We start from the raw sequence: 89,414 nt of genomic DNA, 5'->3' as shown, positions 1-89,414 counted from the left end.
AAAGGACTAACTCCGCTTGAATATCGGCAATTAGTCCTTAGTTAGCAGCTAATATAAAGTGTCCTAATTTTAGGGTTCACATCATAACACAATGCCTTTTTTACATGCTTTTTCTTATTCTATACATTATAAATAAACTACAAACTATTTATAAAATATAAAAAATGTTCACAAGATGAACGACTTTAGTATTTAATTTACACAGTATCATTCGTTTTTTAAATTAAGCGAAGAACTGCTAATGAAATCATACCAACTATCACAATGATTAAGAGAGATTTACTAATAATTGCGGAAATAAATGTTGGCAGTGAAGCCAAAGCATATTGCATGTTAAGTTGAGGCAAATGACCTGGTTTTACTATTAATAAGTTACTAAACCAAAGAGCAGCCATTATTACTATAGGAACAAAAGACAAAAATTCAACTAATTTTGGCGGCAAGGTGAATTTTTTCAACAAGACAAATGGTATCACTCTAGATAACAAGGTAGTGATTCCACAGAAAATGATTGTTGTTAAAATGTATTCAGAAGAAGACATGCTTTATTACCATTCCTAAACTACAACCAATTAAGGTTACAACTATTACCACTAAATTGGCAGGTAAAATAATTGTCAGTAAATATGTCAGCGCAAAAGAAATCAATATCACAATTATTTGGAGTACTTTATTTAGTTTTTTGTCCCCAATTACCTGCAAATAAAGCAAACCAATAAACATTGCTACAATAGCAAAGTCAAGCCCTAATTTTTTAGGATCAGTGATAAAACTGCCCAACACTGCTCCCAAAAGTGTTCCAACTTGCCAAGTTATGTAAGAAACTATATTTACCGTATTAAACCAAGTAAAATTTAACTTGTCATTTGTATAATTAATTTTGTTCATACCTAGAGCAAAACTTTCATCGGTGAGAAAAGTTCCTATCAAAATATTTCTTTTTAAATTTTCTTGTTTCAAATAACCCGCTACAGTCGTGCTCATAAGAATTACTCGAGAGTTGACCAAGAAAGCGGCTAAAACAATTGAAGCTATTGGGCTTCCCGCAACCAGCATATTCAGAGTGGTTAATTGAACGGATCCGGCATAAATCAGAATAGACATCAAGCAAACTTCCAAAGTAGAAAAACCACTGGTTTTGCCAATAATTCCAAAAGCCGTACTTATGCCAATATAGCCGAAAATTGTTGGAATTGATTCTTTAATTGCAGATTTTTTGGTTAAGTAAGTATCCATTCTTTCACCCTCTTTTGTGAAAAATCATGAAATGATGTGGTTAGTCCTACCATGAGTAATGTAGTTAAATTATCTAAATTATCTCGTAGCTTAACATTTGTTTTTAATTTTTACAACATTATATTTTAAATAGAAACAAATTTTATGTTGCGTGCAAAATATATAAGCTATAAAATAATTGTATAAAGTCATTAAAATATAAATATTATGTTATTGGTATAATATTTGTACACAAATTTTATTTAGAAAAGGAATATCATGGATTTTAGCACATATGATAAAGATAGATTGACTAATCAGATAGATTGGTACGATAAAAAAAGCCAAATCAACAACTTTATTCATCATTAACTGCTATCAGATTACGCATTAAAACACATATTCAACTATGAAATGCACCTAAAAATTCAATAATTTTTATCTTAAATCTCTGATGAGCGTTTACTAGATAAATTAATTTTGTTTTTTTTTAAAGTTTGCTGTTAATCCCTTCTAATCAGGACATTTGCCTTTGGAACCTAAGAAAACAAGTATTTCGAAATATTTTTAAGAATCTAAAACGTTAGCTTGACAAGGAATAAAGTTCTATAAGTTTATAAAAATTTTGAGTCTGAGGGCTAAATTTATAAGTCGAATCAATACGGATAAATTTATAAAAAGACGTTTGAATCAGGCTTTATTATTATAAAATTATAAATTGCTGGCGTTTTATTTCAGTGATAAAATTTAACGGAAGGTGAGAATAAAATGAAATTAAAGAAAACATTGGTAATATTAGTCTCTATATTAATATTAGTAACAACTGGACTGGTCTTTTCTTCAAATGTAGAGGCCAAATATGTAGGGCATAATGCTACTCCCACAGAACTAAGAGGTACTTGGTACGAATATAAAGGGCATAACAAATGGAATCATATAAAGATTACTAAACATGCATTTATACAAAATGGTCAAGTCCTTTGTAGCTTGAATAAAAAAGGATATAAAAAATTACATGTCACACGTTATAAGCAAAATGGCAGACCCTATTATGTCTTGAATAAGTTTAACTATCATTATCAAGAAGTTGGTTCTTTTTGGTTATCCAAAAGAAAAATTTATGGCAAACGTGTAATGAAATCATATTACAATATGGGATATTTCTCTGTCTATACAAGAAACAAAATAAAGCATGATTATTCTTATCAAACTAAAGGTAATTATAAGAAACAATTGGGCAAATAGTCAGTTGCCATCGGACAGTCTTCTGACAACTTTACAACTATTTTATTTCATATAAAATAGTTCTTTGTCAGATCGTGTTGATAAGGAGTAAATTAAAGAGAATCAAGCTGCTAATAAACTGTTTGATTCTTTTTCTTTTACTTTGTTTTTTGCCAATCTGATCTTGCTTAAAACAAACTTCAGTGTATTTTATCCCAATCATATTTGGTATTCAGATGCGATAGAGTTCAATATCAAGGGACAGAAGACTTACTGGACGCCTATTCTTGACGGTTGTATCTATACCATTTCGTTGCTTAATTCTTAAACTTGCTATGGACATGTTAAGGCAGGCTTCGCTCAGGTATCCAGCACTGGATGGCTTAACTTGTCATACTTAAACGGAAAATGTTTTATGGATTTGAAAAGAAGTTTTAAAAATCTGAATGAACTGGAAGACGCAATCAGAGACTACATTGAGTATTACAATAAGAAAAGAATCAGGATCAAACTAAAAGGACTAACTCAAATTGAATATTGGAAGGTAGTCCTCAGTTAGCAGCTTATATAAAGTGTCCTAATTTTAGGGTTCACATCACCATTGTATAAATTGCTTTTTATTCAAGCTAATTATCTAAAACTTCATAGAATCGAACTTTATAAGCAAATCTGCTTTCAATATTAAAAAAGCAAGTAAAAGAAATTACTTTTACTGGCTTATCTTTGTATCAGTGTCCTCACGGTCAAATATATTCATACTTAGCTCTGCATTTAAAAGACTCTGACTTTATGTAAATATTTGTATTGCAATCCAGTTCCAATAAGTGCAACAAATATACCTAACAGGTTTGCCGCTAACCAATTGATTGAATTGCCCGTGAACAGACACACTGCAACCCATGGTGCAATGGCTATCAAATAGCCGCGCGCAGCCGTCATTAATAAAGTACCCCACTTAAAGCCTTTACTTATATTATTTGTAACAACTTTATTGTGTAAAAACCTTTGAAATAGAACTGTACCCAATACTATTAAAATAGTAATTAAAACAAATTGCCAAGCTTCAAATTTAACTAAGATGAATTCTTTATAAGAAAAATGATTTGCCAAAAGGGCAAAACCACACGCAATATCAAAGAAAAAGCCTTGGTTGACATAACCCTTTTTGCAACTTTTAATACTAAAATCAAAAGCTTTTTTGCAGGTCTCGCTTGGTGATTCCTTTTGCCTGTCAATGACTTGATGATTAGTCAGGTAATGATATTGACAAGTTGTTCCAATCAAAGCAATAATTAAGCCAACCAGCAAAGAAATGGAGAAGTTAAATTTTCCCTGAGTATGCATACTAAGAGCTAGTAATGGTGCGTTTCCTATTACAAAACATCTCACACCAGTTGAAATCAAACTAGTATTTACGAAAAACGAAGTCATTTTTTGGGAATTAACCTTGCGTCGCAAGAAGTTTTGATAACGGATTACGCTAATGATTGCAACAATAGCCAACAATACAAACAGCCAGTCAAACCAAATATCAGAAAATAAAAGTGTAAAAAGATAAAGGGTGCCATAAATAACGAGATCACCAAGATGGTTAGTAGAATTATCAGCTAAAGCAAAGTTATGTTCATGGTGAGCAATATCACGTATAGCTTCACCTACAGTCTCTTGCTTAGAAGTGTGATTATTATTCATTTTTACCTCCTAAATTGCGCCCTAACTTGATAATGATAATTTTAAGTTGGTTTTAATTAAAGTCAAGTTTTTTTAAAAGTAATTACCTTGCTAAAACTAATTTTAGTAAAGTTCAAATTCTGAATTTCCTTTAAATTACAAATCTTAAGTTTTGCTCAAGAGTAGATTTTAATTTCTACGCTTTGTCTCGTTACTGTTAAAATACAATCGAATACAAATTATAGGTAGGGATTCGATTTGAATATTAACTTTTGGGTAGCAACATTGTCTGCTCTAATACTAATACTACTTATCTTTAATGTCAGAAATTCACGACGTTTCAATTTATTTGATCACTGGCTTCATCATAAATTAATCAGAAGACGCGATGGAATCGGCTGGCAGATTATTGCATTTATAAACGATCCCAAACTTTTAGTTGTTTTGGATGTATTTCTGGCAAGTTTTTTAATCAGTAATAATGAAAGTTTACTAGCTTTTTGGGCATTATTCACTTTGGGCTTTACTGATCTGATTGGTATCTTTTTAAAAAAATGGATGCGCAGAAAACGTCCAATCCTACATTCAGATTTAGAAGAAGGCTATAGTTTTCCAAGTGGTCATGTCCTAGGAAGTACTGTTATGGCTTTAATCATCTGGCGACTTTTTGCTGGACAATTAGGTAATAGACTTTTATGGATTTTAGTTGCAATTTGGCTAATGGTTGTCATTTCTCGTATCAGTCTTAAAGCCCACTTTCCATCAGATATTATCGGGGCTACTTCTCTAGCTGTCTTTTGCTTTAGTATATCTCAACAATTACTTTTAATGGTTATTTAAAAACAACCCCAAACTTTTGGTTTAGGGTTGTTTTTTCGCTTATCGATAATTTTTTAACAATTATAGGAAACTAAGCACTTTTCCTAACGCAAACACGATCACACATAATACCAATGTATACCATGCACAATGCGGCAAAGCTTTCTTAAGAATAACTCCTTCTTTACCCTCAAGACCTGTTGCTCCTGTAGCAATTGCGATGTTCTGTGGTGAAAGCATCTTACCAGCGGTAGCACCAACCATGTTAGCAGCTGCCAGCCAGTATGGACTTACTTTCAGCGCGTGGGCAGCTTGTACTTGCAGCTCACCAAAGAGGACGTTGGCTGAAGTATCACTACCAGTGATAAAGATTCCTAATACACCGATGATTGGTGAAATTACTGGGTAAAATGCGCCAGTCAAAGTTACGAGACTAACCGCGATGACATCAATCATCCCGCTGTAGCCCATTACTTTGGACAATCCCACAATAGAACAAACCGTGATAATTGTTTTAACCAATTGCTTGATCGTACTGGTCAAAACGGAAAACATTTCCTTAAATGACAAACCTTGAATAGCACCACCAATGATACTTGACAATAAAATTAAAGTACCCGGTGATGACAGCCAGTCAATGTCAACCGGCTTGGCATTTGCACCATTGTAAAAGTGGAAACTGGTTTTAACGCTTGCCAATGCATTATGGATTGCTGGGAACATTGATGAAGTAAAAATGATAAAGCAAAATACCAAAATGAATGGTACCCAAGCCTTGATTTTTTCAGCAGTGGAAATAGGAGCTTTATCGTCTTTTTCATCACTAGCAGACTCAGTTTCATCTATACTGCTGTATTTCTTAATAATAATTACTAAACATAGAAGGCAAACTATTGAACCTACAATTGATGGTAGTTCAGGTCCTAAATATTTAGTAATGAAAATCTCCGGAACTGCAAATGTTAAGCCAGCTACCAAGGTGCAAACCAAAACACCTTTTCCTTTAAATGACTTAAGTCCCTTACCTTCTGTCATCATAACCAAAACGAATGGAACTAGCATCATTAAAATAAATAATTGTATAGCAATTAAATAACCTAATTCAGTTACCCCCAGCCCAGTTACTTTAGCCAGAGTTGTTACTGGCAGACCAACAGCACCAAAAGCAGTAGGAGCAGTGTTTGCAACTAAACAGACCACGGCAGCTTTAATTGGACTCATTCCCAGCATGATTAAGATACTTGCAGGGATAGCTACCGCTGTACCGAAACCAGCAATGGCTTCCAAAAATCCGCCTAATCCCCATGCTAAGATCAATACTAAGAATCTCATGTCCTTAGTAATTGAAGTTAACATAGACATTATTGTATCCATTCCTCCTGATTTTCTACTGATATTGTAGATAAACAGAGCAGAAATAATAACATAGATTATTGGCCATAAAGCCATAATTATGCCATCAATTCCGGCAGTGATACTGTTTGAAAACGAAAATTTGAAACCGACAATACTGAGAATTATTGATAAAGCAAAGCCGATTAAGCACGACAAATCTCCTCGAATGTGAAAAACACCCAAGGAAAGTATCAGCCAAACGATAGGAATGATCGCAAGGACTGTTTTAAGTATATCCATTTTTATTCCTCCGATGAAATCAACTCAACAAATGCCAAATTGATTCCTCTCACTTTCTAACATAGAACTTGATAAAACTTATTAGACAACACTATATGGGTTTGTGATGTAAGCGCTATCTAATTTCATTATAGCACTATGTTAAGCGCTTTTGAAGATGAATTTAACTTCACAAACTTTTATAATAAAGCGCTTTCAACAATGTACAAAAAATAGCCCTAGCTATATTAAACTAGGGTTAAATCAACTTTTTTAATTTTCTGTTATATAGAGAACAAGTGTAAAAATATAATATTTAATTTACGATTAAATTACAAATCGTCAAAACCAACCATTAAACTGCCTTCCTCGGCATAAAACGTGCAAAGTCCCCTCATTGAGCGAATCTTGATCTCTGCTTCTGGATAAAGTGCTAAAATTTTTGCTTTTAAACTTTCAGCATCTTTTTTATTTTTACAGTGATCTATAATTAAATTTCCTCCTTTGTATTTCATTTCACTCATCAATTTGAGTACTTCTTTAAAAGCACGCTTTATTCCACGTACTTTTGCTAAAGGCTCTAGTTTACCCTCATCACTGGCAGTACCTACTACATCAATATTTAAAACCTTAGCCACTTTTGCCACGGCCATATTAATTCGTCCATTAAGTGCTAAATTATGTAGCGACTTTAATATAACTAATAAATGAGTGTGTGTCTTATAATCTGAAATTTTTTGTTCTAAATCTACAAAACGGGTTTTGCTATTAACCAATTCTCGAATTTTTTCTAAAATGATCGAAATTTCAGGACCAGCTGTCCTGGAGTCAATCACAATTACATGGCTATCTGGATGGTCTTTTTCATATATTTGTTTAGCTTGAAAAGCAGATGAAAAACTGCCACTAAGACCACTAGTAATTGTCATCATTATTGCAAATTTAGTTCCTTTTAATGCTTCTAGCCAATCATTAATGCTGGGACAGGAAGTTTTTCCTTCCTCCGTATTTTTCTCCATACTGCTGATGAACTCATCGATATTAAGATTTTCGTCATCAACAAAATCTTGTCCTGCAATTGTCATTGTTAACGGCACTACTGTCAGATTTTCATTTGCCCTGTCATTTGAGCCAGAATCTATTATCAACTTTACTTTATCCATATTTGTGTATCCTTATATAAATAAACTATATATTCAAAAAAATATATAGCTAAATAATAAATCAAATACCAAAAAAAAGCGATAAAATTTTTTTTAATATTTTTTAACATTAGAAATCGGTTACAAATGTTTACATAATCACAAACTTAGGCTAAAATTTGTGATGTAGATATGGAGCGTGTGCTCCACTAATGTATGTACTTATAAAAATTAGTACAGCATTTATTATTTAGGAGGTTTTTAGATGTTAAAATCAGTCATTGAAAATGTTCATGCACTGGAAATCTATGATTCACGTGGTAATCCAACTGTTGAGGCTTTTGTAACCTTATCAAACGGTGTTGTTGGTAAAGCTGAAGTTCCATCAGGTGCTTCAACTGGTGAAAATGAAGCAGTTGAATTACGTGATGGTGGCAGTCGTGTAGGCGGTAAAGGTGTTTCCAAAGCCGTTGAAAACGTAAATACTAAAATTGCTAAAGCGTTGAAGGGTTTAGATCCACATGATCAAGCAAACATTGACCGTGTAATGATCGAATTAGATGGCACCCCTAACAAGGCTGAGCTTGGTGCTAATGCTATTTTAGGCGTATCAATGGCTACTGCAGCTGCTGCAGCAAAAGACAGTCACCAACCTTTATACAGATACCTTGGCGGAACTGACCTTGAAATGCCACAAACTTTCCATAACGTTATTAACGGTGGTGAGCACGCTGACAATGGTATCGACGTGCAAGAATTCATGATCACTCCAGTTAAGAAGACTTCTTTCCGTGATGGTTTTGAAAAGATTGTTAATACTTACCATACTTTAAAGAAAGTCCTTGAAGATATGGGTTATGAAACCGGACTCGGTGACGAAGGTGGTTTCGCACCTAACATGAAGAACTCTGAAGAAGCTTTACAAGCTTTACACGACGCTATCGTTAAGGCTGGATACAAGCCAGGTGAAGACATTGCTATTGCTTGTGACTGTGCTGCTTCATACTTCTACAACAAAGAAGACGGCAAGTACCACTTCGAAGGTAAAGTATTTAACGATGAAGAATTAGCTCAATACTACGACAAGTTACTTGACGAGTTCCCAGAATTAATTTCAATTGAAGACCCATACGATGAAAATGATGTTGATGGCATGATTAAATTTACTCAAAGCCACAAAGACAGAATTCAAATTGTTTTGGATGACTTCATTTGTACTAACCCTAAGCTTTTGACTAAAGCTATTAAGGAAGGTGCCGGTAACGCTTCATTGATTAAGTTAAACCAAATTGGTACTGTTACTGAAACTTTGGAAACTATCCGTCTTTCACGTAAGAACGGGTACAACACCATGATTTCTCACCGTTCAGGTGAAACTGGTGACACATTCATCGCTGACTTCGCAGTTGCAGTTAACGGTGGTCAGCTTAAGACTGGTGCACCTGCTCGTTCTGAACGTGTTGAAAAATACAACCGTTTGCTCGAAATTGAAGAAGATCTTGGTGAAGGCGAGCGTCTAGCTACTTTCCCAGACAGTGTTGACAAAGATTAGTTTTTAAACTCAAAAAGCCTGCAATAATGCAGGCTTTTTTTGTGCTATTTTTATGGCTAGTCGTCTTTTTGACTAATTGCTTTTAAGTAAGTACTTTCGGAGATATAGTCAATTTTTCTCACGTACTGTCCCTTGTGGTCGATCTTAATATATTGTCTACTTGGATCAAAACCACCTACTCTTTCAATTTTATATGGTAATTTCTTACCAATATCAGGATTATAGGCCTGAACGTTTAGATAATTTTGCGTATTTTTTGGCACCTGCGCATAACTAATTACTTCTGGAATAGCAGGATCAACTCTATCAATCCAAGAATTATGATCTAATGGAATTTGGTTAGTTATAATCAGAAAAAAGACATAAACTGGAACCAAAAATTTTTCGAACATGGTATCTCCTTTTATCTAACTTTTAGGAATGAACTTTCTTTTGAAATTCCTTTTTGGAAACATATTTAATTTCTTTCACATACTGGCCTTTATGGACAATCTTAATATATTGCCTGCTTGGATCATAGCCTCCTACTTTTTTTATTTTGTACGGGAGCTTTCTGCCGGTTTTAGAATCATAAGCTTGAACATTAAAATATTTTTGCGTATTTTTTGGTACCTGCGCATAACTATATGTTTTAGGAATCGCAACGTTGAAATAATCTATAATCTCATTGTGAACAAAGAAGGGTAAGAAAAATAGAGCCGTGAGTGTTAATAGTGAAGTCACAATAAATTTTTTAACTGACATAAATTCCACCTCCTAGATTAAAAGCGAATAAATTCGATTTTTTAAAATAATATATTTAAATTTAGGTGTACTAATACACTACTATACCTATTTTACACTTTTCTATAATTATTTTAAATACAAAATTAAAACAAACTTGCAAATGATAACTTCTAATTTGCTAGCAAAAGTCTTATTTTTATGCTAATTTAAATTAAGTATTTATAACTAAGGAAGTAAAATTATGGCTGAAAAAATTACTGGCTTAAGTCAAGCCGAAGCAGATAAACTAGTGCAGGAAAATGGATTAAACGAGGTTCCTGAACCTCAATTCAACTTTTTTAAAGAATTTTTATCCAAGTTATGGAATTTATCAGCATGGATTCTCGAAGCTGCCCTACTTTTAGAGTGTGTGTTAGGAAAATGGATACAATCATTATTTGTGTTATTGATGCTACTTTTTGCTGCATGGAATGGAGCTTCTAAGAAAAAGCAATCAAGGCGAGTTCTGAATAATATTTCACATAAATTAACTCCTACTATTTCTGTTCAAAGAGATGGGGAGTGGCAGAATATTGACTCAAAATACTTAGTCCCTGGTGACTTAATCAGTATGCAAGCTGGTGATGTTTTGGCTGCCGATGTGAAGCTGATTGAGGGACAAATTTCTACTGATGAGAGTTCAATTACAGGCGAAGCAAGAACAGTGCGGAAAAATCCACAAGATACAGCCTTTGCCGGTACTACTGTAACAGAAGGCAATGGCTTAGCAGTCGTCACTGCTACCGGTGCTGATTCTCGTTCCGGTAAGACAATTAACTTAATTAATAATTCTGCAGCTCCTGGTCACCTGCAACAACTGCTAACTAAAATTATTTACTATTTGTGCATTCTTGATGGAATTCTGACCTTAGTAATTGTCATTGCTTCTTTCTTTAAGGGTGGTGACCTAAATAATCTGATTAACATGCTGCCATTTTTAGCAATGATGTTTATTGCTTCAATACCAGTTGCTATGCCTTCCACATTTGCTCTTTCTAACTCGTTTGAAGCAACCCGTTTAAGCAAAGAAGGAGTATTAACTTCTGATTTGACTGGTATTCAAGATGCAGCAAACCTTAATTTGATTTTGCTCGATAAAACAGGAACAATCACGGAAAATAAAACGGCAGTTGGTCAGTGGACCAATTTTAGTTCAATGAATAATAATGATGTTTTAAAACTAGCATCAGCTGCTACAGATCAAAGAAACAAAAAACTCATTGATACTGCAATTGATGAATATGTTAAACAACAAGGATTAAGTATTAAATCAGCTTCAGATTTCACGCCTTTCACTTCAAGCACTGGTTATTCAATGGCAAACTGTGATGGTCATAATATTAAACTTGGTTCTTTTAAACAACTTTCGCTAATTGACAAAAATGCTAACGAAAAGGCAAAAGAAATAGATTTTGGTGCAGGACGCTCAGTAGCCTTATTAATTGACGACAAGTTGGCCGGTGTTTTCATTTTGCAAGATGTGGTAAGATCTGACTCTAAAGCGGCTCTCGGAGAACTCAGAAAACGGGGAGTTAAGCCGATTATGCTGACTGGTGATAACCAGAAAACTGCTGTTGCAGTCGCTAAGCAGGTTGACTTGCAAGGTGAGGTAATTTCTATTCGTGATTTTACTGACCAGACAGATACCAGCAAATTGGCTGGTATTGCGGACGTTTTACCAGAAGATAAATTGCGCATGGTTAAATTCTTCCAGAAAAAAGGTTATATAGTAGGTATGACAGGTGATGGCGTGAATGATTCTCCTGCTCTAAAGCAAGCTGAAGTTGGTATAGCAGTGTCTAACGCTGCCGACGTGGCCAAACGATCTGGTAAAATGGTACTTTTAAATGACGGTTTGTCTTCAATAGTAAAAATACTTGATGCTGGACACAGAGTATACCAAAGAATGACTACCTGGTCCTTAACAAAGTTAGCCAGAACTGCACAATTAACGATGCTTTTGACTTTTGGCTACCTTTTCTTTAACTATATTCCAATGGCGCTAAACGCTATGGTTATTTACACAATTATGAATAATATGGTGACAATGATGATTGGTACTGATAGAACTCACATCACTTATAAACCAGAAAACTGGAATATGGCTAAATTAGCTAAAATTGCTTTTTCACTAGCTTTCGGCTGGACAGCTATTGGTATTGCTGGTATTGCCTATCTTAACACGCACGGCTGGGGGCATGGCACTATTTCAACGATGGTTTATGTTTACCTCGTTTTGAGTGCTATGTTCATAGTTTTAATTACCAGAACAAAGAAATACTTTTGGCAGGATTACCCATCTAAAGCAGTTGGTTTGACACAACTAGGCGATGTCATTCTGACCGTGATCCTGGCATTATTTGGTATCGCAATGACAAAAATAAACTGGACGAACCTATTACTTACTTTTGCCATTGCCTTGATAGCCGCAATTGTTATTGATTTATTCTATCAACCAATAATGAAACATCGCTAATTTAAATTTAAATAAAGAAAAACCTGATTGCGGAAATTTTCCGTAATCAGGTTTTTTAAGGTTTACCGATGAGTTCCTGACTTTTCCATCACATCGGTAAAAAGGTTTTGTATATGCTATTTGGTATAATGATTTAGAATAGGAAAAAATAGTTAAATTAATCAGGAAAGTTAATTATTTAATAAGAGGCGAGTCAACAGCAAAGATAGATAACCATTTCACTAATTGACCCTTGAATCCCCCCTTTCACTGGTTGTACGTTTATAACAAATGCTTTAAATTACATTCGTTATGTTTATATTAATACATAAAATAACTAAAGTAAACAATTTAGTGTTTTTTTTTTACTTTTAAATCAATTTTTTTATTACTTTAAATAACATTTAATAATTCCTTTTTACTTTTTTAATTCATACACATACGAAATTTCATTAGCACGATAAACGCCATGTAAAAGACCAACTTTTGTGAAACCCATTTTTGCAATTAAGTGTTGCATTGCTTTATTATCTTCGTGAGTATCGATTCTGATTGAATCAACTTCGTCACGGTTAGTTTTTATATCATTAATTACAGCCTGTAAAAGTTTAGTAGCATAACCCTTACCAGAATGTTGAGAGTGAATTGCTACACGATGAATAACAACATATCGATCTGTATTGCTCAGCCATTTACCGTCCAAGTGATCGTAAACATGGTCAGGTCCATCTACTATAGCAATTGCACCAACAGTTTCTTTATCCTCAGAAACTGCTAAAAAGGCCCAACCATTTTCAATGTCTTCCTTAATTTGACCTTTTGAGGGATAATCTCCTTGCCATTGATTGACTCCATGTTCAGCTAATTGATTAGCTCCATCTTTTAAAATAGTGATAATTTGGTCAAAATCGGTCATTGTTGCTTTTCTTAATTGCAAATTACTCTATTCTCCTTTTTTTGAAATACCGTACTATTATATATATCTGACCTGATCTTGTAAAAAATTTCAACTCAAAATTCAAAGTTTTTTTCATATTTCAGAAAGCGCTTTATATTATTAAAATAATCTGCATCATTTGCTATTTTTATAATTTGAAGTAATATTTAATCATGAAAAAATGCTCTTAGCAGAAGATTACAAAAATCTAACTATTAAAGAGCATTTCATGCACATTTATTATTTTTTTAAAATTTCATGCTTAAAAAAACAAGATTAATAAATATTAAGCACCATGGTATTTAACTAAAGAAAATACGTCAAGTCCTGGTAATTTCTCTTTTCCTTTTAAATCAGGTAGTTCAATATAAAAACAAGAACCAACCAACTCTCCACCAAGGTTTTCAATTAATTGTTTACACGCTCTTAAAGTTCCAGCTGTAGCAAGTAAATCATCACACACTACAACACGCTGACCAAGTTTAATAGCATCTTTATGAATTTCCAAACTATTTGAACCATATTCCAGGTCATAAGAAGCACGTTCGACCTCCCTTGGCAATTTATGTGGCTTTCTAGCTGGCACAAAACCAATACCTAATTCTGTTGCCACAGGACAACCAACAATAAAACCACGCGCTTCGGGACCAACAATTATATCGGCATTTTTACTTTTAACGTATTCAGCTAACTTGTGTGTAGCTGCCTGAAACAATTTGCCATCTTGTAGGACAGGAGTGATATCCCGAAAGATTATTCCTTTGTTCGGAAAATCCTTTACACTTGCAATATGTTTCTCAAAATCGTTTGCCATAAGAAGAAAAACCTCCAAAAACTTAACTTTTTTTCTAAAGCTTATTTAACCTTTATATTCTAACAAATTTTGTGCTTAAAAGCATTAAAAGCGAGAAAAATTAATGTTGCTTTAATTGCTCATTCACGTACATTAGTAATTTTTGACTAGGCATTTGTCGCAATTCATTTATAAAAGCAATTTGTGACTTTGTAGCCTGATAATATTTCGAATTTGTCAGTTTATTTTTAACAGGATTATTGACACCAAATATTTTATTATCTTCTAATTGAATAAAATTCAATTCAAAGAATACACGTAAAATAAAGAGAACATTGTCGTAATTTAATTTTATAAATTTACCGACCTTTCGGTAATCTTGCAGTGTTAGACCAGGGTGAGAATATACATATTTCAACAAGATTTCAAAATCAGATTTTAACGGTAAATGTTGTACGGGTAATTGATCCATAAGAAAGTGTAAGTATAGCTGCTCATAATTATTGTTCAACGCAAAATCTAGCTCTTTTTGATTGCAAGGAACATCAAGAAAGACGGCCACTTCACCTTCACTATCATAATCATTTACCAATGTAATTTTTGCAGGGTCGATATCAAACAGACTGGAAGCAGCATTTTTATTTCTTTTATCAAATAATAAATATCTGTCAGCAAAACCCATCACATACTTTTCATTGCGCAAATCAACAACTGGTTCTGGAACTGCTAATTTTGGTGCTGCAAAAATGATTCCCTTTATAATGCCTTGTAATTTTATCTGATTACGAAAGCAATTTTCTTGTAGCTCTATGAATAACTGATCTATATATGGTAAAAGAATTTTTGTAAGGAATTTCTTGTTAAATCCTATAACATCAACTTTATTATTGTCTTTACTAATGCTTAATTTGATATGACTTTTATCTTTACCCATGTAAAAACAGCTGTTAATTTTCGGATGAGTAATTCTAAAAAGGGGTTTGACATTATCTGTTCCGAAAGGACCCACCTTTTTGATTTCAGTCATAATTTTCAAATCCAGATGAGAAAAAGGTAGTTCACAATCATAATATCGTATATTTTGATTAAAAACACCAGTAAAACTATCCTCAAATGATTTGCGTAACGAGGAAATTTTGCTTTCAGTCATAGACAAGCCACACGCAAAATCGTGCCCACCGAATTTAAGAAAAAGTTTATCCTTCAAAGGCTCTAAGGCATTAAAAAGATTAAAACCATCTACAGATCTTCCCGAACCTTTGATAATTCCCTCTTCATTCTTTGTCAGCACTATAGTTGGTTTATGAGTTTTTTCAACCAGTTTATTTGCAACTAATCCCAAAACCCCTTCATTGAACTTGGGATTATATAAAACTAAGGTTTTATCTCTTTGCCAACCATTATTTTTAATCTGATTAACACAAGATTGATAAACTTCAGCTGTTAAATTTTTACGTTTATCGTTTAGACCTTCAATCTTATCTGCTATTTTTTTAGCTTCTTCGTCATTTTCACATAATAGTAAGTCAACGGCTAAACTAGCATTATCAAGTCTGCCAACAGCATTCAATCTTGGTGCAATATTAAAGCCAACATCTGTTTCATCAATATGCCCCATTTGTAACCCAGCATTTTTTATAAGAGCCCTTAAGCCTGGTCGTTGAGTTTCGTTAAGCATTTTTAAACCGCGTTTAATGATAATATGACCTTCTCCGGAAACTTTGACCATATCTCCAATTGTTCCAATCATTGCCAGTTCCAATAATTCTGGCATTGAATCCTGCATTAAAGCTCGGCAAATAGTATAGGCTACTCCAGCACCACAATAATCATCAAAAGGATATTCTTGGCCAGGGTAGTTACAATGAACCAAAGCATAGCTTTCAGGAATTTTATCTTGAAATTTATGATGATCGGTAATTATTGTATCTACACCCTTGCTCTTGGCGTAGGCTACTTCTTTAACCCCTGTAATGCCATTATCAACAGTTATAATTAAATTAGTACCTTCTACTACTATTCGCTTATACTCTTCTAGATTTGGACCATAACCATCACGAAAACGATCAGGTATGAAAAAATTAACGTCTGCGCCCAATATGCCAAGTGTTTCCATCATGATACTTGTAGCAGTTATGCCATCTGCATCATAGTCACCATAAATAGTTATTTTTTCTCCTGCATCAATTGCCCGGTTTATCCTGTCAACAGCTTTTTTCATATCGTGCATTAAGTAAGGATCTGCCAAGTCATCTTCAGTTGCATTAAACCAAAAGTTAATTTTCTCTGCAGTATTTATTCCACGCAAAGAAAGCAGCTTAGCCGTAATCGGACTAAGCTGATATTCCTCAATTAATTCAGGGGCTAGTTCTTCATTTTTGCGCTCATGCCATTCAATCATTAATAAATTTTGCCTTTTTGTAATTCTTTCTTATTTCGAGTTTAAGTCATCATCATTCATTTTTAAAACAGCCATAAAAGCGTCTTGAGGAATTTCAACATGACCTACCGCTTTCATTCGCTTTTTACCTCTCTTTTGCTTTTCAAGCAATTTAGCCCTTCTATCAGGATCACCTGTATGAATTTTCCAAGTAACATCTTTGCGGTAGGGCTTTACTGTTGCACGAGAGATGATTTTGGCCCCAATAGCGCCTTGAATATCAACTTCGAAGTTCTGCCGGGGAATAAGTTTCTTGAGCATTGATGTCATTTGCCTTGCTCTGTTCTGAGCTTCATCCCGATGAGCAATAAAGCTCAAAGCATCTACAACTTGCTTATTTAAAAGAATATCAATTTTAACTAAATCAGTTGCCCGATAACCCGTAATTTCATAATCAAGTGAGGCATAACCTTTAGTGGAAGATTTTAAATCATCAAAAAAGTCATAAATGATTTCCGCTAATGGCATGTTATAAATTACGTTAACTCGATATTTATCCAAATAATCCATAGTTACAAACTCACCACGTTTACGCTGGCAAAGTTCCATCACTGGACCAACAAAATCATTTGGAACCATAACTTCCGCTTTAACAAAAGGTTCCTGTAGCTCCTTATATTCACCAGCTGAGGGCAAATCAGAAGGATTATCAATTACCTTTGTTGTACCATCATTCATAATGGCATGATAATCAACAGAAGGAGCGGTCATAATTAAGTCTAAATCAAATTCCTGCTCCAGTCTTTCTTGTACTACATCCATATGAAGCAAGCCTAAAAACCCGCAACGAAATCCAAATCCAAGAGCGGTCGAAGTTTCAGGTTCAAATTCCAGAGCAGCATCATTTAGCTGAAGCTTTTGCAAAGCTTCCTTAAGATCGTCATATTTGGAATTATCAACAGGATACATACCAGAATATACCATTGGTGTTATTTGGCGATAACCAGGAAGTGGTTCAGCTGTCGGATTTTCAGCAGAAGTAATGGTATCACCAACACGAGTTTCACGAACAGACTTGATATTTGCTGTCAGATAACCAACATCACCAGCAATTAAAATTTCTTTCTTTACTGGGTGTGGACTTGATACCCCAACTTCAGTAACCTCGTACTCTTTACCGGTATTCATAATTTTGATTCTGTCGCCAGGTGCAACAGTACCATCCTCAATTCTGACGGACAAAACTACCCCGCGATAATCATCATATTTAGAATCAAAAATCAATGCTTTAAGTGGATCTTGCAAATTTCCCTGTGGTGCAGGAATATCTCTTACTATTCGCTCAAGCAATTCTTTAATTCCTTGACCTGTTTTTCCCGAAACTTCAACTGCCTCTGAAGCATCTAAACCCAGCATTTCAGTTATTTCTTCCTTTGCTTGCTCAGGATTAGCGGATGGCAAATCAATCTTGTTAATTACAGGCATTATTTCCAGATCATCATCAATCGCTAAATAAGTATTAGCTAAAGTTTGCGCTTGTACACCTTGTGAAGCATCGACTACTAAAAGTGCACCTTCACAAGCTGCCAAAGAACGAGAAACTTCATAAGAAAAATCTACGTGTCCAGGAGTGTCAATCAAATGAAAAATATAGTCCTCTCCATCTTGGGCATGATATTTAATTTCAACTGAGTTCATTTTAATCGTGATGCCCCGCTGACGTTCAAGTGGCATATCATCTAACATTTGGTTTTTTAGTTGTCGTTCAGATACAGTATCAGTCAGTTCTAAAATACGATCCGCAATTGTAGATTTCCCATGATCAATATGAGCAACAATGGAAAAGTTGCGAATATGTTTTTGGTAATCTTGTAATTTTTTAATATCCATAAATAATTTGCACCCTTTACTCTATCTTTATTATTATAACAAATTCCCAAACACCTATAAAATTAATTAAGATAAAGAAATTTTTTATCAAAATTAAAGGACTAATCCCATCAAGTTTGAAGAATTAGTCCTTTAGTTCAATTTGCAAATAATACTACTAATATCTTATAATGCCATTTTTATCTGACATTCCATTTTCATTGAAAAATCTCAAATAATTTTTGATTCCTTTTTTACACAGCAGGGATCATCGGATTTAATTATTAAGTCAGTTTCAATCTTTCACCAGTATTTATAGCCCTTTGAGCATAATTTTATAGCATTAAATTTTACTGCAACTTTTCTTTTAATCTTTCAAAGAATCCTTTTTCTTGTGGCGTTATTGATCCACCACCGGCTTTGACAAAATCAACCAAAGCCTGTTTCTGCTTTTCATTAATCGATTTCGGAATCTGTACTTGAACAGTAGTTATTTGATCACCATTACCATTTCCACGCAAATATGGAACACCTTCACCATGTAAAGTAAATTCTTTATTAGGTTGTGTACCAGCAGGAATTTTCAACTTCTTTTCTCCATGCACAGTTTTAACATTAATTTCATCACCTAATGTTGCCTGCGCAAATGAGATCGGAACAGTAGTATAAATAGTAGTTCCTTTACGTTCGAAATCTCTTGATGGTTTGATGCGATAACTGATATAAAGATCTCCATAAGGGCCACCATTTTTACCTGCTTCACCCTGACCTTCATAACGTAATTGCTGTCCATTATCAATTCCGGCTGGAATATTAACTTCAATAGTGTTTTTGCCATCAATTACACCTTTGCCATGACAAGTTTGGCAAGGATGCTCGATAATTACGCCTTTGCCATGACATTTATCACAAACTGTCTGACGACGAATAACTCCCAACATAGATTTTTGAGTTATTGTCATGTAGCCAGTACCATTACATTTATCACAGGTTATCGGATGCGTTCCTTTTTCAGCACCATTACCTTTACATGTAGGACATGTTTCACTCCGAGTGTATGAAACCTGAGTCTTCTTGCCCGTGATTGCATCCATAAAATCAATTGACAAAGTATAGTCTAGATCTTCACCACGAGTTGGTGCTGTTGGGTTGGCGCGACGCTGATTTGCTCCTGTTGCACCACCGAAGAAATCATTAAAAATATCACCAAAATCACCAAAGCCGCCAAAATCACTATATCCTTGACCTGCACCGCCAAAGCCTCCCTGACCATTGACTCCGGCCGAACCAAATTGGTCATATTGTGCTCGTTTTTGCTGGTCATGTAAAACTTCATAGGCTTCATTAACCTTCTTATACTTTTCTTCAGCACCCGGTTCATGGTTTAAATCAGGGTGGTATTTTTTGGCAAGTTTACGATAAGCAGAGGTAATTTCCTTATCACTGGCATTGCGATCAACACCCAGAACGCTATAGTAATCTTCTTGTGCCATCTATAAGCTCCTTAACTTTACAAAAGAAAAGAACTACTTTTTGGCAGTTCTTTTCTAATTTATTCAATTATAAACCCTTTACTTATCTGGGTCTACCTTATGAAACTCGCCTTCACCTGCGGAACCACTACCTGAATTGCCATCTTGGGAACCAGGATTTTGTGGTCCTGCTTGAGGTCCAGCCTGTCCTTGTGCACCTTGAGCCCCACCATTAGCTTGGTACAATTTGACTGCTAAGTCTTGGGCAACTTTAGACAATTCATCCTTCTTGGACTTCATCTCATCCAAGTTGTTGTCCTTTTGAGCCTTCTTCAAAGCATCAAGTGCATCTTGAACTTTCTTAGTATCATCATCTGATACCTTGCCTTTGACATCCTTCAAAGTCTTTTCAGTTGAGAAGATTAATTGATCGACTTCATTACGAAGATCAACTTCTTCTTTCTTCTTCTTATCCTCTTCAGCATGTTCTTCAGCTTCTTTTTGCATCTTCTTGATTTCTTCGTCAGATAAACCGGATGAACTCTTGATGGTAATCTTTTGTTCTTTACCGGTTCCCATATCTTTAGCAGAAACATTAACAATGCCGTTTTTGTCAATATCGAATGTAACTTGAATTTGAGGAACACCACGTGGAGCGGCAGGAATGTCTGTTAGTTCAAAACGACCTAATGTTTTATCGTCAGCAGCCATTGGTCGCTCACCTTGCAAAACGTGAACATCAACAGCCGGTTGATTGTCTGCAGCAGTAGAGAAAATTTGACTCTTTGAAGTTGGAATTGTCGTATTCTTTTCAATTAACTTAGTAAATACGCCACCCATGGTCTCAATACCTAAAGAAAGAGGAGTGACATCAAGTAAAACTACGTCCTTAACATCACCAGAAATAACTCCACCTTGAATTGCTGCACCTAAAGCAACAGCTTCATCCGGGTTAATTGAGTGATCAGGCTCTTTACCAGCCCACTTCTTAACTGCTTCCTGAACAGCAGGAATACGGGTTGAACCACCATTCAAAATAACTTTATCAATGTCATTAACTGTTAATTCAGCATCTTTCAATGCATTGTCAAATGGAATCTTTGTTTTATCAACTAAATCAGCAGTTAATTCGTCAAATTTCGCTCTAGTTAAATCAGCTTCCAAATGTAATGGCCCAGATTCACCAGCAGAAATAAATGGTAATGAAATATGAGTTGAAGACACGCCAGACAAATCTTTCTTAGCTTTTTCAGCGGCATCCTTTAACCTTTGTAAAGCCATTTTATCTTTAGAAAGGTCAACACCATTTTCATCTTTAAAGTTCTTGATCAGCCAATCAATAATTTTATTATCGAAGTCATCGCCACCAAGGTGAGTATCACCGTTAGTTGAAAGTACTTGGAAGACTCCGTCACCTAATTGCAAAACAGAAACATCAAAGGTACCACCACCAAGGTCATAAACCAGAACTTTTTCGTCTTCAGCATCTTTATCAAGGCCATAGGCAAGTGAAGATGCAGTTGGCTCGTTAATTATTCTCTTAACGTCTAAGCCTGCAATTTTACCGGCATCCTTAGTAGCTTGACGCTGAGCATCATTAAAGTATGCAGGAACTGTAATGACTGCTTCGGTAACCTTTTCACCAAGATAATCTTCAGAGAATTTCTTGATATATTGTAAAATCATAGCAGAAATTTCTTGAGGAGTGTATGCTTTATCACCAATTTTAACTTTATAATCTGCTTCACCCATGTGACGCTTAATAGAAGAAATAGTATTTGGGTTAGTAATAGCCTGTCTTTTTGCAACTTCACCGACTTGAATTTCTCCATCCTTAAAAGCAACTACTGAAGGTGTAGTACGGTTTCCTTCTGGATTGGTAATAATTTTTGGCTCTTTTCCTTCAAGAACAGCAACTGCTGAGTTGGTAGTTCCGAGGTCAATTCCGATAACTTTTGACATTGATATGCTTCCTTTCAATTATTGTGCTACAACAACCATCGCTGGTCTTAAAGTACGATCTTTGTACAAGTATCCTTTTTGCAAAACCCGCACAACATGATCTTTTTGATCTTCATTTTCAGCTTCAACTGTTTGGACAGCTTGGTGTAAATTAGGATCAAACTTTACACCTTCAGCAGTGATTTCACTGATTCCATGATCTTTCATGGCTTTAACCAAAGAATCAAGTGTCATTTGCACTCCCTTTTTAAGCTGCTTTGATGCTTCATCATCAACCTTTGTTGCTAAAGCTCTTTCTAAATTATCCATTGCTGGTAAAACATCCTTAGCTAAAGATTGTGATTCATATTTAATAAGTTGCGCTCTTTCATTATTGTAGCGATTTTGCATATTTTGCATTTCAGCTTGACTGCGCAAATACTTATCTTCTAAATCATCTTTTTCTTTTTGCAACTGGGTCAAATTGTGTTGCATTTTGCTTTCCAAAGATTCGGACTTCTTTTTTTCGTTAGCCTTAGCTTGAGAATGCTTTTTAACTTCTTTTGATTCAGTTGATTCTTTTTGATCTTTTTTTGAATTTTTACTGTTAATTTCTTCTTTACTCACGGCTAACCTCCTTTATTTAAATCTACCATAATAATCAAGCAACTTTTTAGATAGCTCATTTCTGAAATATTCAAGCAATCCTATCACTTGAGAATACGGCATATTATCAGGGCCAAGTAAAGCAATTATGCCCTTTCCGTGAGGACCAACGCTGTACTCTGCCGTAAGCAGACTGTAATCCTTTAACAAATCATTTGATAACTCAGACCCTAGACTTACCCGAACTGGATATCTGTCACTTTTTAAGTTTTTCCTGTTATCCAAAATACTAGAAATTAAGTCATTATGCTCAATCATTTCATATAATGACCGCAAATTAGAAACGTCACTCAAAGAAATGTTATTGAGCAAATTAATCTGACCATCGACATACATTTGCTCGCTGGCAGCATCACTGATCACATCTTCAACTAAATCTATTAATTCAGACACATGAGCAGCTTTAAGCTTTTGTCCTAAAGTCTTCTTAAGAAACTCAGGTGTAACCTGATCTAGCGACTTTCCTACTAATTCATCGTTAATCATACGAACGGCACGTTCAATGTCATCACCATGAATATTGTATGGTAAGTTATAAACCTGGTCATGAACATCACCATCACTGGTACCAAGAATAGCCATAATCTGTCTGCCAAATAAAGGTACTATACGAAATCCGGTAATAGTTAAATCACTATTCTCAGGCCCCTCCGCAAATGCAGTGTAATTTGTTAGGTCAGATAAGATCTTAACAGCTTCCTGTACGATGTCGTTAACTTGATGAAACGGCTGATCAAGCTGATTAATAATTCTTTTATAAACAGAAGATGAAATCTGTAAAGGCTCAACTAAATTGTCAAGATAGTAACGGTAGCCTTCTGTTGAAGGTACTCGACCACTTGACAAATGAGTTTTTTCAATCAAGCCTTTTTCTTCTAAAACCGCCATTTCATTACGAATAGTTGCACTTGAAACTTTAATAGGTAACTGATTCATGACTGTTTTAGACCCAACAGGATCATGTGTCTGCGTAAAATCATTGATAATTGTTTTTAAAATTAATTCTTGACGTTCGGTCAACATAAATATCGCCCTCACTTTTAGCACTCAAACTTATTAGGTGCTAACAATTAATATGATACTAGCTTTTAGCAGAATGTCAAGTTGAGTGCTAACTTTTTTACAAAAAAACGCTTATCCCCTTTAAAATTAAAATTAACCGATACCGGCAAAATAAGCTTTGATTTCTGCCTCATCACCACTCATTTGTTTTTTTAATTCTTTTAAGTTATCAAATTTAATTTCGCCACGAGTATACTTATACCATTTAATTACCATTTCTTCATCATAGGCTTCTTGATTAAATCCAAATAAATTCGATTCAATAAAAAGCTTTTTACCCTCATTAATAGTTACGTTATAACCCACGCTTGTCATTGAGTCATACCACTTGCCTTTAATCTTGGTTTTAGTAGCGTATACTCCAATTTTAGGAACAACCTTGTCCTTGGACCAAACTAGATTTGCTGTAGGAAAGCCAAGCTTATGCCCATTACGTAAGCCATGACCGACATAACCGGACATAATGTACGGAAAACCTAGTAACTTAGCAGCTAATTCCATATTTCCACTTGTGATGGCTTTTTTTATTTCCGTAGAACCAATTTTTTGCCCATCATATGATTGTTTTGGAACATCAACGATAGCAAATCTTCCCTTAGCAAACTTAGGGAAATTTTTCATATTGGCAATCTCTTTGGGACCATAAGTGTAGTCAAAACCAGCTACTACTGTATCAGCATTTAATTTAACAATAATTTTATCTACAAATTCCTGTGCAGTCAGTTTGCTAAATGCCTCATTAAAATGCATCACAAGCAAAAAATCAACTTTTAGTTCCTGCATCTTATAAGCTTTTTCAGACAATGTATCTATATAGCTGACTTCTTTATTTTGATATATTTCTTTAGGATGTCGGTCAAATGTCATCACTACTAATGGTAAATGCTTTTGAACTGCCTTTTCTTTTGCAATTTTGATTAATTCCTGATGACCACGATGTACACCGTCAAAGAATCCTAAAGCAAGGATTATTCTTTGAGGAATAATATTTTCCTTAAACGGGTATGTTAAATGGATAATTTCCATAATAAAACCTTCATTCACTCATTCATTTTGTAAAAGCATTAAATAAGGGCGATACATGGTATCATCTTTTTGATAAATTGCCTTAACTCTATTATTGTATCGTAATGCCACTTTTTTTGCATTCGTTTTCAGAGAAATCGTTGCTCCATTTATAACTTTGGCCCACAGATCTGTATCAATATCCTCATGAGCATAATTAGTAAAAAAAGAGTCAATTGGTTGAAGCAATTCATTTACCATATCTGGATTTTCTATAATTTCTGCCAATTTAACGGCTTGATTAATATTAAAACCTGAGCTAGAAGTTCTTTGTAAATTTTTCATTACTGCCGGTACCCCAAGTTTTGTTCCCAAATCATTTATTAAAGAACGAACGTAGGTCCCTTTACTACATTCAATTTTAAAATCAAAAGTTTCTTGACAATTTTCTTCATCAAAATTTGGTTCATCAGTAAGATTATAGGAAAAAATTTCAACTTGTCGTTTTGGTCGCTCAACTTTAATACCCTGTCTTGCATATTCATATAAATGCTTGCCATTCACTCTGACGGCAGAATAAATGGGAGGTACTTGCTCTATATTGCCAACAAATTCATGCATAGCTTCTTGAATTTGAGCTCCTTGAATTTCATTAGTAATTTTTTTAAATTCTGTTTTTTTCCCACTGGTATCGTAACTATCAGTAGCAAAACCTAAAATTCCTTGCCCAACATAGCTCTTATTTTCCTTGTGCATCAATTCAATCAACTTTGTGGCCTGCCCAATTGCAATTGGTAGCACTCCTGTAACGTCAGGATCAAGAGTACCTGCATGACCCATTTTTTTAATATGCAGAACTTTACGTAAATGATAGACAACATCGGCACTTGTCATGCCCTTATCCTTATTTATCACTAAAATACCATTTAACATTTTTATTACCTAACCATGAAAAAAGCGCCTCACAGCGCTTTTCTTAATTATTGCGATTTGCATCCTGCTTTTTTACTTCAGCAATTAACTGATCAATTTTACTACCATATTTAACTGAATTATCTCGTTTAAAAATTAACTCAGGAACTTTATAGACAGTTAGAACCTGTCCTAACAAATGTCTCATCATTCCCTTAGCTTTATTTAAACCAGCAGCAGCTTCTTCTTCTTTTTTAGAGTCCTCAGAAAGAATACTGTAATATACAGTAGCATATGATAAGTCATTTGTACATTCAACCGCCGTAATTGTAACATCATTAACTCGTGGATCACGAATATTTTTCCGTAAAATTTTCGTTAATTCACGGAGGATTTCTCCTTCAACACGACCTATTCTGTGTTTCATGCTTTCCTCCCAGTTAATTTATTCAGGTTTAACTTCCTGCTTTTCAACTGCTTCCATCTCATCACCAATCTTGATGTCATTATAACCCTCAATTGTTAAACCACAGTCAAATCCTTGCTTAACAATCTTGGCATCATCTTTAAATCGTTTGAGTGATGCGACTTTTCCGGTGTAGATCACAACTCCATCACGTATCAAATTAATTTCAGAATCTTTTGAAACATATCCAGAATCAACAAATGCACCAGCAATCGTCCCAACTTTAGAAACTTTCCAAGTTTCACGTACAGTCAGATTACCAACAACTTTATCTTCATAAGTTGGTTCAAGCATACCCTTCATAGCAGCTTTAACATCATCAATTGCCTTGTAAATAATGCTATATAGTCGAATATCTACTCCATCTGCTTCAGCTTGAGATTTAGCAGTAGCGGTTGGACGGACATTAAAGCCAATAATAAAGGCATTCGAAGCTCCGGCTAGTGTAACATCCGATTCATTTACTGCTCCTACACCCGCATGAATGATATTAACACGAACGCCCTCGACTTCTATCTTTTCAAGCGATTGTTGTAAAGCTTCTACTGAACCTTGTACATCTGCTTTTAAGACAACGTCTACTTCTTTCATGTTTTCTTTTTTCATCGTGTCAAACAAGTTATCAAGAGTAACATGTTGGACATTTTCACGAGATTGTTGTAAAGCCTGTTGTGCTCTTTGTTCACCAACGCTTCTTGCAGTCTTTTCATCATCAAAGACAACTATCTTATCAGCTGACTCGGGCACATCATTCAATCCAGTAATTTCAACTGGCATTGATGGTGTAGCTTTTTCTACCTGGCGTCCACGATCATTAGTCATCACTCTGACACGACCAAAGCGATTACCGACAACAATAGGATCACCTACTTTTAGGGTTCCTTGTTGAACCAAAAGGTCAGCAACTGGGCCACGGCCACGGGAAAGGCGAGCTTCAATAACAGTCCCAATTGCCTTTTGCGTAGGATCCGCCTGTAGTTCCATGACATCTGCTTGTAAGAGAATCATTTGTAAAAGTTCATCAACATTTTCACCAGTTTTGGCAGAAATGTTTACAAAAATAGTGTCACCACCATAATTTTCCGGAATCAAGTTGTATTTCATTAACTGTTCAGTAACATGCTCAGGGTTTGCACCAGGAACATCCATTTTGTTAATTGCGACAATGATTGGTACCTTAGCACTTTTAGCATGGTCAATGGCTTCAACAGTTTGTGGCATAACTCCATCGTCTGCAGCTACAACCAGTACAACAATATCGGTGATTTCAGCACCACGTTCACGCATGTTAGAAAATGCTGCATGTCCAGGCGTATCTAAAAATGTGATTGGCTTATTATCTACTCTTACCTGATAGGCACCAATTTTCTGTGTAATACCACCAGCTTCATGAGCAGAAACATGAGTATGACGCAATCGGTCAAGCAAAGTTGTTTTACCATGGTCAACGTGACCCATGATTGTAACAACTGGTGGTCGTTTAATTTGATGCTTAGATTTCATAGAAGCTGCCATTCTCTTGTCGTAAAGAGTATCAATGTCAGATATATCTTCATGAACTTTTTCTTTGGCATTGATATTATATTCAGCAGCAACTAATTCTATTGCATCTTTATCAAGTGACTGATTTTGATTAGTCATCACACCTAACATAAATAGTTTCTTAACTATTTCAGCAGGTTCACGGTGCAGCAACTTGCCCAAATCTTGAGCATTCATACCAACTTCGTACACCAGTGTTTCCGGTAACGGACGTTCTTTTCTCTGGGTTGGCTGTTTCTTTGGTACCTGTTCGAACTGCTTTTTCTTATTCTTTCTTTTACGCTTTTCTTGATGCTTTGAGTAATTATTGGTACCAAAAGTTTGATTTTTACCTTTTCTGCCAGGTTTACCAGAATTGCGACCGTGACCATTGCCACGACGTTTTTCTTCTTTTGCAGGTTCAGGTGCAGCATTTGTATCTAAAGCTTTAGGTTTATTAACTGGACTTGCCTTTTGTGTATTCTTCATTCTGGCTGGCGAAGGCTTAATTATTTTTGGTCCAGTTACCTTAGGAGCTGTAGTTTCAACTTTGACAACTTTATTTTCTGATTTTGTGGCTTTTTTGTTATCCTCTCCAGAAGATTTTTTGACAGTCGTTTGATCTTCATTATAAGACTTCTGGACTCTTTCACTTTGACGATCTAATTTCTTTTCATCCACACGTTGTTTTTGCTTTAACTGCTTTAATAAATCTTGTGCTACTGGCTTTGAAGTCTTTTGGCTTGGGTTAGTACGTTGCTTATTGCGATCTTGAGCTTGTCTTGATCTATTGTTAGATCGGTGAAAGTTGTTGCTCCTTTTGGTATTCTTGTTATTATTATTTTCCTCATGCTTTTTTTCATTTTTGCGAATTGAGGTAACGGAAATTTTGATTTTACTGCTCCTTTTTGCGGGTTTCTCTTGCTTTTGCGCGGGAGCGGAGCTACGGAAACTATCTTTTAATTGATTTACTTGTGAATCTTCAAGTGATGACATATGATTTTTAACATCAAGACCCAGGTCCTTCGCCTTATTGACCACAGTTTTATTATCGATGCCTAATTCTTTTGCCAATTCATAAATTCTTGTTTTAGCCATCAAATCACACTCCTTCGTCTATTTTTTGTAACAATGCTTTGCAGAAACCAGTATCAGTAATTCCTAAAACTTTTCGCTTTTTTCCGATCGCTTGGGAAATTTCATTACTAGTAAATTTGTTAATAACAAGTATATTATTTTGTTCCCCAACTTTATAGATCTTTGCAGTAGTATCTGCATGACTATCTTGGGCTAAAATAATTAGTTTTACCTTTTTGGCTTTTGCCCCAATTGAAACAATTTCAGTGCCTGAAACTAATTTTCCGGCCTTTTGACTTAATCCCAACAAATTTAGTGCTTTTTGTCTATTTTGCAAATCTACTTATCACCAAACAATTCTTTTCTTGCCTTTTGATGGTCAACATATGAGTAAAGCTCCTGGTAAAACTCTTTAGGCACTTTAGTTCCTAAACTCCGCTCAATTAAGCTCTTTTCTTGAGCATTTTTGATCTGACTTGGATCAAGCGAAACATATGCTCCCCTACCAGGTTTTTTACCAGTAGGATCAACAGAAATGTTCTTTTCTTTGTCGACTACGATGCGCACCAATTCTTTTTTTGGCTGCATGGTATTAGTCAACAAGTCTTTTCGCATTGGAATCTTTCTTTTTTTCAAAAAGTTTCACCTCTTGCTTTAATTTTCAGTAGAATCTACTGTTTCACCATCAGAAATGTTATCCTGAAGCTCATCTTCTGGTTCAGCCTCTTCAGAAGCTGGATCTTCATCTGATTCTTCGCTCTCAGCAAAATCGCTGTTTTCTTGTAAAGAAGACTTTGAACCATCATCAGCTAAATTATTAGTTTCAGCTTCTTCATTTTCTTTTTCAGCCTGATCACTGCTTTCGTCAACAAATTCTACTTCAGATTCTGGTCTAATATCAATCTTATATCCTGTTAATCTGGCAGCCAAACGTACATTCTGTCCTTTTTTACCAATTGCAAGCGACAACTGGTAATCCGGAACAATTACCAAAGCACTTTTTTCCTCGTCCTCATCTCCAAATTGAACAGCAATCACTTCAGCGGGATTCAAGGCATTAGCAATGTAGTCTGACGGATCTTCCTCGTATTTAACTACATCTATGTTTTCACCGTCAAGTTCATTAACCACATTCTGAACTCTGGCACCTCTTTGACCAACACATGTTCCTACTGGATCAATGTTAGGATCATTGGACTTCACTGCAATCTTGGTTCTGTCCCCTGCTTCACGAGCAATTGAGACCACTTCAACAGTTCCATCATAAATTTCAGGTACTTCCTGTTCAAATAATCTCTTTACCATATCAGGTGCGGTACGTGAAACCGTAATTTGAGCGCCTTTTGAATCTGAACCAACATGAGTAACCAAAACCCGAATCTGATCTTGGGGATTATAGCTTTCACCAGGCATTTGATCATTACGTGGCATTACTGCTTCAACATTACCAATTTTAACATAAACGAAACGATTATCACGTCTTTCAACAGTTCCTGTTATTAATTCATCTTCATACTGAGAGTACTCATCAATAATATGATTTCTCTCTGCCTCACGCAAATGTTGCATAATAACTTGTTTAGCAGTTTGTGCAGCAATACGACCAAAATTTTTAGGTGCGACTTCGAAACGAATTTTGTCACCAAGTTCATAAGCCCGATTAATCGTCAGAGCATCCTTTAAACTGATTTCCAAACGTTCATCATGAACTTCTTCAACGACAGTCTTTTCAGTCATCAGCTTAAAGTCGCCCTTACGTTCATCAAATTCAACTATTACATTCGTTGCCTGATTATAATTTTTCTTATATGCTGCAACCAGCGCTGCTTTTATCGCTTCAACAATTACGTCTTGCTTTATACCCTTTGTTTTCTCGAGTGTAGCGAACGCTTCAAGCATTTCTTTAGACATAAATTTTAATCAACCTTTCTAAAACTCAATTGCGAAACGAATCCCTGCAATTGCTTTACGGGGAAGTGATAAAACCTTCTTTTTAGTTTTTATCTTTATTTCAAGTTCGATTTCGCTATCATTATAAGATTTTAAAGTTCCCTCATATTCTTTTTCACCTTCAACTTTCTGGTATAGTTTTATATGCACATACTCATTTAAAGCTTTTTCCCAATCATCTTTGTTTTTTATTGGTCTTTCAATACCAGGAGAAGAAACTTCCAAAATATAAGGATCAGGAAATGGATCAGGTTGTATTTGATCAAGCTTCTCAGATAATAATTCACTTAACCCTGCAATTTCATCCATATCAATACCATTTTCTCTATCAACGTAAATTCTTAAATAGTTTTGACCCTTTTCTTTAACGTATTCTATATCAATAAACTCATCTTTGCGTTCTGCAATAATTGGTTTAATTTCTTTGAGAACAGAATCTTTAACTTTCGCCAAGTACTTTCCTCCGTAATAAAAAGAGTGAGCATAATTGCTCACTCCGAATTATTTATTCGAACTTCTTTAAGAAGTATACCACATTTATATTAATACTGCAAAATTTTAAAAGAGTGAAAGTTGATTCTGCTCCGGCATTCCAGTTAGAACTTCATTATTTTCTAAATAATCCATAATTGACTGTGATACTTTTCCACGGTTTGCCAAATCTTCTTTTGACAAAAATTTCTGCTCAGTTCTTGCAGCAACAATTTGTTTGGCTGCATTATTTCCCAGACCAGGAACCGCGTTAAATGGTGCTAAAATTGTATGCTGATCAATAATTTTAAAATTAGTAGCCTCAGACTGATTAATATCAACCATTTTTATCTTAATACCACGCTCTAAACACTCATTGGCAATTTCCAGGACTGTCAGAAGACTTTTATCCTTTGCAGACGCATCATTTCCTTGATTTTGAATATCAGCCATTGCCTTTTTTACCGTGTTTTTACCATGACTCATAGCCACTAAATCAAATAAATCAGCCCGTACTGAGAAATAAGCAGTGTAGTAAATTTCAGGATAGTAAACTTTAAACCAGGCAATTCTTAAAGCCATTAATATATAAGCCGTCGCATGTGCTTTCGGAAACATATACTTGATTTTGAGACAAGACGGAATGTACCAGTCAGGAATTTTATCATTTTTCTGTAGAACTGCCATATCATCATCACTTATTCCCCGACCATGACGAACTGATTCCATAGTTGAAAACGCTGCCTCGGGTTTAACTCCCCAGTGAATCAAGTCCATCATGATGTTGTCTCTACAACCAATAACATCTTTTAGTTTGCAAGTGCCGTTGTTAACAAGCTCTTCTGCGTTTCCTAACCAGACATCAGTACCGTGGGATAGGCCAGAAATTTGCAGTAACTCGGAGAATGTAGTCGGCTTTGTTTCCTCTAACATACCTCGTACAAATTTTGTGCCAAATTCGGGTACACCTAAAGTACCAGTTTCTGATTGAATTTGCTCAGGTGTTACACCTAAAATTTTAGGACTTGAAAAAAGCGACATTACTCCTGGATCATCGGGTGGAATTGTTAAAGGATCAACACCGGAAAGGTCTTGCAACATTCTAATCATAGTTGGATCATCGTGACCTAGAATATCAAATTTCAAGATATTATCATGAATGGAATGAAAATCAAAGTGTGTTGTCAACCACGCAGCATTGACATCATCTGCTGGATATTGTACTGGTGTGAAGTCATAGATATCCATATCATCAGGAACGACAACAATACCTGCAGGATGCTGACCTGTAGTCCTTTTAACTCCACTGACACCAGCTGCTAAACGATCAAGTTCAGCATTACGCAGATTCAATTCTTTTTCTTCATCATAGTGTTTAGCATAACCGTAAGCTGTCTTATCAGCAACAGTGGCAATTGTACCTGCTCGATAAGAATTATCGGGACCAAACATTACTCGAATAAAGTTATGAGCTACCGGCTGATAGTCACCCGAGAAATTCAAATCGATATCAGGAACTTTGTCACCGTGAAATCCCAAAAACGTTGCAAAAGGAATATCTTGCCCATCCTTAACCAATTCAGCTCCACACTTAGGACATTTTTTATCCGGCAAGTCATATCCAGACCCGTATTCACCGTTTTCGAAAAATTTCGAATACTTACATTTTGGGCAACGATAATGGGGTGCCAATGGATTGACTTCAGTTATACCCGACATTGTAGCCACCAGACTAGAGCCAACGGAACCACGTGAGCCAACCAAATAGCCATCCTTATTCGACTTAGCCACTAGTCTTTGAGAAATCAAATAAATTACAGCATAACCATTGGAAATAATTGAATTGAGTTCCATATCAAGTCTATCTTGGACAATCTTTGGCAGTGGATCTCCATATAGCTCATGTGCTTTGTCATATGTCAAACGCTTCATTTCTTCATCAGCATTGTCAATGTGTGGTGGGTAAAGTCCGTCTTTAATAGGTGAAATTTCTTCAATTGACTCAGCAATTTTATTAGGATTAGTAATTACTATTTCTTTAGCAATATCTGCACCTAAAAAACTAAAGGCATCTAGCATTTCCTGAGTAGTGTAAAAATGCATGTCAGGCTGTTTTTTGTTCCTGTCAGGATTGCTGCGTTGGGCCGAAATCAAAATAGTACGATATATAGCATCATGTTCTTCCAGATAATGTGCATCTCCTGTGGCAACTACTGGTTTATTTAATTCCTTACCCAATTTGTAAATATTTGTCAGAATTTCTTCAAGTTCTTTTTCATCAGCAATCAAATGATCTTCAATCATAATTGAATAATTTGCTGGTGGCTGAATTTCGAGGTAATCATAAAAGCGTGCCTTCTTACGAGCTTCGTCATAGCCTTTTTGCATCATTGCAACAAAAACATCGCCTTCAGAGCATCCAGAACCATATAGCAAACCTTCATGATTCTTAACCAAATCTGATTTGGGAGTACGTGGGATCCGATAAAAATCTTTGGTACTTGCAATAGAAACCAGTCTGTACATGTTTTTAAGGCCAGCTTGATTTTTTGCTAAGATAGTCATATGTTGTGGCCGTGCTCTTTTAAACACTTGACCCTGAGCGGCATAATCGTTCATTTTACCTAAATCATCTTCGTGATACTTTTTGGCAAACGCATCCAAGAGCTTAAACATTAAATAGCCTGTTGCTTCAGCATCTTGATTAGCCCTATGGTGATGCTCGAGGACAACATTATATTTTTTGGCCAGAGAATCTAACGTATGTCTGGTTTGTTCTGGATGAAGCAACCGTGATACTTCTAGAGTATCAACTACCGGCTGAGTAATTTCTTCTAAGTTAGCTCGTTTCAAAGCTGCGTTGACGAAACCAACATCAAACTGAACATTATGACCACAAAGCGGACGGTCGCCATAAAAATCCTGAAATTGCTTAATAACCACAGCTTCATCATCAGCTGCTCCTACCATTTCATCAGTAATTGATGTCAAATTAATGGTCTGTTCACTTAATGGGTGATGGGGATTAATAAATTTATCAAACCTCTCCAGCACTTCCCCATTTTTCATCTTTACAGCACCGATTTCAATAATGGTATCGTAAACGGATGACAAACCTGTCGTTTCAACGTCAAAAATAACAAATTCACGATCTTTATATGTCATTGAAGCCGGATTAAGAACCAGTAATGCATGATCATCAATCATATTAGCTTCCAAACCGTAAATTATTTTGACACCATTCTTTTTACCTGCATTATATGCTTCAGGGAACGCTTGAACATCAGCATGGTCCGTAATAGCTATTGCTTTTTGACCAAATTTCTTAGCTGCCATGACAAAGTCAGTTGCGGTATTTGTAGCATCAAGCTGACTCATATTTGTATGTAGATGTAGCTCGACCCTTTTTTCATCACCCTGATATTTTTCAGTTCTGCCAACATGCTCTACAATTTCAAAGCAAGAAATATTAAAAACAGTGTCATGACTCCACTGGTCTTCAGCTACTGATCCTTGCATTTTAGCCCAAGTTCTCGGTTTTATTTTTGTCATATTTTCAATTTGCTCTTTATCGGAAACAAACTTTTTAAATGAAATTGAATCAGTGTAGTCAGTTATTTCGCCTGTAAATATAATTGATCCATTTTTTAATTCTCGACTCGAAATATTAAAAATATTACCTTCTATTACAATATTTCTACTTCCATCAATTACTTCCTTAATTTGAGTTACAGGTAAATTATCATCCAATTTGCGATTGCCATAACGAGTCTTTTTTGTGGGATAGGTTGCTTGTTTTGGCTTTTCTTGTGCTGGAGCTGAATCATACTCTTCCTGCATATTTTGCTCATGTTGTTCCTGCAGCTCTTGAAGACTGGCTAAATTATTTTTGGAATTTTCATCATCAATTTCAGTTACAAACTTCAAGTTAAAGAAACCAAAATTTCTCATTTCTTCCGCAAGTTCATCAAGCATTTTTTGCTCGAGCAGTCCATCAACCACTAAATTGTCAACCGGAATAATCCAGCGGCCATTTTCTTTTTTAGGCTTATGACTAGAAATAAATTCTCGTGCCACTGGTTGCAATGCTTGAGAATTTTGCACAGCGAACTGCCAATAGTCAGTTAAATAATCATCTGCTCCATCTTGAGAGCGAACATACAAATGAATATTGACGAAAGAGGAAAAACTAGCACTTATAGCCTTATTTAAAGCATTAAAAGTTTCAAATTTTAAGGGCGTAGTAAAAAGAACATGGATATCCCACCTGTGTTCTTTAGCGTAAACATCCACGTTCTCAATTTCGCCCTTTTGCAACAAATCATTATCTGCAAATTCTTGCGGAAACTTGATTTGCTCCAATAACCTTAAAAATAGTTTATTTTTATCAGTCACGAAAATTATCCTAACTCTTTATTAATAAAACCGTCTAAATCGGACACTGTCATTTCAGTTGCTTTTTCATCAGTAGGCCGTTTAACTTCGACTACTCCTTCACTGGCTTTTTTACCAACTGTTACTCGCACTGGAGCTCCCAGCAAGTCAGCATCAGCAAATTTAACTCCTGCCCGTTCATTACGATCATCATACAATACATCATACTTAGCGCTGTACTTTTCTTCAAGTTTTTGAGCCAAACTCGTTTGACCTTCATCTTTCATTTTCATTTGCACAATGTGCAGGCTAAATGGTGCAATTTCTTTAGGCCACGCAACGCCATTTTTAGTCAAATGCTGTTCAATCACAGCAGATAAAACTCTCGTAACTCCAATACCATATGAACCCATTATAACAGGTTGCGCTTTACCATTTTTATCGAGGAAGTTTGCACCCATAGTTTTTGTATAATAAGTTCCCAGTTTAAAAATATGTCCTACCTCAATAGAAGTTGTGAATTTTAATGGCAAGTGATCAACAGGATCTGGTTCACTTTCATTAGCAACACGTATGTCACCAAATATGTCTGGAGTAAAATCACGGTTTAAATTCACATTTTTAATTTGGTAACCAGATTTGTTTGCGCCTACAACAACATTATAAAGATTTTTAACAGTATTATCTGCTACTACTTTATTAGCCCAATCAGCTTTAATTGGACCAACGCTACCTTTGCCAACGCCGGTTATGTTTGCCAATTCTTCATCAGTAGCGATTCTTAGTGAATCAACATCAAGTAAATGCTTTAATTTTACTTCATTGACTTCTTTATCACCACGGATTAAGACTAGGATATTTTCTTTTTCATTAGCAACGTAAAGCACACTCTTAATAATTCTAGTTGCCGGAATATTTAAAAATTTAACTAAATCAGCGATACTCTCTTGACCGGGAGTAGCTACTTCTTCAACTTGTTTTAACGGTTCCTCTTTCTGCTTGAACGTATCAATACTGCAAGCCATTTCTAGATTAGCTGAATATGTTCCTGTTTCATTCGTAGCAATAGTATCTTCACCAATGGCAGCTGGAGCCTGAAATTCAGTTGAATTTTTTCCTCCCATAGTTCCTGAATCGGCAATAACCGGAGTAACTTTTAAGCCACAACGATGATACGCAGCTGTAAAAGCCTTTTTCTCATCTTCAAATTGTTGATCAAGCTGTTCTTTAGTAGCGGCAAAGCTGTATGCATCAAGCATGATAAATTCACGTGATCTAAGCAAACCGAAACGAGGCCTGTTTTCATCTCTAAACTTTGATTGAATTTGGAAAAGAGCTATCGGCATTTGCTTATAACTTTTTAAATTTTTTGCGACAATATCAGTAAATGTTTCCTCATGAGTTGGTCCTAGAAGGCTTTGACGACCATGTCTGTCTTTAAGTTTAAACATTTCCGGACCATATTTTTGCCATCTGCCTGATTCTTCCCATAAAGTTGCTGGTAAAAGATCCGGCATTGCCATTTCTGGCACGTTAATTTTTGCCATTTCTTCACGCATTATCTGTTCAGCTTTACTTAGAACACGGTACCCTAAAGGCAAATACGCATAAACACCCGCTGTAACTTGACGAACGTATCCACCTCGCAGCATCAATTTATGACTTTCAGCAACAGCATCAGCTGGTGCTTCCTTCAAAGTTGGCATAAATAATTTAGATTGTCGCATTAATTCTCTCTCCCAAAATTAATATTTTATTTAATAAAGTAACGGTAGATATCATTACCAGTTACAGCAATAATTAAAACTAATAATAAACCGAAGCCAACCAGTTCTACCATGGCTTCATGATTTTCTGATATCGGTTTGCCCCGCACAATTTCAATAATGTTTAGCAAAAACTTGCCACCATCAAGACCCGGTACAGGAATTAGATTCACGATTCCCAAGTTAATTGAAATCATTGCCAAAAAAGCTAAGATATAAGTAAAACCCATTTGCGAAACCTGTGATGTCTGGGAATAGATACCCACAGGTCCAGAAAGCTTATTTAAACTAAAATGACGGAATAAGCCACCAACTGCACTGAAAATCATTCCCGTAGTGGAAACAGCCGTATTCCATCCACGCTTAAATTTAGCCCCGATTCTTTCATCGCTTTTTGCTCTAATTCCGATTTGGTAAACTTTTTGACCTTGCATTTTTACTGCTTTTGGTTGAACGTTTACTACTTTTTTTTGCTTATCTTTAATAACAGAGATATTAATTTTTTTATTTTTGTTCTGATATATTTCTTCCGAAATTTGTTCGAAAGACGATATTTTGTGACCATTAACAGCCAAAATTTTTGAACCCGGCTCAATTTTTGCAACAGCTGCAGGTGAATTAGGTGTCACTTCTGCTATTTCTGTAGTTGCAGGACCGGGAACAGTAAATGTCCAAATTAAAAAAACGACAAAACCTAGAATTATATTCATTAATGGTCCAGCAATATTGGTAGCTAGTTTCTGCCACACATTGGCTTCTTGAAACTGTGTATCACGTGGTGCAATAATTAACTCAGTTTTTGAATGATCAATAACTGTAGCATCATGATTGACTTTGTATGTGACTAATCGATCTTCTTCACCATTTTCATATCCAGAAATAAAAAGTTTATCTACCAAATCAAATGCCGTAACTTGTAATGGTATTCCTTCAATCGGTATATCTGATTCAGAGGCATCAATTTTTACAACTTCTTTCTGTTGATTAAGCTGTAAAACCACTCTCATCCCTGCCGCTAAATCAGTTTCGTCATCTTTACTTGCTAAACGGACATATCCGCCTAGCGGGAGCCACCTAATCGTATAAGTAGTTGGATTGCGTCTAACTTGGAAAAGCTTTGGTCCCATACCTATTGAAAATTCACGTACTAAAATACCGCACTTTTTAGCAACAATAAAGTGCCCGAATTCATGGACAAAAACTAATATTCCAAATACTACTAAAAAGATAAGTATACCTTTCACAAAAATCCCCCTAGTGTATGATTCCCATCAAAGCAGCAAAAACAGGTAAAACAAAGAGCATGCTGTCAAAGCGATCAAGTATTCCACCATGACCTGGCAATATCTTGCCTGAATCCTTTACCCCATAGTATCTCTTATAAGCAGATTCAACCAAATCACCCATTTGTCCAACAATTGATAATATAAGAGCAAAAATAATCATTTCAACTTGTGAATGGTTCAGATTAACAAAGTAAACATAAATTGTGGCACAAATTACAGCACAAATTGTGCCACCAATTGAGCCTTCCCATGTTTTATTAGGACTAATTACAGGCCACAACTTATGTTTACCAATTTTACGCCCGATCATGTAGGCTCCTGTATCTGTCAGCCAGACTACAACAAAAACGTAGCAAAGCAGTGCAAGACCATTGTTTGCGTTTCTAATACTTGCCATGTAATGAAAGCCGGTTCCCACATATAATGAGCCTAATGTATAAACCGCTACATCATCAAAAGTAGTTTTATTTTTAGTTAAAACTGTCCAAGTTAGCATTAACATTATCAAAGCAAAATAAATGCCGTATTTTGTCCAATGAAACGGCATTGACTTGAGAAAACTATCAGGAACTGCCCAAATAATGGTGGCCAGTAAAGCTAGTAGAAAGTTTACTGAAACCAATATTTGTTTTTTCATTAAAAAGAATTCACTGATACCAACGGCCGCAAACAAAACGGTGAGCCAATCCATCCAAAGTCCGCCAACTATGACGATAGGAATAAATAAAATTAAAGCAATAACTGCTGTGATTACACGTTGTTTCATATATTTACCTAACTATCCGATTCATCGACTTTACCGAAACGTCGATGACGATTTTGAAAATCAATAACAAATTTTTCTAGATCTTCTCTAGTAAAATCAGGCCAGTTTTTCTCACTAAAAGCAAGTTCTGAATATGCTAATTGCCATAACATGAAATTAGAAATCCTTTGCTCACCAGAAGTTCTGATTAATAAATCTGGATCACTGTATTTACCAAAGCTTGCAGTCATCAATCTCTGCGAAATCATTTTTTCAGAAATTTCATCACTTGTAATACTACCCGTTTCAACAAGAGTTGCAATTTCCTTTACTGCTGTAGTAATTTCTCTTCGTGAACCATAATTAAAAGCAAAGTTCAAAATCAAACCACTGTTAGGAGCAGTTTCAGCCATTGCTCTCTGAACTACATCATAGGTTTTAGAAGGTAATTCATTTAAGTAGCCCATAATGTTTACCTTGACATTTTCTTTCATTAAGGTTGGCATAAACTTATCAAAAAAGCGTACTGGCAAGTTCATTAGATATGCTACTTCTTCTTTAGGTCTACCCCAGTTTTCAGTAGAAAACGCATATAAGGATAAAACTTTGATGCCTAATTGGTTGGCTGCCAAAGTTATTCTTTCTACGTTGTTCATACCTTCGTAATGACCTGCAATTCGTGGTTTGCCTTGCTTTGTTGCCCAACGACCATTACCATCCATAATGATAGCTAAATGGTTTAACTGATTTTTTTTATCTGCCATTTATTAGCCCTGGGTAATCTCTTTACGTTTTTCTTCTGCAATTTGGTCAATCTGCTTTGTTGCATCGTCAGTAACTTTTTGCACTTTCTTTTCCAAATTGCGCTGTTCATCTTCGGTGATTTCATCATCTTTTTGCTGCTTTTTAAGACTATTCATAGCTTCACGACGAACGTTTCTGATTGCAATTTTACTTTCTTCGGCCATTTTGTTGACCTCTTTAGCAATTTCTTGACGCCTTTCACCTGTTAATTGTGGAATAACAAGTCGGATGACTTTTCCATCATTTGCTGGCGTTAAACCCAAATTTGATGCTAAGAGTGCATGCTCAATATCATCGAGACTGTTCTGATCATAAGGTGTAATTAATAACACGCGTGGCTCAGGAATAGTAACACTAGACATTTGAGTTAATGGAGTAGGAGCACCATAATAGTCCACTTTTATTCCATCAAGTAAAGCTGCGTTAGCAACGCCAGCACGAATAGAGCTCAAGTTTTTTTCAAAAACAGTAATTGATTTTTTCATATTATCTTGAGCTTTTTTGATTGCGTCATTATTCATTATTTTTCCCTCCGATTACTGTTCCAATATTCTCACCCAATACCACTTTTTTAATATTACCTTCAGTATTAACGTTGAATACAATTAGAGGAATGTTGGTATCCATTGATAGTGAGCTGGCAGTTCTGTCCATGACTTTTAAGTTTTTAGAAATAATATCTAGTTGTGAAAGTTCACTGTATTTTTTGGCATGTGGATCAACATTTGGATCAGCAGAGTAAACTCCGTCAACTCCATTTTTAGCCATTAGGATCACATCAGCACCTATTTCTGCAGCTCTTAAGGCAGCAGTTGTGTCAGTTGAGAAATAGGGGTTACCAGTGCCACCACCCATAATAACTACACGTCCTTTTTCCATGTGGTGAATAGCTTTTCTCCTAATATATGGTTCAGCTATTTGTCTCATTTCAATTGATGTTTGCAACCTAGTCGGTACTCCCACGTGCTCCAATCCATCCTGAAGAGCCAAGCCGTTCATTATAGTAGCAAGCATCCCCATATAATCAGCCTGCGAACGTTCCATACCAAGTTTTGCACCAGTTTCCCCGCGCCACATATTACCGCCACCGCAAACGATTCCAATGTCAACTCCTAAATCATGAACAGATTTAATCTCTTTTGCCAAATGACTGATGACTGTAGGATTTATACCGGTTCCTTCATCACCAGCAAGAGCTTCACCAGAAATTTTCAAAACTATTCGCTTATACTTAACTTTAGTCATGACAACCTCCTCTATTAACTTTAGTTATTCTACCATATAAAAAGGGCAAATGTGGACTTAGAAATAAAAGAGAGAAATTTCTTAAAAAATCCCGAAGTTAATCAACTTCGAGATTTTGATAAAACTAATATTTATTTTCTTTATTAATTTGAAGCAATAAATTATAAAGCGATCCGTATAAATTTGAATCATTTCTAAAATGAGCAGAAACGATTGCAGGTTTAATCAAAGTATCACCAATGATTGGATTATAATTATTAACTAATTTATCGTATGCTTTATTTATACCGCTAATTAAAATTGGTTGTGCGCTTATACCGCCTCCAACGGCTATTTTATCTAAATCTACTACTGTTTGAATATTAAGAATTAAAGTTGCTACATTTAAACAATAATCATTAAAAATCTTCACAGCTTCTCTTTTACCGGACTTTATTGCTTCAAAAGCATGCAATCCGTCATTTACATTCTTATGATTTAGTTTACGATTAATTGACTTAACAAAATTCACACCAGAGCCATTACTTCCTACGGCACCTTCCATATCTTTAGGTTGTGATAAATCATTAATCATAAAACTTAATTCACCAGCTTGATAGTGTGTGCCTCGCAATAGATGACCATTAATTATAATGCCACCACCAACACCGGTTCCAAGGGTTATTGCGGCGCAATTCGATTCACCTTTTAGACTACCCAACCAATTTTCTGCTAAAACGCTAGCCTTACCATCATTTATTACCGCTACTGGAATCCTGTATTTTTTACCATAAATTTCGGCAAAATCAATTCCATCCAAAAAAGGTAATGAACCACCAAATCTGATTTTAGTGGTTTCAATTTTTCCAGGAGAGCAAAAAGCCAAGCCTTTTATATCTGAAATATAATGTATTACAATTTGATCTATTTTTGCCAAAAATTCAGATTTATTTTTAACAGTAGAAATTTTATCTTTTTCGATTATATTCCCAGCATAATCTAATTTTGCAAATTTAATTTCAGTTCCGCCAATATCAACAGTTAAATAATTTTTCATATATCCCTTGTAATTCCTTATCTAAAAAGCTCAATGCATTTTTGCAGCAGCAATAAAAATTATATTTTAAAAAAGTATAAATTCCAACCCCCTAATTTTGAAAATGAGATTATCAAAAAATAATTGAATAAGCTTCTTTACTTCTATCATATTTTTTAAAATAATAAATGCAAGACTTAGTATTAAATAAGGATCTGAGTAAATGAAAAAATACCCCTATCCAGCTTATAAAAAAGCTGATATTGGTGATTATCTCAAAGTATTTGCTTGCACAGCAGTCATGACCCAACCAATAATGTCACTAATTATGGGTGAAGGACAATCTTATTATACCCAGGACATTTTTGGCATCATGTATAACTTAGTTAAATATACAGCACCAGCATTTATTTTTGGCATACTTTATTCCACTATCCGCACTTGTGATCTAACTGGCAGTTTTTCTTATCAAAAATACCTGCGCTCAAATTGGTCAAATCTTTTTATTCCAACTATATGGTGGACTTTAATTTACTTACTAGGAATGCCGTGGTTACAACAAGTAAATAAGTTTACCAACTTCTTGTCATTTTGTTGGCACTTTGTTAGCGGCAACGCTGCACCTCATTTATGGTACAACACCATGATGTTGCAATTTATCATTTTAATGCCTTTTTTCTGGACCCTTAGCCGCTTTATTGGTAAAGATGTCAAACGGGGCATCACGGTAGCAATCATAACTTTTATCTTCTATTTTGTTTGGCTTAGATTCTATGATTATTTTGTTTTTCATGGCCAGCAAGAAAGAAGTTGGTACCTTCTTGATCGTCTTTTTATATCATTTTTTATTTATGCGGTATATGGTGTACTCGCTTGGCAACTGCGAGATTATGTTAATGCGCTTTTGCAAAAATTTTGGTGGCTAATATTGATTGCCTTTGGCGGATGCTTTTTTTGGACTAACTTTGAATTACAAAATTTTGGTCACCCGGTACTTTTTGCTAATGCACCATATTATAAACCGTCAATGACTTTTTATTGCTTAGCAGTCATTGCCTTAATTTCGTCTTTTTGCTTGTATCAAGTCAGAAAAAATTCAAAAATTAGTCTACAGGTTTTTCACTTTTTAGCCGCTTACGCCTACCGAGCTTACTTATCAAATGTCTTTTGGGACCAAATTATTTGGTATGGCTTAAATATCAAACATTATGCCATTCTCCATCCTTTTTGCAGCTTTTGGGCGACCTGGTTATTAACGTGGCTATTATCTTTTGTATCCGCATATTTTTTACATGTTTTCTGGGCTAATACTAAAAACTATTTACAAAACAAAATAAAAAGGCACTGATTAGTGCCATAAATATTTTTTAAAATGCTTTTATCTAATTAAGTAATTTCCATTACAAATGCTGCGCCTTGCGGAGTAGATAGAAAAATTGCCCCGGCAATTAAGATTAAACCAGTTAAAAAAAGCGTGACCTTAACTGATTGAGACGTGTTTTTGGCAAAACACAAATATATTAAAAATGCCCCGACTGCTAATGAAATTAGCATTACCCAAAATCCCATAAGTTTTTCACCGTCCTTAAAATAATTTTAATTACATGGTAAATGATAGTTTTAATAAGATAAAGAAAATTTGAAAAACTTAATTCTAATTAATCACTTTTACTCTAACTTAACACTAAAAAACTTGTCTTGAATCATTCTTTTCTTTTTACCTGACATTAACCAGGTAATTAAGGGCTGTTATATTAATGTCTTTTGCATTAAAAGGATCTTCAATGAGAAAAATTACTTGCTATTGTCCTATCGAAAAGAATATTTGGTAAATCCAATAATTTTTTAATACCTTTGATTTTTCAAGTTCATTGCGAGAGATATGAAAACTAAATCTATCGCTCCTATTTTCTTTTGTTGTTTTTACTTCTATATATCTTGGAATACCATCTAGCTCATAAGATAAAATATCATATCCCAATGAATCATCAACTTTAGATTCCCATTCTATATTTAGATCATTGAAATCTTTCAGCCTTTTAACCTCACTATTAAAAACACTTTTCTTCTCCAATCATACATAGCTTGACATTTTTTCTCTTTATATGAATATTCTTTATTTTCAGGGATTTGTAGAGTTTCAATGTCATAATCTGTTGTTTTAGCTTATTAGTATTATCAAGTATTTAATTTCTTAGCTTTGGAAAAAAGATAATAAAGATAATTACCATATTCAATATTAGACCAGCCTTTTAGCGCTTTATTCTTCCTTTTCAAATCAATTAACTTTTTTTGCAATTCATAAATTGACATATTTTTTAATTTTTTTGATAAAACTGTAATAAAAAGTATGTCAGTGGTTCTTTTGCAAAAATATTTAAGTATTTATTGAGATAATAAACAGATAATATTTTATGCTTTAATATATTTGAAAGTGGAATAGCATCAATTTTTTTACTCATTTTATCTTTTTTACCTAAGTCAATGATTTTGACAATTGCTGCTTTCAATTCAGTAAAAGACTATTTTCATCATTTCTTTGCCATGCTTTCGTGACAACGTAATCCTGTTTTTGTTGGTTATAATAAATACCAATTTTTTGAATTTGAACCTCTGATACTGCCCAATTGAGCTAAATTAAATTCAAGTTGATAGCAAAAGCTATTTTTATTTCCTTTACCAACAACAAAATCGTCTAAATTCATATCATTTTTAATATAACTTTGCGTATATTTATTAACGAAATCGTGTCTTAACCGATTAAGATTTCTGGAATCCCTATTAAATGAATCCAGCATGTAGTCAAACTCTGCCAGTTTCCTCATTATTGAAACCTCATTTCCTGTTAAAATTATTTTCTTTCTCAAATACAGAAAGCTTTATACTTTAAGGTTATCACTTTTTGTCAATGATTTCGCAAGATTTTAGAAAAAAAAAGCCCTCATCTAAACAGATAAGAGCTTTTAATTGAATCAATAAAAATATGTATATCTATTTCATTTGTTCTTTTACTTCAGCAGCAAAGTCTTCTTGCTTCTTTTCGATACCTTCGCCAACTTCATAACGTTTGTAGCCAACAACTTCGCAGCCTTCTGATTTAGCATATTCAGCTACTGTCATATCGCCATCTTTAACATAAGGTTGGTCCACTAAACAAATTTCACTGAGATACTTGTTTACTCTGCCCTCAACAATCTTAGGAATGATTTTAGCAGGCTTGCCTTCATTTTCAGTTTCCTTAGTGAAAACTTCTTTCTGACGATCAAAATCAGCCTTTGGTACTGAATCCTTGTTCAAGTATTCTGGATTAATTGCGGCAACGTGCATTGCAATGTTCTTAGCTGCTTCCTCACTGTTGCCTTTTAAGGTAACAACTGCAACAATTGCACCACCATTGTGCTTGTAAGCACCAAAGACTTCATCATCATTCTTAGTAATTAGATCAAATCGTCTTAAAGTGATTTTCTCACCAATGACAGCAGTAAGATTGGTAATTTCCTCGCCAATTGTGGAATCACCCATTGGTGATTTTAATGCTTCTTCAACGTTAGCAGGTTTAGCCGCTAAAATAGCCTTGGTCACATCATCAACTAATTTGATAAATTTATCATTGGATGAAACAAAATCTGTTTCAGAGTTAATCTCTACTACAACAGCATTATTTCCTTCAAAAGCATATTCGGCCAAACCTTCAGCAGCAATACGGCCACTCTTCTTAGCAGCTTTAGCAACACCATTTTCTCTTAAAATGTCAATTGCCTTTTCAATATCACCATCAGCTTTAACCAAAGCCTTCTTGGAATCCATCATGCCGGCGCCAGTACGGTCACGTAATTCTTTTACTTGTTTAGCAGTAATGTTTGCCATTATTTTTCCTTCCAAATAAAAACTTATTAATAATTAAAACTAGTCTTCATCTGAGTCAGAAGTTTCTTCAGCTTCTACTGTTTTTTCTGCATCAGCTTCAGTATCTGCTTGTTTTTCTTCTGCACCCTTAGCCATCTCTGCTTCAGCATTGTCATCATCTTGACCTTGCTTACCTTCAATAACAGCATCAGCCATTGCGCCTGAAATCAAACGAATAGCACGAATAGCATCGTCGTTTGCAGGAATAACTACGTCAACTGGATCCGGATCAGTGTTAGTGTCGACCATAGCTACTACAGGAATTCCTAAAATATTAGCTTCATGAACAGCAATCTTTTCCTTTTTAGGATCGACTACGAATAAAACATCTGGAATTCTAGGCATATCTTCAATACCACCTAAGAATCTTTCCAATTTATCCTTTTCTTTAGTCAAAAGAGAAGCTTCCTTCTTTGGCAATACATCAAATGTGCCATCTTCTGACATTTTCTTTAAATCTTTTAATCTTTGTACTCGGCTCTGGATAGTCTTCCAGTTAGTCAATGTACCACCTAACCAACGTTGGTTAACGTAGTATTGACCAGCACGAGTAGCTTCTTCAGCAATTGAATCTTGAGCTTGTTTCTTAGTACCAACAAAAAGAATAACGCCACCATTTTGAGCAACAGCTCTTACGAATGCATAAGCATCATCTAACATTTTGATGGTTTTTTGCAAATCAATGATATAAATACCATTTCTTTGTGTAAAGATATAAGGAGCCATTTTTGGATCCCATCTTCTAGTTTGGTGACCAAAGTGGACACCGGCTTCAAGCAATTGTTTCATAGAAACTACTGACATATTAACTTCCTCCTATGGTTTTAATCCTCTCAAGCGGTCATTTCAGTATTTCACCATTTGTATGGCACCGAAATACTGATTGCTCTTGATGTTTTTTATACATATGCATAAAGGCATACGTTAAAATAATACTAGATTATTGTTTAAGATGCAAGGTTAAAAGTTAACTTTATGTTCTCTTAAAAATCTTTCCTTCCATAATCTGTTATGGTGCTTAAACCAATATTCCCTTTTAAGCGCCAGCTTCTTATCTTTAAACTCTTCGTGGTAAAGCAGTTTGACTGGTCTGCGGGACTTTGTATACTTGGCACCTTTGCCACTATTATGTGCTTTTAGTCGCTTGGATAAATCATCAGTAAAGCCACCATAGAAGCTATTATCTTTGCATAAGAGTACATAAAAATAATATCTCCTACTCTTTTGCCTTTTTTCTCTATCCGATTCCGTTTCTCTGATTATACGCTGAATCGGAGGAAGATAATTACCGTTTTTATCATGTACCTCAATGGCATCCCTTAATACCAGACCATCGCTACCGGTATGCTTAACTGCTTCAATAATTATTAAATTGCAGTTTTCTCCTCGATGAGAAACATATGGCTGTACAAGCTTAATACTCAAATCATGTTTAAGACAAAAATATGCAATCTCATTTAAACGCTCTGGTCGATGAACCATAAAAAATTTGCCTTTCATTTTAAGCAAGTCGCTGGCTACAGAAATTATTTTTTCTAAATTAATTAATATTTCGTGCCTGGCAATAGCTTTTGCAGGATCGGGGTTTACTTTATGGTTTTGTGCAACTTTAAAGTAAGGTGGATTCACGACAATTACATCATACGAATCTTTTCTCAAAAAAACTGGAGCATCTTTAACATTTTTTTGAAAAACCCGAATACGATTTTCCATATTGTTTAGCGCAATAGAACGTTCAGCTTGTGATGCCACTTCTTCTTGTATTTCAACCGCATCATATTTAGCACGGTTAAAATAAGCCATATACATTGTTGCTGCACAATTGCCAGCGCATAAATCAGCCACTTTGGAATTATCTTTAATTGAATCTTTTGCAGTTGCTGCTAAAAGCAGAGTATCTAATGAAAAGCTGAAAGATGATTTGTTTTGGATTATTTTTAAATCATCACTGTACATATAATCAATGCGTTCATTTTTCAATAATTTTTCCATAAAAATTTGTCCTCTCTCGCAGCTTTGTTATAATATTTTACATCAATTGGAGGAAATTATGTTTTATCATTTTATTCGTCCGGTAGCTCGCTTTATAGTTTGGCTATTAAATGGACATTTACACGTTAATCATAAGGAAAGAATTCCCAAAGGGAACTATATACTAGCAGCACCACATAGAACATGGTGGGAACCAATTTTATTCGCCTTAGCTGCAAGTCCAAAAGAATTCATGTTTATGGCTAAAATAGAATTGTTTAAAAACCCGATATTACGGTTCATTTTAAAACACGCACATGCTTTTCCAGTAGACCGTAAACATCCTGGACCTTCAGCTTTAAAAACTCCCATTAATGGATTGAGAAAAGGTAATTATTCTTTAATTATTTTTCCCTCAGGTACAAGGCACTCATCCGAAATGAAAGGCGGCACAATTGCCATTGCTAAATTATCAAACAAGCCTATAGTACCAGTAGTCTATCAGGGTCCACTAACTTTCACTGGTTTATTAAAACGCCAACCCTTAGAAGTTTGTTTCGGGGAACCGTTTATGATTGACCGTAAAATAAAACTCACTCACGAAAACGAAGCTATGTTAGACAATAAGCTTAAAAAAGCCTGGGATAAAGTTGACTACGAACAAAACCCCAATTTTCATTATCAACCTAAATAAAAAATTACTCTTTAAACATTAGCTCAATGAACAAGTGTTAAAATAAAAATGTAAAAAAGTTAGATGGAGGATTTCAAAATTGTTAGAAAAAAGTTTTTATAGAGCTATGTTAAGCAAGTCCTTTCCTTTCCCTGTCAAAGTAACATACTGGGATGGCAAAAGTGAAGTTTACGGAAACGGTACTCCAAATATAGAGATAATTTTTAACGAGAAAATTCCGACTAGTGCTATTTCAAAAAATGCTTCTCTTGCTTTAGGCGAAGCATATATGGATAAAAGAATCGAAATCAAGGGCAGTTTGCAAAAACTAATTTGCGGAGCTTATGAAAGTGCCGGAAGTTTCATGCGGTCCAGTAAATTTCGTAAATTTTTACCAAAAGAAAAACACACTGAAGCACAAAGTGAAAAAGATGTTCAAAGTCACTATGATATCGGTAACGACTTTTATAAATTATGGCTTGACCCTACTTTAACATATTCGTGTGCGTATTTTGAAAATGAAAATGATGACCTTGAAACAGCACAATTGAATAAAATCCATCATATTTTAAATAAATTACATCCTGAAAAAGGAAAGACATTACTTGATATTGGATGTGGCTGGGGCACTCTTATGCTGGTTGCTGCCAAAGAATACGGCTTAAAAGTAACTGGTGTAACTCTGAGTGAAGAGCAGTATAAACTTGTGCAAAAGAAAATATACGACCAAAACTTGCAGGATATTGCAGAAGTTAAGTTAGAAGACTACCGCGAGTTGGGAAATGAACAATGGGATTACATTACCTCTGTAGGAATGTTTGAACACGTCGGTAAAGAAAATTTAGGTCAATACTTTGCCGATGTTTCAAAATATTTAAAGAAAGATGGCGTAGCTCTCATTCATGGCATCACACGTCAACAAGGCGGTGCCAAGAACGCTTGGATTAACAAGTACATTTTCCCAGGTGGTTATGTACCAGGATTAAGTGAAAATATCAGTCATATTGTCGAAAACAACATGCAAATTACGGATTTGGAAATGCTTAGAAGACATTACCAAAGAACATTGGAAATTTGGGATAAAAATTTTAATGCTAAACGGGATCAAATTCAAAAGAATATGGGTGAGCGTTTTACTCGAATGTGGGATTTATACCTGCAAGCTTGCGCTGCTTCTTTTGAATCTGGCAACATAGATGTTGTACAATATCTCATTACTAAAGGACCTTCAGGTAAAAACTTACCAATGACTAGAAGGTACATGTTAAATAAGTAGTATTAATAATTTAATCTACACAAAAAAGCTGACAAATATACTTTGTCAGCTTTTTTTGTTATTAAACGCACATATACACTATGAATTAGGATACGAATTAAGGTTCAAAAATCTTCCCTGGGTTAACAATATAATTAGGATCGAATAACTTTTTAACCTTGCGTAGTAAGTCAGTATATTCTTTACCATAAAAGTCTTCATAGTAATTTGCTCTAGCGTAACCAATACCATGTTCACCAGACATATTTCCATCAAGTGATTTAGCAGTCTTGTATAATTCAGAAATTACTTTATCACTTGTTTTTGCATATTCTTCATCAGTCATATCATCTGAGCAAAGGTAAATATGCAGGTTGCCGTCTCCAGCATGACCAAAGTTTGGAATTCTAATGTTCAATTCCTTCTCTAGCTCTTCAATTCGGTCTAAAACTACAGGAATGTGGTTGATTGGAACACAAACATCAATTTCATCCATCTTTGGAGTAGAGTTTTGAATGGCCAGCAATAACTCTTCACGACATTTCCAGATCTTCTTGGCTTCATCAGAATCAGCACTCAAAACGATAGCTTTTTCGGCTTTAAAAGGTTTAACAACTTCTAAAGTTTCATTAAGCTCTGCTTTCCACTCATCTTCTGTAAAGGCATCAATTCCAATGATAATAAAACCGTCACCATGCTTAATCGGAAATTCGTCTTTAGCATAAGTTTCCCAGAGTTTAACAACCTTACGTCCCATAAACTCAACAGTAGTTGGTACAACTCCAGATTTCAGAATAGCTGGAACTGATCTAATGGCGTCATTCAAAGTTGGAAATGGAATAATAGCATTGATAGATTTGTGAGGTCTTGGGTATAAACGAATTGTAACTTCAGTTACAACACCCAAAGTTCCTTCTGATCCAATAATTAAATCTTTTAGTGAATAGCCTGAAGATGATTTAACTGCCTTTGAACCAAATTTATATAATTTACCATTAGTTAATACAACTTTGATCTCACGAATGTGCTCTCTGGTAACGCCATATTTAATAGCTTTAAGTCCACCTGCATTGGTGGAAACATTACCACCAATAGTTGCCCAGTGCATGGCTGGAGCAGGCATATACATGAAAGGCTTATCAGCCAGATATTCGTCCAAGTCTTTCAATCTCAATCCAGCTTGAACAGTCATGGTCAAACTTTCTGGATCATATTCCAAAACCTTGTTCATTTTGATCATGTCCAGTGAAATCCCGCCATCAACAGCAAGGTTAGCTCCCATTAAGCCAGTTGAATTTCCTCTTGGAACCAAAGGTATTGAATGATCACTTGCATATTTAACAACATTCATTACCTCTTCATTGCTTGTTGGTTGAATTACCAAATCAGGCATAGCTTTGACTGTGCCAAATTGGTCATGATCCCAGTGCTTAGTTGGTTTAGTAATAAACCTTTCTGGATCTGAAATGAACTTGCTTAGGTTATCCAAGTCAGTTTGATTAATTTTATGATATTCCATTATAATTCCCTTCTTACTAAAATCATAATTTAGCTACTGCTAACATGATAAATTTACTCTTTAATGTAAACGCTGTCAATACCAAATATAAAAAAGCACAAAGTTTTTAGCTTTGTGCTTTTTTTCACTTTTGGCTATTCTGTAAGGTATACAAATTATAATAATAACCTTTTTGTGAAAGAAGTTTCTCGTGATTGCCTCTTTCCACAATTCTACCATCATTCAATACAATAATTTGATCTGCATCAACAATAGTTGAAAGTCTGTGCGCTATAGCCAAAGTTGTGCGGCCTTTGCGCAATCTCTTCAATCCTTGTTGAATGAGCGTTTCAGTTTCAGTATCAACATTTGCAGTTGCTTCATCCAAAACCAATATCTTTGGATCTGTTACTAAAGTCCTTGCAAATGAAATCAATTGCCTTTGGCCTTGACTAAACTCGCTGCCGCCTTCACCTACTTTAGCATGGTACTTTCCAGGGAGATTCTCAATAAAGCCATCTGCCTGAACGGTTTCTGCAGCTTTTTTTATTTGCTCGTCCGTTATGTCCTTGTTATAAAGTCGAATATTGGAATTAATATCTCCGTAGAACATGAAGGGTTCTTGCAATACCAATCCCAGTTTTTTACGTAATTCTGCTTTTTGATACTTTTTAATGTCAACACCATCAATTAGTACTTCACCTTTGTAAAATTCATAAAAACGCATCATCACGTTAATAATTGAGCTTTTACCAGAACCTGTATGACCAACTATGCCTAAAGTTTCTCCGGGATTAACTGTGAAGGAAATATCATGTAAAATTTCGTTTTTACCATCATATGAAAAACTTACGTGCTTAAACTCAATCTTTCCTTGATTAATTGTTAATCCTGCCTCAGCTTTTTGTTGTGGTTCGTAATCAGTATTATCTAAAATCCGAAAAATTCTTTTGCCTGCTACAATACCATCTTGGAAAAAAGTCATTTGATCCATCATATTGGCAATTGGATTAAAAAACTGTGAAATATATTGTGAAAACGCATAAACAACACCAGCTGGAACAAAGGTTTCCCTTAACGGAAATCCAAAGTACATTAAAGTTAATGCTAATGCAAGTGAATATAGCAAACTAGTTAAAGGTGACAACAAAAAGGAATTAAGATTAATCATATCGAAACGTGTTTTCATTAAGGCAGAGTTTTCACTTTCAAAATGATTAGTCATACGCTTTTCCTGCTTAAATTGCTGGATTAAAGAAACTCCTTCAATTGATTCATTTAAGTTAGTATTGATGCGGCTTAATCTTTCGCGATAACTACGGTAAAGTTTCGAACTTCTTTTAGAATATTGCCAAATAATCACTAAAAGTAAGGGTAAAAAAGCAAGAACTATAAATCCAGCCACCACATTGGTAGAAAACATCGCTACCATAGCCGAAATAATTGAGAAAAATGAAATTACTACACTTGATAATACAGTCAAAAAATTGCTCAAAGTCATAGTATCATTTGTTACTCTTGAGACTATTGAACCAGCTGGAGTTTGATCAAAGTATCGCATTCCTAATGTATGCAACTTTTTATAAAGTTCAGAACGCAATCCTTCAAGTGATTTTTCTGATCCTAAAGCAAAAAAGTACTCGTAGGTAAACTGCAAAATTCCTTTGACAATGGAACCAAATGCGTAAAGAAAACCAGCGAATAAAATTATTTGTGTTGTAACATCAGCTTTACTCAAAAAATTATCTAAAAAATACTGTAAACCATATGGCAGTAAAACGTTAATTACACTTACTAAAAAAGCACCAATACCTGCAATGATCATTTCATTTTTAAAATGCATCACAAAACGCAGCAAGCGCTTAAAAATGCTAAGTTGCTCTTTTACAGGAATTTCTTGAGACCAGACTGATTGGAATGAGTTTTCATCGTCCATTGGAGTCACCTACCTTGTCTTCTAATTCTTGTCTTTGCCACATATCAGCATACCAACCATTTAACTTCAGCAACTGGTCATGAGTTCCTCGTTCAACAATCCGACCATTTTTTAGGACTAAAATTAAATCAGCATTCATTACCGATGTAAGTCTATGCGTAGCAATTAATGTTGTTTTTCCTTTACGTTCCTTTCTTAGAGAGCGTAAAATAGCCATTTCAGTCCTGGCATCTACTGCTGACAATGCATCATCTAAAACTAAGATTTGGCTTTGTTTAAGTAGCGCTCTGGCAATAGACATACGTTGTTTTTGTCCTCCGGAAAGTGAAACGCCATTTTCACCCACCAAAGTATTGTAACCACCTGGCATCTGTAAAATATCATTGTGCAGATCACTTTTCTTTGCTGCAGAAACAATAGCACTTTCATTACTGTCTGCTTTTGAAAAAGCGATATTCTTTTGGATACTGGTTGAAAATAGGTAATTGTCTTGAGGTACATATGATATTTGGCGTAATAAAACATTAAGCGGAATCTCTCTGATATCATGTCCATTTAACGTAATGTGACCATCATACTTATCAAATTCCCTAAGTAAAAGCTGTATTATAGTAGTTTTACCAGCTCCTACTTTACCCACAAGACCCAGAGTTTGACCTGTTTTTAACGTAAAGTCGATATTATTCAGTACTTGAACTTTCGGTTCATCTGGATATGCAAAATATTTAACATGATAAATAAGATCGCCCGCTATATCTTTGGCAGATAATTTTTGGTCAGCATATTTATCCGTAATTTCAGACTTTTCTTCCAGCAGCTTTTCAATACGATCGTAACTTGCGCTTCCACGCTCTAAAATATTAAAAAGATATCCGATGGCAAACATAGGCCAGACCATATTACCAATGTATGCAATAAATGAAACTAACTGGCCAATAGTGAGTGCTTTGTTAAAAACAAGCATCCCACCGTAAATAATAGTTATTGTATATGTCAAACCAATAAGCAATGTGCCTAAAGGATCAAACATAGAGTCCCATTTAAAAACTTTTTTATTGATTTTAATAGTGTCATCTATCATTTGGTCAAAAGCAGCAGTATCTTCTTTACCCTGACCAAATGTTTTCAAAACCTTAATACCTGAAACTGATTCCTGAGTTTTATTGTTTAACCTGGAAAAAGCTGCCTGAGACTTATCAAATGCATCATGTAGCCTGTCTCCTAATTTCCATGCTCCCCAAGCCAAAAATGGTAACGGCAAAAGAGCCACAAGTGTTAAACGCCAATCAACAAAAGCAATCATGGCCACCATGGTAGATACACTCATTATGAGTGAGTCTACGAGTGTTAAGACACCTTCACCCGCAACTTCTTGAACAGCCGAAACATCATTTGTAGCGTGAGCCATCAAGTCACCTGTTCTGTGACGCTGGTAAAAAGTGCGATCCATAGCCATGAAATGACGGAATAATTTCGATCTTAACTGTAGTTCCAGTTCTGCTGCGCCACCCCAAATCTGACTACGCCAAAAATAGCGGAAGCCATATAGCAGCAGGGCTGCTAAAACAATTGCCAAAATTAGAAGACCATATTCTTGCCAACTAATATGTCCTTCATCTAATTGATCAGCCATTAGACCTAAGATTCTCGGTGGCACCAAGTTCACAACTGAAGTAAGTGCCAAAAACGTAATACCAATTAGGTAACGCTTTTTTTCTTTTTTAAAAAACCAACCTAATTTAAAAAATATACCCATTATTCACCTAAAAATTCAGTAAAAAAGCGGAGAGTTTATTCTCCGCCACACTATTTCAATCTAGTAAGTTGTTATTTTTGGTGCTTCATCATGTTCATCACTTGGTTTACCTTCTTAGCTGAAGGCTTTTGGCCCATTTGAGACATCATGGCAACAATCATATCTTCACTGATTGGCGGATTATCCTTAAAATATTTTTTCATATATGCTCTGGCACCATAAAAGCCTCCTACAAGTCCTAATATTAATGCTATAACAATCAGAAAAATCGCTAATCCTAAGTTCATAAAATAATCACCTCAATTTGTCCAATAGGTATATCTTACCTAAAAATACAGTAAAATTAAAGATCAAAGTTAATCTTTTCTTAAACCTTTTTTTCTTTGAGCTTTTTTCGCTTTTTCAGAAGTAATTTCTTTGCCATTTTTATCAATTATCACTAAATTCTCTACATCTTGTTTAAAGCCTGCTCTAAAGTTCTTAATAAATTCCTGATGTAATTTCTTTCGTTCTATTTCCTCGTCTTCTGTCAGTCCAACAGATTCCTTTTTGTGATAAAGTTCATTTATCCGATTTATTAGTTTTTTCTCAAGATCTTCATTCATTTTTAGCACCTCTCTTAAAAAAGTCTACATTATTATCTGTAATAAAAAAAGTTTAAAATTTTCAGAACGCTTGTTTGTACTATACCAAATTATCTGCTAGAATTAAAAGTATTAAAGAAGTTTATAAAACTGGAGATAATTATGACTACAAAACAAAACAACAAGCAGTTGCAAATTTTACGCTATATATATGAAACGGTTGAAGACAGGGGCTTTCCTCCAACTGTGCGTGAAATATGTCATGCTGTAGATTTATCTTCCACTTCTACTGTACACGGCCATTTATCAAGGCTTGAAAACAAGGGCTTAATAATAAAGGATGCTACAAAACCAAGAGCATTAGAAATAACCGATGAAGGAAAAAAAGCAATTGGCGTTCAACCAAAAGAAATTCCAGTTGTTGGTGACGTGACTGCTGGTCAACCTATTTTAGCTGTTGAAGACATAGAAGACTATTTTCCTTTGCCTCCTGATTTAGCAAACGATGCTGGGGATCTCTTTATGTTGAGAGTACATGGAGAAAGTATGATTAATGCTGGTATTTTAAACGGAGATAATGTAATTGTCCGCAAACAATCTTCAGCTATTAACGGTGAAATTGTAGTAGCAATGACAGATGAAAATGAAGCAACTGTAAAACGATTTTACAAGGAAAAAGGTCACTATCGTTTACAGCCTGAAAATGATACGATGGCACCGATCATATTGTCAAGCGTCCACATTTTAGGTAAAGTAGTTGGACTATACCGTAACACTATTATTTAACAAAAGAGCTTTATAGCATTATTGGAATAAATAAAAATTATTTTTTGCGAGTTTCAATAATGCTTTTTTTTCTGCAGAGTTTCTTTTACTTCTGCCAATACTTTTTTCTGCATTTTTAATTTGTTTATTCTTGCAGATATAACGGCGATTTTATCCGTAATTAACTTTAAGTTTTGTTTACGCTGCTTTTCAGTACTACACGATTCATCGTGTAGTTTTTTTATGTCCTTTATTTCTTGAAGCGAAAAACCTAAGTCTTGGAACTCTTTAATTGTTTCAAAAATATCAGTTTCGTTTTCAGTAAACCAATAGTTTCTTCCCTTACGACCAGGATTTAATAAGTTTAAGTAGATATAATGTCTAACTGTATCACGTGTAGTATTTTCCTTTTGAATAAATTCTTTCAAATACATAATTATCTCCTTGACGTAGGGTCGACCCCAGATGATTAAATTTTAGCAGGAGGTATAAAAATGTCATATCTAACAACCTCTTTAACTATTATATATGGTGTTCTCATGATTAGCGCCAGTTTTTCATCTTTTACTAGTTTGCCAATTTGGCTAATCATGATCAACGTCTTGTCCGCATTAGGCATTATTGCCGGAAGTTTTCTAAAAAAACCCCTTTTAACTACTATATTTCTAGTAGCAGTCTTACTTACCGCTCTAGCAAATGGAATTTTTCTATACGGACAAATCACTTGGTCTCACTGGTTTATTAGACTAATTTTGACTATTATTTTGATTTGCTTGAACTTTAAGTATTTTTAGATATTTATCTTGAAAACTTCCTGTTAGCAGTCAAGCGTAACGTCTCAAAATACTGTCATAATGGCAAGAAATTGACTTTCCACAACTAATGCTTTAAATCAATTCACAATCTTTATATTGATATTATACTTAAAAATGCTGTTTCTAAAGCTTTTATGTTATTTGCTTGTGAATATTATCGCTGTTTCACTTTGGTTCCACGGCAATCTTTTTTCACAAAGTTTGTTAAATTAACCTAATGATATTTGCTGCCAAATTGATAGCAGTCTCATGAGCATCCCTGCCCCAGCCTCTGTCATCATGCTTTTCTATGTCTTTAAGAGAATCTGCCGTGAATAATATTTGTGCAAAATCTGCCTCTCTAAATTGTGCACACGCAGCCATTGCTGCACATTCCATCTCTACACAAGAGGCTCCCAACTCTTTAGCCTGCTTTACTTTCTTGACAGTTTCCCTAAAGAAGCCATCAGTGGTCCAGGTAGTTACTTCTTCAACCTTAAGACCTTCTTCTTTCAGCAATTTTTTGGTCTTAGTTAAAAACTCTGACTTTAAGTCAATATACGTTCCTGGTTTCATATAATGAAAGGATGTGCCCTCGTCTCTAATAGCTTTTGTAGGCACTAGAAAATAGTTCTCTGGCAAATCAACTAAGCAGCCTGCTGATCCTATTGCTAAAATTTGTTTAACACCATAGCTTATTAACCAATCTAATAGCTCTACAGCAGCTGCAGCTCCTATCTTTGCCTGACAAAAAGTAATTTTTTGTCCGTCTAAATCAACCTCATAAATATGGGTTTCTCCTTCAAAACAGTCAAAGAACCCTAACTTTTTATGAGGATAACGAGCCAAAAAATCACTGATTACAGCAGGAGTTAAGAATGCAAACAGCAGCTTAGTGTGAAAATGAAAGTTATTAATTTCTTGTTCGTGATCTGGTTCTAAAACTGCTTTTGGACTAGTATCAAAATTTAATAAAAATGGTTCAATCATAATCCTCTTCCTCTATAAAAAATATTTTGCTGAAGATTTTAACATAAACAAAAAAGAGAATCATCCCTTTACGGAATGATTCTCCTTTACTTAAGCGTTAATTTAACGACGCTTTTCTGCAATTCTAGCAGACTTGCCGTGACGATCACGTAAGTAGTAAAGTTTAGCACGACGTACACGCCCGTGACGTAATACTTCAACCTTGGCAACACGTGGATCGTTTACTGGAAAAGTACGTTCAACACCAACACCAGATGCCATCTTACGTACAGTATAGCTGGCACCAATTCCAGTGCCCTTACGCTTAATAACAACGCCTTCAAACATCTGAATACGTTCATGTGAACCTTCAACAACACGCACGTGGACACGAACTGTGTCTCCTGCACGGAAGTCAGGAATATCGTCACGTAATTGTTCTTTAGTTAATTCTTGAATTAATGGATCCATTTTTATTTTCTCCTTCTCCGGCATTCATTCACGTCATTCACGTCAGCGGAACACCCCTAACTATTAGTGCAAAAATAAATTACACCTGAATTATATTAGCAAAAATAGTAATTAAAATCAAGTTTGATCTTTTTCCTGCTCTATTTCCGTCAACATTCTCTTTTCTTCTTTACTTAAATTATAATTTTCAAGTAAATCCGGTCTGTACAAGTAGGTTGCCCGCAAAGCTTCCTTATGACGCCACTCATCAATCTTTTGGTGATTTCCAGATGTTAATACTTCAGGTACTTTCTTTCCTTCAAAATCTTCCGGTCTGGTATATTGTGGATATTCCAGCAAACCACGAGTGAAACTCTCCTCTACTGGTGAGGCAATATTTCCCAAAACACCCGGAATCAATCTAACAGTAGCATCAATCATACTCATTGCAGGTAATTCACCACCAGTTAAGACATAATCACCAATTGAAACTGTTTCATCTGCCAAATCATAGATGCGCTGATCAAAGCCTTCATAATGACCACAAACAAATGTAAGGTTCTCTTCTTTAGACCATTCTTGTGCTATTTTTTGATTAAAAGTTTTGCCTTGTGGTGCAGTAATAATTACTTTGCCCTTATTTGCGATCGAATCAAGTGCTTTTTTGATCGGCATAATTTGCAAGACCATGCCTGCTCCGCCACCATAAGGACTGTCATCAACGTGATGATGAATATCCGTGGTAAAATCACGAAAATTGACTAAATTGAGTTGCCATCTGCCATCTTCAAGACCTCTTCCAAGCATTGAAGTTGTCAATGGTGTAAACATATCGGGAAAAAGCGTCAATACGTTAATCTTCATTGCGTAACCCTTCCAAGAGTTCTACAAAAACTTTTTTATGTTCAACATCTATTTTTTTAACAACTTGATCTATATAGGGAATTAAATATTCATTGCCGTTTTCTTCGGTAATTTCCCAGACATCGTTCGCACCAGGAGTTTCGATACCAGTTATTTGACCCAGCTTAACCCCAGAATGATTATCTATCACTTTACAGCCTAGAATATCGCGATAATAATATGCGCCATCTGGAAGTTCATGCTGATTTTGCTCGCTAACAACTAAAGTTTCGCCGACTAATTTCTTAGCACTATCAATATCAGTGATTTCATTAAATTGAACCAGCCAGAACTGTTTAAAAGGCCTGCTGGTTTTAACCGTCAACTTTTTTTGTTGATTAGCTTTTAAAGCCAATTCTTGCTTTGCAGCAAAGCGTTTTTCCGGAAAATCCGTAATTAAAGCAACTTTTACTTCTCCTTTAAGACCATGGGTAGATAGTATTCGCGCAACATCATAAAATTGCATAGTTTCTCCTAGTCAAAGAAAAAAGCTTGAAGCAGTTAACTTCAAACTTTTAACTAACGATTCACTATTTATTAAATTTTGAATCATGCAGTTTCTTCATTAAGCCTGCACCAGAAAGTAGTGATCGCACAGTATCTGAAGGTTGAGCACCCTTTTGCAACCATTCAAAAATCTTATCTTCGTCTAATTTCAACTCCTTAGGAACTGAAACTGGATTATAGTAACCGACTTCTTCAATAAAACGACCATCGCGCGGCATTCTAGAATCAGCTACAACGATTCTATAAAATGGCTTTCTTTTAGCACCCATACGGCGCAAACGAATTTTTACTGACATAAATTAATTTCCTCCTAAAAGTTACGTACAATAATATAGCATTTTTTTTAAAGGGTGTAAAGTGTTTTTACTTAACAGGTGATTTTTATGAATGGTATCTTTTAACTTTCATCCGTTTTTTCTTGTTTTTCTTAAATTTTTTACCCATATGTCTCATGGCCATCCGACCCATTGGAGAATTCATTCCTGGCAAATTATCCATTCCCTTAAAATTACCCTTAGTAATTTTGCTCATCATATCGCGAGCCTGCTTAAATTGCTTAATCATTCTGTTGACTTCAACTACCGGTCGACCAGATCCAGCTGCTATTCTTCTTCTGCGACTAGGATTAAGCAACTCTGGATTTTCTCGCTCTTCTTCTGTCATTGATGAAATAATTGCTTTCACATAAACAATTTGCTTTTTATCGAAGTTGACATTCTTAAGCTGGGGATTATTTGCCATTCCTGGAATCATCTTCATCAACTGATCAAGAGGACCCATTTTTTCAACTTGCTCAATCTGATCAACAAAGTCGTTGAAATCGAAAGTATTTTCTTTCATTTTTTCAGCAACTTCTTCAGCTTTTTTGGCATCATAATCCTGCTGAGCTTTTTCAATTAAAGTCAGCATATCACCCATACCTAGAATTCTAGAAGCCATACGATCAGGATAGAATTGTTCAAGGTCAGTTAATTTTTCACCCTGACCAGTATAAATAATTGGCTTGCCGGTTACTGCTCTAATGGATAAAGCGGCACCACCACGAGTATCACCATCAAGTTTGGTCAAAATAACTCCGGTGATGTCTAAACGTTCGTCAAAGCCCTTTGCAACATCAGTTGCTGCTTGACCGGTCATGGCATCTACTACCAGCAAAATATTATCCGGTTGGGCAACTTTTTTGACGCGCTCAAGTTCTTCCATCAAAGGCTCATCAATTTCCAAACGACCAGCGGTATCAATAATGACATAATCATTTTTATCTTTATCGGCTTGGCTTAAGCCGTCTTGTACTATTTGAGCTACGTCTTTTTGATCTTTTTCACTATAAACAGGAACTTTTAGCTGGTCACCAATTTGCTGCAACTGGTCAATAGCCGCTGGACGATAAATATCACCAGCAATTAGCAACGGTCTTGCTTTTTCTTTTTGTATTAATCTGTTTGCCAACTTACCAACTGTAGTAGTTTTACCTGTACCTTGTAAACCTACCATCATTATTATTGTAGGAATATGTTTAGATTTATTGAGGGAAACTGCGCTCTCACCCATCATCTTGGTTAATTCATCGTTAACAATCTTAATGACTTGTTGACCCGGATTAAGGCTTTCCTGAACTTCTTTTCCGAGAGCTTCTTGCTTTATTTTCTTGATAAAATCTTTAACAACTTTAAAGTTAACATCAGCTTCCAGTAATGCCAGTCTAATTTCCCGACTGGCACTATTGATGTCATCTTCTGATATTTTCCCTTTACCTGTTAAATTCTTTAAGGCCTTTTGAATTCTTTCGCTTAAATTTTCAAATGCCATCGAATTACTCTCCCCTCAGTTGATTTATTAGATCAGTAGTTATTTGTAAAGCTTGGCTTGACTTGCTTTTTTTGAGTGCGACTACAACTTTTGCTAGTTTGTCTTCAATCATATTGTAATCCCTCTGCATATGTAAATTATCTTCGTAATTTTTTAACAACTTGCGACAGCGACGTAAATTGTCGTAGACTGCCTGACGTGAAACATGATGATTAATGGCTATTTCTCCTAAAGACAGGTCGTTATAATAATAGTCTTCAAAATAACTTTGCTGGCTCTTGGTTAATAGACCACCATAATATGCGTATAAATCACCTAATATTTCGTTTTTTTCGAGTTCGTCCATTGCCCTCACCTTGAACAAGTATAGCAAAAATGTCAGGAATTGACGATCTTGAAAACCAAAATTTAATTAAAGGTATACTATGTTTTATTGCTTTTCTCAATAAGAATCTGTATCATAAATTTAATCAACTTTTAGGGATTTTACTATCATAGATATAGAATAACCATTCTTGAAAGTTATCTGATTAGACGGTACACGAATAAATATTAATTTTGTATCGTCTTTTTATTTTGAGTAATCAAACTGTTTTGAAAAAATATTTAAAAGCGTTACACTACACCTACTGTTTAAAACAAATTTTACTATATAAAATGTAAGTTCGCACTCAAGTTGTTACCCGTGTGAACTTTTTAAATGGTAGATTTCTTTCAAACAGAATGCTAAACAAAGCTAAGGAGCAATTCAGTGTGAATTTATGGAAATTAATGAATCGAAAAGAAGATCCAGATATTTATCAGGAAAAGGATGGTCACTTAGTCAGAACACTAAAAGTTCGTGACTTTTTAGCCCTGGGTGTAGGTACTATCGTTTCAACCTCAATTTTTACATTACCTGGAGAAGTTGCAGCACTGCACACAGGACCCGCTGTAGCCCTGTCATGTGTTATTGCATCTATAGTAGCTGGTCTTGTTGCATTCGCCTATGCAGAAATGGCAGCCGCAATGCCATTTGCAGGATCAGTTTATTCTTGGATCAATGTTATATTTGGAGAATTTTGGGGTTGGTTTTCCGGTTGGGCTCTTTTAGCAGAATACCTAATTGGAATGGCATTTATTAGCTCTGGTTTGTCTGCTAATCTTCGTGCATTAATAGCACCTTTAGGCTGGAAATTACCTGCTGCCCTAGCCAATCCTCTAGGCGTAAATGGAGGATTATTTGATCTGGTTGCATTACTAGCTATTTTGCTGGCTGCATTTCTAGTCAGCTTTGGAGTGTCTAAAGCTTCCCGAGTCGAAAATGTTTTAGTGGTAGTCAAAGTTTTAGCAATTTTGCTTTTTGTTGGCGTTGGCTTGACAGCTATTAAAAAAGCTAATTTCATTCCTTTTATACCACATTATCGTGCAACAGCTCACGGACCTTTTGGTGGCTGGCAAGGCATTTACGCCGGAGTTTCGATGATCTATATTTCATTCTTGGGCTTTGATACCATTGCATCAAACTCTGCAGAAGCTATTAATCCGCAAAAGACTATGCCACGGGGAATTATCGGTTCGTTGCTAATAGCGGTTATTTTATTCGTAGCCGTCAGCTTAGTCTTAGTTGGAATGGTACCTTATCACCAATATTTAAATTCAGCTGAGCCAGTTGGATACGCTTTAAGAAAAACAGGTTTCGGACATATTGCCACTATCGTTCAGTCTGTTGCTATTTTAGGAATGTTTACCGCTTTGATTGGTCTTTGTATGGCCAGTTCTCGTTTGGTATATTCATTTGGTCGCGATGGTATGATTCCTAAAGTACTTGGTAAATTGAATAAAGAACATCGACCAGCAAACTCATTATGGACAGTTGCAGTTATTGCAATTATTATTTCTGCATTTATTCCTTTCTCATTCCTGTCACAATTGGTTTCAGCTGGAACCCTGATTGCCTTTATGTTTGTTTCTCTAGGAATCTATCGCTTAAGGCCACGCGAAGGAAAAGATATTGTAGATCCAGCTTTTAAAATGCCTTGGTATCCTGTGCTGCCATTTTTAGCATTTCTCGGTTCTTTTGTTGTTTTCTGGGGATTAGATATACAAGCAAAAAAGTACATGCTAATATGGTCACTAATTGGTGTCTTTATTTATTTAATTTATGGCATTCGTCATTCTGCTATGAATAAGAAAATGCGTAAATAGCACTTCTCAAAAATAAAAAAGTCTGGAAAGTTTTTTCCAGACTTTTTTAATGCCTTTAAATAGTATTATTATTTAAAGATTTTCATCCATATTAAATGTTAGTTTTGACATATTGATTGAATCAATCATCATCTGAGCCCAAAGCTTTTCAGAACGCTTTCTAGTATAGGCAACAGTCTCTTGATTGGCTTTTGTTAGATATGAAGTTAATTCAGTCCCTGATTTATCACCAGCTACTTCTATAATCTTATGCACACGACGACGATAGTATTGATTAAGTTCATTTAGATAATCAGTATCGAGTTGAACAAACTGTGGGTAATGCGTTTCTACAAGTGCCGCCAAGGATTTGTAGTACCACCAAGCATCGTTAAGATTATATTCCATTGATGTGTTATTGTAAGAGGGATCAGTATCATTCATATTAGCAAAGAATGGTACAAAGGGCGTGAAAGTTGGTCCACCAATACAAAGCCACATTATTGCTGCTTTATCAGGGTCAACATCATTTCTAATCTGTAAAATGTGAGAATTTTGCGTTCTATTTAAACCAATTGGACGGAAACGATGCTTCTCTTCTTCTGTGCCTTTACCAAAAGGATCATACGGAGTGTTTTGGTAATGACTGCCGAGCACAAATTCAATGTCTTCTCTGGTTATTTTCTTAGCTGCACGCCTAATGAAAGGTAAATCACCATCGGTTGGATCTTGTTCAATTTCGGGATTAAAATATTTTTGACCGTACCAAACACGATTAGTATTATAAAACCTATCTTGTTCACTATAAGTACCAAAAATATGACGGAAATTCCATCCCTGATGATCAACATTTAAGTTGTGATCGGCAACAAACTCCTGAATTCCCTCGCTCCACATAAAGTTTTTTGTGTCAGCAAAATCTACTTGTTCAATAGAAACCCTATTTGCAGCAATTGCATAAGCATCATCTGGAATACGTTGCGCTACCCAGTGATGACCTGTGACAATTTCCATATACCAGATCTCATTTTTGTCACCAAACAGAACTGAGTTACCTGCCGGTGAACCATATTTAGCTATCAGTTTGCCTAAATATTCAACTCCATTTCTAGCAGAATGAATATAAGGCAAAACAACTGACTGCATGCAATCTTCATCAAGACCATCTTTTACCAGTGGATCATATGCGAGTGCTCTCTCATTACCATAAGTTGATTCAGTACAAGACATTGCTACATTTTCTTGATTAATACCGCTCTCATCGTAATAACCACGGTTTTTGTAATCAACATTTGGTACAGCAGGAACAGCCTGAGCATTTTCAGGCAAGTCTAATTCAAACTTATTCAACCATGACTTAATTTTACGACCTGATTCATTTTTTGCAGCGGGTCTGATAATAAATTTTTGCGGTGTAATTGGACGAAAAGTGTCATCATTACGAGCAATCATGGTCGAACCGTCAACTGAAGCCTTTTTACCTACTAAAATTGTTGTACATGCACTGTATTCTTTCATTAAATATAAATAACTCCCTTTAAAAAATCTATTCTTAAATTAAATCATGAAATAATCCGACTGCATAGTTTGCGGCATCAAAATCAGCCAAATCGCTAGCCTTTTCACCCAAACCAACTAATTTTACCGGCAATTTCATCTCATTTCTAATTGCTAAAACGACTCCGCCCTTTGAGGAGCCGTCCAATTTTGTCAAAACCAATCCTGTTAATTTGGTAGTCTTGTCAAAGTCCTTAGCTTGAAGGAGTGCATTTTGACCAGTTGAGCCGTCTAAAACTAATAAAGTTTCTGTTGGCTCTTCTGGTGCTTGCTTTTTAATTGTCCGTTCAATTTTTTCAAGCTCATTCATTAAATTCTTTTTATTTTGTAAACGACCAGCAGTATCCACTAATAAATAATCATAATTGTCTTTAATAGCTTTATCAGTCGCATCATAAACAACTGAAGCAGGGTCCGCTTGTTCCTTTCCAGTTACTACTGGAACACCAACTTTTTCTCCCCATTCTGATAATTGTTCAACTGCACCAGCTCTGAAAGTATCTGCTGCCGCTAAAAGAACTGACTCCCCTTCATCTTTAAATCTTTTAGCCAATTTACCAATTGTTGTGGTTTTGCCCGCGCCATTTACACCTACAAAAAGATAAATATTCGGCTTACCATCGTTATGAGACTTTAATTTTTCATTTTCGGAATTACCACTTTGGTCATAAAGATTAACTAATTTTTCAACAATAACTTTTTTCAAATCATCTCGCGACTTGGCTTTTTGCAATTTTGCCTCATCTCGCAGTTCGTCAGTCAATTCTTCTGCAGTCTCATAACCGACGTCAGACTCAATGAGTAGCTCTTCCAAGTCATCAAAGAAATCTTCGTCAACAGTCCTGAACTGGGCAAAAAAACGATTTAATCGGGCCCCAAAGCCCTGATTAGTTTTCTCTAAACCTTTTTCATATAATTCAGTTTCATTTTGCTTTCCGTTATCAGTCTCATCCTCAGTTTCTTGCTCTAAAGATTCTTCTTCCTGAAAAGCTGTCGAATTTTCGTTTTCTGATTCATTCTTCTCTGAACTCTGTTTTTCTTCAGAGGTTATCTCTTCCTTGTTTTCTATCTCCTCAGAAGATTCTTCTTGCTCTTTTTCTGACTGATTCTGCGAATCATCAGTAGCTTTACTATTCTCTTCACCAAATAAAGATTTTTTTATCTTATCAAATAAACCCACTGTTATTTCACCTCATTTTTTAATTCTTTTAATGACACTGACAATACCTGCGATACGCCTGATTCTTGCATGACAACACCATAAAGTTGGTCTGCTTTTTCCATTGTTCCTCTTCTATGTGTTATTACAATAAATTGTGTATGCATGTCATATTCTTCTAAGAAATGTGCAAAGCGTGTGACGTTTGCATCATCAAGTGCTGCCTCCACTTCATCCAGTACACAAAATGGTACCGGTTTGACTTTGAGCATAGCAAAAAGCAATGTAATTGCTGTCAATGCCCTTTCTCCACCTGATAATAAGCTTAGTTTTTGCAACTTTTTACCCGGTGGTTGAGCAATAATTTCAACTCCTGTGTTCAATAAATCTTCAGGATTAGTCAAAACTAATTTGGCACTGCCACCTCCAAAAACCACCGGAAATAACTCAGTAAAACTATGAGCTACCTCTGTAAAAGTTTTACTAAAGCGACTACATACTTCTTGATCAAGTTCTGACATCGATTTTTCTAAATTGTCTCGACCCTTTAACAAATCATTTTGTTGTGCATTAAGGAAGTCGTAACGTTTTTTGACACTTTCATATTCTTCAATTGACTTCAGATTAACTGGACCAATGTCCGCAATAGACATTCGATGCAATTTTACATTCTTTTGAAGTTGTGTCCTATTGGCCTCATTATTTTCTTTTTCAGCTTGATTCAATGCGGCTTCATAGGTCAATGAATATTCCGTATTTAAAGTATCTAGACGTTGATCTATTTGGCTATTCAGCTGTGCTATTTTTACAGAAAAATCTTTTTGTTCGGCAGCAGCATCTTTACGAAGTTCATAATTACGACTTGCTACCTGATCAAGCTGGTTAATTTTAGCATCATACCGTCCTAATTTAGAACTTAAAGTATTAAGTTGCTCCTGCAAATTTTTCTTTTTTGCAATGCCCTCTTTATTTTCACGTTCAAAGTTCATCTTCTTTTCATCACCAAGCACATCATTTTCATCAAGTTCTTTCAACTTTTGGGACAAAGTATTAATTTGATTTTGATGCTGCCTTGATTCATTCTTTTTATCGGATTTTTGCTTTGAAACGTTCTCCAACTTATTAGCATAAACTGCTATTTGCGGATCAAGTTCGCTTAACTTTTCCTGAACCTCTTGATTCAACTCTGAAAAGTTCTTAATACGTAATTGCAATTCGCTGATATCTTGTTTTTGCTGAAGTATTTTCTCCTGCAGTTCTTCCTTCTTTTTTTCGGCAGACTTAATCTTGTTCTTAGTTTCAGTAATTTCCTGGTTGCGTTCTTGCTTTTGTTGTTCAAACAAACTATTCGCAGCCTTTAACCTGTTCACTTCTTTTTCTTGGTTTTGATACGAAAGAGCCGCTTCACCTAATTCTTGTTTAAGATTTTGAAATTTCGATGTCATTTCATTCAACTGCTGAGTTAAAATTTCATTCTTGCTTACAGCATCAGCTAATTGAGATTGTTCATTCTTAATTTTTGCTTTTAAATCTTTAATATTTTCTTTTAATTGACTCAGTTCAGCAGTAGTTTGAAGTGGAGAGTTGCTTTTTTGATTACGCACTCCTCCTGTCATTGAACCACCAGGTGATATAACATCCCCGTCAAGAGTCACAATACGATAGCGAGAAATTCTCTGTCTTATCTTCATAGCATTGCTTATTGTGTCAACTATTATAGTATTTCCAAGGAGATAATTAATTGCAGGCGCAATATCTTGATTAGGTAAACTTTTAACTATTTCGTTAGCAATACCTTGAAATCCAGGAAAAGAAGAAATTGTATTGATAGTTGAAGTTGGTATTGTATATTCTCTTAACCCGTCAAGAGGAAGAAAAGTAGCACGGCCTGCATGGTTTTCTTTTAATTTATTAATAGCATCTCGAGCATCCAGTTTTGATTTAGTGACTAAATCCTGAACCCCATTCCCTAATGCTGTAGCCATTGCAGCTTCATATTTAACAGGAAAGGTAACTAATTCTCCTACTGCTCCAATTACTCCAGGATAAGCAGATAAATTATTTAAAACGTTTTTGACTCCATAAAAATAACCTTCATGACGTTTGCGTATATTTTCCAGCGCATCATAACGCGCATTTAATTGACTAAAACGTTGTTTTTTGGTCGACAACGATTCTTGAAGAGATGACAAATTTTTTTGACTTAATTTTTGCTGATTAGTTAAATCTGCTATCTTTTGTTCTTCGATCTGACAGTTTTCTTTAAGTGACCTACCTTCAGATTTAAGTCGTTTAAGCTCAGTAGTTTCATTTCTCAGTTCTTCAACAACATTTTCTGTTTGAAACTGACTATTATCAGAAAGTTTTTTCAGTTCAGAATTCAAATAAACTATTTCATTATTATTAGAAGTTTGATCTTGCAACAACTGAATATAAGCTGAACGGAGCTGCTCTAGCTTTTGGTTTAGCTGTTCAGGATCTTCTTTTAGCTGAGCGCAAAGTTCAGTTCTTTTATCATTTAACTTCTCTTGCTCACTTTTTAAATTCTTTTCCTTTTCAAGCAGATCAATTCTATCATTTTCAATTGCCGATAATTGCTTTTTTAGGTCATTCAATTCAGATTGGTATTCTTTTTTGGTAGCTGCGCTATATTGCTTACTTTGTTCCGCAACTTGCAAATTGGTATTGATTTCAGAAAGCTTTTTAGTTAAAGAAAGTAAATCATTTTGTACCTTATCTCTTTGACTATTTAAAGTTTGATATTCTTTTCTTTTGTTTGCCACAGCTGCTTGAGAATCTTTTACTTCTCGATCCAGCTTCGATAAAAGAGTCTGATTTTCATCAGCCTTTTCCTGTTCTTTTTCTTTTTGATTATCTAAATCCTGAATTTCAAATGCCAATAAAGTTTTTAGTTCTCGATCCAGACCTTTTTTCTGAAATTGATATTCTTTAGCTAAAGAACTTTGTTCATGAAGAGGTTCAATCCTCTGCTCTAGCTCTTTGACAAGATCGTTGATGCGCACTAAATTATCAGTTGTCTGTTCCAACTGAACTTTTGCTTCTTCTTTTTGTCTCTTAAAATGAAGTACACCAGCTGCTTCTTCAAATAATGAACGTCTTTCTTCCGGGCGTGAATTTAGTATTTGATCTACCCGACCTTGGGAAATAATTGCTAAACTGTCCTGTGAAATTCCAGAATCCAAAAACAGAGCACGCACATCACGTTGTCTGACACTCTTTTTGTTGATTAAATACTCATTATCTCCTGACCTTAAAATCCGTCGAGTTATAACAACTTGATCTTCTTTAAAATTTAGTTCGTGTTTTTTATTGTTAAAAATCAGAGAAACTTCTGCATGATTTGCCGGCTGGCGGAATTCACTTCCGGCAAAAATGACATCTTTCATGTTTGAACCACGCAATGATTTAGCACTTGATTCGCCCATGACCCATCTGATCGCTTCAGTAATATTACTTTTACCACTACCATTGGGACCAACTATGCCAGTAATACCGGTGTCAAATTTAATTTTTGTTTTTTCGGCAAAGGATTTAAAGCCGTCAATTATCAGTTCTGTTAGTGGCACACACTCATCTCCCTAATTGAGCTTACCTAGAGCTGTTTTTGCAGCTTCTTGTTCAGCGGCCTTTTTATTGTGACCTTGTCCCTTAGACAATACTTTCCCATTAACAACTAGCTGGACAGTAAAACTGGAAGGCATTTGTTCTTCTTTTAAAACTTCATATTCAATCTTAACAGGTCCATCTTGTTGCAACAATTCTTGTAAGTCTGTTTTGTAATCTCTTGAAGCATCGAATTTGCCAGCATCAATTAATGGATATACTGTTAAACTTAAAAAATGCTCGACTGCTTCCATGCCTTGATCAAGAAAAAGCGCACCGTTAAAAGCCTCAAAAACATCTTCTAAAAGAGTTTTTCGAGAACGTGCACCTGCTTTTTCCTCACCATGACCTAGATTAATCTCAGCCGGGAAACCAAATTTTTGAGCAAATTCTGCAAATCCTTCAGTATCAACGATATTTGAACGCATTCTAGTTAATTCGCCTTCATTTAGATTTCTAAAATTACGGTAAAGATAATCAGAAATTGCTAATTCCAAAACTGCATCCCCCAAGAACTCCAGTTTTTCATAATCCCGGATACCATTTTCAGGATGCTCATTAGCATAAGAAGAATGAGTAAAAGCCTCTTCTAATAAGTTAGGATTGTTAAATTTAATTTTGTATTTTGTATCTAATCGTTTAATGAATTTGGTACTAACCATTTTTTCAACTCCTTAACAATCTAAATTATACCAGTTTTTAGCGTTAAAAAAGAAAACTATTGTCCTCAAATGACAATAGTTTTCTAATCTACTTTATTAAATGACTTTATTTAGTGTAAGCAACTTTGTACCATAATTGATGCCCATTGTTTGTCTGTGATGGTTTCAATGAGTAACCAGTGATTTTACTGTTAACAGCATCAATTCTATAAGCATTTGTAGTAGGAACTACATATGCTTGATCAATCATGTACTTTTGCCACTCATGGAATTTTTGAACGCGATACTTATGATCAAAGGCTTTTTGGGAATCCATTTCTTTAATAAGTTTAGTATTTTCAGGAGTTACAAAACGTGAATAGTTAGACATTGTTCCTTCACTATACATTTGTTCCTGAGAAGGCTCAGTGGACAAATTCCAACCTGCCAAAAACAGATCAACTTTTGGATCGTCATTTTGAACTTTATCATAGAATGAGTTGAATTCAGTCAAGCGTCCGCCAACAAGTTTAACATTCAAGCCAATCTTGTTCCACTGTTGAATATAGTTTTGAATAATTGGTTGTTGAATGGCATTACCCGACATAGCCAAAAGATTTATTGTTAATGGCTTACCGTTTGGATTAGTACGCCACTTACCTTTCTTCTTAAAACCAGCCTTATCCAAAATTTGATTGGCCTTTTTGATGTTATAAGTGTATCCTTTGGCGCTTTTATCGAAATAATCACCAAATGGTTCTGGAATCAATGTAGGAATTTGGAAACTCAAACCATCTGTATAATGTTTATAAACATCGTCAGTATTCATAGCATAAGCCATTGCTTGACGTAATGACTTGTTACCCATTTTAGCATGGGGATTCATTACATTCTTAGACTTCTTAGCGTCCCATTTACCTACCTTGAATGCTAGGTAATTATATGCCAGAGGAATCTGAGCAATAAAGTTAACTTTCTTTGTATCCTTTACTTGTTTCCATTGACTGTTAGTTACACGGGTAATATCAAATTTATGACTCTTAATCGCTTGCGAAGCAGAGTTTGGAGATACAACCTGGTATACAATCTTATCTAATTTTGGTTTACCACGCCAATAATATTTGTTTGGTACCCATGTAACTGACTGACCACGTACAACGTTTTTAACTTGGTATGGGCCAAAGAACAATGGCTTCTTTCTAATTTCATCAGAAGATTCCAATTTTGAAAAAGGAATATTCTTCAAATAGTGGTAAGGTGCGGCCATTTCCCAAATATAGCCGTTACCACTATAGTACATACCAGGTTTCAATTCTTTGCAGTGCAATACTGCAACACGTCCATTAGGGCCATCTGGCATTTCAATCCCAGATATAGTCTTTGACTTACCTTCATGGTAATCAGCCATTCCATTAATAATATTAAATTGAGTCGCATATCTTTGAGATTTAGTTGCCTTGTTGGCAATAATTTCATACGCAAATTCAACATCTTTGGCAGTAACTTGTTTACCGTCGGACCATCTGACACCCTTTTTAATAGTAATAGTTGCTGTTTTAGCCTTACGATCCAATTTTAAAGTAGCCGGACCTTTATCATTGATCTTATAGTGATCGTCAGTATCAAATAAAGATTCTTGTCCTGGACTGGTAACATCAGCACTTGGTTGATCCATTTGCAACTCTTCATTAAAGACACCAGTAAATGGGGTGTTAGTAACTTCTGCCACCTTTAACGTACCACCTTGTTTAGCGGTTTTTACGGGAGTCTGAATAGGGAATTTACTTGCTGTTTTAGCACCTTCATTGCTCTTGGTGTTATTCTTACCACAAGCTACTAAAGTCAGGGTTGCAGCAGTTAAAACTCCTACAGAACCTAATAGTTTACCTTTTTTCATAACACAATTTTCTCCTTCTCCAACATCAATTATAATTTTGGAAGCAAGTTAATACCTAAATGTTAACACTTAAAATTAAAAATGCAATAGTTTTACTAATAAAATGTTAATTTTGCTTTATTAAAATCAGAATATGTATACAGGATCATAAATAATAATCTGCATTTTATTTAATATAACCGACTTTGTACCATATTGGGTGACCATTATTTGTTTCAGAAGGTTTTAGTGATAAACCAGTTAATTTATTATTAACCGCTTTAATTTTATATGCATTAAAGACAGGTATGACATAAGCTTGATCAAACATATACTGTTGCCATTCATGAAATTTTTCAACACGATATTTATGGTTAAATGCTTTAGCAGAGTCAATCTCTTTAATCAATTTATTATTTTCAGGGGTAACAAACCTGGTATAGTTTGCTGGTCCACCTTCACTATATAATCCATTAGGTGATGGTTCCGTAGAAAGACCCCAAGCTCCTAAGAACATGTCTACTTGAGGATTATCGTTTTGAACTTTATCATAAAACGAATTACGTTCTGTCAGCCGACCATTTAGAAGGCCTACATTTAGCCCAATTTTATGCCACTGTTGCAAGTAATTTTGTATAATCGGTCCTTGTGTAGCATCACCCGACATGGCTAAAAAGTTAATTTTTAGAGGTTTACCATTGGGCTGAACGCGCCACTTACCTTTTTTCTTATAACCAGCCTTATCTAAAAGTTCATTAGCCTTTTTTAAGTTATAAGAAAATCCTTTAACATTTTTATTATATACATCACCATATTGCTTTGGAATTAATGTTGGAATTCTGAAACTCAGATTGTTATTATAACGTTTACTGACATCCTCTACATTCATGGCATACCCAATAGCTTGCCTTAAGGCTTTATTATTCATTTTACTATGAGGATTCATAACATTTTTACCTTTTTTGGCATCAAATTTGCCGACCTTAAACCCTAGGTATGAGTAATATAAAGGAATTTCTGCAATAAATCTCACATCTTTAGTATCTTTTACTTGTTTCCACTGAGCATTAATAACTTGAGCAATATCAAACTTATGTGATTTGATTGCTTGAGAAGTAGAATTAGGGGAAACAACTTGATAAATAATTTTATCCAGTTTTGGTTTGCCTTGCCAATAGTATTTGTTTGGTACCCATGTAGCTGACTGTCCACGAACTAGTTTATCTAACTTATAAGGTCCAAAATATATTGGTCTTTTTCTAACTTTATCTGAGGATTCGAGTTTGCTAAAAGGTACATCCTTTAAATAGTGATATGGTGAAGCTGATTCCCAATAATAGTCATTACCACTAAAGGCCATTCCTGGTGTCATATAGGAAAAATGCAATATCATTTTGCGACCATTATCACCGTCTGGCAATTCAATTCCTGAAATTTTTTTAGCTTTGCCCTCATGATATTCTTTCATTCCTTTCAGAACTTCCATTTTAGTAGAATATCTTTGAGCTTTAGTATTTTTATTAGCCAATATTTCATATGGATATGCCATATCCTTAGCAACCACTTGTTTGCCGTCTGACCATTTAACACCCTTTTTGATTTTAATAGTTATAGTTTTGTTTTTTTGATCCAGCTTCATTGTTGCTGGACCTTTATCATTTATTTTGTAATTATCATCTGTATAAAACAAAGATTCCTCGCCGGGTGAAGCAACTTCTGCGTCAGTCGCAGTTACACTTAACTCATCAGTAAATATTCCTGTAAAGGGCGTATCTGTTTCAACGGCAACTCTAACAGTTCCACCTTGCTTTGTTTCCTTTTTTGGCAAAGCATTTGGAAATTTACTTGCTTCCTTCGAACTGTCCTCATTATTACTTTTATTTGCTTTACTACAACCAACCAGAGCCATGGCACATGTAGCTATAATACCGATGGAGCATAAAAAATTTTTTTCTTTCATCATTCTTCTCTCCTTACAAAAGTACAAACACGATTTAAAACCTAAATCAAATAATAACAAAAAAGATTAGTAAAATAAATATTTTATTAATTATTAATTAAAAATTTCTATAAAATACCTTTTCATATTAGCAAAAATAAAACTCAAGCCTTAAAAACTTGAGTCTTACATAATTTTATTTAACATAACCCACTTGGTACCAAAGTACATGACCATTGTTATTTTCAGATGGTTTGAGAGAAAATCCTGTGATTTGATCGTTAATTGCTTTAATTTTATATGAATTGACAGTTGGTATCATATACGCTTGATCAAACATGTATTTTTGCCATTCATGAAAAACTTTTACACGATATTTATGATCAAAAGCTTTCTGTGAGTCCATTTCCTGCAACAATTTTTCATTTTCAGGAGATACAAAACGATCATAATTCGCTGCACCTTTTTCCCAATACATACCTCTTGCTGAGGGCTCAGATGACAACAACCATCCTGCCTCAAACATGTCGACTTGTGGGTCATCATGATTAAGCTTATCATAAAAAGTGTTTGATTCAGTTACTCTGCCGTTTAACAGTCTAACATCCAATCCGACCCTATGCCATTGTTGAATATAATTTTCAATAATCGGTTCTTGATTAGGATCACCGGCTTTAGCCATGAATCTAATCTTTAATGGTTTGCCGTTAGGTTGAACACGCCATTTACCCTTCTTTTTATATCCAGCTTTATCTAAAATTTGATTGGCTTTTTTAACGTCATAATTATATCCTTTAATATTTTTGTTAAAGTAATCACCAAATTGAGGAGGAATAAAAGTAGTTATATGAAATGTAAGGCCGTGAGTATAGTGCTTGGTTACTTCATCAACATTCATTGCGTACCCAATTGCCTTACGTAGAGCAACATTATCCATCTTACTTTTATGATTCATGACATTTTTACCAGTTTTTGGATCCCATTTGCCAAGCTTAAAACCGATGAACCAATAAGCGAGCGGTATTTCTGCAATAAATTTTACTTTTTTAGTATTTTTCACCTGATCCCATTGGGAATTTATTACATTGACAACATCAAATTTGTGACTCTTAATAGCTTGTGTTGAAGAATTAGGCGAAACTACCTGATACACTATCTTATCCAGCTTTGGCTTACCACGCCAATAATATTTATTCGGTACCCAAACTGCTGATTGACCACGTACTAATTTTTCTAATTTAAATGGTCCAAAATACAAAGGTTTTTTTCTAATCTTATCTGATGATTCCAACTTCTTAAAAGGTACATCTTTTAAATAATGATATGGAGCCGTATACTCTGAAAAATAATCATTCCCACTATTATACATTCCTGGTTTCAATTGCTTAAAATGAAGTATTACTTTCCTGCCGTTTTCGCCATCAGGCATTTCTATTCCTGAAATTGATTTTGCCTTTCCCTCATGATATTCCTTAAGACCTTTTATAAGTTCAAATTGACTTGAATATCTTTGTGAATTTGTATCTTTATTCGATAAAATCTCATATGGATATTCTACATCTTTGGCAGTAACCTGTTTGCCGTCAGACCATCTAACTCCCTTTTTAACTTCTATTGTAATTGTTTTATTCTTGCGATTAATCCTCAAAGTTGCTGGTCCCTTATCCGTAAAACGAAAATTATCATCAGTATCAAATAAAGATTCTGAACCAGGAGAGGCTACATCAGCATCAACGGCCGTTACTTGTAATTGATCTGAAAAAATACCGGTAAAAGGTGAGTCAGTTTGTAAAGCTACTTTAACTACACCACCCCTCTTTGAAGTTTTTACAGGCATTTTTTCAGGAAATTTACTAGCTTCTTTTGCACTATTTTCATTATCATTATTTTTTTTACCGCAAGCAACCATTGTCAAAGCTGTAACTGTCACTAACCCTATCGTATAAAACAGACTATGTTCTTTCATGATTATTTGATCCTTTCAAAATCTAGAATTTTTCTAATTATGAGTGTAATATACTAAATAATATCATATTAAATTAAGTTTTTAAATAAAAAATAATATTTTATTAATAATATTATTTTAATTATTCTTAATAATAAAAATGCATTGGACTTTATCAGCTCAATGCATTTTTATTGAAATTAATTAAAAATTTTATTTTTCTATTTTATAAATCCAATTTTGTACCATAATTGATGACCATTAGAATTATCAGAGGGCTTGGTGGAATAACCAGTAACTTTATTATTTACTGCTATTACCTTATAAGAATTGTCAACAGGAACAACATAAGCCTTTTTATTCATATATTTCTGCCATTCATGGAATTTCTTAACCCTATACGTATGATCAAATGACTTTTGAGAATCTATTTCTTGCAAAAGTTTATTATTTTCTGGAGTTGCAAACCGACTATAATTCATCTGTGAGGTCTCACCATAAAGAGATGCAGGAGAGGGTTCGCTAGCCAAAGACCAAGCTGCCAAAAACATGTCAACTTGCGGATCATCATGCCCTAATTTGTCATAAAAAGAGTTAAATTCCGTCAATCTTCCTCCAACTAATTTCACTTTTATGCCAATTTTTTTCCACTGCTGAATATAGTTTTGTACAGTTGGTGATTGAATTGAACTGCCCGTCATTGCCAAAAATTTGATAGTAAGTGGCTTGCCATTAGGCTGGACACGCCATTGGCCTTTCTTTTTATAACCAGCTTTATCTAAAATTTGATTGGCTTTTTTCAAATTATAAGTATAACCTTTGGCTTTTTTATCAAAGTAGTCTCCAAATTGCGCTGGAATTAAAGTCGGAACTCTAAAACTTAAACCTGAAGTATAATGCTGATCGACTTCATCAATATTTATGGCATAAGTCATTGCCTGACGAAGTGCTTGATTATTCATTTTTGCTTTAGAATTCATCACATTTTTACCGGCCTTAGCATTCCATTTTCCAACTCTAAAGCCAATATAGTGATATCCTAGAGGAATTTGGGCAACAAAATTAACACCTTTAGTATTCTTAACTTCGTTCCACTGAGAATTAACTACCTGAGCAATGTCAAATTTATGACTTTTAATTGCCTGTGAGATCGAATTCTGTGAAATCACTTGTGAAACCACTTTATCCAACTTTGGTTGGCCACGCCAATAATACTTATTTGGAACCCAAGTTACAGATTGACCACGAACTAATTTCTGAACTTTATATGGTCCAAAATACAGTGGCTTTTTTCTAATTTGATCTGAAGATTGTAATTTTTCAAATGGAATATCTTTTAAATAATGGTACGGAGCTGCATATTCCCAATAATAGCCATTACCACTATATACCATACCCGGTTTCATCTCTTTAAAATGCAGAATGACAGTCAGACCATCTGGTCCTTCTGGCATTTCTATTCCTGAAATAGTTTTTGACTTACCGTTATGGTATTCTTTCATTCCGACAATTTCTTCAAATTGATTACTATAACGTTGTGCTTTGGTCGCCTTATTTGCTAAAATTTCGTAAGGGTACTCTACATCCTTAGCATTAACTTGTTTGCCATCTGACCACTTCACACCTTTTTTTATTTTAATCGTAATAGTTTTAGCTTTACGATCCAGTTTCATTGTAGCTGGACCTTTATTAGTAATTTTGAAATTATCATCAGTATCAAATAATTCTTCTTCTCCTGGTTCAGCTACTGAACTATCAATGGCTGTAGTCGATAATTCATCAGAAAAAATGCCAGTAAAAGGAGTATCTGTCATAATTGCATACTTTAAAGTTCCACCTTTTTTGGTTTTTTTTACAGGAACAGATTGTGGAAATTTACTTGCAGTTTTAGCATTTTCATTCTTAGTAGTGCTATTACCTTTGCCACAAGCTACTAAAGTTAGTGCGGCAGTTGAAACGATACCAGCAGAATATAAAAGTTTTGTTTTATTCATAATTTAATTCATACTCCAATCTTTTTATTGAATAAATTCTAAATTCTTGGAATAAGCTAACAAACATATTCTAGCATAGAAAAAAATCTTATCAAAAAGTATCATAATAGTCTAATAAGTTTATAATAATAATTTTTAATTAAAAAAAGCTTTGTCTCTTTAGACAAAGCTTTTTGTATTCTATTAATGAATTAATTCTCACGTTGTCTGGCATCACCAGCACGCTGTAGAGCACGACCAACGTAATTTATACTTAGCGATATTGCTAACAGTAAAATTGTAGCCGGAAGCCACAGCCAGGGACGACTTACTACGTTTACCGGATCATTTGCAAATCCAATCAAAGTACCTAATGATGGAACAGAAGCCGGCAGACCATAACCAATATATGATAACGTAGTTTCAATACCAATATTACCAGCAATAGTTAATACAACGTCAATAATAATCATCGAGGTAATATTTGGTAATACTTCACGAAACATAATTTTAAGGTCTGAAGAACCAGAGGTTTTGGAAGCCAAAACGTAGTCTCTTTCTCTTTGGGACAGTATAAAAGCCCTAAAGTACCTTGCAGTTTTAGGCCACCCAAAAAGTGAAATAATTCCAATTAAACTAAGGGAATTGTAGTTCGGAATAACAGAAACCAAAACGATTTCAATTGGGAAAGTTGGCAATACCTGAACAAAATCTACTATTCTCATTATTATGGCATCAATGTTACCACCGTAATATCCAGATACTAGACCCACAAGTAAACCAACAGTTTCACAGACTACGGTTACACCCAAACCAATCAAAATGGAATTTCGTCCACCCATTATTAGTAATTTGACGATATCACGTCCACCATCATCAGTTCCTAATATATGACCAGCAGTTCCCCATGGATTATACGCTTCTACAATATTAGTTTCAGTTACCTGAGCAGAATTTAGGAATAAGGAGCCTACCATGGTAAACAGCAATATTAACACTATTACGACGAAGGCAGATAATGCCACCTTATCTTTTACAATTTCTCTAATAATTACTTTAAAACTTGATTCAGGAGAAGAAGAAACATTTTTCTTTTTATCTTTCAAATTAGTCTTAATTTCTTTCTTGTCGGACATCTTTTCTCCTCCCCCCTTATTTAATTCTGATCCTTGGATCAATTATACTCATGATAATATCAGAAAGTAGATTACCTAATAGTGTTAAAATACCAAAAATTAATATTAAGGCAGTCAAAGTTGTGTAATCACGCTGACCAATAGAATCTAAGAATAACTTACCCATTCCAGGATAACTAAAAACTGATTCAACAATCATCGAACCACTTAAAAGTCCCGTAATGACTGTACCAAAGGAAGAAGCTATTGGTAATAAGGAGTTACGTAAAATATGTTTATTAAAAACAACTTTTTCCGGTACACCCTTACTGTGGGCTGTACGAACATAATCTTCAACCTTATTATCAACTATTCCAGTTCTTAAGTATTGCACAATTGATGTAGTGGTAATTAATCCCACTAGTATAGCAGGTAGAATAATGTGATAAAGTTGGCTTCCTAATGTTCCCCAAAAACCGGAGGCACTTGGAGAAACAGAGCCAGAAATAGGGAACCACCCTAAAGTAAAACCAAATAGCCAGATTCCCAAAATATAAAATACAAATGGCGGAATAGCAAAAGTAACATAATTAAAAATTTGAACTGCTTGATCTTGCCATTCATCTTGGTGACGACCCGCTGTAACTCCCATAGGAATAGAAATAGCATAGCAGATAGCTGTAGATAATAATGATAACCAGAAAGTATTAACAGCACGGTCGGCAATTAAGGAAGTAACGGCAACATGTTGAATGTAGCTTGTTCCCAAATCACCTTTAAACAGGTTTCCCACCCAGCGTGCGTATTGAACAGGTGCGGGATCATATAAACCAGCCGCTCTTTTTAAAGCTTCAAGTTGCTTGGGATCAGTATTTGGATTAATTTGTCCAGTAAAAGGATCACCCGGCATCATCTTAGCCAAGAAAAACACCAAAATACTCAAGATAATAATTTGCGGGATCATAATTAAAATTCGTCTTAGAACTGTTTTCCACATGATTATGCCCCCTCCTTTTCTTTTATCTTCTCTTCGTTCAATTCATTTTTCGGTAAGGCTACTAAATGTTTGCCAGAAACTTGTTGCAAAGGAAATACACGACCATCCTTGTCATACCATTTGCTTTGATCATTTTGAAATTCTTGCTCAACTTCTTGTCGATGTTTCTTATGCTCATCACGATGCTCAACGTCAACTTGCGGTATAGCAGAAAGCAATCTCTTAGTATAAATATGCATCGGATGCTCATAAATATCTTCTCTTGAACCTATTTCAACTAAACGACCACGATGCATAATAGCTAAGTTTTCAGACATATGCTTTACGACACCTAAGTCATGAGAAATAAACAAATAAGCAATATTATATTTCTGTTGTATATGCTTCATAAAGTTTAAAACTTGAGCTTGCACAGATAAATCCAAAGCACTAGTTGGCTCATCAGCAACAATTAAACGCGGATTAGTTGCAACCGCCCGAGCTACGCCAATTCTTTGTCTCTGTCCCCCAGAAAATTCATGAGGGTATTTGTAAATTGAATCACTAGGCATACCCACGATATCCAGCAGCTCTTGAACTCGATCACGTTCTTGATCTGTAGTTAAATTTTCGAAATTTCGAATAGGTTCAGCAATAATGTCTTCTATTCGTTTTCTCGGATTTAAACTCGACATTGAATCTTGGAAAATCATTTGGACATCTTTATTGTAGTTTAGTTTACGCCGATTTCTAGATTTAGTAATATCGACACCCTTGTAAAGGATACTGCCACTAGTCACAGGCTCAACACCCACAATGGCTTTACCAGTAGTTGACTTGCCTGAGCCTGATTCACCAATTAGACCATAGGTTTCACCTTCATTAATGGTAATACTAATATCATCAACCGCTCTTACATAATCAGTAATTCTGTTCCAAAAACCTGATCTAATGGGATAATGAACTTTTAAGTTTTTTACTTGAATGATTTCTTTAGCCATAAACTATTCCCCACCTACTTCATCTTGAAAGTGGAACGTCTTCCAGCAAGTACATCTTACCCAGTGACCAGGCTCAACTTCATGCATTACTGGGTCCTCTTCATGCGCACTGGCAGGAATCCATGGAATTCTAGCAGCAAATCTGTCGCCTTTTCTAGGCATATTTTGCAATGATGGAACTGTTCCTTGAATAACGTGCAAATCTTCTTCTTCATCTTCAGATTGAGGCATTGAATTTAACAAGGAGCGAGTGTATGGGTGCAAAGGATGCTCAAAAATAGTTTTTACATCAGCTTTTTCTACTATCTGCCCACCATACATAACTGCAACTTGATCGGCAGTTTCAGCAACTACACCTAAATCGTGAGTAATTAAGATAATACCAGATTGAGATTGTCTTTGAATATCTTCAAGCAGATCCAAAATTTGAGCCTGAATAGTAACGTCCAAAGCGGTAGTAGGCTCATCTGCAATGATAATTTCGGGCTTACATGCAATCGCCATAGCAATCACTACCCTCTGCCTTAATCCTCCGGACAATTCAAAAGGATACATTTGAAAAGTTTCTTCTGGCTTCGGCATTCCCACTTGATTGAATAATTCAAGCACACGATCATGACGCTCTTTTTCATTCATATCTGTGTGATAATAAAGCGTTTCAGCTACTTGATCGCCAACACGCATTAACGGATTTAAACTGGCTAGAGGATCCTGAAAGATCATACCAATTTTGTTTCCACGTATTTTGTTAAACAAGCTTTCATTTAATCCGACTAAATTTAACTCATTATACAGAATATCACCAGTCACTTTCGTATTTTTATGGTCGTACAAGCCGATAATACTCGATGCAATTGTACTCTTACCACAACCAGATTCACCTACAATGGATAAAATTTCATTTCGCTTCAACGTTAAATTAATATCATCTGCAGCATCATAAAACTTTCCATGTAAACGATATGCCGTATGCAAATGCTGGATATCTAGCAAGAGATCACTTTGTTTTTCCAAAGGTCATTTCCCCTCTCAAATCTTCAATGAATTTATTAAAGATATTTAATAAATTTATTTAATTTCTAATTATAACCGTGAAACATTTTGTATGCAAATTAATAATGAATATTTTTTACTTATTTTTTATGATCTGCAACATAATTAACTGCGTCTCCTACAGTTTTTAATTTCTCCGCATCTTCATCAGAAATCTCGGCGCCGAATTCATCTTCTAATTGTAAAATGAATTCCACTAAGTCAATGGAATCAGCGTCCAAATCACTAGTGAAATTAGTTTCATCAGTTATCTTTTCTTTATCAACTTCAAAATTATCTGCTAATATATCCCGAATTTTGATAAAAATTTCTTCTTTACTCATGTCTTTACTCCCTATTTTCAACTGCAAATTCTGCTTTAAAATTATCAATTATTTTTTCCTGTAAAATTTTATCAATTTGTTTAATTGTAAAATAAACAGCACGCTGACCTGAGCGACCATGTGTTTTGACTACAGGAGCATTGACTCCGAGTAAAACTGCGCCACCATATTTGTCAACATCAAATTTTGAAACTAACCCTTTTAATGCCTTTTTTATCATTAACGCACCTAATTTAACAAAAGGTCCGTTATCAAGCAAGCTTTGCTTCAAAAGATGTATCAAAACACCTGAAGTTCCTTCAATGTTTTTTAAAACTGCATTACCAGTAAAACCATCTGTTGCGACTACATCAGCTTTACCCACTAATAACTCATTTCCTTCTATATTACCAATAAAATTAAGTTTGCTTTCCAATAGCAACTGGTATGCTTTTTGATGAACATCATCACCTTTATCACTCTCGGATCCATTATTAAGAAGACCAACACGAGGATTTTTAACTCCTCTTACTTTTTCTGCATAATATGAAGCCATTTTAGCCCAGGCAAGCAGGTATTCTGGTTTACTTTTGGCATTGGCACCAACATCAATCATATTGAAACCATCATCGGAATTTTTTACAGGCAATGTTGGCATGAATCCCGGACGGGCCACACCTTTAATTCGTCCTATTATAAATATGCCACAAGCTAAAATAGCTCCAGTATTACCTAATGAAAAAAGTGCATCAGCTTTGCCCTGCTTCACAAATTGTGCTGCCACGACAAGTGACGAATCTTTTTTAGATCTAATTGCCTTAACTGGTTCATCTTCATCTAAAATAATTTCAGAAGTATTGACTACTTGTGTGCGACTGCTATCACTTCCCAATAATTCTTTTATTTTTTTCTGATCGCCAAAAAGTATGAATTTTGTCTCGGGTAAGTCCTTTTTGGCCCGTAATACTGCTTTAATAATTGCTTCAGGGGCATTTTCACCGCCCATAGCATCAATAGCAATAGTTCTCATTGTATCCTCAACCTTTACTATGTTCTCTTTTGCTGTAATTGTTTATATTCTATCACTTGTTTTAAAGTTTTATTTTCTGATTTTTGCAAGAGAGGATCAAGTTTAATTAATTTTCTAGCTTCTTTTTGTGCTACTACCATTGTATCGTAGTTATTAACTACATCACCAACTTGAAATTCAGGCAGACCAGATTGAGCTTTACCAAAAATATCTCCTTCTCCCCGCATCTTTAAATCTTCTTCAGCCAATTTAAAACCGTCTGTTGTTGATGCCACTATTTTCATACGAGCTTTACCTGCCTGTGTGTTAGGATCAGCCAAAAATATGCAATAACTTTGAGTCTTACCTCTCCCTATTCGCCCTCTTAACTGGTGTAGCTGACTAATTCCAAAACGATCAGCATTATAGATAACCATCATATTAGCGTTTGCCACGTCAACACCAACTTCAATCACACTGGTAGCAACTAAAATATTAATTTCTCCAGCTGCAAATTCGGACATAATTTCATCTTTTTTATTACCAGGCATTTGACCGTGAAGTAATACTACTTTTTCATCAGGAAAATCTTTACTGAGTTTATCATAAAGCTGTTCTGCATTTTTTAAATCTAATGCTTCTGATTCTTTGATCAAAGGTGTTACAGCATATACCTGAAATCCCTGCTTTAATTGCTCGCGCATTAACTGATAAACCTGATCCATTTGGGCACTCGTTTTCCATGAAGAAATTACTTTTTTTCTTCCGGCTGGAAGATGTCGTATTTCAGATATAGTCATGTTGCCATAAACCGTTAATGCCAGAGTTCTGGGAATCGGGGTAGCAGTCATAGTAAGAACATCAGGCAAATTCCCCTTATTAATTAAAGATTGCCGCTGATTAACACCGAACCTGTGCTGTTCATCTATAATTACTAATCCTAATTTTTTAAAAATTACGTTTGATTGAATTAAAGCATGCGTACCTATCACAACATTAATTGTGCCATCGGTCAATTCTGTATAAATTTCTTTTCGTTCCAAAGCTTTCGTAGAACCTGTTAGCAGCGCACATCTTACACCTAGAGGCCTTAGCAATTCATCAATCTTTTTAAAATGCTGAGTCGCTAATATCTCTGTAGGAACCATCAGTGCGGCTTGAAAGCCAGCAGTTACAGCCGCAAAAATTGCATATACCGCAACAATTGTCTTGCCTGAACCCACATCACCTTGTAAAAGACGCTGCATTTGTCTGGATGATAACATGTCTGCAAAAATTTCGTTGATAACCTGCTTTTGATCCGCGGACAATTCAAACGGCAAAGATTTAGTCAATTTAGCAACTTCATTCAGGTCATATTTTTTGGGAATCCCTTTGTTTTGTGGATTGACTTCAGTTAACTGAGCTAGTTCAGTTTGAAAAATAAAGAATTCTCTAAAAATAGCACTTCTTTTTGCAATCTGGGACTCATTAAAATTTTGCGGGTGATGCATTTTTTGTACAATATTTTTTTCAGGAAGCAAACGATATTTCCGTCGAATATCCACTGGAACAACGTCATCAACAGCCGGCAAATATTCATCTAAAGCAATATTAATGAAATCAATTAATTTTTTTTGCCTTAAATGCCGGTTAACTGAGTAAATTGGAGCCATGCCACTATCATTTTCTTTAGCTGCAATAAATTTAAAACCCGCTAAACTTTGTCTTGAGATATTGTATTTACCATAGACTGCAACTTCTTTACCTACCTCAATTTTTTCTTTCAACCAAGGTTGATTAAAAAAATTGACCATGACTACATCATGGTCAATTCTCAATTTAAAACTAAGTCTGCTCTTTTTGTAGCCAAATCTGCTTACAAAAGCTTCAGTAGCCACAATTCCCTTTAGCATTACCTTTTGACCATCCATGATCTGGTCAAGTGGAATCGTTTGAAGTTCATCATAGCGAAATGGGAAATAATATAACAAATCATAAATGCTATATATTTCTAAGCTTCCAAGTGCTGCAGCAGTTTTGGTTCCAACTCCTTTTAAATCAGTAACAGGTGCAAATAATTCCTTTGCATACATAATTATTCAACAGAAATCAGAAAATTATATACAGGTTGTCCGCCATCATGAAGTTCAAATTCAAGATCATCATGCTTCTCTTTAACAGCATCTATCAGTTTCTGAGCCTCTTTCTTGTTAGAATCTCGTCCAAACATCACAGTAACGATTTCGGAATCTTCATCCAACATTTTTTCAATCATTGAAGAAGCTGCAGTAATTATGTCAGTTTCAGCCACTTTAATTTCTCCATCAATAATTCCTAAATAATCGTCTTGATGGATCTCAACCTCATTAATTTTGGTATCACGATTTGCTTTGGTAACTTCGCCAGAAACAACAGTATCAAGAGCGTCAGTCATGTTTGCAACATTGTCTTCAAGAGAATCGTCCGGATCAAATGAAAGCATGGCTGTCAAGCCTTGTGAAATGGTTTTAGTAGGGACAATGCCGACTGGGATGTCGCTCACCTCAGCTGCTTGCTTGGCTGCCATAATAATGTTGCCATTATTCGGCATCACAATTGCTTTTTTAGCACGTGATTTTTTGATTGAATCAATAATGTCTTGTGTTGAAGGGTTCATTGTTTGACCCCCAGAAATAATGCGGTTAACGCCTTCACTTTCAAAAAGTTTACGAATTCCGTTACCAGAAGCAACAGCTATTACGGCAAAGTCAACATTTTCCTGATTTTCTTCACTGTTATTTACTATTGTTTCGTGTTGAATCCGCATATTGTCAATTTTAATTTTTCCCAATTGACCAAATTGGCTGCCGTACGCAAAAATAGCTCCAGGGTGTTCAGTATGAACATGAACTTTTGCCACTTCTTCATCTGAAACTGCCAAAAGTGAATCACCTAACTGAGATAAATGCTCCCTAAATTCATCTAAATTAAAAGTTTTCTTATTAGGAACATCAGCAGTTAAATCAACCATGATTTCGGTACAGTAGCCATTAGTAATATCCTGAGTAGAAAGTTGTGATTGTACAGATTGATGATGCATGGCATTTATCATTTCATCCATTTCACCTTCATCAGGTTGGTACCGGTCAGCAAATTCTTCACCTAAAAGACCTTCTAGAAATCCTTCATATATAAAGAGTAAGCCTTGGCCTCCTGAATCAACTACACCAACTTGCTTTAAAACAGGTAATAAGTCAGGAGTTGTCTTTAACGCTTTTTTAGCACCTTCAACAATCGCCTTCATAACTTCTTCAACATCATCGGTTTCATTGGCCTTATTGGCACCTTCTTGTGCACCAATCCGAGCAACAGTCAAAATAGTTCCTTCAACTGGCTTCATTACGGCTTTATAAGCTGTTGCAACACCATTTGAAAAAGCATTGGCCAACTCTTGTGCATTAAGAGTTTTCATACCTTGAGTTGCCTTATAAACTCCTCTAAAGAGCTGAGAAGAGATTACCCCACTATTACCACGAGCACCCATCAACATCCCTTTAGCAAGGCTTTCTGTCAAATCACCCACACTATTACTAGTATTTTTAGCAACAGCTTTAGCGCCACTTTCAATAGTTAAATTCATATTTGTTCCAGTGTCTCCATCAGGAACAGGGAAAACGTTCAAAGAGTTAATAAACTCTGCGTTGCGACCAAGTCTGTGCGTAGCGACGCGAACCATATCTCTAAATTTTTTACTGTCTATTTCCTTTAAAACCAATATTTCTACCCTCCGCTTGAGTTATTCATCAAGCACTTTAACACTTTGAACGATGACATTAACAGCTTTAGTTTCAATTCCAAGTTGATTTTTCAAATTGAATTTAACACTATCTTGTACGTTGCGACTTACTTCAGATATTTTTAAACCATAGCCGACTATTATATAAACATCAACCGTAATCTTATTATCCTCAGACTTAACAACAACACCGCGCTTATAATTTGCTCGATTCAATATTCCATCGAAGCCATCACGGATAGCATTTTTTGAAGCCATGCCGACAACACCGTAGTTAGATGTAGCTGCGCTACCAACAACAGTTGCAATCACTCCATTTGAAATATCAATCAAACCGTTTTTTGTTTTGATTTTTACAGCCATGTTTACCTCCGTATCATTGTTCTCATATTATGAATCTATTTTATCATAGTAATCAAGTTTAAATGCAAAAATCCCTTCTTAAAAAATACTTTTGCAGTTGCAATGTTCTTAAACTTATGCTATCTTAATTTAGTATGAAAACACAATAAAGGAGGTTTAGCAAATGGCAAAAGATTATATCACTGGCAAAAAGACCACTTTTGGTAATACACGTTCACACGCACTGAATTCATCACGTCGTGCGTGGAAGCCAAACCTTCAAAAAGTTCGTATTCTTGTCGATGGCAAGCCAAAGCGTGTATGGGTTTCAACTAAGACATTAAAATCTGGTAAAGTTACCCGTGCCTAGCGTAAAATAAAAAAGTTTTTAAAGCAGAAGTTTTCTTCTGCTTTTTTATTTCCCAAAATCTGTTTAAAAGTTTATGTTTAAATAGAGATATTCTTATTGCTCTTTCAATTAATTTTCAAGTCAAAAAAAGACAAGTTATAGTCTGTAGTTTTACTTGAAGGTATTGTTTTTAGCTAACCTCATTGGCAAATCTTTCATTTCAATTTTTTATATATTCTGCTATTAATAAAAGATGATGTTGCCGATACACTTCTCATTGCAACAATTTACTTATATAAAATTTGGTAATTTTAAGTTTTATCAAACATAACAAAGGCAGTATCTCCACCAATGTAAATCTTTTTTTACTCATCAAAAAGGATACAAATCATACCAATCTTTCAATTTTTTTAATTATATAATTTGTTTTGGAGCTTGCCACTATTAGTGGAAATCATAGCAGCAAGATAATTGAGGAGATATACCAAAAATATTTATTAACTTATAACAACTTGTTCCAAGAGATATAAAAAAACAGCAGTGAATGAAGTTAACCCCCGGAATTGAAGTGCTCCATAATAGTTAGACATTAATCTGACTATTAGGAGCACTTTTTTCATGACTAAATATTCAACTACTT

79 protein-coding genes and 1 pseudogene are annotated in these 89,414 nt (G+C 35.1%); 12 read left to right on the top strand and 68 right to left on the bottom strand.

What is annotated here, in order from left to right; all coding sequences use genetic code 11:
* Positions 1–218: 218 nt before the first annotated feature.
* Both LDM90_RS08810 and LDM90_RS08805 read right to left on the bottom strand, forming a co-directional pair.
* Positions 219–542, bottom strand: coding sequence for an AzlD domain-containing protein (locus tag LDM90_RS08810; RefSeq protein ID WP_223897321.1), 324 nt, complete (start codon positions 540–542; stop codon positions 219–221).
* Positions 529–1,236, bottom strand: a complete 708-nt coding sequence (locus LDM90_RS08805; protein WP_223897323.1) for an AzlC family ABC transporter permease — start codon at positions 1,234–1,236, stop codon at positions 529–531. Before LDM90_RS08805 ends, LDM90_RS08810 begins: the two co-directional genes overlap by 14 nt.
* A 747-nt stretch (positions 1,237–1,983) precedes the next feature.
* Here LDM90_RS08805 and LDM90_RS08800 point away from each other — a divergent pair.
* Together LDM90_RS08800 and LDM90_RS08795 are read left to right on the top strand one after the other, a co-directional pair.
* The gene (locus tag LDM90_RS08800) at positions 1,984–2,460 is read left to right on the top strand and encodes a hypothetical protein (RefSeq protein WP_223897325.1); all 477 of its coding nucleotides are present in this window, start codon (positions 1,984–1,986) and stop codon (positions 2,458–2,460) included.
* A gap of 372 nt (positions 2,461–2,832) precedes the next feature.
* Positions 2,833–2,998, top strand: a pseudogene (locus tag LDM90_RS08795) (IS3 family transposase); the annotation flags it as partial.
* A 212-nt stretch (positions 2,999–3,210) separates the two neighbouring features.
* Here the strand turns inward: LDM90_RS08795 and LDM90_RS08790 are convergent.
* Positions 3,211–4,131, bottom strand: a complete 921-nt coding sequence (locus LDM90_RS08790) for a hypothetical protein (protein WP_223897327.1) — start codon at positions 4,129–4,131, stop codon at positions 3,211–3,213.
* 243 nt (positions 4,132–4,374) lie between these two features.
* Between LDM90_RS08790 and LDM90_RS08785 the strand changes: the two genes are divergently transcribed.
* Entirely contained in the window at positions 4,375–4,950 is a 576-nt protein-coding gene (locus tag LDM90_RS08785) for a phosphatase PAP2 family protein (RefSeq protein WP_370520768.1), read from the top strand.
* A 60-nt stretch (positions 4,951–5,010) separates the two neighbouring features.
* Here the strand turns inward: LDM90_RS08785 and LDM90_RS08780 are convergent, their stop codons facing one another.
* Entirely contained in the window at positions 5,011–6,564 is a 1,554-nt protein-coding gene (locus LDM90_RS08780) for an L-lactate permease (protein WP_223897329.1), read from the bottom strand.
* Positions 6,565–6,875: 311 nt separating this feature from the next.
* Complete coding sequence (locus tag LDM90_RS08775) at positions 6,876–7,706, bottom strand: DegV family protein (protein WP_198211965.1); 831 nt, start codon at positions 7,704–7,706, stop codon at positions 6,876–6,878.
* 244 nt (positions 7,707–7,950) lie between these two features.
* Here LDM90_RS08775 and eno point away from each other — a divergent pair, with 244 nt between their 5' ends.
* Complete coding sequence (eno, locus tag LDM90_RS08770) at positions 7,951–9,237, top strand: phosphopyruvate hydratase (protein WP_045928191.1); 1,287 nt, start codon at positions 7,951–7,953, stop codon at positions 9,235–9,237.
* A gap of 56 nt (positions 9,238–9,293) precedes the next feature.
* Here the strand turns inward: eno and LDM90_RS08765 are convergent, their stop codons facing one another.
* Both LDM90_RS08765 and LDM90_RS08760 read right to left on the bottom strand, forming a co-directional pair.
* On the bottom strand, positions 9,294–9,629 hold the full coding sequence (locus LDM90_RS08765) for a YxeA family protein (RefSeq protein ID WP_223897336.1): 336 nt from the start codon (positions 9,627–9,629) through the stop codon (positions 9,294–9,296).
* A gap of 22 nt (positions 9,630–9,651) precedes the next feature.
* The gene (locus LDM90_RS08760; RefSeq protein ID WP_223897337.1) at positions 9,652–9,981 is read right to left on the bottom strand and encodes a YxeA family protein; all 330 of its coding nucleotides are present in this window, start codon (positions 9,979–9,981) and stop codon (positions 9,652–9,654) included.
* Between the two features lie 223 nt (positions 9,982–10,204).
* Here LDM90_RS08760 and LDM90_RS08755 point away from each other — a divergent pair, with 223 nt between their 5' ends.
* Positions 10,205–12,478: an HAD-IC family P-type ATPase gene (locus LDM90_RS08755; protein WP_198211969.1), complete on the top strand. Its 2,274-nt coding sequence runs from the start codon at positions 10,205–10,207 to the stop codon at positions 12,476–12,478.
* 397 nt (positions 12,479–12,875) lie between these two features.
* Here LDM90_RS08755 and LDM90_RS08750 read toward each other — a convergent pair whose 3' ends face one another.
* From LDM90_RS08750 to LDM90_RS08635, 24 genes are all read right to left on the bottom strand, one after another.
* Positions 12,876–13,394 (bottom strand): GNAT family N-acetyltransferase, encoded by a 519-nt coding sequence (locus tag LDM90_RS08750; RefSeq protein ID WP_223897339.1) that lies wholly within the window; start codon positions 13,392–13,394, stop codon positions 12,876–12,878.
* A 286-nt stretch (positions 13,395–13,680) separates the two neighbouring features.
* The gene (locus tag LDM90_RS08745) at positions 13,681–14,208 is read right to left on the bottom strand and encodes an adenine phosphoribosyltransferase (protein WP_223897341.1); all 528 of its coding nucleotides are present in this window, start codon (positions 14,206–14,208) and stop codon (positions 13,681–13,683) included.
* 100 nt (positions 14,209–14,308) lie between these two features.
* Entirely contained in the window at positions 14,309–16,585 is a 2,277-nt protein-coding gene (recJ, locus tag LDM90_RS08740; RefSeq protein ID WP_223897415.1) for a single-stranded-DNA-specific exonuclease RecJ, read from the bottom strand.
* Between the two features lie 33 nt (positions 16,586–16,618).
* On the bottom strand, positions 16,619–18,457 hold the full coding sequence (gene lepA, locus LDM90_RS08735; protein ID WP_223897348.1) for a translation elongation factor 4: 1,839 nt from the start codon (positions 18,455–18,457) through the stop codon (positions 16,619–16,621).
* 329 nt (positions 18,458–18,786) lie between these two features.
* Positions 18,787–19,929, bottom strand: coding sequence for a molecular chaperone DnaJ (dnaJ, locus tag LDM90_RS08730; protein ID WP_223897351.1), 1,143 nt, complete (start codon positions 19,927–19,929; stop codon positions 18,787–18,789).
* Between the two features lie 78 nt (positions 19,930–20,007).
* On the bottom strand, positions 20,008–21,870 hold the full coding sequence (dnaK, locus tag LDM90_RS08725; protein ID WP_223897353.1) for a molecular chaperone DnaK: 1,863 nt from the start codon (positions 21,868–21,870) through the stop codon (positions 20,008–20,010).
* An 18-nt stretch (positions 21,871–21,888) separates the two neighbouring features.
* Complete coding sequence (gene grpE, locus LDM90_RS08720) at positions 21,889–22,476, bottom strand: nucleotide exchange factor GrpE (RefSeq protein WP_223897355.1); 588 nt, start codon at positions 22,474–22,476, stop codon at positions 21,889–21,891.
* 12 nt (positions 22,477–22,488) lie between these two features.
* Positions 22,489–23,538 carry a heat-inducible transcriptional repressor HrcA gene (gene hrcA / locus LDM90_RS08715; protein WP_223897356.1) on the bottom strand — a complete coding sequence of 350 codons (1,050 nt, stop codon included), beginning with the start codon at positions 23,536–23,538 and terminating at the stop codon, positions 22,489–22,491.
* 132 nt (positions 23,539–23,670) lie between these two features.
* Complete coding sequence (gene ribF / locus LDM90_RS08710; protein WP_223897358.1) at positions 23,671–24,603, bottom strand: riboflavin biosynthesis protein RibF; 933 nt, start codon at positions 24,601–24,603, stop codon at positions 23,671–23,673.
* An 18-nt stretch (positions 24,604–24,621) separates the two neighbouring features.
* The gene (gene truB, locus LDM90_RS08705; protein ID WP_223897360.1) at positions 24,622–25,515 is read right to left on the bottom strand and encodes a tRNA pseudouridine(55) synthase TruB; all 894 of its coding nucleotides are present in this window, start codon (positions 25,513–25,515) and stop codon (positions 24,622–24,624) included.
* 43 nt (positions 25,516–25,558) lie between these two features.
* Positions 25,559–25,921 (bottom strand): ribosome-binding factor A, encoded by a 363-nt coding sequence (locus LDM90_RS08700; protein ID WP_034979538.1) that lies wholly within the window; start codon positions 25,919–25,921, stop codon positions 25,559–25,561.
* An 18-nt stretch (positions 25,922–25,939) separates the two neighbouring features.
* Positions 25,940–28,579, bottom strand: a complete 2,640-nt coding sequence (gene infB, locus LDM90_RS08695) for a translation initiation factor IF-2 (protein ID WP_223897362.1) — start codon at positions 28,577–28,579, stop codon at positions 25,940–25,942.
* A gap of 4 nt (positions 28,580–28,583) precedes the next feature.
* Entirely contained in the window at positions 28,584–28,895 is a 312-nt protein-coding gene (locus LDM90_RS08690; RefSeq protein WP_034979533.1) for a L7Ae/L30e/S12e/Gadd45 family ribosomal protein, read from the bottom strand.
* Positions 28,896–28,897: 2 nt separating this feature from the next.
* Positions 28,898–29,194 carry an RNase P modulator RnpM gene (rnpM, locus tag LDM90_RS08685; RefSeq protein WP_198211987.1) on the bottom strand — a complete coding sequence of 99 codons (297 nt, stop codon included), beginning with the start codon at positions 29,192–29,194 and terminating at the stop codon, positions 28,898–28,900.
* Between the two features lie 18 nt (positions 29,195–29,212).
* Positions 29,213–30,469: a transcription termination factor NusA gene (nusA, locus tag LDM90_RS08680; protein WP_223897364.1), complete on the bottom strand. Its 1,257-nt coding sequence runs from the start codon at positions 30,467–30,469 to the stop codon at positions 29,213–29,215.
* An 18-nt stretch (positions 30,470–30,487) separates the two neighbouring features.
* Positions 30,488–30,961, bottom strand: a complete 474-nt coding sequence (rimP, locus tag LDM90_RS08675; protein ID WP_034979530.1) for a ribosome maturation factor RimP — start codon at positions 30,959–30,961, stop codon at positions 30,488–30,490.
* 105 nt (positions 30,962–31,066) lie between these two features.
* Positions 31,067–35,374: a PolC-type DNA polymerase III gene (locus LDM90_RS08670; protein ID WP_223897366.1), complete on the bottom strand. Its 4,308-nt coding sequence runs from the start codon at positions 35,372–35,374 to the stop codon at positions 31,067–31,069.
* A gap of 5 nt (positions 35,375–35,379) precedes the next feature.
* The gene (locus LDM90_RS08665; RefSeq protein ID WP_223897368.1) at positions 35,380–37,080 is read right to left on the bottom strand and encodes a proline--tRNA ligase; all 1,701 of its coding nucleotides are present in this window, start codon (positions 37,078–37,080) and stop codon (positions 35,380–35,382) included.
* Between the two features lie 26 nt (positions 37,081–37,106).
* The gene (gene rseP / locus LDM90_RS08660; protein WP_034979522.1) at positions 37,107–38,363 is read right to left on the bottom strand and encodes an RIP metalloprotease RseP; all 1,257 of its coding nucleotides are present in this window, start codon (positions 38,361–38,363) and stop codon (positions 37,107–37,109) included.
* A 10-nt stretch (positions 38,364–38,373) separates the two neighbouring features.
* The gene (locus tag LDM90_RS08655; protein ID WP_034979520.1) at positions 38,374–39,171 is read right to left on the bottom strand and encodes a phosphatidate cytidylyltransferase; all 798 of its coding nucleotides are present in this window, start codon (positions 39,169–39,171) and stop codon (positions 38,374–38,376) included.
* Positions 39,172–39,179: 8 nt separating this feature from the next.
* The gene (uppS, locus tag LDM90_RS08650) at positions 39,180–39,914 is read right to left on the bottom strand and encodes an undecaprenyl pyrophosphate synthase (protein WP_223897370.1); all 735 of its coding nucleotides are present in this window, start codon (positions 39,912–39,914) and stop codon (positions 39,180–39,182) included.
* Positions 39,915–39,917: 3 nt separating this feature from the next.
* Positions 39,918–40,475 carry a ribosome recycling factor gene (gene frr, locus LDM90_RS08645; RefSeq protein ID WP_034979514.1) on the bottom strand — a complete coding sequence of 186 codons (558 nt, stop codon included), beginning with the start codon at positions 40,473–40,475 and terminating at the stop codon, positions 39,918–39,920.
* Positions 40,468–41,199 (bottom strand): UMP kinase, encoded by a 732-nt coding sequence (gene pyrH / locus LDM90_RS08640; RefSeq protein ID WP_034979511.1) that lies wholly within the window; start codon positions 41,197–41,199, stop codon positions 40,468–40,470. Before pyrH ends, frr begins: the two co-directional genes overlap by 8 nt.
* 124 nt (positions 41,200–41,323) lie before the next feature.
* Complete coding sequence (locus LDM90_RS08635) at positions 41,324–42,235, bottom strand: ROK family protein (RefSeq protein ID WP_223898854.1); 912 nt, start codon at positions 42,233–42,235, stop codon at positions 41,324–41,326.
* A 202-nt stretch (positions 42,236–42,437) separates the two neighbouring features.
* Between LDM90_RS08635 and LDM90_RS08630 the strand changes: the two genes are divergently transcribed.
* Positions 42,438–43,562 carry an acyltransferase family protein gene (locus LDM90_RS08630; RefSeq protein WP_223897374.1) on the top strand — a complete coding sequence of 375 codons (1,125 nt, stop codon included), beginning with the start codon at positions 42,438–42,440 and terminating at the stop codon, positions 43,560–43,562.
* A 38-nt stretch (positions 43,563–43,600) separates the two neighbouring features.
* Here the strand turns inward: LDM90_RS08630 and LDM90_RS08625 are convergent, their stop codons facing one another.
* The 7 genes from LDM90_RS08625 to LDM90_RS08595 all read right to left on the bottom strand — a co-directional run bounded on the left by LDM90_RS08625 (position 43,601) and on the right by LDM90_RS08595 (position 48,112).
* Positions 43,601–43,768, bottom strand: coding sequence for a hypothetical protein (locus tag LDM90_RS08625; protein WP_223898852.1), 168 nt, complete (start codon positions 43,766–43,768; stop codon positions 43,601–43,603).
* A gap of 247 nt (positions 43,769–44,015) precedes the next feature.
* Positions 44,016–44,288: a protein NO VEIN domain-containing protein gene (locus LDM90_RS08620; RefSeq protein WP_198211998.1), complete on the bottom strand. Its 273-nt coding sequence runs from the start codon at positions 44,286–44,288 to the stop codon at positions 44,016–44,018.
* A 244-nt stretch (positions 44,289–44,532) separates the two neighbouring features.
* The gene (locus LDM90_RS08615) at positions 44,533–44,724 is read right to left on the bottom strand and encodes a hypothetical protein (RefSeq protein WP_223898850.1); all 192 of its coding nucleotides are present in this window, start codon (positions 44,722–44,724) and stop codon (positions 44,533–44,535) included.
* A gap of 69 nt (positions 44,725–44,793) precedes the next feature.
* On the bottom strand, positions 44,794–45,039 hold the full coding sequence (locus LDM90_RS08610; RefSeq protein ID WP_198212000.1) for a hypothetical protein: 246 nt from the start codon (positions 45,037–45,039) through the stop codon (positions 44,794–44,796).
* Between the two features lie 166 nt (positions 45,040–45,205).
* Complete coding sequence (gene tsf, locus LDM90_RS08605; protein WP_034981620.1) at positions 45,206–46,081, bottom strand: translation elongation factor Ts; 876 nt, start codon at positions 46,079–46,081, stop codon at positions 45,206–45,208.
* Between the two features lie 39 nt (positions 46,082–46,120).
* Positions 46,121–46,924: a 30S ribosomal protein S2 gene (rpsB, locus tag LDM90_RS08600; RefSeq protein ID WP_045928222.1), complete on the bottom strand. Its 804-nt coding sequence runs from the start codon at positions 46,922–46,924 to the stop codon at positions 46,121–46,123.
* 156 nt (positions 46,925–47,080) lie between these two features.
* Positions 47,081–48,112, bottom strand: a complete 1,032-nt coding sequence (locus tag LDM90_RS08595) for a GIY-YIG nuclease family protein (protein WP_223897377.1) — start codon at positions 48,110–48,112, stop codon at positions 47,081–47,083.
* A 58-nt stretch (positions 48,113–48,170) separates the two neighbouring features.
* On the opposite strand from LDM90_RS08595, the gene LDM90_RS08590 reads away from it, so the two are divergent.
* A complete protein-coding gene (locus LDM90_RS08590; RefSeq protein ID WP_223897379.1) occupies positions 48,171–48,785 on the top strand; it encodes a lysophospholipid acyltransferase family protein in 615 nt (204 codons plus the stop codon).
* A 79-nt stretch (positions 48,786–48,864) separates the two neighbouring features.
* Entirely contained in the window at positions 48,865–50,040 is a 1,176-nt protein-coding gene (locus LDM90_RS08585; RefSeq protein ID WP_122052563.1) for an SAM-dependent methyltransferase, read from the top strand.
* A gap of 97 nt (positions 50,041–50,137) precedes the next feature.
* On the opposite strand, the gene LDM90_RS08580 is transcribed toward LDM90_RS08585, so the two are convergent.
* From LDM90_RS08580 to LDM90_RS08560, 5 genes are all read right to left on the bottom strand, one after another.
* Positions 50,138–51,538, bottom strand: coding sequence for an FAD-binding oxidoreductase (locus tag LDM90_RS08580; RefSeq protein ID WP_223897381.1), 1,401 nt, complete (start codon positions 51,536–51,538; stop codon positions 50,138–50,140).
* 124 nt (positions 51,539–51,662) lie between these two features.
* On the bottom strand, positions 51,663–53,453 hold the full coding sequence (locus tag LDM90_RS08575; RefSeq protein ID WP_223897383.1) for an ABC transporter ATP-binding protein: 1,791 nt from the start codon (positions 53,451–53,453) through the stop codon (positions 51,663–51,665).
* The gene (locus tag LDM90_RS08570; RefSeq protein ID WP_198212012.1) at positions 53,443–55,209 is read right to left on the bottom strand and encodes an ABC transporter ATP-binding protein; all 1,767 of its coding nucleotides are present in this window, start codon (positions 55,207–55,209) and stop codon (positions 53,443–53,445) included. Before LDM90_RS08570 ends, LDM90_RS08575 begins: the two co-directional genes overlap by 11 nt.
* Before the next feature lie 71 nt (positions 55,210–55,280).
* Positions 55,281–55,496, bottom strand: a complete 216-nt coding sequence (locus LDM90_RS08565) for a YneF family protein (protein ID WP_034981600.1) — start codon at positions 55,494–55,496, stop codon at positions 55,281–55,283.
* Between the two features lie 69 nt (positions 55,497–55,565).
* Entirely contained in the window at positions 55,566–55,814 is a 249-nt protein-coding gene (locus tag LDM90_RS08560) for a DUF896 domain-containing protein (protein WP_034981597.1), read from the bottom strand.
* Positions 55,815–55,955: 141 nt separating this feature from the next.
* On the opposite strand from LDM90_RS08560, the gene lexA reads away from it, so the two are divergent.
* Positions 55,956–56,579, top strand: a complete 624-nt coding sequence (gene lexA, locus LDM90_RS08555; protein WP_045928230.1) for a transcriptional repressor LexA — start codon at positions 55,956–55,958, stop codon at positions 56,577–56,579.
* A 53-nt stretch (positions 56,580–56,632) separates the two neighbouring features.
* On the opposite strand, the gene LDM90_RS08550 is transcribed toward lexA, so the two are convergent.
* The gene (locus tag LDM90_RS08550) at positions 56,633–56,992 is read right to left on the bottom strand and encodes a MerR family transcriptional regulator (RefSeq protein ID WP_223897386.1); all 360 of its coding nucleotides are present in this window, start codon (positions 56,990–56,992) and stop codon (positions 56,633–56,635) included.
* 60 nt (positions 56,993–57,052) lie between these two features.
* Between LDM90_RS08550 and LDM90_RS08545 the strand changes: the two genes are divergently transcribed.
* Positions 57,053–57,352: a hypothetical protein gene (locus LDM90_RS08545; RefSeq protein ID WP_223897387.1), complete on the top strand. Its 300-nt coding sequence runs from the start codon at positions 57,053–57,055 to the stop codon at positions 57,350–57,352.
* Positions 57,353–57,577: 225 nt separating this feature from the next.
* On the opposite strand, the gene LDM90_RS08540 is transcribed toward LDM90_RS08545, so the two are convergent.
* The 7 genes from LDM90_RS08540 to ylxM all read right to left on the bottom strand — a co-directional run bounded on the left by LDM90_RS08540 (position 57,578) and on the right by ylxM (position 62,336).
* Positions 57,578–58,342, bottom strand: coding sequence for a nucleoside phosphorylase (locus LDM90_RS08540; protein WP_373868804.1), 765 nt, complete (start codon positions 58,340–58,342; stop codon positions 57,578–57,580).
* Between the two features lie 102 nt (positions 58,343–58,444).
* Positions 58,445–58,792 (bottom strand): 50S ribosomal protein L19, encoded by a 348-nt coding sequence (rplS, locus tag LDM90_RS08535; protein ID WP_034981588.1) that lies wholly within the window; start codon positions 58,790–58,792, stop codon positions 58,445–58,447.
* A 117-nt stretch (positions 58,793–58,909) separates the two neighbouring features.
* A complete protein-coding gene (gene trmD, locus LDM90_RS08530; protein WP_223897389.1) occupies positions 58,910–59,635 on the bottom strand; it encodes a tRNA (guanosine(37)-N1)-methyltransferase TrmD in 726 nt (241 codons plus the stop codon).
* The gene (rimM, locus tag LDM90_RS08525; RefSeq protein ID WP_223897391.1) at positions 59,625–60,140 is read right to left on the bottom strand and encodes a ribosome maturation factor RimM; all 516 of its coding nucleotides are present in this window, start codon (positions 60,138–60,140) and stop codon (positions 59,625–59,627) included. Before rimM ends, trmD begins: the two co-directional genes overlap by 11 nt.
* Positions 60,141–60,204: 64 nt before the next feature.
* Positions 60,205–60,477, bottom strand: a complete 273-nt coding sequence (gene rpsP / locus LDM90_RS08520) for a 30S ribosomal protein S16 (protein ID WP_034981579.1) — start codon at positions 60,475–60,477, stop codon at positions 60,205–60,207.
* An 85-nt stretch (positions 60,478–60,562) separates the two neighbouring features.
* Entirely contained in the window at positions 60,563–61,990 is a 1,428-nt protein-coding gene (gene ffh, locus LDM90_RS08515) for a signal recognition particle protein (protein WP_034981577.1), read from the bottom strand.
* A 4-nt stretch (positions 61,991–61,994) separates the two neighbouring features.
* Complete coding sequence (gene ylxM / locus LDM90_RS08510) at positions 61,995–62,336, bottom strand: YlxM family DNA-binding protein (protein ID WP_034981574.1); 342 nt, start codon at positions 62,334–62,336, stop codon at positions 61,995–61,997.
* A 407-nt stretch (positions 62,337–62,743) separates the two neighbouring features.
* Between ylxM and LDM90_RS08505 the strand changes: the two genes are divergently transcribed.
* Positions 62,744–64,177: an APC family permease gene (locus LDM90_RS08505; protein ID WP_187160114.1), complete on the top strand. Its 1,434-nt coding sequence runs from the start codon at positions 62,744–62,746 to the stop codon at positions 64,175–64,177.
* A 72-nt stretch (positions 64,178–64,249) separates the two neighbouring features.
* On the opposite strand, the gene LDM90_RS08500 is transcribed toward LDM90_RS08505, so the two are convergent.
* The 17 genes from LDM90_RS08500 to LDM90_RS08420 all read right to left on the bottom strand — a co-directional run bounded on the left by LDM90_RS08500 (position 64,250) and on the right by LDM90_RS08420 (position 88,446).
* On the bottom strand, positions 64,250–65,674 hold the full coding sequence (locus LDM90_RS08500) for a C69 family dipeptidase (protein ID WP_223897396.1): 1,425 nt from the start codon (positions 65,672–65,674) through the stop codon (positions 64,250–64,252).
* 34 nt (positions 65,675–65,708) lie between these two features.
* Entirely contained in the window at positions 65,709–66,893 is a 1,185-nt protein-coding gene (gene ftsY / locus LDM90_RS08495; protein WP_223897398.1) for a signal recognition particle-docking protein FtsY, read from the bottom strand.
* Positions 66,894–66,895: 2 nt separating this feature from the next.
* Positions 66,896–70,459, bottom strand: a complete 3,564-nt coding sequence (smc, locus tag LDM90_RS08490; protein ID WP_223897401.1) for a chromosome segregation protein SMC — start codon at positions 70,457–70,459, stop codon at positions 66,896–66,898.
* 12 nt (positions 70,460–70,471) lie between these two features.
* The gene (rnc, locus tag LDM90_RS08485) at positions 70,472–71,158 is read right to left on the bottom strand and encodes a ribonuclease III (RefSeq protein WP_034981565.1); all 687 of its coding nucleotides are present in this window, start codon (positions 71,156–71,158) and stop codon (positions 70,472–70,474) included.
* A 106-nt stretch (positions 71,159–71,264) separates the two neighbouring features.
* On the bottom strand, positions 71,265–73,034 hold the full coding sequence (locus tag LDM90_RS08480; protein WP_223897403.1) for an oligopeptide ABC transporter substrate-binding protein: 1,770 nt from the start codon (positions 73,032–73,034) through the stop codon (positions 71,265–71,267).
* Positions 73,035–73,200: 166 nt separating this feature from the next.
* On the bottom strand, positions 73,201–74,973 hold the full coding sequence (locus tag LDM90_RS08475) for an oligopeptide ABC transporter substrate-binding protein (protein ID WP_223897420.1): 1,773 nt from the start codon (positions 74,971–74,973) through the stop codon (positions 73,201–73,203).
* Between the two features lie 175 nt (positions 74,974–75,148).
* Positions 75,149–76,918: an oligopeptide ABC transporter substrate-binding protein gene (locus LDM90_RS08470; protein ID WP_223897405.1), complete on the bottom strand. Its 1,770-nt coding sequence runs from the start codon at positions 76,916–76,918 to the stop codon at positions 75,149–75,151.
* Between the two features lie 200 nt (positions 76,919–77,118).
* A complete protein-coding gene (locus LDM90_RS08465) occupies positions 77,119–78,891 on the bottom strand; it encodes an oligopeptide ABC transporter substrate-binding protein (RefSeq protein ID WP_223897407.1) in 1,773 nt (590 codons plus the stop codon).
* 191 nt (positions 78,892–79,082) lie between these two features.
* A complete protein-coding gene (locus tag LDM90_RS08460) occupies positions 79,083–80,006 on the bottom strand; it encodes an ABC transporter permease (RefSeq protein WP_198212041.1) in 924 nt (307 codons plus the stop codon).
* Between the two features lie 16 nt (positions 80,007–80,022).
* Entirely contained in the window at positions 80,023–80,982 is a 960-nt protein-coding gene (gene opp4B / locus LDM90_RS08455) for an oligopeptide ABC transporter permease (RefSeq protein ID WP_034981550.1), read from the bottom strand.
* A 2-nt stretch (positions 80,983–80,984) separates the two neighbouring features.
* A complete protein-coding gene (locus LDM90_RS08450) occupies positions 80,985–81,962 on the bottom strand; it encodes an ATP-binding cassette domain-containing protein (RefSeq protein WP_034981548.1) in 978 nt (325 codons plus the stop codon).
* A gap of 3 nt (positions 81,963–81,965) precedes the next feature.
* Positions 81,966–82,976 (bottom strand): ABC transporter ATP-binding protein, encoded by a 1,011-nt coding sequence (locus tag LDM90_RS08445; protein WP_034981546.1) that lies wholly within the window; start codon positions 82,974–82,976, stop codon positions 81,966–81,968.
* Positions 82,977–83,095: 119 nt separating this feature from the next.
* Positions 83,096–83,338 carry an acyl carrier protein gene (acpP, locus tag LDM90_RS08440; protein ID WP_223897410.1) on the bottom strand — a complete coding sequence of 81 codons (243 nt, stop codon included), beginning with the start codon at positions 83,336–83,338 and terminating at the stop codon, positions 83,096–83,098.
* 4 nt (positions 83,339–83,342) lie between these two features.
* Positions 83,343–84,347 carry a phosphate acyltransferase PlsX gene (gene plsX / locus LDM90_RS08435; RefSeq protein ID WP_034981542.1) on the bottom strand — a complete coding sequence of 335 codons (1,005 nt, stop codon included), beginning with the start codon at positions 84,345–84,347 and terminating at the stop codon, positions 83,343–83,345.
* Positions 84,348–84,364: 17 nt separating this feature from the next.
* Complete coding sequence (recG, locus tag LDM90_RS08430; RefSeq protein ID WP_223897411.1) at positions 84,365–86,401, bottom strand: ATP-dependent DNA helicase RecG; 2,037 nt, start codon at positions 86,399–86,401, stop codon at positions 84,365–84,367.
* A 2-nt stretch (positions 86,402–86,403) separates the two neighbouring features.
* Positions 86,404–88,062, bottom strand: coding sequence for a DAK2 domain-containing protein (fakA, locus tag LDM90_RS08425; protein WP_223897413.1), 1,659 nt, complete (start codon positions 88,060–88,062; stop codon positions 86,404–86,406).
* 21 nt (positions 88,063–88,083) lie between these two features.
* A complete protein-coding gene (locus tag LDM90_RS08420) occupies positions 88,084–88,446 on the bottom strand; it encodes an Asp23/Gls24 family envelope stress response protein (protein ID WP_034981534.1) in 363 nt (120 codons plus the stop codon).
* A 163-nt stretch (positions 88,447–88,609) separates the two neighbouring features.
* Here LDM90_RS08420 and rpmB point away from each other — a divergent pair, with 163 nt between their 5' ends.
* Complete coding sequence (rpmB, locus tag LDM90_RS08415) at positions 88,610–88,795, top strand: 50S ribosomal protein L28 (RefSeq protein ID WP_034981532.1); 186 nt, start codon at positions 88,610–88,612, stop codon at positions 88,793–88,795.
* Positions 88,796–89,414: the final 619 nt, after the last annotated feature.

Origin of the sequence: Lactobacillus huangpiensis (genome assembly GCF_019972815.1) — a bacterium.
In the GTDB taxonomy this organism is placed as follows: Bacteria; Bacillota; Bacilli; order Lactobacillales; family Lactobacillaceae; genus Lactobacillus; species Lactobacillus huangpiensis.
Note: the sequence above shows the minus strand (reverse complement) of the source record. Positions and strands in the feature narration are given on the sequence as shown.

Excerpts from the sequence above, each read along its gene's own strand:
- LDM90_RS08810 (WP_223897321.1), bottom strand. The coding sequence starts at position 542 with ATGTCTTCTTCTGAATACATTTTAACAACAATCATTTTCTGTGGAATC.
- LDM90_RS08805 (WP_223897323.1), bottom strand. The coding sequence starts at position 1,236 with ATGGATACTTACTTAACCAAAAAATCTGCAATTAAAGAATCAATTCCA.
- LDM90_RS08800 (WP_223897325.1), top strand. The coding sequence starts at position 1,984 with ATGAAATTAAAGAAAACATTGGTAATATTAGTCTCTATATTAATATTA.
- LDM90_RS08790 (WP_223897327.1), bottom strand. The coding sequence starts at position 4,131 with ATGAATAATAATCACACTTCTAAGCAAGAGACTGTAGGTGAAGCTATA.
- LDM90_RS08780 (WP_223897329.1), bottom strand. The coding sequence starts at position 6,564 with ATGGATATACTTAAAACAGTCCTTGCGATCATTCCTATCGTTTGGCTG.
- LDM90_RS08775 (WP_198211965.1), bottom strand. The coding sequence starts at position 7,706 with ATGGATAAAGTAAAGTTGATAATAGATTCTGGCTCAAATGACAGGGCA.
- eno (WP_045928191.1), top strand. The coding sequence starts at position 7,951 with ATGTTAAAATCAGTCATTGAAAATGTTCATGCACTGGAAATCTATGAT.
- LDM90_RS08765 (WP_223897336.1), bottom strand. The coding sequence starts at position 9,629 with ATGTTCGAAAAATTTTTGGTTCCAGTTTATGTCTTTTTTCTGATTATA.
- LDM90_RS08760 (WP_223897337.1), bottom strand. The coding sequence starts at position 9,981 with ATGTCAGTTAAAAAATTTATTGTGACTTCACTATTAACACTCACGGCT.
- LDM90_RS08755 (WP_198211969.1), top strand. The coding sequence starts at position 10,205 with ATGGCTGAAAAAATTACTGGCTTAAGTCAAGCCGAAGCAGATAAACTA.
- LDM90_RS08745 (WP_223897341.1), bottom strand. The coding sequence starts at position 14,208 with ATGGCAAACGATTTTGAGAAACATATTGCAAGTGTAAAGGATTTTCCG.
- lepA (WP_223897348.1), bottom strand. The coding sequence starts at position 18,457 with ATGGATATTAAAAAATTACAAGATTACCAAAAACATATTCGCAACTTT.
- dnaJ (WP_223897351.1), bottom strand. The coding sequence starts at position 19,929 with ATGGCACAAGAAGATTACTATAGCGTTCTGGGTGTTGATCGCAATGCC.
- dnaK (WP_223897353.1), bottom strand. The coding sequence starts at position 21,870 with ATGTCAAAAGTTATCGGAATTGACCTCGGAACTACCAACTCAGCAGTT.
- hrcA (WP_223897356.1), bottom strand. The coding sequence starts at position 23,538 with ATGTTGACCGAACGTCAAGAATTAATTTTAAAAACAATTATCAATGAT.
- ribF (WP_223897358.1), bottom strand. The coding sequence starts at position 24,603 with ATGGAAATTATCCATTTAACATACCCGTTTAAGGAAAATATTATTCCT.
- truB (WP_223897360.1), bottom strand. The coding sequence starts at position 25,515 with ATGTTAAATGGTATTTTAGTGATAAATAAGGATAAGGGCATGACAAGT.
- LDM90_RS08700 (WP_034979538.1), bottom strand. The coding sequence starts at position 25,921 with ATGAAACACAGAATAGGTCGTGTTGAAGGAGAAATCCTCCGTGAATTA.
- infB (WP_223897362.1), bottom strand. The coding sequence starts at position 28,579 with ATGGCTAAAACAAGAATTTATGAATTGGCAAAAGAATTAGGCATCGAT.
- nusA (WP_223897364.1), bottom strand. The coding sequence starts at position 30,469 with ATGTCTAAAGAAATGCTTGAAGCGTTCGCTACACTCGAGAAAACAAAG.
- LDM90_RS08665 (WP_223897368.1), bottom strand. The coding sequence starts at position 37,080 with ATGCGACAATCTAAATTATTTATGCCAACTTTGAAGGAAGCACCAGCT.
- LDM90_RS08655 (WP_034979520.1), bottom strand. The coding sequence starts at position 39,171 with ATGAAACAACGTGTAATCACAGCAGTTATTGCTTTAATTTTATTTATT.
- uppS (WP_223897370.1), bottom strand. The coding sequence starts at position 39,914 with ATGGCAGATAAAAAAAATCAGTTAAACCATTTAGCTATCATTATGGAT.
- frr (WP_034979514.1), bottom strand. The coding sequence starts at position 40,475 with ATGAATAATGACGCAATCAAAAAAGCTCAAGATAATATGAAAAAATCA.
- pyrH (WP_034979511.1), bottom strand. The coding sequence starts at position 41,199 with ATGACTAAAGTTAAGTATAAGCGAATAGTTTTGAAAATTTCTGGTGAA.
- LDM90_RS08635 (WP_223898854.1), bottom strand. The coding sequence starts at position 42,235 with ATGAAAAATTATTTAACTGTTGATATTGGCGGAACTGAAATTAAATTT.
- LDM90_RS08630 (WP_223897374.1), top strand. The coding sequence starts at position 42,438 with ATGAAAAAATACCCCTATCCAGCTTATAAAAAAGCTGATATTGGTGAT.
- LDM90_RS08625 (WP_223898852.1), bottom strand. The coding sequence starts at position 43,768 with ATGCTAATTTCATTAGCAGTCGGGGCATTTTTAATATATTTGTGTTTT.
- LDM90_RS08610 (WP_198212000.1), bottom strand. The coding sequence starts at position 45,039 with ATGAGGAAACTGGCAGAGTTTGACTACATGCTGGATTCATTTAATAGG.
- tsf (WP_034981620.1), bottom strand. The coding sequence starts at position 46,081 with ATGGCAAACATTACTGCTAAACAAGTAAAAGAATTACGTGACCGTACT.
- rpsB (WP_045928222.1), bottom strand. The coding sequence starts at position 46,924 with ATGTCAGTAGTTTCTATGAAACAATTGCTTGAAGCCGGTGTCCACTTT.
- LDM90_RS08595 (WP_223897377.1), bottom strand. The coding sequence starts at position 48,112 with ATGGAAAAATTATTGAAAAATGAACGCATTGATTATATGTACAGTGAT.
- LDM90_RS08590 (WP_223897379.1), top strand. The coding sequence starts at position 48,171 with ATGTTTTATCATTTTATTCGTCCGGTAGCTCGCTTTATAGTTTGGCTA.
- LDM90_RS08580 (WP_223897381.1), bottom strand. The coding sequence starts at position 51,538 with ATGGAATATCATAAAATTAATCAAACTGACTTGGATAACCTAAGCAAG.
- LDM90_RS08575 (WP_223897383.1), bottom strand. The coding sequence starts at position 53,453 with ATGGACGATGAAAACTCATTCCAATCAGTCTGGTCTCAAGAAATTCCT.
- LDM90_RS08570 (WP_198212012.1), bottom strand. The coding sequence starts at position 55,209 with ATGGGTATATTTTTTAAATTAGGTTGGTTTTTTAAAAAAGAAAAAAAG.
- LDM90_RS08565 (WP_034981600.1), bottom strand. The coding sequence starts at position 55,496 with ATGAACTTAGGATTAGCGATTTTTCTGATTGTTATAGCATTAATATTA.
- LDM90_RS08560 (WP_034981597.1), bottom strand. The coding sequence starts at position 55,814 with ATGAATGAAGATCTTGAGAAAAAACTAATAAATCGGATAAATGAACTT.
- lexA (WP_045928230.1), top strand. The coding sequence starts at position 55,956 with ATGACTACAAAACAAAACAACAAGCAGTTGCAAATTTTACGCTATATA.
- LDM90_RS08550 (WP_223897386.1), bottom strand. The coding sequence starts at position 56,992 with ATGTATTTGAAAGAATTTATTCAAAAGGAAAATACTACACGTGATACA.
- LDM90_RS08545 (WP_223897387.1), top strand. The coding sequence starts at position 57,053 with ATGTCATATCTAACAACCTCTTTAACTATTATATATGGTGTTCTCATG.
- LDM90_RS08540 (WP_373868804.1), bottom strand. The coding sequence starts at position 58,342 with ATGATTGAACCATTTTTATTAAATTTTGATACTAGTCCAAAAGCAGTT.
- rplS (WP_034981588.1), bottom strand. The coding sequence starts at position 58,792 with ATGGATCCATTAATTCAAGAATTAACTAAAGAACAATTACGTGACGAT.
- trmD (WP_223897389.1), bottom strand. The coding sequence starts at position 59,635 with ATGAAGATTAACGTATTGACGCTTTTTCCCGATATGTTTACACCATTG.
- rimM (WP_223897391.1), bottom strand. The coding sequence starts at position 60,140 with ATGCAATTTTATGATGTTGCGCGAATACTATCTACCCATGGTCTTAAA.
- rpsP (WP_034981579.1), bottom strand. The coding sequence starts at position 60,477 with ATGTCAGTAAAAATTCGTTTGCGCCGTATGGGTGCTAAAAGAAAGCCA.
- ffh (WP_034981577.1), bottom strand. The coding sequence starts at position 61,990 with ATGGCATTTGAAAATTTAAGCGAAAGAATTCAAAAGGCCTTAAAGAAT.
- ylxM (WP_034981574.1), bottom strand. The coding sequence starts at position 62,336 with ATGGACGAACTCGAAAAAAACGAAATATTAGGTGATTTATACGCATAT.
- LDM90_RS08500 (WP_223897396.1), bottom strand. The coding sequence starts at position 65,674 with ATGAAAGAATACAGTGCATGTACAACAATTTTAGTAGGTAAAAAGGCT.
- rnc (WP_034981565.1), bottom strand. The coding sequence starts at position 71,158 with ATGGTTAGTACCAAATTCATTAAACGATTAGATACAAAATACAAAATT.
- LDM90_RS08480 (WP_223897403.1), bottom strand. The coding sequence starts at position 73,034 with ATGAAAAAAGGTAAACTATTAGGTTCTGTAGGAGTTTTAACTGCTGCA.
- LDM90_RS08475 (WP_223897420.1), bottom strand. The coding sequence starts at position 74,973 with ATGAAAGAAAAAAATTTTTTATGCTCCATCGGTATTATAGCTACATGT.
- LDM90_RS08470 (WP_223897405.1), bottom strand. The coding sequence starts at position 76,918 with ATGAAAGAACATAGTCTGTTTTATACGATAGGGTTAGTGACAGTTACA.
- LDM90_RS08465 (WP_223897407.1), bottom strand. The coding sequence starts at position 78,891 with ATGAATAAAACAAAACTTTTATATTCTGCTGGTATCGTTTCAACTGCC.
- LDM90_RS08460 (WP_198212041.1), bottom strand. The coding sequence starts at position 80,006 with ATGTCCGACAAGAAAGAAATTAAGACTAATTTGAAAGATAAAAAGAAA.
- opp4B (WP_034981550.1), bottom strand. The coding sequence starts at position 80,982 with ATGTGGAAAACAGTTCTAAGACGAATTTTAATTATGATCCCGCAAATT.
- LDM90_RS08450 (WP_034981548.1), bottom strand. The coding sequence starts at position 81,962 with ATGGCTAAAGAAATCATTCAAGTAAAAAACTTAAAAGTTCATTATCCC.
- acpP (WP_223897410.1), bottom strand. The coding sequence starts at position 83,338 with ATGAGTAAAGAAGAAATTTTTATCAAAATTCGGGATATATTAGCAGAT.
- plsX (WP_034981542.1), bottom strand. The coding sequence starts at position 84,347 with ATGAGAACTATTGCTATTGATGCTATGGGCGGTGAAAATGCCCCTGAA.
- recG (WP_223897411.1), bottom strand. The coding sequence starts at position 86,401 with ATGTATGCAAAGGAATTATTTGCACCTGTTACTGATTTAAAAGGAGTT.
- LDM90_RS08420 (WP_034981534.1), bottom strand. The coding sequence starts at position 88,446 with ATGGCTGTAAAAATCAAAACAAAAAACGGTTTGATTGATATTTCAAAT.
- rpmB (WP_034981532.1), top strand. The coding sequence starts at position 88,610 with ATGGCAAAAGATTATATCACTGGCAAAAAGACCACTTTTGGTAATACA.